Below are 115,343 nucleotides of genomic sequence, written 5' to 3' on the forward strand. Positions count from 1 at the left end.
TTTGACACAAAAAGAGGCATTAAATAGATTATTGAAAGAAATAGAAACCATTGTTTAGGTGGTTTTATTTTACATTTTGTAACACGACCCGATAACTATGGTTTAAGCAAATAATAATTGTTAAAATTTTGAACTATTTTTTGCGAATAATTGAATATCTTTATGTTGGAAAAAACAATAGGTCTTGCGAAGTGGGAAGAAGACTCTATCTTCTTTCCTTTCAAAAGAAAATATGTTTTTTTTATGTTTATTATGCTATTTGTTTTTTATCATAGAATGCGCAGCGGGTAAATCCTTTGTTAACAGGGACTTCAATGCCTATTATCAAATCATCTTTTCCAATCTTTTAATTTGTTATGGAATATATTTTAGGAACACATATACATGGAGAAACTTCGAAAGTTTATCCTACTTTAAGAATAGAAAATACTTTTGAAAAATTAGCTATAATATCATTACTTGATAGTGTTGATGATATTGGATGTTTTATTGAATGGCTACAGAAAGAAATAATTGACAAAAACATTTCTGATTATTCTTTTGAAAATGGAATTGAATTTCAACCCATATTATTTGGTAGTAAAAAATCAAAAATTGCAGAGTATTTAGATGGAAAAATAGTAGGAGGACAAGAGTTTGATACTCAAGAATTTTTAGAAGTTTGCTATGCATGGAGGGATTTTTTGAAACGAATAGAAGATGAACAGTCCAGATAACTATGGTTTAAGCAAATAATAATGTTAAAATTTAAAACTATTTTTTGCGAATAATTGAATATCTTTATGTTGGAAAAAACAATAGGTCTTGCGAAGTGGGAAGAAGACTTTATCTTCTTTCCTTTCAAAAGAAAATATGTTTTTATGTTTATGCTATTTGTCTACCAACTTTGCAGCTGGGGCTAAAAATTTAAGTTTAAAAGAAAGAACTTTTAGGATGTTTTTTTCGATTTGTTTAACTATGAAATAGAACAAAAGTTAGAATTAGAATACAATATTTAACGAAGCATTTATATTTTTTGAAAGCCCATTAAAACCTTTTTTTGCTTCGATATTAGATAACCATTATGATTTGTTTATTAACAAATCATATACTTAAATTACTTTAAGTTTAACATTATTAACCCCAGACCCGATAGCTAGAATTTGTAATCAGTACCCTCAATGACAAGTAAAAACACGTACTAGTATAAAAATTACTAAGCCGTATCAAAGTCGTATCAAAGTCGTACATAAGTTGAGTATAAGCCAACAAGTTATTTGAATAAATAAAAACCCAACACCGCTACCGTACAATTCCTATCGTGTGGTTCTTAATCAAAAAGCCTTATTTTGAAAATCAGCAGCAATTATATACATTTACAGAAGTGAATTAAAGTAAAATATACTGTTCTTCTTTCTTGAAATTTGGGTTTACTCCGTCTTTACTCCGTGTATACTTAGTAGTAACCTCGATGATACTCCATACTTGTGGTACCCTAAGATAATAAGGAAAAGATAGAATTTAATTTATTTTGGAGTTGAATTAGGAAAACAATTAGCTAATTCTATTTTGGAAGAATTAAATACAGGAAATCTTAACACTCATGATAGTTCTACTAATTTTCTGTTAAAAGAATATATTTCTCAATAATATATTAAAAGTGCAGTGTTTTATTCGAAATAAAAGATTATTCTTAAAAATGTATTTAATTGCTTGTGAAGACATAAAATGTTAAACTAAGTTAAAACTTAACATTAACTTAACATTCGAAAAAGAACGAAGTGTGAAATTTGCAAAAAAATCACACATCTAATGAAAATTTTTAAAAAACTGACAATTTTTGGGTTTTTCCTTTTTGCAACCCTTACAGCTTTCTCTCAGGCAAAGATAACTGGAGTGGTTGTTGATCAAGAATTTAATGAACCATTACCTGGAGCAAATGTTCTTATTAAAGGAACAAAAGACGGTTCTACAACAGGTTTTGATGGTAAGTTCTCAATTTCTACTTCTTTAACTTCAGGAGAAATTGTTATATCTTATTTAGGCTACAAAACGAAAACTATTTCATTTACTATGAAAGGGAATAGTATTAATGTAGGAAATATTTCACTTTCTAGTGATGAAAATCAATTGGAAACAGTTGTTTTAATTGGAACTGGGATTATTGACTTAGCAAAAGACAGAAAAACACCTATTGCAGTTTCAACAATCAAAGCTATTGAGATTCAAGAAAAAGTAGGTACTTCTGATATTACACAGGCTATGGTGAATACTCCGTCTGTATATGTTGCTGATCAATCTAGGGGATATGGGGATTCTAACATTAGAGTACGTGGATTTGCACAAGATAACACTGCAGTTTTAATTAATGGACAACCAGTTAATGGAATGGAAGATGGATTAGTGTATTGGTCAAACTGGTCAGGATTGACTGATATTGCAAATGGAATACAAATTCAAAGAGGTTTAGGTTCATCAAAATTAGCAATTTCTTCTGTAGGAGGAACAATTAATATTGTAACTAAAGCTACTGATAAAAAAGAAGGTGGTTTTGCGTCATTAGGAGTGGCTAATAACAGTTATTTCAAGACATTAGCGGGTTATAATACAGGATTGAATGAGAAAGGTTGGGGGATGAGTATTATGATGTCTCACTGGCAAGGTGAAGGATATACTATAGGTACACAAGGGCGTGGTCAAAATTATTTTATTTCAGTAGGTTACAAGCCTAGTGATAAACATAATTTCAATTTCTTACTGACTGGAGCACCACAATATCACAATCAAAGCTATTCACAAAGTATTAGCACTTTCTTAGAAAAAGGAAGAAAATACAATAGTAACTGGGGTACTTTAGACGGTAAGTTTAAAAGTGAAGTTGGTAACTATTACCACAAACCAGTTGCAAATTTAAACTGGGATTATACAATTTCTGAAAACTCAAGTTTATCTACAGTATTGTATGCTTCTTGGGGAAGAGGAGGAAGTGTTGGAAGTGTTGGAGGCGGAAGAGTAAGAACAAATGGACAAATTGATTTTGATCAAATTTATGCAAATAACTTAGCCAGTACTACAGGCGCTTCTACTTATGCCTTAAGAAATTCAGTTAATAGTCACGAATGGTATGGTTTAATAACGAATTTTGAGACTAAATTTACAGACGAATTAACTTTTAATGCTGGTTTTGATCTTAGAACATACAAAGGAACTCACTTCAGACAACTAACAGATTTATTAGGAGCAGACTATTATTTGGATAATGATGTTTTAAATGTTAATAATCCTAATAATCAAATATCAGCAACTTACAATTCAGATCCTTGGAGTGCATTATTTAACTATGCTGATGAAGGGGAAAGATATGCGTGGGATTATGATGAAAGAATTACTTATGGTGGTGCTTTTTCTCAAATAGAATATTCAAATGACAAATTTTCAGTTTTTTTTCAAGGAGCGTTATCTAATCAATCTCATGTAAGATGGGATAGATATCAATATTTACCAGCGGATGAAAAATCTAAAAGTGTTAACAATATAGGCTATAATGCTAAAGGTGGAGTGGCTTATAATATTAATGAAAATCATGCTGTTTACAGTAATGCAGGTTATTATTCGCGTCAACCTTATCATGATAATATTTATTTAAATTTTGGTAATGATGTAAACCCTTTAACTAAAAACGAGAAAATATTAGGTCTTGAATTAGGATACAGTTTCAACTCTTCTTATTTTTCTGCTAATTTAAATGCGTATAGAACGTCATGGAAAGATAGAGTCACCACAACCTCATCTGTTGCTGAAGCTGGAGATGTAGTTGGTACTACTGTGTTAAATGAAGGAGATATTGTATATGCAACAAATCAAGGTGTTGAACAATTGCATTCAGGTGTTGAATTAGATTTTGTTGCTAGGCCAATTCAAAAACTTAGTTTAAAAGGTTTTGCTTCTGTTGGTGATTGGAAATATCAAGATGATGTTGTAACAACTTATAGAAATCAAGATAGAGTTATTCTTGATCAGGAAAAAAAAGATGTAGATGGAGGTGAAGTAGGTGGAGCAGCTCAAACTTCTTGGGGTTTAGGTTTAAAGTATGAAATTTTTACTCGCTTTAATATAGATGTAGATTGGAGAAATTACACAAAACTTTATGCAGATGTATCTCCTATCAAAGAAAATTTAGAATTACCAAAATATGATTTAGTAGACGCAGGACTTTCTTACAAAATGTTAGTTGGTAAAGATGATAAAAATTCTGTAGCTTTTAGATTAAACGTAAATAATGTTTTTCAAGAAATATATTTAGCATCTATAGTAGCTTCAAGATCTTCTGGAAATGTTGATGGTCTTTTTCAAGCTAATGATACTGATGCTTCTTTTAATGGAATCAATGTTAAGAACAGTGCTTACTTTGGTTTAGGTAGAACATGGAATTTCTCAATTAGATATAATTTCTAATAAAGAAATTTAATTATATAACTAACCGCTTCACATTTTTTGTGAAGCGGTTTTTTTATTTAGTATCTTTGTTCAAATCACTTTTAAAATTAATAATTATGTATTCAGCTCTACAATCAGCACATTCCATTTTTGCCTATATTGTTTTGTCAATTTTGTTTTTAGCAGCAATAAATGCGATAATAGGTATTACTTCTAAAAAAATATTTACAACTAAAGATTTAAGAATATCATTGTTTGCTTTAATATTGTCGCATTTTCAATTATTATTAGGGTTTGTTCTTTATTTTGTTTCTCCTTTAGGATCAGCATCTTTAGGAAATATGGATAAAGCATTTCGCTTAACATCATTAGAACATCCATTGATTAATATTATAGCAATAGCATTAATTACAATAGGGTGGTCTAAACATAAGAAAGAAGAAAGTAATAATGGTAAATTTAAAAAAATAGGTATTTTCTATACAATAGGGTTTTTACTAATTCTGTCTAGGTTACCTTGGGCAAATTGGCTTAACTAATGATTTTAAGTTGTAAAAATTGAAATGAAATTCTCAACAAAAATAATTTGCTCTTTATTTTTACTTGTTTTTGCAAGTAGTTTTACGAGTAAAAAAACAGGTATATTTACTAATAGAAATGTCTTTTTTGATTCTATAAAAAAAGATACTATTTTGGTTGACTCTATTAGTTTAGATTCCTCTTTAGTGATAAAATCATTCAAAGAAAGTGTTCATGCATCATATTATCATGATAAATTTAATGGTCGTAGAACTGCAAGTGGACAAAAATTTAATAATAACCTTTATACAGCAGCACATAAGAAATTAAAATTTGGAACAAAAGTTAAAGTAACCAATACAGTTAATGGTAAATCTGTAATTGTAGTTATAAATGATAGAGGACCTTTTATAAAAGGAAGAGAGATAGATTTATCTAAAAAGGCTTTTATGGAGATTGCTAAAAATAAAAAACGGGGATATTTAATTGTAGACCTAGAAATTATAGAAGAATAAAAATCGGCAACTGCCGATTTTTTTATGCAAAAAAATTAACAAAAAATTAAGTTCGTTTAGTTCGGTTGTAAGCGAACTAATTAATAAATTTGCAAAAAAATATTCAAAATGACAAATCAAGAAGAGAAAGAAGAATTGATAGAAATGTTTGGAGTACATTTTGAAAAGCATTATAATTTATCACCATTGAGTTCAAGAATTTTAGCATTATTAGTGATAGATGCATGTAAATCAGGATTAACTTTTGAAGAATTAGTTGTAAAGTTAGGAGCAAGTAAAAGTTCTGTTTCAACAAACATTAATCTGCTTTTAAAAATGGGGAGAATAAATTATTATACAATTCCAAACGATAGAAAAAAATACTTTAAAGCAGCACCTTTAAGTCAACGATTAAAAAATTATTTAGATTTAGTTGAAGATGAAAAAACATTGATTAATAGAATTATGAATTATAGAGAGAAAAATGTGTCCTGTAATGCAGAAGCTATAAATCTTAAAAATAGTATTGCTTACAAAGAACACATTCTGAAAGTTGAAGAATTACTAATTAATACAATAGAAAAATTTAAAGAAATCGAAATCACAAATTAATCCAATAAATAAAAATACTAACTATGAATAAAAAATATTTTATAACTGTTTTTGTTATAACCCTACTGATTTCATGTAATAAGAAAGATAGTTCTAAAACAACTCTACCTGTATCCTCTTATAAAGTAGTTCAAGTTTCTAAAAGTAATACCACTTTATTAGCAGAATATCCAACTAAATTAGAAGGTATTACAGATATAGATATTCGTCCAAAAGTAGATGGATATATTGAAAAAATATACGTTGATGAGGGACAGGAAGTAAAAAAAGGACAATTGCTTTTCAAATTAGAAACGCAAACAGCTACACAAGAAGCAGGAGCTGCAAAAGCAAGAGTAGATGTTGCACAAGTAGAAGTAAATCGTTTGATGCCATTGGTTGAACGAAAAATTATTAGTGATGTACAATTAGCAACTGCTAAAGCTAATTTAGCCAGTGCAAAAAGCACCTATCAAAGTATAATTGCCAGAATAAACTACGCTACAATTACAAGCCCAGTAAATGGAATTGTAGGTACATTGCCTTTAAGAATTGGAAGTTATGTAAGTAGTCAAACAGCACAACCTTTAACTCGAATTTCAGATATTAGCAAAGTTTATGCTTATTTCTCAGTTAACGAAAAAGAACAATTAGACATTATGATGAATGCTGAAGGAAAAACTTTCCAAGATAAAATAGGTAATATGCCTTTAGTAAACTTGGTTTTAAGTAATGGTATTGCATATCAAGAAAAGGGGAAAATAGAAACATTTAGCGGTCAAGCTAATACGCAAACAGGTTCATTCAATGTTAGAGCAAGTTTTCCAAATCCAAACAGATTGCTGAGATCAGGTGGAAGCGGAGTAATTCAAATTCCAACTAACTTGAAAGATGTTATTCTAATTCCTCAAAATGCAACGGTCGAGTTACAAGATAAAAGAATCGCTTTAATTGTAGATAATGAAAATAAAGTAAAATTTGTTCCTATTGAAGTTCGTGCAGTTCCAGGGGGTAAATACTTCGTAGTAGATAAAGGATTAAGCGCAAATGATAAATTTTTAATAGAAGGTGTTGGTATTGTAGCAGAAGGTACACCAATAAAACCAGAAGTTATTGACTTAAAAGAACTAGATAATCCTAAAAAATAATTTACAATTTAACGATTGAAAAACTAATAAACTATGTTTTCAAAATTTATTGATAGACCTGTGTTGTCAACGGTGATTTCTATTATCATCGTTATATTGGGAGTTTTAGGGTTAATCACACTTCCAGTTTCACAATATCCAGAAATAGCTCCGCCAACAGTAACTGTATCAGCAAACTATCAAGGAGCAAGTGCCGAAGTTGTAATGAATTCGGTAGTAATTCCACTTGAAGAACAAATCAATGGTGTAGAAGACATGACTTACATGAGTTCTACTTCTAATAATGATGGTTCAGCTTCTATAAGTATTTATTTTAAATTAGGTACAAACCCAGATTTAGCGGCTGTTAATGTCCAAAATAGAGTTTCTCGTGCAACATCTTTATTACCACAAGAAGTTACAAGATCAGGTGTAACAACATCTAAAAGACAAAGTGATAACATATTAATTTTGTCTTTATATAGTGAAAACCCTGAATATGATGATACCTTTCTTCAAAATTATGCGAATATCAATATTCTACCAAAAATTAAACGTGTAGCAGGGGTTGGAGATGCCATAATATTTGGTCAAAGAGATTATTCAATGCGTATTTGGTTAAAACCAGATGTTATGGCAAGTTATGGGTTAGTTCCATCAGATGTAACAGCATTATTAGCAGAACAAAATATTGAAGCTGCTCCTGGTCAGTTGGGAGAAAGTGGAAATCAATCATTTCAATATACTTTAAAATATAAAGGGCGTTTACAAACTACAAATGAGTTTGAAGAAATTATAGTTCGTTCTACAGAAAATGGAGAAGTTCTAAAATTAGGAGATGTAGCAAAAATTGAATTAGGAGCTGTGAATTATGCTGGTAGCGCAAGTACAAATGGGAATAAATCAATTGCCATTGCCATTGCTCAAACAGCAGGATCAAATGCACAAGAAGTTATTGAAGGCTCTTTAGCAGTGCTAGAAAAAGCAAAAGTAAGTTTCCCGAAAGGAGTAGATTACGCAACCTTAATTAATGCAAATGACTTTTTAGATGAATCTATCACAAAAGTTATCCATACTTTAATAGAAGCTTTCTTATTAGTATTCTTAGTTGTTTTTGTTTTCTTACAAGATTGGAGATCAACACTAATTCCAGCTATTTCGGTTCCAGTTGCAATCGTTGGTACATTCTTCTTCTTGAGTCTGTTTGGATTTACAATTAATTTATTGACACTATTTGCATTGGTGCTTGCCGTCGGAATTGTGGTGGATGATGCCATTGTGGTAGTAGAAGCCGTTCATGCCAAAATGGAAGCAGGGGAAAAGAATCCTAAAAAGGCAGCTCATAGTGCCATGAATGATATCAGTAGTGCTATTATCTCAATAACACTTGTAATGTCAGCCGTTTTTATTCCAGTATCTTTTATTAGTGGTTCTGCGGGAGTTTTCTACAAACAATTTGGTTTAACATTAGCCGTTGCAATTGTATTATCAGCTATTAATGCACTTACACTTTCGCCAGCTTTATGTGCCATTTTCTTAAAACCGCATAACGAAGAAGAAAAGAAAAAAGGGTTTTTACAACGTTTTTATTCATTGTTTAATATCGCTTTTGAAGCAACAACAGTTAAATATAAAAAATCAGTAGAGTTTTTCATTAAACGTAAATGGGTAGCTTTTTTAGGAATAGCAGTCTTCGCTGGAATTTTTGTATTGCTTTTAAATATAACGCCAAAAGCATTTGTGCCTGGAGAAGATACTGGTGCTATTTTATCGGATGTATCTCTTCCTCCTGGAACTTCATTGGAAAGAACAGAAGAAGTACTGTTGCAAATTGAAAATAAGGTGAAAGACTTACCTGAAATTAAAGAAGTACTTCGTATTTCTGGTAGAAGTTTAATTAGTGGAACAGGAAGTAACTACGGAATGGTAATTGTAAAATTGAAACCATGGGCAGATCGACCAGATGCTAATCAAGAAATTTCAGCAGTTGTTGGAGAATTATTCAAACGTGCGGCTGTTGTTAAAGATGCTAAAGTTCTATTCTTTGCACGTCCAACACTTGTAGGGTTTGGATTTACAAATGGATTTGAATTTCAACTTCAAGATCAAAAAGGAGGTACAATTAAAGAATTAAATGAGGTAAACAATAAGTTTTTAGGAGCTTTAAATAGTCGACCAGAAATTAAATATGCTGCGACATCATTTTCTCCAAATTATCCACAATATCGTATTGACTTAAATGTTGCTAGAATTAAAAACTCGGGTTTAACAGTAACAGACGTTTTAGGAACTATGCAAGGATATTATGGAGGAGTTTATGCATCCAATTTTAATAAATTTGGAAAACAATATAGAGTAATTTATCAGTCAGAACCAAAATTCAGAACAGATCCAGAATCTTTAAATAGTATAATGGTAAGAAATAATAAAGGTGAAATGGCTCCAATTTCTCAATTTGTAACTTTAGAAAAAGTTTTTGGACCTCAAGCAATTGAACGTTTTAATTTATTTACATCGGTTAAAATTACTGGAGCACCAAATGAAGGATTTAGTACAGGTGATGCCATTAAAGCTATTGAAGAAGTAGCAAGTCAAAGTCTACCAATTGGTTATGGATATGAATTCTCAGGAATGACACGTGAAGAAATTAGTGCAGGAGGACAAACACTATATATATTCCTTCTTTGTTTAGTTTTTGTTTATTTCTTATTAGCTGCTCAATATGAAAGCTATATGTTACCTTTTGCGGTTCTATTATCATTACCTGTAGGTTTAGCTGGAGCTTATATTTTTGCCTATTTTTTCAATGTAAGTGATAATATTTATCTTCAAATTACCTTGATTATGCTTATTGGTTTATTGGCTAAGAATGCTATTTTGATAGTAGAGTTTGCAGCAGATTCCAGAAGAAAAGGTTGGAGTATAGCGCAAGCTGCTGTTCAAGGAGCAACAGCCCGTTTACGTCCCATTTTGATGACATCATTTGCTTTTATCCTTGGATTAATGCCATTGATGTTAGCTAAAGGAGCAGGTGCAGTAGGGAATAATGCTATTGGAACAGGAGCAATTGGAGGAATGTTGATAGGAACAATCTTAGGAGTTTTTGTAATTCCAGTTCTATTTATTGTTTTTCAAAATTTACAAGAAAAGATTAGTGGTAAACCAGAAGAAAATGATGTAGAAAGCTTATAATCAAAAAGAAAATGAAAAAACAACTTATCATAAAAGGTAGCTTTTTAGTTGCAATAATGTTTTTAGCTCAATCGTGTTTTGTGTCTAAAAATTATGAAGCGCCAAAAGTGGAAACACAGAATTTATATCGTACAGATCAAGTAATTGATAGTACTTCACTTGCAATGGTTTCTTGGGATAAATTATTTACAGATACTCTTTTACAGGCTTATATAAATGAAGGATTGCAGAATAATTTAGACATGCAAATAGCATTGCAAAATATGGAAGCTGCAGAAGCTATGATGAAACAAGGAAAAGCAGGTTATTTTCCTGCATTGAATGCAAACGCAACTTGGACACACCAAGAATTGTCAAAAAATAGTCAATTCGGACGTTTGTTTAATGGTTCCTTAGATCAATATGAGTTATCTGCAAAATTATCTTGGGAAGCTGATATTTGGGGAAAAATAAGAAGTAATAAAAGAGCTTCTGTTGCACAATATTTACAAACTTCTGCTGCAAAACAAGCAATTCAAACAGAATTAATTGCTAATATTGCTTCGTTGTATTATCAAATGTTAGCTACTGATTCACAAATAAAAGTAGTAGCACAAACAATTGAAAATAGAAATAAAAGTGTTGAAGTTATTAAAGCTTTAAAAGAGGCAGGAAACGTTAATGAAGTTGCAGTACAACAAACGGAAGCGCAAAAATATGCTACTGAAATTATTTTGAAAGATTTAGAATACAATCTTAAAGTATTAGAAAATTCATTTACACAACTTCTAGGGAAATCACCAGAAGCTGTAGAACGTTCTTCTTTTGATACACAAAAAATAGAAGCAAATGTTAAAGTTGGATTACCAGCGTACTTATTAAGCAAGAGACCAGATGTTGTGGCTGCTGAATTAAACTTTAGAAACACTTTTGAACTAACAAATGTAGCAAGAAGCTATTTCTATCCATCATTGACATTAAGTGCAACAGGAGGATTACAAAGTTTAGAATTGAAAGATTGGTTCAACTCCAAATCTATTTTTGCAAATATTATTACAGGACTTGCACAGCCTATTTTTAATCAACGTCAGAATAAAACACGTTTAGAAGTTGCAAAAGCAAATCAACAAAAAGCTTATTTGCAATATGAAAAAGCATTATTAATTGCAGGAAAAGAAGTTTCCGATGCTTTAGCAAGTTATGAAAATGAAAGTGATAAGCTAACTATTCGTGAAAAACAGTTAGATGCTTTAACAAAAGCTGCTGATTATTCAGATGAATTATTACAGTATGGTTTAGTAAATTACTTAGAAGTATTAACAGCAAAAGACAATGCCTTAAATACTGAGATTAATTATATAGATAATAAATTCAAACAAATGAATGCAGTTATCAAGTTATACAAATCATTAGGAGGAGGTAATTAAAATACAATGAGCCCTGTTTTTCAGGGCTTTTTTTATACTATGGAAAACGATAAGAAAGCATTATTACTAGAAAAAACATTAGATCATTTTCTAAAATATGGTAGTAAAAATATTACCATGGACGATATTGCAGAAGAATTTGGACTGTCTAAAAAAACATTGTATACATTATTTAAGAATAAAGAAGCATTGTTGTTAGAAGCCGTTGATTTACTTTGGAAAAAATTTATAGATGAAGTCAATGAAATCATAGAATCTAATCAAAATCCATTACAGAAGATAATTGCAATTTATATTATTGCTATTCAAAATATCAGTACCATTGATCCTATCTTTTTATACAGTTTAAAAAAATACCATCGAGCAGTTATGGAAGAATATCAAAAGTATAAAAAGCAAATGCGAGACGAAATTTTATTGCCACTTTTACAACAAGCTAAAGACGAAAAATTAATTATTCAAACAATAGATATAGCTTTTTTTTCAGCCATTAATTTTGACGATATTGATGAAAAATTATGGAAATATAAAGTATTTGAAAATTACACAAATCAAGAAATATTAGATTATTTTATTACATTAAAATTAAAAGGAATTGTAACAAAAGATTGCTTTAATTTACTTTAATTTACTCCCTTTTGCAGCTCATTAAGACAAAGTCTCTACTTTTATAGATATATTTGAAAGTATATTATAGCAATTAAAAATGTAATACAATCTTTCATTTTACCATGTTTTAAAAGGATGTTTACTTAAATAAGAATTGTAATAACGATTATCATTTGTTACTTCATTTCCTAACCATTCTGGTTTTTCAAATACTTCGTCTTCACTTGTTAGTTCAAGTTCAGCAATAATTAATCCATCATTTTCAGATGTAAAAACATCTATTTCATATAAATGTGTTCCCACAATAACTTCATATCGTGTTTTATCAATAACACCTCTTTCGCAAAGTGTTAATAATTGTTCAGCTTCTTCTAAAACAATCTCTTTTTCCCATTCAAACCTGCTTAAACCACTATCACTACTTTTACCTTTAATAGTTAAATAGCCTTTATTGCCTTTTATTCGAACCCTAACAGTACGTTCTGGCGAAGAAGACAAATAACCTTGTATAATTCTATTACAACAACTGTAATCATTTAAAAAAGCATCAGATTTTACTAAAAACTTTCGTTCTATCTCAATCATTTAAAAAGTAATTTTAAAACCTTAAAAATACAACTTCTTTTTTATTTGAAGCTGTTTCCTGCTATCCACTACAATCTTTTATTTTCTGCTATTATGTTGTAAAGAAAAAATAAAAGGATTTTCATTACTATCAGGGCTATAAAATCAAATATAGACTAAATTTGTACAATGGAGAATACGCTATCATATCGTAAAATTATTCATATAGATATGGATGCATTTTATGCATCGGTAGAACAAATGGATAATCCAGAGTTAAAAGGAAAACCTTTAGCTGTGGGAGGAAATGAAGCGCGAGGAGTAGTAAGTGCTGCAAGTTATGAAGCTAGAAAATTTGGTGTTCGTTCAGCAATGAGTGGTATTCAAGCAAAGCGAAATTGTCCTGAACTTATTTTTGTACCGCCACGTTTTGATCGTTACAAAGAGATTTCTAGAAAAATAAGGAAAATATTTTTAGAATATACAGATTTGGTAGAACCACTTTCTCTTGATGAAGCTTATTTAGATGTTACTGAAAACAAAAAGAACAATCCTAGTGCATCATTAATAGCACAAGAAATTAGAAAACGTATTTATGAAGAAGTAGGATTAACTGCTTCTGCGGGAATTTCAGTTAATAAATTTGTTGCCAAAATAGCTTCTGATTATAATAAACCAAACGGACAAAAAACAGTAAATCCTGATGAAGTAGAAACTTTTTTAGAAGCTTTAGATATTAAAAAATTCTATGGTATTGGTAAAGTAACAGCCGAAAAAATGTATCAATTAGGTATTTTTACTGGTTATGATTTAAAACAAAAAGGGCTAGACTTTTTAGAAAAGCACTTTAACAACAGTGGTACTTATTATTACCAAATATGTCGTGGTATTCACAACAGTCAAGTGAAACCAAATAGGACAATAAAATCTGTTGGTGCAGAACGAACTTTCTTTGAAAACCTTTCATCTGAAGTGTTTTTAGAAGAAAAGATAATAAGTATTGCAAACGAACTCGAAAAGCGTTTGCATAAAAGTAAAATAGCAGGAAAAACAATCACGTTAAAACTAAAATATTCCGATTTTACCTTGCAAACAAGAAGTAAAACGTTGCCTTACTATATTTCAGATAAAGATTTAATGATTGATATAGCTAAAGAATTATTGTATCAAGAACGATTAAAAAACTCTGTAAGACTTTTAGGTTTATCATTACATAATTTAAACAATCAAGAAAAAAAGAAAAACGAACCTACACAAAAAAGTATTTCTATTCAATTACAATTTGAGTTTAAGGAATAAAAAAGCAGACTTTTAAAAGTCTGCTTTTTTAATTTTTTTATAAAAAAATAGATTATTGCATGTCTAATTTAACAACTGCTCTAGTTTCATCAAAGAACAAATGTAAATTAACGGGTTTAGTTCCAGCAGGAATTTTAAAAGTTTGAGTTTCACTAGTTTTTGTTTCTTCTTCTTTAACCCTTATTGAGTTATAGCTTTCGTGAGAAATCTTGTTTCCGTTATCTAATTCTAATCTGAATTCAGAAGGTGTAATAAATATACTTCCTCCATTTATTAAATTTTTATTAGTTACTTCAATTTGATAAGTAAATTCAATCCCAGTAATTTTACCATCGGGATCAGATAATTCTAAAGCTTTCAAGTTTATTACTTTTACTTCTGCTTCACTTTTTTTACCTAAAATAGAAACTTCAGGAGTAGCAGTTACAGTATAAGTTTTTGGAGTATTCATAGCTGTATTGTCTTCAGATTTTGTTTCATTTTCTGAAGTAGCTGTAGTTTCTGTTGAAGGTGTGTTCTCTTCTGTTGTTCCTTCTTTTTTACATGAAGTTTGTAATGTTAAAGCAAGAATAGCTATTGCTAAATAGATTTTTTTCATTTTTTTATGTTTTAATTTTAATTCAAATGTATAAATTTTTTTATTGGTTTAAAAAAAAGCAACCCTTTTGGATTGCTTTAATTATATTTTAAGTGAAGATTAATCTCTACTAGATAATTTTGCTAGTAAACGTAAGAACTCAACATATAACCATACTAAGGTTATCATTAAGCCCATTGCGCTGAACCATTCCATATATTTAGGCATTTGCTTTTCTGCACCATCTTCAATTTGGTCAAAATCTAAAAATAAATTTAAAGCTGCAATAATAATAACAAATACACTAATACCAATACTCATTAAAGAATTCCCTCTATGTATAGGTTCAAAATTAATAAATAAAGATAAAACCCATGATAACAGATAGTATGTGAAAATGGCTAATGTTGCTGCAATTACAATAGATTTGAATTTTTCAGTAACTTTTACAATTTTATATTTATACAATGCAAAACACACAATAAATGTTATAAAAGTACAACTAACAGCCTGAATAACTACTCCTGGATAAGCAGCTTCAAAATAAGCAGAAATTCCACCTATAAATAAACCTTCAAATAAAGCATATCCAGGAGCAACCCATGGAGAAGTAGAAGGTTTAAAAGAAGCAATCAGAACTAATATAAATCCAATTATAGCTCCACCAATTGTGAAAAGCATCGGATTATAACCATTAAATGCCATCCACCAGCTAATACAAGCAGAAGTAAGTAAAGCAGCTAATAAAATGAAACTTTTGTTTATAGCTCCATTCACTGTCATAGTATCTTCATAGCTAATAACTGTTTCATTAGCTTCTCTTGAAGTGTTATTGAATGACTTTGATCCTAAAAAAGGATTTTTAGATTTTAAATTCATATGGGTTAAATTTTTATCAAAAATAAAGAAAAATTATTCAATTTCTGAAACACGAAGAGTATTTACCATTCCTTTTTTTACAATAGGCATTGCAGCAAGATTTATAATCATATCTCCTGTTTTTACATAGCCTTTTTCTAAACAAATTTGATTAACATCGTCAATAGTATCATCTGTGCTAACAAATTTGTCATAGTAATATGCTCTCACACCCCAAAGCAAGTTTAATTGTGTTAGAATTCGTTTGTTTGATGTGAAAACTAAAATATGTGATTTTGGTCTCCAAGCCGAAATTTGAAATGCAGTATAACCACTATTCGTAAGAGTAGTTATAGCTTTTGCATTAATATCATCAGCCATTATTGCAGCATGATAGCATATAGACTTCGTTATAAAACGATTTGTTCTTACATGAGGAGCATTTAAAGGAACTTTAATAAGAGGTGAATCTTCCACACTCTCAATAATACGAGTCATGGTTTCAATTACTTGTACAGGATAATTACCAACAGATGTTTCACCTGAAAGCATTACTGCATCTGCACCATCCATTACAGAATTTGCTACATCATTTACTTCTGCTCTTGTAGGAGTTAAACTCGTAATCATCGTTTCCATCATTTGTGTTGCAACAATTACAGGGATTCTAGCTGTTTTTGCTCTATGAATTAATTTCTTTTGAATTAAAGGAACTTGTTCAGCAGGAATTTCAACACCTAAATCTCCTCTAGCAACCATTAAACCATCACAAAAAGCAACAATTTTATCAATATTTTCAACAGCTTCAGGTTTTTCAATCTTTGCTATAATAGGAATTTTATGATCCGAATGTTTAGCAATTAAATCTTGTAGCTCTTCAAGGTCTTTTGGAGTACGAACAAAAGATAATGCTAACCAATCTACTTTACATTCTATAGCAAAAATAGCGTCTTTAATATCTTTTTTTGTTAGTGCTGGTAAAGACACTTTAGTATTAGGCAGATTAACTCCTTTTTTAGATTTTAATGGACCACCTTGTACTACAATTGCTTCTACTTCAGTTTCTTTATCGGTTTTTAAAACTTCAAAAATAAGTTTTCCATCATCAAGTAAAATGCGTTCACCTGCATTAACATCTCTTGGAAATTCTTTGTAGTTCATGTACACTTTTTCAGCAGTTCCAAGAATATCTTCTGCCGTTGTAAAAGTAATTATATCACCTTTTGATACTACTACATCTTCTTTCATTACACCTACTCGTAATTTAGGACCTTGTAAATCTGCTAAAATAGAAGTAGTATATCCAAAATCATTGTTTAGTTCCCTGATGATGTTAATTCTTTCTTTTACATCTTCATAGTCTGCATGAGAAAAATTAATTCTAAAAACATTTACACCAGCATCAATCATTCCTTTTATTATTTCTTTTGTGCTACATGCTGGTCCTAAGGTAGCAACAATTTTAGTTTTTTTATTTGTCGGCATTTTAATTAAAAAATTAAATTATTTTTAGATTTAAGTTTAGTTTGATCAACAATATAACCTGTTGAAATTTGGTTCGTTTTCAAAATAGATTGTAAAATATCTTCCAAAGAAAAAGCACCTTCAATATTCTCTATTTTTAATATAAATTCGGCTTTTTTTAACTCTGGTAGCATATATGTTGTAATATCTATAGAATCAAAAATACCAGTTATTTTTTGCTCTGAAGGGATAAGAGTTGTTTTATTTTCTAATAAATTCCATACAATATCATTTACTTCGTCATCATAAATAAAATGACTAAATAAACTTTTTCCTTCTTTTGATTTGATTTCAATATTTGAGTCGCTTTTGCTCAATTGAATTTGTAACGCTTGATTAATGAAATAAGCTAAACGATAATCCTCAATAGTAGTGTGGATGGCGATAAGCTCATAATCTGTCGAAATAAAGTCATTTATTTGAATTTTATGAATGGCCATTTTGTATAAATATGCTGTAAATATACTATTTTAAAATAGTATAAAAAGTATTGTTTATAAAGAAGTTAACAAATGTTTTATTTCGAAAACGTTTTAGTTTATAACTTTAAGGATTATTTTTTATCAATTTTTTCTTGAAGAGCAAAATATGCTCTTTTTGCAGCTTTTTCTTCAGCTTTTTTCTTTGATGTAGCTCTTCCTTTTCCTATTATTTTTTGATCAATAATTAATTTTACACCAAAATATTTTTGATCTTCAACACCAGTATCATCAAAAACATCAAAAAAGAATTGTTTCTTTTCTTTTTGACACCATTCAATAACTAAACTTTTATAGCTAATAACTTTTCCCTCAAGTTTTGGAATGTCTACATAAGAATCAATTACCTTATTATGAATGAATTTTTCACAATAAGAATAGCCTCTATCAAGATAAATAGCACCAATAAAAGCTTCAAAAATATTACCATGTATATTCTCTCCAAAATGAAGAGGATTCGCTTTACTTTCAATAAATTGAATTAAGTTTAAATCTCTACCTAACTCATTCAAATGCTCTCTACTTACTATTTTTGATCGCATTTTGGTAAGATAACCTTCATCTCCTGTAGGAACCTCATTGTATAAATGAGCAGCAATAACACTACCTAACATTGCATCACCTAAAAACTCTAAACGTTCATAGTTAAAAGGATTTCCAGTTTTATCTAATTTATTTGTTGAGCGATGTGTAAAAGCTTTAGTATAAAAAATAATATTTAATGGTTTAAATCCAAGTATTTTGCAAAGTTTGTCAAAAAAAATCCCGTCTTCTTGAGAACGGGAATTTCTTATTATTTTTTTTAAAAACTTACGCATTATAGATTATTCTTCTAATTTTTTAAACAACACACATGCATTATGACCACCAAATCCAAAAGTGTTACTCATTGCAACTTTAATTTCTCTCTTTTGAGCTTTGTTTAAAGTTAAGTTAAGTTCTGGATTAATGTTTTCATCAACAGTTGTGTGATTAATTGTTGGAGGAATAATACCATTTTTAATAGCTAAGATAGAAGCAATGGCTTCAATTCCTCCAGCAGCACCTAGAAGATGACCTGTCATAGATTTAGTAGAATTGATGTTAATGTTTTTAGCATGATCGCCAAAAACAGCACTTATTGCTTTTAATTCTGCAACATCACCTAAAGGAGTTGATGTTCCGTGTGTATTGATATGTTGAACATCTTCTGGATTCATCCCAGCGTCACGTAGTGTATTTTCCATTACAGCAATTACACCTAATCCTTCAGGATGTGGAGCTGTTAAATGATAAGCATCTGATGACATTCCACCACCACCAATTTCACAATATATTTTTGCACCACGTGCTTTTGCGTGTTCATATTCTTCAAGGACTAATGCTCCAGCTCCTTCTCCAAGTACGAATCCATCACGAGTAGCATCAAAAGGTCTTGAAGCTGTTTCAGGACTTTCGTTTCTTGTTGATAAAGCATGCATAGAGTTAAATCCTCCCATTCCAGCAATAGTAACAGCCGCTTCTGATCCACCAGAAATAATTACATCACACATTCCTAAACGAATGTAATTGAATGCATCAATTAATGCGTTAGCAGAAGAAGCACAAGCAGAAACAGTTGTGTAATTTGGTCCCATGAATCCATTTCTCATAGAAATATGAGCAGGAGCAATATCTGCAATCATTTTTGGGATAAAGAAAGGGTTGAATTTAGGAGTGCCATCGCCTTTTGCATAGTATAGCACTTCTTCTTGGAAAGTTTCTAATCCTCCAATTCCTGCACCCCAAATAACACCAACTCTATGTTTGTTAACATTTTCGTGAGTTATTCCAGCGTCTTTTATAGCTTCGTCACTAGCAACGACAGCGTACTGAGCAAATTTATCTAAACGTCTAGATTCTTTTCGGTCTATAAAATCTTCAATATTGAAGTTTTTAACCTGACAAGCAAATTTGGTTTTATGTTTTTCTGTATCGTAATAGGTAATAGGTGCAGCTCCACTTTTTCCTTCGATTAAACCATTCCAGTATTCTTCTACATTATTCCCTATTGGGGTTAATGCTCCTAGACCAGTTACAACAACACGCTTTAATTGCATATAAAAATTTTTTAATTATATAAAAAAACCCAAAGTGCTTTTAATGAAAACTAAAAGAAACAATGGGTATTACATAGTTTTTATTTTATGATTGTAATACAATCAATGTTTTCTACAAAATGAATAAATTTTGATATAAATATAAACAAATATAATTACAAAACTCATCCTAAACATTTTACCTTTTGAAATAGTATTGTAACTATTTAAGAGGCAATCAAGTAAAAGATTCTAAAAACAAGAAATAAAAAATAATTAAAAGACCCATAAGAATAAAACTTATGGGTACTTAAAATATTATTTCTTAGCTTCTTCGATGTAAGAAATAGCTTGACCTACAGTAGCAATGTTTTCAGCTTGATCATCTGGAATTTGAATGTCAAATTCTTTTTCGAACTCCATAATTAACTCAACAGTGTCTAATGAATCAGCTCCTAAATCGTTAGTGAAGCTAGCTTCAATTACAACTTCATTTTCGTCAACACCTAATTTGTCTACGATAATCGCTTTTACTCTTGATGCAATGTCTGACATAATCTCTAATTTTTAATTTAATTTGTTGGCAAAAATAAAAAACTTTATTTTAAAACAACATTTTTGTTACTAAATAAGACTACGAAATTAAAAAAAATAATTAATAAAGACTCTGTTTTTCTATTTTTTACCAATTATTATTCTTTTTTTTGTGTAATTAAAATTACAGGATAATGCAAAAAATAGTACTATTCGCTTCTGGTAATGGTTCTAATGCCGAAAAGATAATATTACATTTCAAAAAATCGAGTCTTGGGAACGTAGTCGCTATCTTTACAAACAATCCTCATGCCAAAGTTTTGGAAAAGGCAAAACATCATGATATACAAGGAGTGGTGTTTAATAAAGTAGAGCTTAATGATGGAACTGTTTTAGAAAAACTAGATGAGATTCAACCAAATTTAATTGTTTTAGCTGGGTTTTTATTAAAATTTCCAGAGGAGATAATTAATTTTTATCCTCAGAGAGTGATTAATATTCATCCAGCGTTATTGCCGAACTATGGAGGAAAAGGAATGTATGGAATGCATGTTCATAAGGCAGTTTTGGATAATAAAGAAATAGAGACAGGAATAACAATTCATTATGTAAATGGAAATTATGACGAAGGAGAATTTATTTTTCAAAAAAGTGTCAATATTGAAGATTGTATAACTCCAGAAGATGTTGCGAAAAAGGTACAAGAATTGGAACATCAATATTTTCCTGAAGTAATAGAAAAATTTATATCTAATAACTCATAATTTTAAATGTACGAAGTCCATATATATACAGATGGTGCTGCAAAAGGTAACCCGGGACCAGCTGGTTATGGTGTTGTCATGGAAATGGTTGGAACTCCTTATAAAAAAGAATTTTATGAAGGATTTCGATTGTCAACTAATAACAGAATGGAATTATTAGCTGTTATTGTTGGTTTAGAAAAACTTAAAAAATCAAAAACGAAAGTATTAGTGGTTTCCGATTCCAAATATGTAGTTGATGCTGTAGAGAAAAGATGGGTTTTTCAATGGGAAAAAATATCTTTTAAGGATAAAAAAAATCCAGATTTATGGATACGTTTTTTAAAATCCTATCGTAAGCATCAAGTAGATTTTAAATGGGTAAAAGGACATAATAATCATCCACAAAACGAACGTTGTGATGAGTTAGCTGTTATGGCATCTCAACAAGAAAAACTTTCTATTGACGCTTTTTATGAAAAAGAAGATAAAAAAATGTTGTAAGTTTTAAAATTCAAAACAATAATTTGAAGGTTTTGCTTTTATAGGAATAGAATATACTTCATTTAAAAGAACTCGTATTTCTTTTTCTGTTTCACAATATTTAAAATCATTTTTTTTCCAATCAAATTGCTCTGATAAAGGATTTTGTAATTTATAATAGCTCATAGCAAGAGCTAATAACTTTGTTCTGTTTTCAACAAGCTCTTTTGTGTAGATATTTTCAACTTCTACTTGTTTAGCAGATAAAAATTCAAAATAAATCACCCTTCTTTTTTGGTTCTTCTGCAAAGGTTCCGAACTGTGTGCTAACATCATATCATGAATAAGGATATCACCAGGTTGCATAGGAACTTCAATAAAATCTTCTTTTGCTAAATCACATATGTTTTTATTACTTAAATGACTTTTAGGAATAACCCTTAAAGCACCATCGTTTAAATTAGCATTGTCAATATAAATACCTACAGTAAAACAATTTCCAGTTCTTTTATGCATCATGTCTTGATGCCATAAAACAGGTAAATTATCTCCTAAATTCTTAAGTACAGCAAATTCCTGAATGGCAAAAAAATCATCACCACATATAGCTTGCGCAATTTCTAACAAAAAAGGATTTCCCAACAATTCTAAGCAAGCTAAATTGTTTTTATAACACAATAATTCAAGATTTGTAATAAATTTTTTATCATCAACTGTAATTGTTACCTTTTGATGATCATTTTTATCGGCAATAACTTCATCAAAAAAAAGATTTAGTTTATAGAGTAATTCTTGTGATAGACAACTAGTCAGTTTCACAAAACCTTCTGTGTAAAATTCATTTATTTGCTCTTTTGTGATGTATTTATTCATTTTAACTATAATTATTTAAATGTATTCAAAAAACTCTTTTTTATACGTGTTTGAAACCTTAATTCCGTAGTATCTAATAATATTACAAAACTATAAAAATAAGGAAATTATCGCTTCAAAGTAAAATACCCTTCTACTGTTTTGCTGTTTTCCAAGGCTATAACATGGATTTACAACAAAATGTCGGACAAATTTTCTTTTTCGCATATGGTTTTAGGATTACCGTCAATCATTAGTGATGATCGCCTTACTCTATATAAAATACAACTATTTTTCTCATTATCTGTAACTATACTATAATTCTTAGAAAAAGAAGACAATTCTTATAAACGTTAAGCCACTATTTTTAAATTGTGGTTAATTATTTTTTAACACTCTAAAATAGTTAAATTATTTAATGGTTTGTATCTTCTTTTAGTACTGTAAAATGTTTCGATATATGGCTTTGTCAGTTCACTATCGCTCGGGTCAAAGACTGATATATCCTTACTCAGATATAAATTTTAAGACTGTTTTAAAATATATATCTTAGAATTATGGAAAAACGATTTTACAGTACTTAATTTTAAATAACTAGCAGTTTAGGTAGAGCGCAAATGTAAACGCCATCTTTCCTTATCGATTAAAAAATGTACCTTAAACTAGCTCCAGAATAGAAGTTTCTACCAGGAGCTGGGTCGTAATATGCCCCGAAAGACGAATTGTACTGATGAGTCGCACTATATGTATCGCCCAAGATATTATTGCCCCCTGCAAACACATCAAAAAAGAAATCTTTTGTTAAGGTCTTTTTAAAACCAAGTTTAGCATCGAACAATCGGTAAGGATTGTCGGTTATCGTATTAGCATTGTTTAGATAAACTTTATCATAGTAGGAAAATGTACCGTTAAAATAAAGTCCTAGTTTGGTCACTATATCCGTTCCTACCACCAACGTATGCGGGTGAATCCCAGGAATATTTTTTTCATCAAAGTTTATTTCATTAGTCTCTCCATTTTCATTGATCTCTACCGTATTATAGGTCTCAAACTTATGATCCATGTAAGTGTAACTACCAAATACACTGGCTCGCGATAAAAACTGTTGAGAATTTTTTACCAAGAAATATTCAGTTCTTAGTTCTATACCTTGTCGGACTATGGCTCCAGCGTTTTCGTTCATAACAAGTTCAACACCCCCTATATTACTTGCAATGCGAGGAAGGATAACATCTTTTACGTCCAACCTATAAAATACCGCATCAAATGATAAACGGTTCTTGAAAGTTGTTCCCCTAATCCCTAACTCTTTGTTCCATCCTTTGGTCGATTCGAGGTCGAAGTTCAACTGGGTTCCATTGTTGTCGAAGGCACCCCTAGGTGGAGGACTAAATCCTTTACTAATGTTCGCATACACAAAAAACGCATCATTTATTTTTTTAGTTAAAGCTATTCGGGGAGAAAAATCGTTCACTTCCTTTGAGAAACGCGGATTGTCCAGTTCAACCAAACGCTCCTCAAAATCCAATCGGAAATTATTGTAGCTGGCTCCCAGTGTAAGGGTAAAGTCTTCAGGCAATTCCATCTCTAATTGGCTAAATCCCAAAAAAGAACGGTCTGTAGAAGTCCTTGCACTAATGATGGGACTTTGAAATCCGTTACTAAACTCATTGACATCATTGATTCCACGAGTGTATTCACCGCCAAAAACAAGACAGTTTTCCTTCCCAAAAAAACCATCAAAACGATACGTTGTAGCCGTTCTTGCAGAAAAAGCTGTGGTAATACTCCTGTCTGCTACCATAAAAAAGTCATTCCCTATCAAAAAGTCACCCTCATAGACCTGATAGCTGAAAGAAGTGCTGTTTTCCCAACGATTGTTAAAGCGATAGGTATGACCAGCACCCACCAATAGGCTTTTGCCTCTTAATCCATTATCCAATTCACGAGAAAAAGTGGATTGCCTAGGATTTTCGACTATTTGCTCAGCCGATAGATTTCCAGGAATACCATAGCTACGGTCTACGTATTGGGTAATCAAGGAAAGACTTTGCTTTTCACTAGGAAAAAAACGTGCATTTAAGTTGATGAATTCATTGTCCGAGGCCGCTTCATTACGATAACCATCAGTATGAAGTTTTGAATATTGCAAATGCAAATCGCTATTTTGCCCGCTCGTTGCAAAAGTTGCCCCATAACGATAAGTACCATAACTAGCTCCCAAGAAATCGGTTTGAAAACTTGTTTGCTTGTATAGGGGTTTTCTGTTTTCCAAAAGTGCTACACCGCTTAAACCGGCACCGTAGATACTACCCGATGGGCCACGAACAATGTTCATGCTTCCAATGCTCCCAAAATCCAATTGACCCAACGGAATATTTCCAGTTGCCAGACTGATGGGGATACCGTTCCAATAGGTTTTATAGCCATCAGCATGTCCGATAGCCCCCAAGTTACCACCTCGTATTTTAAGTGAATAACGTCCTAAAGTGGTCGATTCTAACTTAATGCCCGGTAATGTATTGAGGGCTTGTTGCGGACTTGTTAAATTATAGCGGTTTATATCCCTCTGCCCAATACTGCTTATAGCGGCAGGCGTTTCCTTGAGTTTTTTACTCCCTTCAAAAGAAACCACTACAATTTCTTCCAGTTCGTGAGGCTGCTCAGTAAGCCTTACGACAAAATCCTTAGGAGCTTCTTTAAGAGAGAGGGTAATAGTTTCATACCCAACATGAGATATTTTTAAGTTTAAAGGAAAACTAACATTGGGTATTTCAAAATTCCCTTGGGCATCGGTATTTGTTCCCAATATTGTATTTTCGACCATCACGGCAACTTCATGTAAAGGGTATTTGCCATTAGCATCCATTACCTTTCCTTGTAGTTTGTGCTGTGCGTTTGTATTTTGGGTAAAAGCCATAAATAATAGACTGACCCATAGATATAATATTCTGTTCATTCGTATGATTAAAAAAAGTATTATTTATAATATGATTTCATTTCTGTTTTTGGACAGTTTATACTTCAAAAAGGTAAAACCTAAAACCAAAGTTATAAGTACCAATACACCCCATATTCTTGTGGAAATACCATCGTATTTGCGAACCTTATATTCGAACTCTGGCAACTGCTTAAAATGCGAAGCCGTAAAAGTTTGGTCACTGTACAGCAATGGCATAAAATAACTTTTCCACTCCTCAGAAAACTGTGTTGCTTGGCTCCAATAGTTTTCATAGTCGGTTTTCGAAGTACCCGCTCGGTCTATGAGCGTTTGTTGAACCAAAATAGCAGGAGAAAGCCATTGTAGGTTATCTACCCATTGGTGTCTTAGGGAAAGGTTTTTTTCATAGTTAGATAAAAGAGGCTGTAATTGCTCTTTTACCAAATCTTGGGAAGCCATATAATTATGCCAAAAGCTGTGCGATTGTTCACTGTTTTGTGAAGCATATTCCGGATGGTCACGAAGAAAATTATCCAATATCTCATCCTGTTTTTTGGTAGCTTCTGCCTTTAGTTCACGAACTTCATTAACAAGATAACTTCTCGGTGGAATAGGGTATAAGGTATCACTCAACTGATTGATAGCTGAAGGCACTAGCAAAACCAAAACAATCCAAAACCCGAGCAATGCAAATGCATTTTGTGCCGATTTACCAATGATGATATTTACCATAAATGCTAAGGAGAACCAAAAGAGCATGTATACACTACACGCCAAAACGAATAGTAGAAAGCCACTAAATGAACCTATTTGGTTGAGCAAGAAAACAATAACGGTAACCAGTATGATAATCAAAACCATCCATAATAGTCTTATTCCTAGTTTTTGAAGTACCCATTTATGAATGGAAATAGGTTGTGATGCCAATAGACGGAGCGAGCCCCGTTCTCGCTCTTCTGATAGGATATTGAAAGAAAATGCTATGATAATTAAGGGTAATAGGTAAATCACAACAAAGACGAGGTCAAAACTTCCAAACAATAATTGTATGGGGCTTGACATTTCTGAAACATTGAGAGCGTAATCATCGCCAAAAACCGTAGGCTTGATATAGTGGGTATAGATATCGCTCTGTCCAGTGGCCATAAAAGCCATGTCATTGGCAGGCATAGCCACAACCCTAGCGTTCATATTGCCAATGTTCATCGGATTTTGTGGGGTTACCCATGGGCTCAACCCAAGGTCTTCACCTTTTTCAAGCGCTTCAAGGGTAGCCAAGGTCTCGGTATCGGAGGTTTTAACCGTAGTTTGTGCAGCCTCTATATCCGACATTCTTTTATTGACACGCTGTTTACCGTTATAGCTGGCAAAAACGAACAAAAGCAGCAGGAGTATCGTAAGAAATTGTACCCAACGATTTCTAAAGAGCAGCTTTATCTCATATTTGAAATTATATGTGAACATGTTAAATTTTATTTTTGAAATTGAACAGTAAGAGAAAGGTTGCCAACAACCATCCGCCAAGTATGATTAGTGATGATTGTTGCTGTACCATTACGTTTTTAAGAGGTTGGTATTGGTATTCAAACTCCGGCAACTTTTCCCATAGTTGCGTATCGGCGAGAAATCCCCAATCACCGTAGGTTGAGTTCTCGGCAAAGTATTCATTCAGAAAACGAACTTTGGTAAGTCGGTAATCCTCAACCTTATCCTCAAAATCCCAGTGCGAATAATAATCGGTGCGAGCAACGCCCATAGAAAGAAACCTAGTAGGCAAAAACGGTGACAAAACAGATAACGATCTATAGGTTGCGGTTTGATGAGCAAACTGTTGTCTCAATTTTTGATAATGTTTCCTATAAACCTTCGACTCGTGTTCTTCACCTTTTTGCATTCGATACCCATCATAATTAAAAGGTAATTGATGCAGGCTGTCTACATTATATTTGGCAAGGGTTTCTTTCTCAAGTTGTTTGGCGGCTTCGCTCCAAGGGTTGTGACCGTCAAGACCTTCTTCCTTATCCTTTTGTATAGCGGTAGCAAATTGTTGTCGGGTTGGATACGGATATTGGGCATCGGAAATGTTACTTGCCAGTTTCGGTATCAATAAACACGACACGATCCACACACCTAACATGCTTACTAATGAAATAGCGGACTTTTGGGATATTCTGGAAACAAACAGCGTAAGGTTGATAAAAACAATATAATACCCCCAATACACCAGTAAAAGGATTACTAAGGAAGTCCAACTAAAATTTTCCAGTTCTTTGGTGTTAGAAAGAAAAATACCTGCTATTAGAAAAAGCAGTAGGGAAATAGCTGCAATGGGCAAAAAGAGTGATAACCATTTTCCCAGAAGTAATTTATGTTTTTTTACCCCTTGACTTTTTAATAATAAAATTGTTCCTTGTTCCTTCTCCTTAGTGTAGCTGTTGTACCCCATAAGAATGATGAGTAAGGGAATTATAAACAGCAGTATAAAATCGGGAGTTAGTTCTCCAAAGCGCGCCAACCCAGTTTGGTCTGCAATAGGGCTGTATTGAGCTTCGTTGCGTTTATGTGCTTCAATGAAGATAGAAGTTCCGGTATATTTATCAATGCCTTTATCCAGAAGTCCCAATGGATATTCTGGTTTAAAGGCATAAGTACCATAGTGTGCCGCAGAATGCGGATTTTTTTCTCCCTGGTTTTTCCAGATACCCCGTTCGGAGGTTGTAAATATCTCGAAGTTTTCTTTGGCTTGTTGATACTGACTACTGCTTATCCAGACAGCCGTTCCCAATAGTACAAAAACAATAATACCTGTGATACGGATACGTCCGTCACGAAATAATTCTTTGAGTTCTTTTTGTAGTGTCTTTCTAATCATGGCGCAATTCTTTATAATTCATGGTTTGCAAATACACTTCTTCCAATTTCTGTAGGGAAATTTCTTCGGCTTTGAATTCGTGTTCCAGTATTCCCGCTTTCATAATACCTATATGGGTAGCAATTTCTTTTGCCCGAAATAAGTCGTGCGTGGCCATCAAAATGGCAACACCTTCTTTTTGAAGCTGTAAAAGCAATTGCCCGAATTCATTACTCGCTTGTGGGTCCAATCCAGAGGTAGGCTCGTCCAACAACAACGCTTTGGCTTGTTTGGCCAATGCAATGGCTATTCCTACTTTCTGTCGCATTCCTTTAGAAAAGGCAGTTGTAGGCTTGTTATGAGCATCTGCCTGAAGACCAGCCTTGGTAAGCAGTTCGCTAAGTGTATTGTTGTGAAGTGTTATGCCCGCTATTCCCGAGAAGTAATCCAGATTCTCCATAGCCGTAAGATTCGGGTAGAGCATGAGGTTCTCTGGAATGTAGGCTATGTATTTTTTGGTTTCAAGACTGTGCTTCTGCACATCCTTACCATTTATAGAAGCTTCACCAGAGGATGGATTGATATAATTCAACAATAGGTTTATGGTAGTTGATTTTCCAGCTCCATTGGCACCCAACAAACAATAAATCTCACCTGAGTTTATGTGGAGGTTTAAGTTATTCAATGCAGTAAAATCACCGTATTTTTTGGAGAGGTTTTTTGTTGTAATCATATTTTATGAGGTATTACAGTTATTTTTATTAAATTTGCTAATGCAATAATGTTGCAAATATAAAGCAATTTATCATAATGCAACATAGTTGCGTTATATGAAATAAATAAATATGGCAAAACCGAGAAATACGATAGCAAAAACCGAGATTTTAAATTTAATAGAACAGTCAGATAAGGCACTTTCACATTCAGAGATACAACAGCATTTAAGTGGCTTATGTGACAGAGTAACTATTTATAGGGTTTTGGACAGGTTGTACGAAGAAGGGCTTATACATAAAACTTCAACCATAGATGGTGTAGTGAAGTATGCTGCTTGTATAAAATGCACTCCTGAAAAGCACTATCATAGTCATTTGCATTTTAATTGTGAATCCTGTCACAAGGTAATTTGTTTAGTAGATGTAAAGCCAATATTCAAACTATCAGAAGATTATATAGTAAGAGAAATGAATTTTATGTTGTCTGGAATTTGTCCGGAATGTGCATAGGAATAGTTTGTGTAAGCCTTCCTGTTTTTAGGGAAGCTTGCACAATGTATTTAAATAGTATGCAATTAGAAAATAATCGTAATTTGTTCAGAATAAAATAAACGTATTATCTAAATTTATTCAAAAACTCTTCTTTATACGTGTTTGAAACCTCAATTTCAGCTTCATCCTGTAAAGTAATAAAACCTCCTTTATTGTAAGATTTCACGAAACTAATATTAATAATATGCGATTTATGAACCCTTATAAACGGTAAAGGTAAAATCTCAGAAAAATGTTTTAAAAACCGACAAACCATTTTTTTAGAACCATCTACTAAAAATAAATCGGTAAAATTTCCATTGCCCTTTAACCTAACAATGTCTTTCATCATCACCACTTCAAAACCCTCTAGTGTAGGTAAAATAACCTGCTGTTTTTCGTGTTTAGGCTCTTTGAAATTTTCTACAATTATTTTATTTCTATTTAGTAAATCATGATTCAATAATTGTTGTTGCACCTTGTTTACAGCAATAATTAATTCTTCAATACTTATAGGCTTTAGCAAATAATAAGCAGCACTTTGATTTAAAGCCTTTAAAGAATATTCTGAAAAAGCAGTTACGAAAATGGTTTCAAATTGCAAATCTTTACAAGCTTCTAAAACATCAAAAGCATTCCCAAAAGGCATTTCTACATCTAAAAAAACCAATTGAGGTTGAGTTTCATGTAACAAAGGAACAGCTTCCTTTATATTAGAAGCTTCGCCAATCACATCTATCTGAGGGCAATATTTTTTAAGATAATTCTTTAACACTTCCCTTGCAGCAGCTTCATCTTCTACAATTACACTTTTTATTTTTTGTATACCATTCATATTTTATCAAGTAAAGGAACTACTAGTTGCACAGTTGTGCCTGTTCTAGGCTTTTCTTTTTCCGTTATTTTAAATGTAACCTGCATTTTATACAATTCATTTAACAATTTTATACGTTCTAGAGTATTAGTCATTCCTCTAGATTGATGTACTTTTTGATTTGCTGTTTTTAAATTTTTACTTTGAGTTAAACCTATTCCATCATCATCAATAGTTATTAAAACGTCTTTTTGTTTTAATTCAAATTTTAAAACTAAATACCCTTTACCTTCTTTGTACCTTAGTCCGTGCCAAATAGCATTTTCAAGATGTGGTTGCAAAATCATATTAGGAATAAAAACAGTTTCACTATCTAGGTTTTCATCCACTATAACTTGGAATTCAAATTTATCTTGAAAACGAAGATGTTCCAAATCTAAATACTTTTTTAATTGCTCAATCTCGTTACTCAAACTTATAAAATCCTTATTAGAGTTTTCCATCATGTTACGCATTAAATTAGAATAAGAAGTCAAATATTTATTAGCTTCAAGCTCCTTGTTTTCCGAAATAAATTGGTTCACACTATTTAAGCTATTAAAAATAAAATGAGGATTCATCTCTCTACGTAACGACTGTAATGCTATTTTTTTATTCTTAGTTTTAATAGAATATAAGGCTTTTACGATTAAGGCGAGAAAAATGAAAAGTAATGCTAACGAACCTATTAAGAAGTAATTAAAGGTGTTTTTTTTAGAAATTAATTCATCTTTCAAAGCCTTTTCTTTTTCTAATTGTAGAATTTTCTTTTCCGAAATTTGAAAAACCTTATCATCAATTAGAGAACTATCAGAAGCTATAATTTTATCAAAATGGGTTAAAAAATCGTCATATAGTAAAAGACTTTCTTTGTCTTTCCCATTTAATTTGTAATACTCTAATAATAATTTCAAACTATTTTTTACTTCTTTAGAATTTCCTTTCTCACTAGCTAAAGCATAAGATTCCTTTAAAGAAGTAATGGCTTCATCAGGATTTTTAGCTTTAAAATAGATATCAGCTAATAGTTGTAATTGTTTTATTTCTGTTTCAAAATCATTATTTCTTTTAGCTTCTTCTAATACCTTTAGATTAATTTCTAACGCTTTATCAAATTGATTTTCATTAGAATAAACAGCAGCAATCTTATTCTTTATTTTTATCGCTTCAGGCTTATCTTCTATATAATCTAATGCAGTTGTATAGCTTTCAATTGCTTCTTCTGCTTCTGCATTTGATAAATTCACTTCGGCTTTTTGAACATAAGCCTTAGCTACTTCTTCATTAACATCCTCTTTATTAGATTCTTTTACAAATTTGTCTTTTGACTTTTCTTCTAATATTTGAATGTTAGAATTAATATAATCAGATTGCGCTCTAGGATTACTTTGATTTCGTAATCGATTAGCATCATTATAATTTAATTGTTGAGAAGTTTCATCATTAGCAATACGCCCAGCATTGTTGTAATTTTGAATGGCTGGAATAGTTTTATTTTGTTTTTCTTGTACTTGAGCAATAGAACGAGTTACCCTCATTTTATCGTCTACTTTTTTTAATTTAGAAAAACCATCTAGTGCTTTTTTATAAAATGCTTCCGCTTTAGCTAATTCTCCTCTTTTTTGATATACTAAAGCCAAATCTTCATAGTTTTTAGCTGTTTTGTATTCGTCATTTGCATCTATAGAGCGCTCTAATTTTTCTACCGATTTAGATAAAGAAACATTCATTTTTTTATTCTTGATAGTGTCTTGGGCCATTGTTGCCAAAGACAGTATAAGCATTATAAAAGTGATATATATGATTTTATTATTTCGCATTTCTATTCTCTAAATTATATAATGTAAAGATACTTTTTTTAAAATTCATTTTTCAATGTGTTTACCAAGTCAAAGATACCTTTCACCAAGTCTCCAAAAAAGGAGATAATTATCAAACTACATTTGAAATAAATAATCAAAAAAAACAGGAAATTATGAAAACTAAAATCTTTTACATCAGTACTCTATTAGCAACAACATTAACTTTTGGTAGTTGCAATAATTCAAAAGCAAACACTCTTGTTAATAATGAAACAATAATTGAAACAACAACCATTAAACGAACAACTGAAAATAAAATTCAAGTAGCAATACTTTTAGATACTTCAAATAGTATGGATGGTTTAATTGAACAAGCAAAATCAAGATTATGGAACATAGTGAACACTTTAACTACTTTAAAATATCAAGGGAAAGCACCCGAAATTGAAATTGGATTATATGAATACGGTAACGATGGTTTATCATCAGAAGCAAACTATATAAGACAAGTAGCACCTTTAACAACCGATTTAGATTTAATTTCCGAAAAACTATTTTCACTTCGTACAAATGGCGGAAGTGAGTATTGTGGTGCTGTAATTCAAGATGCGGTAACCAAATTAACATGGAAAGACGGAAACAAAAACATGAAGTTAGTTTATATTGCAGGTAATGAACCTTTCAATCAAGGAAGTATTAATTATAAAGAAGTTATAAAAGAAGCCTTAAAAAAAGAGATTTATGTAAATACAATCTTTTGTGGTAATAAACAAGAAGGAATTAGTACACTTTGGCAAGATGGTGCAATAACAGGTAATGGAAAATATTTTAATATAGATTCAAACCAACGTGTGCAATATATTAACACACCTTATGATGATCAAATAACACAATACAATCAGAAAATTAATGAAACTTATGTAAGTTACGGTAGAAGAGGAGCTGATAAAAAAAGAAACCAAGCTATGCAAGATGCTAATGCAGAAAGTGTATCAAAAGCAAATTATGTAGAACGCTCTGTGAGTAAATCTAAAACAGTATATAAAAATGATAGTTGGGATTTGGTAGACAAAATTAATGAAGATGAAAAAGCATTAGAAACAATTAAAAAAGAAGAATTACCTGCGGAATTAAAAGATAAAAATAAAACAGAAATCAAAGCCTATATTGCCCAAAAATCTGCTGAAAGAGAAAAAATACAAAAAGAGATAAGTACTTTAGCAAAGAAACGTCAAGAATACATTGACAATGAAATGAAAAAGCAAAAAACACAAGACGATTTAGGAAATGCTATTGCAACATCAATTATTGAATTAGGTAAAAACAAAGGATATAGTGTTGAAAAATAACAAGTATTCTATAATTTGTTTTCCAACTTTTATATAAAAAAATACTCTATAAATAAAATTGCACATTATGAAGAAAATAATATTAGGACTCACCCTATTAATAAGTGTTTCACTTTTTGCACAAAAACCTATTTTTACAACAGCAAAAGTAAAAGCAGCAACCGTTTATGTTAATAGTGCTGAATTATCACAAACAACTTCCGTTAGTTTGCCAAAAGGAACAAGTGAAATAGTAATTAAAAACGTAGCAGATTATTTAAACGAAAGCACAGTTCAAATTAAGGCACCAAAAAATACTACTGTTTTATCGGTTCAGTTTACTAAAAATTATATTTCAGAATATGAAATAGACGAAAGTAACCCCGCTATTAAAAAAGTAAGAGACAGTATCAATTTAGTTACCAAAGAAATAAACAAAGTGTATAATCAACGCACTTCTTATAATAAAACAATTGAATTACTCGATAAAAACCAGCAAGTTTCTGGAGCTAATTCAACCTTAAGTGTAACTGAATTAATGAAATTAGTCGATTATTATAATGCAAAGCGCACCGAATTAAGTAATCTAGTAAACACATATACTGAAAAAGAAAGCAAACTAAAAGAGAAATTGTCAAAACTAAATTCTAAACTTGAAATCAATACTAAAAATGAAGAAAAAACATCAAAAGGAAAATTAATTCTTCAAGTTATGAACGATTTTGCCGGAACGGTTGATTTAGATATTAATTATTTAACGCAAGGAGCATCTTGGCAACCGTTTTATGATTTAAGAGCAGAAAACATTAGCAGCCCTATTGATATGTTATACAAAGGACAAGTAACTCAAAACACAGGAATCGATTGGAAAAAAGTAAAACTTACCCTTTCTAGTGGAAACCCAAATCAGAGCAATATAGCACCTATTTTACAAGCTTGGTTTTTACGTTTTGGAAATCCAAATTATAGTTACAATAATAGAAACTTAAACGCTTCAATGAATGTAATACAATCAATGGATAAAAAATATAAGGCTGAAGCTGATGAGTTAAAAGAGTCCACCGTTTCAGATTATACAACCATTTCAGAAAATCAATTGAATATTTCTTTTGATATTGATGTTCCTTATGATATTTTATCTAATGGAAAAGCACATAGCGTTGCCTTAAAAGAGATAAAATTACCTGCTTCTTATAAATATTATGGAGTGCCAAAAATGGAAAAAGAAGCCTTTTTATTAGCAGAAATAAATGATTATTCTAAGTTCAATTTATTGCCAGGAGAAGCTAACATTATCTTTGAAGGAACCTATGTAGGTAAAACATTTATTAATCCAAACGAAACAGCCGACACCTTAAACTTAAGTATGGGACGCGATAAAAAGATTTCTATAAAACGCGAAAAAGTTGTAGATAAATCAGGGACAAAGTTCTTATCATCATATAAAGAACAAATATTTACGTATGATATCATAGTAAGAAACAATAAAAAGGAAAGTATTGATATGCTATTAAAAGATCAATACCCAATTAGTACTGATAAAGAAATCATCATTGAATTACTTGAAAAAGACAAAGCAAAAGTAAATGAAGAAACAGGTGTTTTAACTTGGAAAATCAATTTAAAATCTAATGAAACAAAGAAATTTAGGATAAGTTATAAAGTAAAATATCCAAAAGATAAAATAATCCAGAATTTATAATAAAAAAGGAAGTCCCCAATCAAATTTTGATTGGGGACTTCCTTTTTTATTGAATATTAAAACGTAAAACGTGTTTTTTTAAGGAACAAGATTAGGAACTTGTTCCTGAATATTTTCTGTTTTCAGCTAATATTTCATTTAACAATAAACTTCAAAAGCATTTATACTGTCTTTTAATTGTTCCAATGTTGTAATCCTAAATAAAAACATATAATCTATATCGTTTTGTTTAGGCTTACACAAGTAAAAAAACTAGAGTTAAGTACAATAAATGAATTATCTAATTTTTATGAATTTGACAAAAAAAGAATTTAAAAAAAGACTGTCCTAAAAGTAAATTTTTATCAATCTGAATTTGTCTTAGATTCTGAAATAAATTCAAAACAAACAAGTTTCTGACTTTTAGGACAGCTTTCTTTGTAATTACTGCTTTAAAATTATTTAATTTCCTTTACAACAATTCTACCTATCAAATTAACATTTGTACCTTGTGTTTTTTCAAGCTCCAAATTAACATCAGTTGAAGGCTTAAACAAGAAATTGGTCATTGACATGTTGTAAGAAATATCCGATCCACCTTGTCCAAAATAAATTTCAGTACCAAGATATGCACTATTTGTAGCGTCTTTCATCTTATAAGTATGTCCACCCGTAGCATTATAGATGTAGAATGCTACTGTTACTTCATACATTTTATTAGCATGTAATGTAATAGATGACCCGTTCATTACAACTCCATTTACATAAGTAGCAGCTGGAAACATCGCTGTTAATGTTTGTGCACCAAGAGTACTTGAGTTTCCAATAGAAGCGTATGCATATTCTGGCATTGAAGACCCTCCAGTTGCGCTAATAACACTTCCAGTGATATCAATTCCTGAACCTGCTGTGTAAGTTCCTGCTGGTCCTTCTGGTCCCTGTGGCCCTTGTGGTCCTACTGGACCTGTTGCTCCATCTGCACCGTCTAAACCAGCTGGTCCTTGTGGTCCCATCGGACCTGTTGCGCCATCTAAACCATCATTACCAGCTGGTCCTTGTGGTCCCATTGGACCTGTTGCTCCATCTAAACCATCTGCACCTGCTGGTCCTTGTGGACCCATCGGACCTGTTGCACCGTCTAAACCATCATTACCTGCTGGCCCTTGTGGTCCTACTGGACCTGTTGCTCCATCTGCACCGTCTAAACCAGCTGGCCCTTGTGGTCCCATCGGACCTGTTGCGCCATCTAAACCATCATTACCAGCTGGTCCTTGTGGTCCCATTGGACCTGTTGCTCCATCTAAACCATCTGCACCTGCTGGTCCTTGTGGACCCATCGGACCTGTTGCACCGTCTAAACCATCATTACCAGCTGGTCCTTGTGGTCCCATTGGACCTGTTGCTCCATCTAAACCATCTGCACCTGCTGGTCCTTGTGGACCCATCGGACCTGTTGCGCCATCTAAACCATCATTACCAGCTGGACCTTGTGGTCCCATTGGACCTGTTGCACCGTCTAAACCATCATTACCAGCTGGACCTTGTGGTCCCATTGGACCTGTTGCTCCATCTAAACCATCTGCACCTGCTGGTCCTTGTGGACCTGGTGCTGAATTTGCTGCATACAATGCATAAGGTACACTCATCATTTGACTAATACCAGAAACTGTATAATTCGTTCCACCTGTTGGATCAGCTTCAGTCTTTATAAAATATGGACCAGCAGACCAATCTATCGCTGCTATTGACCCTGAAACTACAGTTCCTGAACCAATTTCTAGACTCACTAAACCATTGATATTTGAAGTTGGTGTTTGTGTTTCGACATATATAGCTGTACCTGATGGACTAGTTTGTAGAATACTAATTCTCATTCCTATTGAAGAGTTGGTCACTAAAGCATCGCTGGCATCCCTAACGACACCTTGATAAGTAAATCCTTCTGGGGATTGTGAATAGGAAAACATACCTATTAATAAAAATACAAAAAGTAAAATTCTATTTTTCATATTGAGTAGTTGTTTAGTTGTTTTTAATAAGTTTAAATACTTTAAGTATTTTATTTGAAGACATAACATTTAGGAAATAAGTTGCTGCGGGTAAAATATCAACATCAATGCTTGTTTGGTTTGATGATATTAAACCTGTTCTAATTAATTTTCCATCTATACTAAATACTTCATACTTCATCTCTTCTTGAAACTGAGAGAAGTTCAAATCCAAAATAGCCTCAGCAACTGCTGGATTAGGATACAATGTAATATCAATATTGATAGCACTACTAGGCGTTGATAAAGGATAAATTTCTATTGCTTGTTGTACTCCTTGAGTCAATTCTCCGTTAGAGCCACTGATGGCTTTATAAAAAATTTGCCCATAAGAGTAGCTAACCGATCCTCCCGATCCCGTGGCTTGTCCTCCAGCAAGCACAAAACTCTGCTGACCATAACTAATGGCCGCTAGGTTTAAAATAAGTAAAGTCAATGTTTTTTTCATAAATTATAAATTTAAAGTTATTCAAAGTTAACTTTTTTTTAACAAAAAAATCAAGTATAAATACTTGATTTTTAGGCTTTTATGTTAAATTATTTACGTAAAAAATATCATTATTGTTAAAATTAAGGAGCAGGATTAGGAATTTGCTCCTGAATGTTTTCTATTTCAGCTAATATTTCATTTGATAATGAAGTTTCAAAAGCGTCTATATTATCTTTCAGTTGTTCTAAATTAGTAGCTCCAATAATAGTAGAAGTAACACAGTCTTGTTGATTGACAAAAGCTAAAGCCATTTGTGTTAAAGTTAAACCATTAGATTCGGCTAACTCCTTATATAATTTTGTGGCTTTATGGCAGTTCTCATTTGTATATCTAACGAAATTTGGAAACATAGCCATGCGATAATTTGGTTTTATTTCATCTAGATACTTTCCTGTAAGAACACCAAAACCTAGAGGAGAGTAGGCAAGTAAACCAACGTTCTCACGCATTGCAATTTCTGATAAACCAACTTCATATAATCTATTTAATAATGAATATGGATTTTGAATACTTGCAATCTTAGGTAAACCATGCTTTTCACTTTCAATCAAATAACGCATTACACCATAAGGGTTTTCGTTTGAAACACCTATTGCTTTTATCTTCCCTTCTTTTATTAATCCGTCAAAAATCTGTAGTATTTCTAAAATAGAATATTGCCAATCGGCATCTATTTTTTGTAAGCCTCTTTTTTGAAACATATTCATAATGCGTTCAGGCCAATGCATTTGATACAAATCAATATAGTCAGTTTGTAAATTTTTTAAACTTAACTCAACTGCTTCTGTAATGCTTTTTTTAGAAAAATCTAATGGATTACGAATATATCCCATTCCTCTATTTGGACCTGCAATTTTTGTGGCTAAAATAATATCATTTCGTTTTCTTGATTTTTTAATCCAAGAACCGATATGTCTTTCTGTACTTCCAAATATATGTTCGTTTCCACCAATAGGGTACATTTCCGCAGTGTCTATAAAATTAACACCTCTTTCTAATGCATAATCTAATTGAGAATGTGCTTCGTTTTCAGTGTTTTGATTTCCAAAAGTCATGGTTCCCAAGCACACTTTACTTATTTTAATAGCTGTATTAGGTAATATTGTGTATTTCATTATTTTTTCTTTAAAAAGCCAAAGTTACAAAGTTTCTAAAAAACAAACAGGCTCAAAATATTACTTTGAGCCTGTTTGTTGTATTCCATATAAAAAATTATAATTCATTCATTAGTTTTGAAATTTCATCTAATTTTGGAGTTAAGATAATTTCAATTCTTCTGTTTTTTGCTTTTCCTTCAGCAGTTTCATTTGAACCTATAGGAGCAAATTCTCCTCTTCCTGCTGCTGTTAAATTCTTTTTATCAATAGCTTTATTCTCAGATAAAATAGTAACAATTGCAGTAGCTCTCTTTGTAGATAAATCCCAATTGCTTTCTACTCCGCCACCTATGCTGCCTACAATTTTATCATTATCAGTATGACCCTCAATTAAAACGGTAATGTCTGGATTTTGACCTAATACGTCTCCTAATGCTTTTACTGCTTTTTTTCCTTCAGTACCAACTGTCCAACTTCCCGATTCAAATAGTAGTTTGTTTTCCATTGAAACATATACTTTTCCATTACGTTGTTCTACTGTTAAACCTTTTCCTTCAAATGCATTTAATGCTTTAGATAAAGTTTCTTTTAGTTTTTTCATTGCAGCATCTTTATCAGCCATCATTTTTTCTAATTCAGCTAATCGGTTTGAAGACGCTTCTAAATCTGCTTTTAATTTATCTAAACGCTCTTGTTCTGCATTTAATGTTTTTTGTTTTGCTTCTAATTCGGCTAATAATTCACGATTCTTTTTCATGTTGCTTTCTAAAGCATCATTACTGTTTTTTTCTAAAGCGGAATAAGATGATTTTAGATTATCTAAGCTCTTCTTAGTTGCAGCATAGTCTGTTGCTAATTTATCTCTTTCTGCCTTTACTTTATCTAATTCCGATTGCAAACTATTTTTGTCTAATTCTAACTGGTTCTTTGCCGCTGATAAGCTCTCTTTGTCATCAGCTAATGCATTACGCTCTTTCTTTAAATCGGCATATTTACTTTCTAAATCTTGGTAAATTTTCTTTGACACACATGAAGTAGTTAATCCTAAAACTATCATGGCAAGGGCAATTTTCTTTATCATAATTTTAATTGTTTTTATATTTAAGTTAATAGGTTCATAATTAATCCTAATGAAAGACATTATTATCTTAATAAATAAAAGATATGCGAACAGTAGGAATAAATTTTAAATAGTATAGATTATTTAATCTCTACTAAAACAGGACAATGATCTGAATGTTTTGCTTCGGGTAAAATTAAAGCTCTTTCTATTCTCTCTTTTAAAGGTAATGAAGCTAAACAATAATCAATTCTCCATCCTTTATTATTGTTTCTTGCATTTGCTCTATAGCTCCACCAACTATAATTATGAGGTTCTTTGTTTAGATGACGAAAGGTATCAATGAATCCACTTTTCATAAAAGCATCTAGCCAAGCTCTTTCTTCAGGTAAAAAACCTGAAACTTTAGCGTTACGAATAGGATCGTGAATATCTATTGCTTCATGACAAATATTATAATCGCCACAAATAATAAGATTTGGGATTTCTTTCTTTAAATCATTTATGTAATTTTGAAAGTCGTCCATATATTTGAACTTATGTTCTAGTCTGTCAATATTTGTTCCAGACGGTAAGTATAAACTCATTACAGAAACAGTATCAAAATCTACTCTTACATTTCTTCCTTCAAAATCCATGTGGTCAATTCCTGTGCCTAAAACAATGTTCTTAGGTTCTGTTTTTGACAAAATGGCTACACCACTATATCCTCTTTTTTGAGCTGAGAAATAATACTGATAAGGATATCCTGCTTTTGTAATATCATCTGTAGGAATTTGATCTTCATTAGCCTTAATTTCTTGCAAACAAATAACATCTGGATTTGCTTGTTGCAACCAATCTAAAAAGCCTTTAGTTATAGCTGCTCTAATTCCGTTTACGTTATAAGAGATTATTTTCATTTTCTGTTTTTAGATATTGACCAAAAGTACTAAAAACCGCTGTGATTTTGCAACTATTTTATAAGAGATTAACATTAAATAAGAATGAAACGAGAATAGTTTTTCTGTAATCGAATAGTTTTTTTGTTCAATATTGGCTAGAATTGTTATCTTTGCTTTTCGCTCAAAAAATAAATAAATGGGATTAGTAACGGCCAAAGAAGTAGCTAAGGCTATAAATGCTGATAAATATGGTTTTCTAGGGACTTTTTCAGGATGGTTACTGATGAAGGTTCTTAAAATATCTACTCTCAACAAAATTTACGATAGAAATAAACATTTAAAAGATTTAGATTTTTTAAATGCAATATTAGATGAGTTTCAAATTAAGTTTGAAATTCCAGAGGAAGACTTAAAACGTTTACCTAAAGACGGAGCTTATATTACTATTTCTAATCATCCTCTTGGTGGAATTGATGGTATTTTACTTTTAAAATTAATGCTTGAAAAAGAACCAAATTTTAAAATTATTGCCAACTTTTTACTTCATAGAATTGTTCCTATGAAGCCTTATATAATGCCTGTAAATCCTTTTGAAAATCATAAGGATGCAAAATCTAGTCTTATAGGTATTAAAGAAACATTAAGGCATTTATCTGATGGAAAACCATTAGGCGTATTTCCAGCAGGAGAAGTTTCTACTTATAAAGATGGCAAAATAGTAGTTGATAAACCTTGGGAAGAAGGAGCTATAAAGATTATTAAAAAAGCTGAAGTTCCTGTAATTCCTATATATTTTCATGCCAAAAACAGTAAACTTTTTTATTTTTTATCAAAGTTAAATGAAACATTAAGAACAGCTAAACTACCAAGTGAGCTTTTAACACAAAAAAATAGAGTGATTAAAGTTAGAATAGGGAAGCCTATTTCTGTAGCTGAGCAAAATGAATATACTTCTATTGATACTTATGGTGAATTCTTAAGAAAGAAAACATATATGCTTTCTAATGCATTTGAAAAAGAAAGTAAATTAATAACAACGCCCTCATTAAAAATTCCTAAAAGTCCTAAGCAAATTGTAAAACCTGCAAATCATAATCAAATCTTAGAAGAAATTACATTTTTAAGAGAAGAAGATTGTCGATTATTACAAAGTAAAAATTATGAGGTTTTCTTAGTTACGGCTGATAAAATTCCAAATATTCTTCATGAAATAGGTCGTTTAAGAGAAATTACTTTTAGAGAAGTAGGGGAAGGGACTAATGAATCGATTGATTTAGATAAATACGATAAGTATTATCATCATATGTTTTTATGGGATGAAGAAGCCCAAATGATTGCTGGAGCTTATAGAATGGGTCTAGGGTCTCATATATATCCAAAATATGGTGTAGATGGTTTTTATTTACATGATTTATTCCGTTTTGAGCCAGAATTATACGATATGATGAGTAAATCTATCGAAATGGGACGTGCTTTCATTATTAGTGAATATCAACAAAAACCAATGCCTTTATTCCTGCTTTGGAAAGGAATTGTACACACTACATTGCGCTATCCAGAACATAAGTTCTTAATAGGTGGTGTTAGTATTAGTAATCAGTTTTCTGAATTTTCAAAATCATTAATGATTGAGTTCATGAAATCACATTATTATGATCCTTATATAGCACAATACATTCATCCTAAAAAAGAGTATAAAGTAAAACTAAAAGATGCTGATAAAGATTTTGTTTTTAATGAAACTGAAGCAGATTTAAATAAGTTTGATAAAATTATTGATGAGGTAGAACCTGGAAACCTACGTTTACCTGTATTAATTAAGAAATATATTAAGCAAAACGCACGTGTTGTAGCTTTTAATGTTGACCCTTTATTTAATAATGCAGTTGATGGTTTAATGTATATAAGAATTTCTGATATTCCTGAAAGCACTGTTAAACCTGTGATGGAGGAGTTTCAGGCTGAATTAGAAAGAAAAGAAAAAGGAGGTTGTTAAGGGTTAATACCAAATAGATTCTTTTTTAATATCATCTAACGTATTGTCTTTAACAAAATGAATCAATCTATAAGTATGATATAGTAGCAAAGTTATAGCTAAAAAGTAAGCTAATTTTTTGCTGTATAAATACTTGTTTAGATACTTTTTCTTAGTAATTAGCTCTGCAGAAAAAAGAATGATTATAAAGAAACAAAAAGTAATTACAAAAGGACCATAAGCATGGTAGTTAATAGCTTTTTCAATATTCCCTTTATAAGTATAAACCAATGATTTTGTAATTCCACAAGATGGGCAAGGAAAACCTGTAGTCATCTTTAAAGGACAAAAAGATTGCTTGTGATCTAAGGTGTCATTAGGATTATTAAAACTAATAAATAATGGAATAATCAGAGTTAAAATAGCTCCAATTATTCCATAAATTCTATATTTTACAAATTTTGAAATTGTAATTAATTATTGTAAAGTCTATTAATATCTCCTTGAACAATCATTGCTGCTGCAAATGGGAAAAACAAACCTAAAATGATTAATAAAGTAGATTGATCTTTTTCAATCTCTCCTGTGATTTTGTAAACAGACGGCATACCTTCTTTTCCTAAAATATAATAGAAATAAAGATTAACAGGTAAACAACAGCCTGAAAAAACGGCTACTGGTGTAGAAATTAATTCTTTATTTGTAACTGCATTTACTACTTCTGCGATTTTTATATTCCAATAAATTAAATATAATCCGCAAGTAATAAAGCTTAGAAAAAGTACCATTATAGGTTCTACTTTAAATTCTGGAATATTGTTAGGCTTATTCCATGTTTCAATTTTTGTTGTTTCCATTTGTATATTTAGTTGATTAATTTTCTATTCAAAAGCGGAGTCAATCGGTTCCCAAAGTTCAATTTTGTTTCCTTCTCCGTCTAGTATCCATGCAAACTTTCCATATTCATAAGTCTGCATTTCTCCTATAATTGTTACACCTTCTTGATGTAATTTTTGTATTAAACTTTCTAAGTTAGCTACTCGAAAGTTTTGCATGAATTCTTTTGTTGATGGTTCAAAGTAGTTTGTGTCTTTTTTGAAAAGGCTCCATTGTGTACTGCAATTATTCCCTTTTTTATCTTTCCACCAAAAAGTACAACCGTAATCGTCTGTATTTAAACCTAAATAATTTTTATACCAATCTTTAAGTTCTTTTGGGTTTTCAGATTTAAAAAAGAAGCCTCCTATCCCTGTTACTCGAATTTCTTTATCTTCTTCTTTTTCAGGGGTAAAATAAATGGCTTTTATTTTGTTTACTATTGTTTGAGCTAATTTTTCATGACTTTCAAATGTCCAACCTGCAATATGAGGTGTTAGTAAAACATTATTTGCTTGTCTAAGGTATTCAAAGTCTTTATTCTTGCTTTCTTCATCAAATAAATTCTCAAAAGATAATTTTTCATATTCTAGTACATCTAAGCCAGCTCCTAAAATTTTATTAGCTTGTAAAGCTTTTACTAGGTCGGCTGTGACAATATTTTTACCTCTGGCAGTATTAATAATCCAAAATGGTTTTGAAAATGAATTAATAAAGGTTTCATTTATCATTTTATCCGTTGTAGGAGTCCAAGGTGTGTGTAAGCTTAAAACTTCTACTTTTTGTTGGAATTCTGCTAAAGAAACTTGTTTTGCATTTTCGTCTCCAACATTTTCTTTTATATCATAACACAATACTTCTACATCAAAACCTCTTAGTTTTTTGGCAAATGCTTTTCCCATGTTGCCATAGCCTATAATGCCTATGGTTTTACCATCTAATTCATGTCCGCGATTAGCTTCACGATTCCATTGTCCTGTTTTGACTTCAGTATTTGCTTGGTTTAAGTTATTAAACAAAGATAGAATCATTCCTAAGGCATGTTCTCCAACGGCATTTCTATTTCCTTCTGGAGCTGCAATTAAGTGAATTCCTTTGTTTTCTGCATATTCGCAATCAATACTTTCTAAACCAGCTCCAACTCTAGCAATAAATTGAAGGTTTAAGGCTTTGTCTAGAAATGTTTTATCAATTTTAAAACGACTTCTTATTACAATTCCATGATAATTTTGAATCTTGGATTCGATAGCTTCTTTAGAAGAAATATAGTCTGATTCGTTTTGAAAACCAGCTAGTTCAAGTTGGCTCCATAATAACGGATGATTGCTATCTATATGAAGGATTTTAATTTGATTTGATTGCATTTTTTAAAATAAAGGGCTAAAGATAGCTATAATTTGAATTCATGAAAATATTTTATTATATAAAAGTTTTCTGGGGAAGAAAATAGGAAGCGGTATTAAAATCCTAAAATTACTTTAGCAATTGTAAAGAAAATAATAATTCCCATAATATCATTACTGGTTGTAATAAAAGGCCCTGTTGCAAGTGCAGGATCAATACCATATTTGTCTAAAATAATGGGAATAAATGTGCCTATTAATGAAGCTGTAATTATTACTGAGAGTAGTGCTAATGAAACGGTTAAGCCTGTTATAAAGTCAATGTTTAATAAAAAATGGCTTCCTATAATAAGTATAATGGCTAATATTAATCCGTTTAATAGACTTAATGAAAGTTCTTTTAATAATCGATTTAATAAAGATCCTGATAATGCGTTGTTTGCTAAACCTTGTACGATAATTGCTGAGGATTGTACTCCTACATTTCCTGCCATTGCAGCAATTAAAGGTGTGAAGAAAAATAATTCAGGATGAATTTTCATTGCAGGTTCATATAATCCTAATACTCGAACAGAAATAAATCCTCCAAATAGTGCTAAAACTAGCCATGGCAAACGAGCTTTGGTTAACTCTAATATGCTGTCATCTGCTTCTACGTCTTGCGAAATACCGGCTGCTAATTGATAATCTTTATCTGCTTCTTCTTTGATGACATCGACAATATCATCAATGGTAATTCTACCTACAAGTCTTCCTAATTCGTCTACAACTGGAATGGCTTCTAAGTCATATTTTTGCATAATTCTAGCAACTTCTACATTTTCAGTATTTACTTTTACATAGTCTACTTTTGGAATATATACTTCGCTAATGGGTGTTTTTGTAGAGGTGGTTAATAAATCTTTTAGTGAAAGTCGTCCTTTTAATCTGTTTTCATCATCTACAACATATATTGAATGTACTCGAGAAACGTTTTCTGCTTGGGCTCGCATCTCTTTTACACATGTAAGTACGTTCCAATTTTCATTTACTTTGACTAATTCTTTTGCCATTAATCCACCCGCAGAATCTTCATCATAACGCAATAAGTCAACAATGTCTTTTGCATGTTCTACGTCTTCTAATTCTGATATTACTTCTTCTTTTCTAGATTGTGGTAATTCGGCAATAATATCGGCAGCATCATCGGTACTTAATTCGTCGATTTCTTCTGCAATTTCTTTGGCAGAAAGGCTTCGAAGGATTTTTTCACGAACTTCTTCATCTAATTCGAGTAGGATTTCTGCTGTTTTTTCAGAATCTAATGCGTTAAAAATATAAATAGCCTCATGGGTTTCTAGTTCTTCCATGATTTCGGCAATATCAGCAAAGTGAACTTCTTGAAGTAATTCTAAAACGCTTTGTTCTTTATTTTCCTGAATAAGAGATTCTAATTGTTCTAAAAGTTCTTTACTGATTTTAAACTCCATCGGCTGCTATTTTTTGAGTAAGATTTATGAATTGTTCGTACGAAAGTTGTTCCGGACGCAGGTCAAAGATACTATCTTCTTTTAAATTATCAGAATTTATCATGCTTTTAAGGCTATTTCGCATGGTTTTTCTTCGTTGGTTAAAAGCTAATTTTACGACTTGAAAGAATAACTTTTCATCGCAAGGTAATTTGTAGTTTTCTTTTCGGGTTAATCGCAATACACCTGATTTTACTTTTGGTGGTGGATCGAAAACATGCTCATCAACTGTGAAAAGATATTCTGCATCATAGAAAGCTTGGGCTAAAACGGATAAGATGCCATATACTTTACTTCCTTTTTTTTCACAAATGCGTTCGGCTACTTCTTTTTGAAACATTCCTGAAAATTCAGGTATTTGGTTTCTCATTTCTAATGTTTTGAAAACAATTTGTGTAGAAATATTATAAGGGAAGTTACCAATAATGGCAAATTGTTCGTTATTAAAAACTTCATTTAAATTATATTTTAAAAAGTCTTTTGAGATAATATGCCCATGTAATTTTGGATAATTTTCTTCTAAATAGGTTACTGATTCTGTGTCAATCTCAATAACATTTGTTTCAATTGGTTTGTCCAAAAGATATTTAGTAAGCACACCCATTCCTGGTCCTATTTCAAGGATTTTTTCATATCCTTTGTAAGATAAAGTATTGGCTATATTTTTTGCAACACTTTCATCTTTTAAGAAATGTTGTCCTAGGTGTTTTTTTGCTTTTACTGACATATTTAGAAGTTAGAAGTTAGAAAAAAGAAGTTAGAAAAAAGTAAATCATAACTTCAGAGAAAGACAAGAATTGTATTTTAATTTTTTTGGAGAGTTAGTTTTCTCTTCCATAATGTTCACTCATTATTTCTAGCTCCGTTCTAAAGGCTAGCATTTTATCTGCAAAAAGTTCAAATCCTTCTTGACGTAATCGTGGTGCGTGATTTTTATAATAATCTTCTAGTTTTGATCTGGAATCGGTGAAATATTGAACAGAGTAAGTTGTGCCGCCCATTTCTTCATCAACTAATACTTTCACCATTCTTGCACTTGTGAAAAGACCAGTGGCTAAAACATCGTCAATGTGTTTATTTCTCATCCATTGTAACCATTGATCGTGTACGCTTTTATCAATGTTTATTGTAACGTTATATATTATCATTTTATGCTTTTATGTTTATTAAAATTGGAAACAAAGGTATTAGAATCTAATGAATTATATAGTGTTATCGCCTCTTAACATTCTAAATTGTTTTCTGGCTTCGGTAAAATATATACTATCAGAATGTTCAAATACAATTTTTTCATATAAGGGTTTGGCATTTTCTATATCATTAAGTTCTTTTTGATAGATTTCGGCCGAAAAGTATAAGGCTTCGTCTATATAGATTCCGTCAGCATGATTGTCTAATATCATTTTGTAATAGGTGAGTGCTTTTTGATATTCTTTTTTTCTACTATATATGGTGGCTATTTTAAGTAGTGTTTCGTCTTCAATACTGTCGCCTTTGTTTTTTTCTAAAATATTTAAAAATGCTTGTAGTGCTTCTGTTTCTTTGTTTTGATATAATAACAAATCGGCTTTTGAGAAAGCGGTTAAGGCTACTCTTGTGCTATCTTCATAGGAATTGTCTTGAATTAACAAATAGAGTTCAACAGCATCATTTGCAATTAATAAACTAGAAGATTGTTTTAATATTTTTACTTGTTGTAGTGCCCAGTCGAAATCGTTTTTGTAATAATTTGCTTTTGCCATTTTCATGCTAGCTTCATGTGCTAAAGCATCATTTTTAACATTGTCTTCTACTTGTGCATAATATAGAATAGCTTGATTGAATTTTTCATCATATACTAGTATATCGGCAAGTTCTAGTTTTACTTTTGCTTTTTCTCTAGTGCTAAATGAGAGTTCTAATGCTTTGTTTAATAAAGAAATGGCTTCTTCTGTGTTGTTTAAATTGAAGGCTTCAAAATGTGCTATTAATTTGATTAGATCTAATGAATATGGATTGTAATTGTATTGTTTTAATAAGGTGTCTAATTCTTCTTTAATTTTAGGGTAATCTTCTTGTTTTGCTTCTTTGATTTTAATTTTCATTAAAAGGGTGTGAGCAGAAATTTTCCAACTTAAGTCGTTTGTGTTGTCTATTATAAATTGTAGAATAGGGATGGCGTCTTCACTCTGATTGTCTTCTACAGCCATGTTTGCCAGTGCAACTATGTTGTCAAAGGTTTCAGGATTTCTTTTGTAAATAGCACGTTCTTGAATGAAAGCTTTTCCGTATTCTTTTTGTTGCACATATAGCCAGCTTAAAAACTGGTTCCAATATGCATCGGGTGTTTTTTGTGTTCTTAAAAGCAGGGTCTTTTTTAGATAGCTTAAAAATGTTTCATTTGCTTCGTCTGCGATGAATCGGGTTAAGTAGTTTTGAACAATTGGGGTGTTTTCTTGTTTTTGATAGGCATAATCTAATAGTTTATCGGCCATTAATTCAATGTTTCCTAATTGTCCTTGTAGTAGTGCTATTTGATAATCGAAGTTAAGATTTGGATCGCCTTTTGTTCCTGTTTCATAGGCTTTTAATGCCCACTCTAGAAGTGCTTTTTTTTCGAATATATTTCCTATTTGATACGCATAGTTTGGTCTTTCTTCAACGGCTTCAATGGCTAATTCGTAATTTTTTTTAGCTTTTTCATTTTCATTTTGAAGTTGAAAATTATATCCTAAATCTACATATAATAAAGGTTGGTAGTATTTAGCTTTTCTAGCTTCTATTGTTTTTTCAGCTTTGTCAAATTGTTTTAATTGTTGGTAGCAATCTGTTATTCTTTGGAAATAAGCATAATTTGAGGGTTGTTTTGCTGCTATTTGTTCTAGTAGAGTAAGGGCTTTGTCAAACTCTCCTTTTTCATAATAATCAATTGCTAATTGCTCATTTTGTGATGTTGCAATTAGTGAAATAAATAATGTTATTAGCAGAAGGTAGTTTTTCATTTTTCTTTAGAAAACAAATAATGTACTAAAGTAACACATTTTTGTGTCAAATTAGTACATTATTTTAGTAAGATTAACGTTTTAGTTTATAATATCAAACCCTGTATATTTTCTTAATACTTCTGGAATAACGATTCCTTCTGGTGTTTGATAGTTTTCAATTATACCTGCTAAAACTCTAGGCAATGCTAATGAGCTTCCGTTTAAAGTGTGTGCTAAATGATTTTTGCCTTCTTTGTCTTTAAAACGTAATTTTAATCGATTTGATTGAAATGTTTCAAAGTTAGAGACAGATGATATTTCTAACCAGCGATCTTGTGCTGTTGAGAATACTTCGAAATCATAGGTTAATGCTGCTGCAAATCCCATATCTCCACCACATAATCTTAAAATACGATATGGTAATTTAAGTTCGCGTAAAATTTCTTTTACATGTTCTACCATTCCGTCTAATGCTGTGTATGAATTATCAGGATGTTCAACACGAACAATTTCTACTTTATCAAATTGGTGTAATCGATTTAATCCTCTTACATGTGAACCATAAGAGCCTGCTTCTCTACGGAAACAGGGTGTGTAGGCTGTGCAAAGTATTGGTAATTCGTTTTCTGTTACTAAGACATCTCTAAATAGGTTAGTAACAGGGACTTCTGCTGTAGGAATTAAATATAGATTATCTTCTGTTGCATGATACATTTGTCCTTCTTTGTCGGGCAATTGACCTGTTCCATAACCTGAAGCTTCGTTTACCAAATGAGGTACTTGAAATTCTTGATAACCGGCATCGGTATTCTTGTCTAAAAAGTAAGTGATTAAAGCACGTTGTAATTTAGCACCTTTTCCTTTGTAAACAGGGAAACCGGCTCCTGTAATTTTTGCTCCTAAATCAAAATCAATAATGTCGTATTTTTTTACTAATTCCCAATGAGGCAATGCACCTTGGTGTAGTTTTGGTATTTCACCTTCTTCAAATATGTTTATATTTTCTTCGGGTGTTTTTCCTACTGGAACAATTTCTGCGGGAATATTTGGTAGTTTATATAACTCATCTTGTAATTGAGTAGCTACTGTATTTAAAGTTTCTGTTAGCTCTTTTGTTTGTTCTTTAAACTGAGCTGTTTTTTCTTTTAAAATTTCAGCTTTTGCTTTTTCACCATTCTTCATTAGGGCTCCTATGTCTTTAGATACTTTGTTGGATTCCGCAAGAATGTTGTCTAGTTCTACTTGTGTAGCTCTTCTTTTTTCATCTAATTCTACAACTAGTTCTACCAAGTCTTTAGCATCTATGTTTCTTTTTGCTAATCTCTTGATAACGTCTTCCTTGTTTTCTCTAATGTAAGTTACCTGTAACATAATTTTTTAAATTTTAAAAAAGCAAATCTAATGAATTTGATATTACTTTTTAGGACTATGAGGATTAAAAAATGAAAAAATAAATGAAAAAGCGTTAAAACTATTTTATCTATGGTTACATTTTTCTTTCTACTCTTGTTTTTTTACTAAAAACCGCAAAAGAAAATAAGTCATGGGGTACTACAACTACGACTTTGATAAGGGGTATATACGGGGTTGATAGGGAGTATATAGGGAGTATCACCGTCTTTGACTCATTCTAAAATAACTATACAGGTTATTAAATTAATCCTAATATAGCTATACAACGATTCTTCGTTTGTTTAATACAATTTGATTTGTAGTTTTTATAGTAAAAAGTGACAAGTAATTAGTGAATGGTTGCTTTATTTATACAAAACCCTGCAAATAATTTATTTGCAGGGTTTTGTGATTTTAATGTTGCTAAGATTATTTTCTTTTTACAAACTACTTTCATACTGTTTCTATACACTATCCTCCCTTTATCCTAACCTTTAAGTAACCTTTAATATGGAGTAGTAGGTTTTGTTGACTCGTCCTAAAATAATTATACAGTTTATTAAATTAATCCTAATATAGCTATACAGCGATTCTTCGTTTGGTTAATACAATTTGTTGTCTTTTTAAATACTATTACTCTTCCATACTATTTGCTCCCTCTATCCTAACCTTTGATATGAAGTATCACCCTTGTAAAGACCCTCAAATTACAAAAGTAAAAACAACACGAAATTCTTGAATTTTGTGTACTACTTTAAAAAAAAGGATGCTTTATTGTGTTATTTTAATTTCGTGAAAAGTATATAAAAATTAAAAGAGTACGTATTTATACGTATAAAAATCATTGGGAAATACGTATAAATACGTATTGACTGGCTGTCTGTTTGTTCTTATTTTTATTGCAGCGAAATTTGAGTTTGTGAAGTATAAAAAAAGCCCCGTATTGGAAGACGAGGCAGCTTAAATGTTTTCACAACGGAATAATCCTTATTGTGAATTGCTTCAAAATTGTACTGCAATATACAATAAATAAATTAATGATGTATTACGGTTTTCCGTAAGGATAATAATTTTCTTTTGATTAAATTTAGAAATTGATATAAAAATACTGACAAAACCATTGTAGAAATGAAAAAAATATTAGGACTGGATTTAGGAACAAATAGCATTGGATGGGCGTTGATTGAAGTTGACCACGAAAATAAAATAGTTAAAATATTAGGATTAGGCTCTCGTATTTTGACAATGGATGCGGCAGAAATTGCTAAGTTTGAAAGTGGTGCTAAAATAGAAAGTTCTGCTGCTAAAAGAACTACTCAACGTTCTCCAAGAAAACTCAATGAAAGATATTTACTAAGAAGAGACAGGCTTCATTGCGTTTTAAATTTATTGAATTCTCTTCCCGAGCATTATAAATTATCTATTGAATTTGAAAATGAAAAAGGAAAACGCAGCGGAAAGTTTAAGAAAGGTACGGAAGAGAAATTAGCTTACTACAAAGATGATAATGGAAAGTTCCAGTTCCTTTTTAAAGATGCTTACCATCAAATGGAAAGTGAATTTAGGAAGAAATATCCAGAAATGTTTTATCTTAAAAGAAATGGCAACCAAACCAAAATCCCTTATGACTGGACATTATACTATTTAAGACATAAAGCAGTTACCGACATAAATTTTGAACTTACTAAAGAACAATTGGCTTGGATTACTTTAAGCTTTAATCAAAAAAGAGGCTATGAAAAAGTAATTGGTCAAGATGAAAAAATACAAAAAGAAGGAGAATTAACGGATGCTTTTGTTGGGAAAGTAAAAAGTGTCAAAAAGATTGAGGATGAAGATATTTATGAAATTGTTTTGGTTGATAATAATAATGATGCAATAAAACTTTTCAAATACAATGAAGAAACTAAAATACAAATTACTGAAATTGGGGATTTAAAGGAGGTTGAAATTGTTTCAAAGTATGATGAAGAAGGCACAATTAACACAAAGAAAACAGAATATATCATTAATGAAGTTCGTGAATTTTCAATAATCGATGTTAGAAACTCGGGACGAAAAATAAAAGAAAATTTCGTCTTTGAAATTGAACTGGAAACAGGTTGGATAAAAGAACAGCAAAGCAAATTTACTCCAAAGTGGAAAGATACCAAACGTGATTTTATCATTAAAACCAAATATGATGAAAATGGAATCAGGATTCCAAAAGGTGCAGATAAAGGCAGAAACATTAATATTCCGAAAGAAGAAGATTGGACTTTGATGAAATTAAAAACAGAAACATCGCTTACTTCTTTTAATACAAAAAACAATACCAAAGGAGTTGCTTCATTTGTGTATTATACCCTTTTACAAAATCCAAAACAGAAAATCAAAGCCGATTTAATTACGGTTATTGAAAGAGATTATTACAGAGAAGAGTTGGATGTTATCTACAAAAATCAGGAACAATTTCATCCTGAGTTAAAAAATAGAAATTTGTATGAGCAAGCTATTCAACTCTTATATCCTAATAATACTAATCATCAAAAAATAATTAAAGAGTTAGATTTTAATTATCTTTTAAAAGAAGATATTTTACTTTATCAAAGAGATTTAAAATCAAAGAAATCTTTGATTGCTGATTGTGTTTACGAGAAAGAAAATTTTGAACGTACGGATGAGAAAACTGGCAAGACATATAAAAATTCACTTAAAGCAATACATAAAGCTAACCCTCTTTATCAGGAATTCAGACTTTGGCAGTTTATAAAAAGACTTAAAATCATTAAGAGAGAAGATATTGTTAACGAACAAATTAAAATCAATCTTGATGTTAGTTCTCAATTATTGACAAGTGAACTAAAAGAAGAGTTGTATTCTTTTTTGAATGATAAGGAAAACGTAACAGAAAAAGATATTCTCGGATTTCTAAATAAAAAACACAAAGATTTAGATATTAAAGTTGAAAACTATAAATGGAATTTCACATCTGAAAAAGAACCTTGCAACTCAACTAGATATAATTTTATTTTAAGAACAAAACGAATTAAAGGGTTCGATTACAGAACATTTTTAACATCAGAAAATGAATATAGTCTTTGGCATTTCTTTTACTCTGTAAAGAAAAAGGATGAATTCAATAAAGGTTTATTCAACATCATTGGCAGGTTATTAGAAAAATCAGGGTTGTCAAAAGAATTTCATGCAGAGTTGGTAAAGAATTTTAGTTCTTTCGGTGGTTATACTAACGATTACGGAACCTATTCCGAGAAGGCAATAAAAAAAATGCTACCTTTTTTAAGACTAGGAAAATATTGGAATGGAAAAGATATTGAGACTATTTTATCAAAAATAAATCAAGAGGTAAAACAAAAAGTTTTAGATAAAGAAGAAATCAATGGAGAACTGAAAGATTTTCAGGGTCTTTGGGTTTCGAGTGCTTGTTATTTGGTTTATGGTCGATATTCGGAAGTAGGAGAAGTTCAGTTTTGGCAGTCGCCTTATGATATTGAGAATTATTTGAAAAATGAATTCAGACAACATTCATTAAATAATCCTACTGTAGAAAAGATTTTGGTTGAAACGCTACACGTTGTAAAAGATATATGGAAATATTATGGAGAAGAAATTGGAACTGATGAAGAAGGACGAATTGTTTACAATAAATTATTTGACAGAATTCATATTGAATTAGGTCGGGAAATGAAGAAAAACAATAAACAAAAAGAAAGAGATGATAAGCAAAATAAAGAGAACAGAAAAGCGAATGAACGAATTGTTGAACTTCTTCGAGAATTAAAAACAAATAATTCTTCACTTCAGGAAAAATCACCTTTTCAACAAGAGAAGTTGAGAATCTTGGAAGAAAGCCTCTTATCGTCAATTGAGTATGACAAGGATAATACAGAGTATGAATTGTCTAATGGAAAAATTACCAAGAAGGAAATAAAAGACATAACCACAAAAGAGTTTTCTAAAATTAGCAGAAGTGATTTTGACCGATACAAGCTCTGGCTTGATCAACGTTACCAATCGCCTTACACAGGAAAATTTATTAAATTATCTGATTTGTTTGATCGAAAAAAGTATGAAATTGAGCATATATTTCCACAAGAGCGTATCACACTAAATGCACTTTACAATAAAGTAATTTGTGAAACGGAAATTAACAAAGAGAAAAAAGCTTCCACTGGATACGGGTTTATTGCTAATGCAAAATCAAAAAAAGTGTATTGTTCAGCACACGATGCACATACTGAGGTAATTAGTATTCACGAATATGAAGAATTGGTTAAAAATAATTTTTCTGGAAAGAAAAGAGAAATTTTATTGAGTAAAGAAATTCCCGAAGAGTTTACCAATAGTCAATTAACCAACAGTCAATACATCTCTAAAATGGCCATGAAACTGTTGAGCAACATTGTACGTGAAAAAGATGAAGACACTTTCCGCTCGAAAAATGTTTTAGCAACAAACGGAACAATTACTTCAACATTAAAAAGACATTGGCAATTAAATGAGGCTTGGAATGAAATAATTTCTCCCCGTTTTAAACGATTAAACCAATTAACCAATTCTAATTTATTTGGAGACTATAGAGAAATAAACGGACACAAAGTATTTATCAACACTGTTCCAGAAGAAGCAAACAAAAATTTTGACCCAAAAAGAATAGACCATCGCCATCACGCTTTGGATGCGTTGATAATTGCATTAACATCGGAAAATCACGTTCAATATCTAAACAATATTTCATCGCAAGAGAAAAATGATGAAGAAAAATTAAAAACAAGAAAAGGGATTAAATTTCAATTAACAAATTCCAGAAAAGGATTTAATGATGAAAAAGAATGGTATTTCCTTCCACCTGCTCAAATAAAAACAAAAGATGGTATTGATGAATTTCAGTATCAATTTGGCGAAACTAAAAGTAAACTATTTAAAGAAATTGCTCAAAATGCACTAGAAAACACTATTGCAAGTTTCAAACAAAAGAACCGTATCATTCGTCAGAGATGGAATAAATATTTAAAACCAGTAGATGGTAAAATGAAAATTGAAATACAAGAAGGATTAAAAGAAGTTGTTAATTATAATGTTAGAAAACGACTTCATGAAGATACTTTCTATGGAAAAGTAAAATTGCAGAATAAGGTTATATCAATTAGTCTGGAAAAAGCATTAAATGAAAAATTTGATTTGGTTGATGTTGAATTATCAAAGAAAATTGAAAATTTAAAACAGCGTAATGGTAAGTCTTTCAAAGAAATTATTGAAGAATTAGAAAGTAAATATCCGACCGTAAATGCCTACGAAAAATTTGTAGCTACACGTTTCGGGAATGCATTGGAATCATTTGCATCAATACCATCTGATAAAATAATAAAAGCTATTCAATCCATTACAGATACAGGCATTCAACGAATTTTACAGAATCATCTTGAAAATTACAAAGAAATTATAGATGGCAAAACAAAATTTGATACTGAAAATGCTTTTTCTTCTGATGGAGTGAAAGAATTGAACAGAAACATTATTAAATTAAACAACGGAAAATTTCATCATCCTATATATAAGGTAAGAACAAGTGATGCGATGGGAACTAAATTTTCAGTTTCGGAAGAAGGGCAAAAAAACACCAAGTATGTTGTTACTGCTGCTGGAAGTAATGCATTCTGCGGATTCTATCAAAAAGGAACAGATAGAAAATTCTACATTCCAACTTTGCGAGAATCTGTTGAAAGTTTAAAACAAGGTTTTGAGCCTTGTCCAGCAATACATCCAGAAGATTCTGAATTTAAATTAAATTTTGTTTTAAATCCAAGTGATTTAGTATATGTTCCTACAGAAGAAGAAAATGAAAATACAAGTTTGGTTGATTTTTCAAAAATGAAAAAAGAACAAATGAATAGGGTTTATAAGTTTACTGATGGGAGTGGTACCACCATGAATTTTGTGCCTATTAATGTTGCAAGTTTATTATTTAATATGTCAAATAAAGAACAAGAAAAAGCAGAAATTAAGCTATCAATCCAAAATGAATTAGGATTGGGTAGTCCACAATCTAAAAATCAAAATTCGCTTGATGGCACTCAGATTAAATCTGTTTGTTGGAAGTTGAAAGTGGATAGATTAGGTAATATTTCAAAAGCTTAATGCAATGATAAAACGTACCCTTTTCTTTGGTAATCCTGTTTATTTGAGTACCAAAAATAAACAACTGGTGGTGTCTTATCCTGACAAGGAACAAGACACCAAGACTGTGGCTATAGAAGATATAGGTGTTGTTGTTTTAGAAAGCCAACAAATTACTATTACCAATGGAGTACTAGAAAAACTGACGCAAAACAATGTGGCTTTAGTTAGTTGTGATGCCCAACACATGCCTACAGGTTTATTATTGCCTTTGCAAGGGCATAGCGAGCAAACCGAACGCTACAAACATCAGATCAACACCTCTGTGCCTTTGCAGAAGAATTTGTGGCAACAAACCATTAGTGCGAAGATTCTCAATCAGGCGAGTTTGTTAAAAGAAAGAGGGATACCGATGCGAAAGATGGAATTGTGGGCAAAGGAAGTGACCTCGGGAGATACACTTAATCATGAATCGAGAGCAGCTGTTTATTATTGGGAGAAACTTATTCCTATTCCTCATTTTACGAGAGGACAAAAAGGAATAGCACCCAATAATTTATTGAATTATGGCTATGCTATTCTAAGGGCTATTACAGCTCGTGCTCTAGTGAGTTCGGGCATGTTGCTTAGTTTGGGTATTTTTCATAGAAACAAATACAATGCGTATTGTTTAGCGGATGATATTATGGAACCCTATCGCCCATATGTGGATTTAATAGTTTGTCATATTATGGATACTGAGGATAATTATGATGAACTGACTACTGCAATTAAGAAAGAACTATTAAGTATTGCCAGTATGGATGTTGTTATTGATGGTAAAAGAAGTCCTTTGTTGGTGGCTATGAGTCGGACAACCAACTCTTTGTATGAATGTTTTGAAGGGAAAGCTAGAAAAATATTATATCCAGTTTATGGTTTATGAGTGTAGCTCCCCAATAAATGTGACTTCTAATGCGAAGCGTATTGAGAAGTTTGTTACACAGCGTTATACAAAAAAATGTGAAGTGAAGAGAGAGCGAAAAAAAGAAGTGGAATTTAAATAGCAACTATGTATGACGACCATTATACACGTTTAAATCAATATAGAAGTTTGTGGATATTAGTATTTTTTGATTTACCAACCGAAACCCGAAAGGAACGTAAGATAGCATCTGGTTTTAGAAAGAAATTGCTAGATGACGGTTTTACTATGTTTCAGTTTTCTATTTATATGCGTTTTTGTGCCAGCAGAGAAAATGCAGAGGTACATACCAAACGAATTAAAAACAGTTTACCCGAACACGGCAAAATAGGCGTGATGCAAATAACCGACAAACAATTTGGGATGATGGAATTATTTTATGGTAAAAAACCTGTGGAAACCGACAAACCTTCTCAGCAATTAGAACTTTTTTAGTGGGCTAGCATTTGAAAAATGTACTATACTACTTGAAACCAAAGATTTAAAGTGTTATTTTTTATTTTCTAACCAATATTATAACTCACAACATATCAGCTTTTTAGGGCTTGATATGTTGAGAATCATTAGTAAAAATACAATTTTGAAAGCAATTCACAACGCAATTTCTCTAAGTCTTTCTGCTTCTTTTGTTGAGAATCATTAGTAAAAATACAATTTTGAAAGCAATTCACAACATTTTACGCCCCTGCATTTGAATTGAATCGTTGAGAATCATTAGTAAAAATACAATTTTGAAAGCAATTCACAACTTATCAGCAAGTATTTTTTCTGAAGCTTGAGTTGAGAATCATTAGTAAAAATACAATTTTGAAAGCAATTCACAACATAGTATTCGTTTCCCATTCTGATTTTAAAGTTGAGAATCATTAGTAAAAATACAATTTTGAAAGCAATTCACAACGGAAGAGTTTTAATTGAATACATTAGTTTTGTTGAGAATCATTAGTAAAAATACAATTTTGAAAGCAATTCACAACATATTGATTGCTTCATTTACTGTTTTTGCAGTTGAGAATCATTAGTAAAAATACAATTTTGAAAGCAATTCACAACTGGAGAATTAGTCATAATTAAAATTAATTAGTTGAGAATCATTAGTAAAAATACAATTTTGAAAGCAATTCACAACATCGGAAGATTGATGCAGAACGAAAAAGTGTTGAGAATCATTAGTAAAAATACAATTTTGAAAGCAATTCACAACTAGCAATTTTTAATCCTTGCAATCGGTTTTGTTGAGAATCATTAGTAAAAATACAATTTTGAAAGCAATTCACAACAAATCAGACATTAAATAATCTATTTGTTTGTTGAGAATCATTAGTAAAAATACAATTTTGAAAGCAATTCACAACGAAGTAATTACTTGAGAAAATTTTATTTCAGTTGAGAATCATTAGTAAAAATACAATTTTGAAAGCAATTCACAACGATATCACATTCAATGCCATTTTTAACATGTTGAGAATCATTAGTAAAAATACAATTTTGAAAGCAATTCACAACATTATTTTAAAAATTATAAATTGTATTAATGTTGAGAATCATTAGTAAAAATACAATTTTGAAAGCAATTCACAACAATTGGTCTGAAAGTGCTTTCAATTCCTTTGTTGAGAATCATTAGTAAAAATACAATTTTGAAAGCAATTCACAACAATTGGAGCAACAGCTTTTAACAATTCTTTGTTGAGAATCATTAGTAAAAATACAATTTTGAAAGCAATTCACAACTTAAACGAAACAACAATGAACGAACTTAACGTTGAGAATCATTAGTAAAAATACAATTTTGAAAGCAATTCACAACTAGATTCTAAAATAAACTCATTTAATTTCAGTTGAGAATCATTAGTAAAAATACAATTTTGAAAGCAATTCACAACGGGGGGCTCCGCATTTTCATCATCACAAGCGTTGAGAATCATTAGTAAAAATACAATTATTCGTTTGATTTTTATTGTTTTTTAAAGGTACTCATGATGTGCTTCGCAGTTTTGAAAGCAATTCACAACTGTATGGCTTAAATTGTGAAGCAATTATAAGTTGAGAATCATTAGTAAAAATACAATTTTGAAAGCAATTCACAACAAAGCATACTAAATTATAAATTATGGCAAAGTTGAGAATCATTAGTAAAAATACAATTTTGAAAGCAATTCACAACTTGGTAAAACAACAAATATTGAAGGACAAGGTTGAGAATCATTAGTAAAAATACAATTATTCGTTTGCTTTTTATTGTTTTTTTAAAGGTACTCATGATGTGCTTCGCAGTTTTGAAAGCAATTCACAACTGTGTCGTTCCAAGTTATTTCCGTGAATGTGTTGAGAATCATTTAGTAAAAATACAATTATTCGTTTGATTTTTATTGTTTTTTAAAGGTACTCATGATGTGCTTCGCAGTTTTGAATTAAAAATCATCGAATACTTTACAGAATAATATTAAATGAGGTAATTAAAAATCATCGAATATTTATAAAGGATATTAGACAATGAGGTAAAGCAAATTCGCATGAAAGAGAGGTGATTTGTTATTGTTTTGTGGTATGATAAATTGAAACAATGTTGTTTTAACATTGATTATAGTTTTTTAATGATTATGGTTAAAGTAGGAAATAATTGATTTTTTAATGATTGATCTTTTTATTTTTGTTAGAGAGGATGGTTAATGATTTGTCTTCTTGTAGGTTGTTTTTTTTATTGTTAAAGGGCGGAACGAATTAAACTTAAAAATATTTTCCTTGAGTTTTCGTCCTCATAATGGCAGGTGATCTGCAAGGGGAAATTTTAGGTATATTATGGAAATTTTAAAAAAATGTTCAAAGAGGGTTTTGCTTGTTTTGTTTACTATTTTGTTGTTTTATTCTTGTTCAGAAACGGAATCGCTAGAGGATGTGATGGTTTCTGAGGAGAATAATTTTGATGCTGCTTTTTCAGAGAGGGCTGCTCTTTTTACGGTTTGTGATATTACTGGCTCTACAGTTGTGTCTCCTAATAATGCTGTTGTTGTGCCTGGTTCGTCTACTACGTATACTTATACGAATGATACTGGTATATCGGGGGTTGTTTCTTGGAGTGTTTTAACGGCTAATCCTTCTGGAAGTATTACAATAACAGGAAGTGGTTCTTCTGTTACAGTGACTTATTCTGCAAATTTTATTGATGGTTTGTTGTCTGCTTATGGTACTGGAGGAAATGCGAGTGATTGTGAGACAAGATTGAATGTAACTAGGTCTACGGTGGTGCCAACTTGTTGTTCTCCTACGATGAGTATGACTTATCTTTGTAGGGGTAGTAGTAGCACGTTAAGCGGTGGTTTTGTGATGTTTAAGATGCCTGCAAATTGTGATTGGAGTTCTGTTTCTAAAATTGAGATTACGAATTTGTCTGGAGCTAAATTTCTTGATCCTCCTTTGGAAAATTTAAATAGTGGTACGATAAATGGGCCAATTGTTCCGAATAGTGGGAGTGATACTTTTTTTCTTGAGTATCATAGGGTAGGGCCTTGTTTGTCTCAGATTGTTTGTACTGCTAAGATTTATTTTAATAATGGTTGTCCTACGCTTTCTTTGAATGCTCAAGCATTGGGAAATATGTAGCTTTTGTGTTTTTTAATTATACAAGACTTGGAGTTTTTCAAGTCTTTTTGTTTTTAGGTTAGTGATTTTTTTAAAAAATCAATACTTGTCCGAACCTTTTTTACTTTTTTATACTCTATACTATTAAATGGTAATTGTTTTGTTTAACAAGAACAGTTGTTTTTTGCTTTTTTAAAGCTTGTAAATAAGGGTGAAAATAGGGTGTATTAAAGAAAATGCAAATAAATATTAAAAATACATACAAATAAGTATTGTTTATTTGTTTTTTATCCTTTATATTTGGAATATCAAACACTTACTACAAACATTTTATAAAGAAAACAGTATTTTTTAATTAATTTTTATTTGCGAATGAAACATGAAATTAAGCGTTTAAACTTATTTGTTATAGCTGTATTAGCTCTTTTTTGGAGTTGTCAGTTTGAGGAAGAAGGTGTGATGCAAGAGCAATTGCATGAAGAATCTTTTACTATTGAAAGGATTAATGGGGATGTTTTTAGGGCTAGGGCTCCAAAGGCTTTTGGAAAGGTGTTGTTTTTACAAAAGAGTATGGTTGATGCTACTGAGAATAAAAGCGTAGCTATTGATGGTGTTTTTAGTGTGGAAACGGATGAGGTTTTACAAATTACTAAAGGGAATAGGGTTTCTTATACTTTACCTGTTTATAGATTTGACGAGAGTGATTTGGTTGAAAATTTAGTATTAACATGGCAAGGAGAGGCGGGTTATAGTGCTAAGATAATTTCGTATATTCTTACTGATGAAGAGAGAAGTGCTATTGAGGGTGGTTTTTTTGTTGATGTGAGTAAGAAGATGTTGATTTGGTCTTTGGATGATGGAAATGGTGTTTTTTCTTCTGTTTTGAATAAGAGTTCTTCTGGAGATTGTTTTAAGACGACTATAGCGTATGATATGTGTTGTCATAATGTGCATAATACTTTAGATGTTCAAAATGGTGCACGGTGTACATGTCCTTCTCCTCCTACTGGTTATACGTATGTAATAGAAAGTGTGTCTTGCGATGATGATGGTGGTGGTGGATGGGAAGATCCTGTTAGTATTGACCCTATACATAGTGTGCCAGGTGATGGGCAGGGTTCTATTGGAGGTGGTACGCCTGGAGAGAGTGGTGGTGGCACTGCTCCTGATGATCCTACTAATACGGATAATGATCCTGTAGATCATTTTGAAGATGATTTAACTTTGCCAGTTTTGGTTGTTAGGGATCCTCCAACTCCTTGTGAAATTTTAAAAAATCAAACCATTGATAATTTAGCGTTTAACTCTAAATTAGATAGTTTAAAACAACTAGTGTTAACCACTAATCCAGACTATGATACTACTGAGACAATGGTTAATGTTAAAAGGCTTGATAATGAGTATATATATAGTGTAACTAATAATAGTTCTGCTAATAATGCTTATATTAGTGTTAAAGGTAATATGACAAATAGAGATGTAGCGAGTATTCATAATCATCCTGTAAATTCAATACCTGTTTTTTCATATGTAGATATTGTAAGTTATTATGATACATATACTTTTGTTTTAGATTCTAGAAAAAATGAATATACAGACTATGTTGTTTGTTTTAATAATACTACATACGCTTTGCGAATGGAAAACCCAACAGCTCTAGCAAATTTGTTTATGGGGTTAGATTTAGCGACTGTGGAAGGAAGGGAAAAGGCAAATAATATTGTTTTAAAAGTTTTTGAAGATTATAATTTGGAGATAAATGAAGATTATACACAATCTATGGCAGAAGAATTATTTATGAATGTATTATATGATGAAAAAATGGGAGGAGGAAATGCTGTCAATTTATACCGAAAAGATGACGATGGCTGGGGGAAACTCATAAAGAACGGAAATAATATACAAAAAATACCTTGTTCATTTTAAACAAAAAACATTAAAAATATGAAAACAACATTTATAAAAATTAAAATATTCTTAATAACAACATGTCTAATCAGCACAATATGGAGCTGTAAGGCACAAACAAATATTGTTAACATAATAGAGAGATGTGATAGTCATCCTTTGAATCGTGATAATGGTAGTCTTTATTTAAAAGATATTAATAATTTATATGCTCCTTACTTAGGTACATGGAAATGGACAGAAGGTAATAGGGAATTTACTTTGACTTTATTAAAACAGACAAAATATCATTATAATCAAGGAATTGATAATTATTATGAGGATAGGATTGTAGGTTATTATACATACAAAGAAAATGGAGTTGAATTGATAAATACCTCAAACGATAATTTAATAGATAGCTATAATATAAAAGTTGATTATAGGTTTAATTGTCGTTCAAAATTGTCTGGACTTATCAAAGATATTGCTAAAAACAAACGATATCTTTCATGGTTTGAAATTATTTCACCTACTCAAATTCGTTTTAAAGGCAAGGAGGAAGAAGATGGTAGAATACAGAAAGAAGGTATGCCTCCACCTCCTGTTGTTTATGTAGGTAATAGTTTTCCTTTGGATATGGTGTTGACTAAGCAATGATTTTGAAATTAGTAGTAGTAATTTATTTATGAAAACGATATTAAAACTAACATGTTTCTTATTATTTACAATACAGGTAAGCTGTCAAGTAACTCAGATTAAACCTCTTAATTATACCGATATTGAATCAAATGGAGATTATCTAAAAGACTTGGATGGTATATTGCCTTTTTGGGTAGGTACTTGGAAAGGAACTGTTAACAACAGAGAGTATACTTTTCAATTCACAAAGTTTACTCAACACTTAACTACTTTTTCAAGTGGAAGGTATTTTTATTTAGATGAATTAAAAGCTAAATTTAAAGTAGTGGATTTATCTACTAATCAAGTATTGTATGACGATTTGAATGTTACTGAATTTAGTGATTACAAGATTCGTTATTTATCTAACTTATATGAAGAATATACTTTTCATTTTAGAGATACTGAAAGTAACTGTAATAATCAAGCTAGATTTACTCTAATAAAAAGCGTGGATAATCCTAATCAAATAGCATATAAGGATTTCAAGTATGATGAGAATATTTATGAATGTCCTTATGAAACCCAAGCAGATATTCCTATGTTTTTACCAAAGACGAATTTGGTGTTAATTAGGCAATAATTAGGGGTTAAGGCATAGGGTGTGATTGTTTTAAAGCGGTTTTTGTTTTTTTTGTGTAGAGAAATGAAACAAAAGAATACTATAACAGATGTATAATAATGTTTACATACAATGGATAGAAATGATTTCTATGAAAACGATATTAAAACTAACATGTTTTTTATTTTTTACAATACAGGTAAGCTGTCAAGTAACTCAGATAGTTCCTTTGAGCACTATTGATGAACCGAATGGAGCTTATGAAAAAGATTTGGATGGTATATTGCCTTTTTGGGTAGGTACTTGGAAAGGAACTGTTAACAACAGAGAGTATACTTTTCAATTCACAAAGTTTACTCAACACTTAACGACTTTTTCAAATGGAGATTATTATTATTCGGATATGTTAAAAGCTAAATTTAAAGTAGTGGATTTGTCTACTAATCAAGTATTGTATGACGATTTGAATGTTACTGAATTTGAAGATTACAAGATTCGTTATTTAGCTCATTTTTTAACAGATTATTTTTTTGCGTTTTATGATACTGAAAATAATTGTTATAATAGGGCTGAATTTACACTAATAAAAGGAGACAATGCCCTTAATCAAATAGCATATAAGGATTTTAAATATAATCAAAATATTTATTTAGAATGTCCTTATGAAACCCAAGCAGATATTCCTATGTTTTTACCAAAGACGAATTTGGTGTTAATTAGGCAATAATTAGGGGTTAAGGCATAGGGTGTGATTGTTTTAAAGCGGTTTTTGTTTTTTTGTGTAGAGAAATGAAACAAAAGAATACTATAACAGATGTATAATAATGTTTACATACAATGGATAGAAATGATTTCTATGAAAACGATATTAAAACTAACATGTTTCTTGTTTTTTACAATAGAGGTAAGTTGTCAAGTAACTCAAATAGTTCCTTTAAAAACAATAGATGAACCAAATGGGGCTTATAAAAAAGACTTGGATGGTATATTGCCTTTTTGGGTAGGTACTTGGAAAGGAACTGTTGACAACAGAGAATATACTTTTCAATTCACAAAGTTTACTCAACACTTAACTACTTTTTCAAATGGAGATTATTATTATTCGGATATGATAAAAGCTAAATTTAAAGTAGTGGATTTGTCTACTAATCAAGTATTGTATGACGATTTGAATGTTACTGAATTTGAAGATTATAAAATTTGGCTTTTAGGTAATATGGGTGAGGAGTATTTTTATGCCTTTTATGATACTGAGGTTAATTGCTATAACAGTGTAAAGTTTGCTTTAATAAAAAGCGTGGATAATTCTAATCAAATAGCATATAAGGATTTCAAGTATGATGAGAGCATTTATTTAGAATGTCCTTATGAAACCCAAGCAGATATTCCTATGTTTTTACCAAAGACGAATTTGGTGTTAATTAGGCAATAATTAGGGGTTAAGGCATAGGGTGTGATTGTTTTAAAGCGGTTTTTGTTTTTTGTGTAGAGAAATGAAACAAAAGAATACTATAACAGATGTATAATAATATTTACATACAACAGATAGAAATGATTTTTATGAAAACGATATTAAAACTAACATGTTTTTTATTATTTACAATAGAGGTAAGCTGTCAAGTAACTCAAATAGTTCCTTTAAAAACAATAGATGAACCAAATGGGGCTTATAAAAAAGACTTGGATGGTATATTGCCTTTTTGGGTAGGTACTTGGAAAGGAACTGTTAACAACAGAGAATATACTTTTCAATTCACAAAGTTTACTCAACACTTAACTACTTTTTCAAATGGAGATTATTATTATTCGGATATGATAAAAGCTAAATTTAAAGTAGTGGATTTGTCTACTAATCAAGTATTGTATGACGATTTGAATGTTACTGAATTTAGTGATTACAAGATTCGTTATTTATCTAACTTATATGAAGAATATACTTTTCATTTTAGAGATACTGAAAGTAACTGTAATAATCAAGCTAGATTTACTCTAATAAAAAGCGTGGATAATCCTAATCAAATAGCATATAAGGATTTCAAGTATGATGAGAATATTTATGAATGTCCTTATGAAACCCAAGCAGATATTCCTATGTTTTTACCAAAGACGAATTTGGTGTTAATTAGGCAATAATTAGGGGTTAAGGCATAGGGTGTGATTGTTTTAAAGCGGTTTTTGTTTTTTGTGTAGAGAAATGAAACAAAAGAATACTATAACAGATGTATAATAATATTTACATACAGCAGATAGAAATGATTTCTATGAAAACGATATTAAAACTAACATGTTTTTTATTTTTTACAATACAGGTAAGCTGTCAAGTAACTCAGATAGTTCCTTTAAAAACGTATGATTATAACAATGGGGCTTATCTAAAAGACTTGGATGGTATATTGCCTTTTTGGGTAGGCACTTGGAAAGGAACTGTTGACAACAGAGAATATACTTTTCAATTCACAAAGTTTACTCAACACTTAACTACTTTTTCAAATGGAGATTATTATTATTCGGATATGATAAAAGCTAAATTTAAAGTAGTGGATTTGTCTACTAATCAAGTATTGTATGACGATTTGAATGTTACTGAATTTGAAGATTACAAGATTCGTTATTTAGCTCATCTTTTAACAGATTATTTTTTTGCATTTTATGATACTGAAAGTAATTGTAATAATCGAGTTAGATTTACATTAGTAAAAGGAGATAATGCCCTTAATCAAATAGAATATAAGGATTTTAGATATAATCAAAATATTTATTTAGAATGTCCTTATGAAACCCAAGCAGATATTCCTATGTTTTTACCAAAGACGAATTTGGTGTTAATTAGGCAATAATTAGGGGTTAAGGCATAGGGTGTGATTGTTTTAAAGTGTTTTTTGTTTTTTATGTAGAGAAATGAAACAAAAGAATACTATAACAGATGTATAATAATATTTACATACAATGGATAGAAATGATTTCTATGAAAACGATATTTATAAAAATTAAAATATTCTTAATAACAACATGTCTAATCAGCACAATATGGAGCTGCAAAGCACAAACAAATGTTATTAATATAACGGAATGGTGTAATAATCAGACTAGCGAAACAAATGGTAGTCTTTATTTAAAAGATATTAATAATTTATATGCTCCTTACTTAGGTACATGGAAATGGACAGAAGGTAATAGGGAATTTACTTTAACCTTATTAAAACAAACAAAATATCATTATAATCAAGGAATTGATAATTATTATGAGGATAGAATTGTAGGTTATTATACATACAAAGAAAATGGAGTTGAATTGATAAATACTTCAAACGATGATTTAGCGGATGACTATAGTTTGAATGTGAAATTTACTTTTGATTGTTATTCAGATTTGACCGGTATCATAGATGATGTTTTTAAAAACAAACGATATCTTTCATGGTTTGAAATTATTTCACCTACTCAAATTCGTTTTAAAGGCAAGGAGGAAGAAGATGGTAGAATACAGAAAGAAGGTATGCCTCCACCTCCTGTTGTTTATGTAGGTAATAGTTTTCCTTTGGATATGGTGTTGACTAAGCAATGATTTTGAAATTAGTAGTAGTAATTTATTTATGAAAACGATATTAAAACTAACATGTTTCTTATTATTTACAATACAGGTAAGTTGTCAAGTAACTCAGATTAAACCTCTTAATTATACCGATATTGAATCAAATGGTGATTATCGAAAAGACTTGGATGGTATATTGCCTTTTTGGGTAGGTACTTGGAAAGGAACTGTTAACAACAGAGAGTATACTTTTCAATTCACAAAGTTTACTCAACACTTAACTACTTTTTCAAGTGGAAGGTATTTTTATTTAGATGAATTAAAAGCTAAATTTAAAGTAGTGGATTTATCTACTAATCAAGTATTGTATGACGATTTGAATGTTACTGAATTTGAGGATTATAAAATTTGGCTTTTAGGTAATATGGGTGAGGAGTATTTTTATGCCTTTTATGATACTGAGGTTAATTGCTATAACAGTGTGAAGTTTGCTTTAATAAAAAGCGTGGATAATCCTAATCAAATAGCATATAAGGATTTCAAATATGATGAGAGCATTTATTTAGAATGTCCTTATGAAACCCAAGCAGATATTCCTATGTTTTTACCAAAGACGAATTTGGTGTTAATTAGGCAATGAAATGAAAAACTAATTTTTATATTAATTTTAAGCTTATTGTATGTAAGTTTGCCCCAAGGCTTGGTTTTTCTAGATTGGGGAGTAATGAGGAGGAACTATCAATTTTCGGTCCGCGAAGATCTGACAATTGGTATTATGTAAAAGCAAATAATAATGAAATAAAAGATATAAAATGATAGATAATGATTCTATTTTAAAAACGCTATCGTTTCTTTTTAAAGAAAAGAATAAATTTTTAATACAAAAAGAAGAAATTAACTTATTCTATTCAATTAAAAAAAGGACAAGATTAATAGAGGGAGCAAAATCGAGACTACAATCCTCTCTTAAAACAAACTTAATGGAGAATTATAAAATGGCTGCATTAAACCTTAAAGGATTAGAAGATTGTCAAACCGATAAAGTTATAAGTTTTGTTTTATTTAGTAAATCTCAAATAATGTATATTTATACTTGTTATAATATGGAGAAAATAATTTTTTCAGCCCTTAAAGATTGTTTTCCTATGTCAACTGTTATTACTTCGGAATATAAATCATGGGTAAAAAGAATTTCTGAAGGGATGATTGAAATTCCTCCTGTAATGGTGAAGTTTTCTAATTCTCAGAAGAGTTTTGAATAAAAACGTACACACTCTGCGAGGTTTTTTTGAATATCTTTTTGAAAGATAAAGACTTTAAATATTTTTTACTATATAGTAAAAAATACTTCATTGGTTTTTAAGTTGTTAATAAATATTAATTGTAAAAAAAGAAAAAAGAGGTATTTTTACGAAAAATAAAGAATATGAGTTCAGATAAAGAAGCAAAGTTAAAGGCCTTACAATTAACTCTAGATAAATTAGATAAAACTTACGGAAAAGGGACAGTAATGAAAATGGGAGATTCTGCTGTTGAAGAAGTAGAAACGATCTCTTCTGGTTCATTAGGATTAGATTTAGCGTTAGGAGTTAATGGTTACCCAAAGGGAAGAATTGTAGAAATATATGGTCCTGAATCATCAGGAAAGACAACTTTAACATTGCATGCTATTGCAGAAGCACAAAAAGCAGGTGGAATTGCTGCTTTTATAGATGCAGAACATGCTTTTGATCGTTTTTATGCTCAGAAATTGGGGATAGATATTGATAATTTAATTATTTCTCAACCTGATAATGGGGAACAAGCTTTAGAAATAGCCGAAAGTTTAATTCGTTCAGGTGCTGTAGATATTGTAGTTATTGACTCTGTTGCTGCATTAACTCCTAAGAGTGAGATTGAAGGAGATATGGGAGATTCAAAAATGGGATTACATGCTCGTTTAATGTCACAGGCTTTAAGAAAATTAACAGGAACTATTCATAAAACAAATTGTACCGTATTTTTCATTAATCAATTACGTGATAAAATAGGAGTAATGTTTGGAAACCCTGAAACAACTACTGGAGGTAATGCATTAAAGTTCTATGCTTCTATAAGAGTTGATATAAGAAAATCATCACAAATAAAAGATGGTGATAATGTGATAGGGAATAGAACAAAGGTTAAAATTGTTAAAAATAAGGTTGCACCACCATTTAGAACAGCCGAATTTGATATAATGTATGGAGAAGGTGTTTCTAAAGTAGGAGAAGTATTAGATTTAGCCGTAGAGTTTGAAATTGTTAAAAAAAGTGGTTCATGGTTTAGCTATGGAGAAACAAAATTAGGACAAGGAAGGGATGCTGTAAAAGGATTGATAAAAGATAATCCTGAATTAATGGATGAACTTGAACAGAAAATAAAAGAAACTATAAAAGCTAATAATGCTTAAAATAAAAAAATCACGAAAATTTCGTGATTTTTTTATTTTAAGACGCAACCTTTTTTATTATTTGCCATCTTAATAGAAAACGTTGTTTTATGAAGAGAATATTTTTTTTATTGAGTTTATTTTTAATTTTAAACTCATGTAGTGTTGATGAAGGCGAAAGATATCATTTAGATTTTTTGCCTATAGAGGAAGTAGATATGCCTGATAGTTTTCAAAGAGGCGAAATTTATAATATTAAGGTGAAGTATAAAAGGCCAACAACTTGTTATGCCTATAATGGAATTTATTTCGATAGAGAACTAAATACCCGTACTTTCGCTATTCAGGCAGTTGTTTATGAAAAAAATGATTGTCAAAATATAGTGGATCCAATACTTTTAGAAGCTGCGTTTAATTTTGAAGTACTTAACAGTGGCTCTTATATTTTTAAATTTTGGCAAGGAAAAGATGATGGTGGTGAAGATGTTTTTTATGAAGTGGAAATACCCGTTACAGACTAAAAAAAACAGAAATACATTTTGATAATTGACAACCTCATAAATGATTGTAAGCAAGGAGATACTAAGGCATTTGAGCAAATATATAGACTTTTAAGTCCTAAGATATTTGCTGTTTGCCTTAAGTATTCTAGGAGCTATGAGGAAGCACAAGATAATTTACAAGAAGGTTTTTTATTATTATTTGAAAAAATAAATCAATTTAAGTTTCAAGGGTCATTTGAAGGTTGGGCGAAAAGGGTTGTTATTAATTATATTCTTCAACAATATCGGAATCAAGGTGTTTTTGAAATTATAACGGAAAATGTAATAGAAGATGAAGTTGTTGAGGTTGAAGAAGAAAATATATCATTAGAGTTTTTAACTAAGATAATTCAAGAGTTACCAGATAGATATAGACTAGTTTTCAATTTATATGTTATGGATGGCTATTCTCATAAAGAAATAGCTGAAATGTTAGAGATAAACATTGGAACTTCGAAATCTAATTTAGCAAGAGCTAAAGGAATATTAAAAAGCAAGATTGAAGCGAGTGAATTAACTTCAATTCCAAAGATAAAATGAAAGAGAATAAAAATATAGAGCGTTTATTTCAAGAAAAATTCAAAGATTTTGAGGAGATTCCTCCAAATGCTGCTTGGGAAAATATTGCTTCAAAATTAGAGAAGAAAAAGGATAGAAAAAGAGGTATTCCATTTTGGTTTAAAGCATCAGGAATTGCAGCTTCTCTCTTCTTAACTTTTTTCCTTATTCTAAATAATAATAAAAATAAAGAAGTAGACATAATAGAGAATAGTATTGTTATTCAAGAAAAAAATGATATTCAAGAAAAGGATAACTTAGATGATATTTCAAATGAGAAACCTGTTGTAGATTCGAAACCTGATGGTAATGTTGTAGAAAGTTCATTTGAAAAAGGAAGCAATATAGTAGAATCAACATTAGAGAATACGAGTAATTCGACTAATGAGTCATTGAATAATAAAGAACGTATTTTAAAAAGTAAATCAGATGGAGTTGTCGTGAATAATGATAATATATCTAATTTAAAGAAGAATATAGAGAACAAAGCATCAAATTATAAAGAACAAAATAAATCGTATTCTGATAAAATAAATTCGGAATTAGTAAACAACGATAAACGAAATGAAAGTTCTTTTGAAAGTTATATGGTTGATGAAATAGTAAAGAATGATGAAAATATTGTTTTAGCAAATAGTAATAAGAAGAATGAATCATCAAATTTAAAAAGCACAACTAATTCTTTAGATGAATTAAATCAAAATGTATTTATAAATGAAGAAGAATTAGCGGAAAAGACAAAATTAGTTGATAATACTAGGAATGAATCTTTAAAAGAAGAAAATAAGCTTGATGAGAAACGCACTTTGACTTTTAATGAGACAAGTACTAATACTCCGTACACAAGTAATAAAACGGATGAGAAGAAAGGAAAAAACATATTATCAATACCGATGGATAAAGATAGTACTATTGTGATTGCAGAAGTTAAAACTGATGTAAATGCATTAGAACAATTGCTAAAAGAAAAGGAAGAGGGAAGGAATGCTGTTGAAAAAGAAGAAGAGAAAAGAGGTAAATGGGTAGTTAGCAGTAATGCTGCTCCCGTTTATTTCAATTCGGTATCTGAAGGGTCTCCTATTGATGAACAATTTATTGACAATGCGAAGAGTTATTCAACTTCGCTAAGTTATGGTTTAGGAATACAATATGCTTTGTCTGAAAAGGTAAGTTTAAGAACAGGAATAAATTCTATTGCTCTTAGTTATAATACAAACAATGTTTATTATTCAAATACTTTAGATCAGGCACGATCAACATCATTAAATGTTGAAACAAACAGTAATGCGCAATTTTTAGTGTTAAAGAATAATAGTACCGTTCAAATTCAAGCATCATTATTTGCATCAGAAGTTAGTGGTCTTAGCGATGTTAAAGAGGCAAGTTTAAACCAAGAAATGGGATATATTGAAGTGCCTTTAGAAGTAAGTTATAAACTTATTGATAAGAAATTTGGAATTGAACTTATTGGAGGAATGAGTACTTTGTTTCTAAGTAAAAATACAGTTTCATTAGTTTCAAATCAATCTGAAATGAATATAGGAAAAGCTAGTAATTTAAACAATATACATTTTAGTAGTAATGTCGGTTTGGGTTTTAAATATAGTTTTTGGAAATCGTTTAATGCGAACCTCCAACCTATGTTTAAATACCAAATCAATACCTTTAATACCAATTCGGGGAATTTTAAACCATATTTTGTTGGTTTGTATTCTGGAATTAGTTTTAGTTTTTAAGCTTTTGGTTAGGCTTGAATTTTAGTTAGATGTTTCAAACTTTTACAATGAGTATGAAACCGAGAAAGTCCCTTTTTTTGGGACTTTTTTGTTGAATTATGATATAAAATCTCGTTTTTTGATCACTTAGAGGTAAATTTTTTCTATTTTGAAATTAAAATACTTACAGCATTTCCACCAAAACCAACAGCATTTACTAAAATTTTTCTTATTGGTGCTTTCCTTTTTTCCTGATTATAAAATGGAATTTCTATAAATTTTTGATTTTGTAACATTAAGATGGCGAGTTCTAAACTTAAAATTCCTGAAGCTCCAAATGTGTGACCTATTTTCCATTTGTTTGTAGTTAAAAATGGAAGAGTATTGCCAAATATTTTTTTTATCGCGTTTAATTCTGATGTGTCTCCTTTTATTGTTCCTGGAGCATGCATTATTATGGCATCTATTTCTTCTAAAGAATTGTTTTTTAATGCCATTTTCATTGATTTTTGAAAACAGTCTGCTTCTGTAGAAATAGAAATATTGTGTTCTAAAACTTCTGTGGCATAGCCAATTCCTTCTACAAATGCTAATGCATTTTCTTTTTGCCCTGCTTCTAAAGTAATTACACTTGCTCCTTCACCTATTACCATGGTGTTCTCGGTTTTGTTTAAATCGAAAGCTCTACATGGATAATCGCCTTTTTGCCTAGAATAGATGCTTAAGGCTTGCATTTGTGCAATTGTAAAGGGGGTTAGAGGTGCTTCTGAACCACCTATTAGAAACTTATCGGTCATTCCTGATTGTATCCATACCACTCCATTTAATAGTGAATGTAATGATGTGGAACAGGTAATGGAATGTGAAATTTCAGGTCCGGTACTTTGTAAGTCATTTGCTACCCAACTGGATATATTTCCTAATGTTGTTGTAGGTGATGCTAAAGTGCTTACCTTATTTGTTTTAATAAATTCTGCGTGATAATGTTCAAAAAGCTCTGTTGCTCCTCTTGAAGAGCCTATGTTTATCCCAAAAACATCTTCTTTTGTCCATTTTGCTTGTTTTATTGCTAAACGAGAAACCCAAATAGCATATAGAACTGATTTGTCTAAATTTCTATATTTTGTGTCGGATTCTTGAAGTTCTTTTATTTCGTTTTCTAATTTTTCAGAAATACTTGCTGCCCAAACTTCTTGGTTTCCAATATTTTTCTTAGAAATAAAGGTTTTGTTCTTGTCTAAATAATGATTCCAGATTTCTTCAGTTGTGTTTCCTAATGCGGAAAGAGAAGCTAATGCGGTTATGGAAATTTTTTGATTCAAAAGGTTTATGGTTTTTCTTTAGTCCTGACGGAAACGACATCCTTTAAAATATTATTTTTAAAGATATAGTAAACAGCAGGAAAATGGTTTGCAAATATACCTAGAGATTTACTCCTAACAAAATTATACTATGTTTAATGCTTTTTCTATGGTATTGTAAATTTTATCGAGTTGTTCTTTGGTTATAATGTAAGGTGGTAATATGTATATAATATTACCTACAGGTCTTAAAATAATACCATTTTCAATAAAAAAACGATATAATTTGTTTCGTAATTCTCCATAGTAATCTTGTTGTTCTTCAATATGGATTTCCAATGCGAAAATTACACCTAGAGATCTTGTTGTTTTCACCTTTGGGTGCGTTTTAATGTGTTTTTCAAACAGTAAATGTTGCTGGTGAATTTGATGTATGTTGTTTTGTATTTCTGGTGTTTCTAGTAATTCAATTGAGGCTAAAGCGGCTGCACAACCAGTAGGGTTTGCTGTAAAAGTATGACCATGGAACAATGCTTTTGAAGTGTCATTATCATAAAAGGCATTATAAATTTCATTTGTAAAACTTGTTATTGCCATAGGAATTGTTCCTCCAGTAAGTGCTTTTGAAAGGCACATCATGTCGGGTTGCTGCTTTAGGTAGTCGCAAGCGAAATTTTTTCCTGTTTTTCCAAAACCAGTCATAACTTCATCTGCAATAGTAAAAACGTTGTTTTTTTTGGCAATGCTTAGTATTGTATCTAAAACAGAACTAGAATACATTACCATTCCTGCTGCACCTTGTACTAAGGGTTCAAAAATAAAAGCAGCATATTCATTTGATTGTGCTAATTTTTCAAATAATTGAATGGTTTTTTCTTCATTTCCTTCTGTTGGAACAGGAATTCGAGTTACTTCTAATAAAGAACCTTGAAAAGCTTCTGTAAAAAACGAAATACCACTTGCTGCCATTGCGCCAAAAGTATCGCCATGAAAAGCATTTTCAAAAGCAATTATTTTAGTTTTCTTCTCTTTTTTATTATAAAAGTATTGTAAAGCTACTTTTAAAGCTACTTCTACTGCTGTAGATCCATTATCTGAATAAAAAAACTTTTTTTGGTTTGAAGGTAAAATTTGAGATAGCTTTTCAGCCAATTCTATTACTGGTTTATGAGTGAATCCACCAAAAAGGACATGTTCTAACTCGGTTAGTTGCTTGTAAATAGCTTTAGCTATAAAAGGATTACTATGTCCAAAAGGATTAACCCACCAAGATGCAATAGCGTCTATATATTCTTTTTCGTTTTCATCCCAAAGTAATGCTTCTTTTCCTTTAATTATAACAGGATGAGGAAATGCTGTTTTATGTTGTGTATAAGGATGCCAATTGTATAATGTGTCTTTTTCAGATAAAGTCATTTTGTAATAGAATAAGGGAAAGAGTATAATATAATTAATCTCTTAAGTGTTTAAAAATCAAAGGTAAAAGCTTAGGGTAATATCTAATGAGCAATTAATTAATTTGTGAGAGATTTTCATGAAATAAATCGGCATAATAACGAATTACATTTTTATCAAAATAAGGTTCGTTCTCTATTCGTCCTATCATATTTAAACCTGATTTTGAAAGAATAATTTCTTCTGTTGCTTTATTTTCTTCTCCATTAAAAATTATACCTGCAATATCAATCTTTCTGTTTTGTAAGGCTTCTATAGTTAATAATGTGTGATTTATACTACCTAAATAATGACGAGAAACAATTATTACTTTATAGTCGGGTTGAATTAAGTCTACAATAGTGTTTTCATTATTTAAAGGTACAAAAAGACCTCCAGCAGCTTCTATGATTAAATGGTTTTTTGTTTTAGGTTCTTTTATCTCTTTAAGATTAATAGTAACATTATCTAGTTGAGCAGCGTAATGCGGACTTGCAGGATAACTTAATGCATAACTGTTTTTATGAAAGACAGTTTTAATATTAGTAGTATATTTTTGAACCTTATGAGTGTCTGAATTATCTAAATCACCTGCCTGAATAGGTTTCCAGTAATCGGCTTTTAATGCTTCTACAAGTATTGCCGAAGCTATTGTTTTTCCTACATCGGTTCCTATGCCTGTTATAAATAATTTCATTTTAATATGTTTTATTTCCTTGCAAAGGTCGTAAACAATAGAGACAATTAAAATGTTTTATGTATTTATTAAGTGTTTTTCTAATGATAATAAAGCTTCTTTTATTTCTTCTTTGGAATTATAACTATGTAAACAAAAACGAAGTCGTTCTTGTCCTTCAGAAACTGTTGGAGAAAGTATTGGTTTTACATCGAATCCTTTATTGTTTAAATAAATAGAAGCATTTTTAACCCTTTCATTTCCTGAAATAATAATGGACTTTATACTTGAATTGTAATTTGTGGAATTAAAAATTGAAGAAATATTTTGATTAAAAAAAAGAGAGTTTTCTTGTAGTTTTTTAATTTTTTCTTGACTTCTTTCTAATTCTTGATATGCTATTAAAATAGTGGCTATAGAGTGTGGAGGAAGTGCAGTTGTGTAAATAAAACTTCTAGAAAAATTTATTAGATATTCTTTTAGTTTCTTACTTCCTAATATAGCTGCTCCATGACAACCAAGTCCTTTTCCGAATGTCATAATTCGTGCAAAAACTTTATCTTGTAGTGTTAATTCTTGCACTAATCCTTGTCCTTTATTTCCAAAAACGCCTAATGAATGTGCCTCATCAATGATAAGTAGTGCATTGTGTTTTTCTGATAGATTGGCTAATTTTAGTATATCTGGTGAATCTCCATCCATTGAAAAGACAGATTCAGTAACAATATAAATTTCTGAAAGTTTGTTTTCAAAGCGTTGAAGCAGTTTTTCTAAATCGTTTAGATCATTGTGTTTGAATTTGTAAGATTTAGCTAAACTCATTTGAATACCATCACGAATAGAAGCATGACTAAATTCGTCATATAAAACAATATCATTTCTTTGTGGAACTGAGCTAAATAGGCCAATATTTGCATCGTAACCCGAATTAAATATTAATGCGCTTTCAGATTGATGAAATTGTGCTATGAAACTTTCTGTTTCTTCATATAAAAAATGATTACCAGAAAGTAAACGTGAACCTGTAGCTCCGTTTTGAGTTGCTTTTTTTTGAATTAGTAATTCATGCGCTTTGTGAAAGATATTTTCATTCTTTGAGAATCCTAAATAATCATTTGAAGCAAAATCAACTACAATAGATTGTTTTTTAAGTGTTCGTAAAGCATTATTATTAATGCGATTGTCGATTTTATTTTGTAATAACTTAGGTAGTTTCATTTTTCAAAAATAAGGAACTTTTAATTAATTTTTCTTTAATGTTTTCTGTCTTTAGTATGATTTTTTTAATTAAAAAAGGTGGTTTTACCTGTTTTTATTTTAGAAATTCCCTCATTAATAAACAGGGAACTGACTCTTTTTTAAATAACTATTGTTTTGCAACTTTACATTAATGAGATAAAGGAATGTAAATTAATTAAAAATTTAGAAGATGAGAATAGCATATTTATTCTTTTTACTTTTTTTAATAAACTGTGAAAAGTTAACAAGGGATGAAGATATTAAAAAAGAGATTACTCAGCTAGATACTGTATCTAAAGGCAAAAGTGTTGATGAACTTAATATTAAAAAAACAATGGAATTAGATGAAAGATTAATAGGTACTTGGCGTTATACTGAGGTTATTAATAGTGGTTTAGGAGCGCTTTATACTTCTATGACAACTGATTTTTTTCTTCAATTTAAAGAAAATGGAGTTGTTATTAATTGGCAAGGTGATTCATACGTTGGGAGTAAAGATGCAAATTTTAATAGTACTGCCGGTAATAATTCGCAATCTGGAAAATGGAAAACAGATAGAGATAAAGGTTTGTTGTATTTTATTGACTCTGTAACAAATGAATCTGTGCATACAAAATATTATGTAGAGAATAATAGAATGATGTTGTCAAATGACAATAAGAAGCAAGTTTATGAAAGAATAGAATAGATTAAAAAAAGTCCTACTATTTGTAGGACTTTTGATTTAGATAAAACAGCTATATTTTTTTAAAATAAAAATTTCTTATATGCTATTTGGTTATTGCTTAATGTAATTTTCATTAATAATGCCGAATCTGATTTTATAATTGAATTTATGTTGAATTTATATGCATCGATATTATTCTTATCTAATACTTTTCTTCCTAAAACATCATAAATAACAATATTTTTAATTTTCTCTTTTTTAGATTCTATTTCAATTTGATCTATTCCACTTACAATAATATCATTTGGGTCTACTTCAAAATCAATATTAGAAAGTAAAGATGTATTAAACCTTAAGATAAAACGATCATTGATTTCATTTGCTTCAGAATAAAAAGAGTAAGGTTGATTAGAAATATTATTAATAGTGTTTAAGAAAGTATCTTCGACAAATATTTGTTGTCCTGTAAAAAATCCATCAACTGCATGAATTGAAATAGTATAATTTCCAGGAGTTGGTGTGTTTATACCTAACGGAATAGTGTCTTCATCAGAGAAAGGTAGTCCAAATGCTTGGATAGTCATTTTATCACTTCCTATAAAAGTATATATCTTTTGTGCGTTTGGCTCTACTTTTGTGAAAGCATCATATAATCTATCTTTTGAATTTGTAGCTTCTTCTAAATAGCCAATTAGTGTTCTATCTGAATCCGCATTTTCATTTGATAAATTTAACCAAATTCTGTTCTTTTCAACTGAAGAAGGACTTGTTTTATAAAATTGATCGTTTGTGTATGTCTTATTTCTCAATGAATTATTAAAAATAATATTATCTGATGCTGTAGCACCATCATTCATTAAAACCATAAAGCCTTGTCCTCCAGCAATAAACCCATTAAATCCATTTGGACCACTTACTGTTCCTGTTCCATTATGTACAATAAAATCTGACAAAGAATAATTTGTTGTATAGTTCCCATAAAAAGGATTAGGATTAGATGTACTTGGAAGAGTTCCATGTGTCCAGATTCTAACAGACCCTTCAATAATTGAGCTATTTAAATTTAGAAAATCAATTACATTAATAGATGAAGGATATGGGTTTCCAATTAAATTCCAGTTATCATCAAATCTTGTTATTGTTATAGAGTTTGCTCCTGAATAATCAACACCCGTATAATTTCCTCTAGAAATAGTTGTTGAAATAGCTCCATTGTTTGGAGAACCATTAATGAATTCGGCTGTAAAATCTTGTGCAGTACTTGTGAAATTACTTGGTCCTCGTACAATATAACCATTTCCAGGAAGCATAACGTCATTAGGAGCATTAACCCAATATCCTTGACCTCCATTTCCATTTGTAAAAACAGAATCCCATTTGTATATGTTTCCTGAAGATGTTAAAGGAGAAATATCTCCTACATTAAATCCTTCAATAGGAGAAGACCAAAATACATAGTCTTGTTGACGAATATTAGTTGTTCTTTCGTAATTAATATTTCCAATATTAGTATTTATATCATTTATTTGGATTAATGATCCGTTGTTTTTCACATTTAAAATCCCATTATTAACGATATCATTTTCAACAACAATATGATTCGAATGATTAATGTTTAATTCGAATCCTGAATTTATTAATAAACTACAACATTCAAAATTTCCGTTTATAGATGTGCTGTAATTTCCGTCTATTACTACTGGTATGGTTAGTGAAGGAGTTCCATTACTCCATGCTGTCCCATTCCATGTTGTAGGGGTAGAGCAATTTGAAACTAACTGTATATCATCTATAGCAATATCTGATTCGAAACCATTACCTGTTATTCCTCTAATTCGTAATTTGATTGTTTTTCCTACGTATGGTGCTAAATTTACTGTAGCTATATTCCATTGATTTCCTTGATTACCAGAGATAGTGGTTATGATATTTTCTTGCCATTTTCCATCAGAAAATAAATCGATATGTAAGCTGCCTGTATTTACTCCAAACATATGATAAGCAAAATTGAAATCATAATTCTTGTCTATTACGATGCATTGGCTTTCTAGTATTCCTGTTTTATTAGAACAGGACGATGCTTCTAAATAAATATAATTTCCTGTAGCTGTACCAGGATTAAAATCAGTGTTTGGACCTGTATTGGCACTAGGAGTTCCTCCTTCATCAACTCTCCAGTCGATATCATCATCATTTCCGTTTGTTAAATTTGACCAAAAGCCAGTTAAACCACATGTTGTTGAACCACAATCTGTAGTAGTTGCACATAGTGTTTCACCTTCAAAATCTTCATTAAAATTTGAAGCTATAGTTCCGGCATAAATGTTAATATACGCTGTTTTAGTCTCTGTATTAGAGCCATTTGCATTTGTTGCTGTTAATTCAACAGTATAAGTACCTGCGTTAGTAAATCTAATTTCAGGATTTTGAGATGTAGATGATGTTCCGTTTATATATGTAAAAGTAGTAGGAGTTATTGTCCAAGACCATGAAGTAGGTGTATAATCAGATTTATCTATTAATATGAAGTCATTTCCTATACAATCTTCTGTTGTTTCTGATTCAAAACAAGCAGTTGGAGCAATGTTTCCAGGATCCTTTAAATCACTTGTCCAAAGACCTTGTCCATAAGTAGCAGCATAAAGTTTACTTTTACACTCTGTGTTATTTGAATATATTTCTAACTCAGTAATTTCTAAATTTGCTAATCCGGTTGAAAAGGATTCCCAATCGGACAAATTATCATCTTTATAATATACTCCTACATCCATTCCTACATACATCGCATTAACAGGGCTTGAGTGATCTATTACAATAGTATTTAATGAAATATTAGGGAGTGTTCCTGAAATATCTGTCCAATTTAATCCTGCATCGGTGGATTCATAAATGTTATTTCCTAATGCTATAAAAACATGATTAGGATCATTTGGATCTATTTCAATATCTTTAGGTACTAATGAAGCAGGTAAATTTGTGTTTAAATTAGTCCAAGTAGGTGAAGCTGCTAAAGCGTCATTTGTATAGTAGAATTTATTTGTTCCGTTTCTAGAAACATACATTATATTACTATTTGATGGGGCAATTGCTAAATCAACAATTTTGGAAGTTGCTCCAAAATTAGAGATTTGATTCCAAGTAGATCCTGTACGCACAGCAGTATTTATCCATATATTTTCATAACCTGCGAACATTGTATTTGAATTATTAGGATCTAGTTTATATGGCGTTACCCAAGCTCCTGTTTCAGAGATACTACTTGTAATATTTCCAAAAGAAGTTCCTCCGTTTGTTGATCTGCGAATTTCTCCATAGTATAAGGCTCCATACATATAGTTTTCATTAGTTGGATCAATAATACATTCCATACCGTCACCACCTATTTCCGTGGAGAATATAGGACCTCTGTTTATTGCTGTTCCATTATCTTGATAACCATTTATAACTAGATTATCAATTGTTTGTGATGCGCCAATTTTATAAACTTGTGCAATAGCTAAACCACTACTAATATCATTCCAATCGGTTCCATTATTTGAAGAATAATATACACCTCCATCATTTCCATTATATAAAAAATTAGTATGTGGAGAAAATTCTAAAGCGTGCTGGTCTGCATGAACTCCGTCTATAGTTCCACTTTGTCCAACCCAATATGAAACACAATTCATTGTTACTCCTCCATCTGTCGATTTCCAAAGATTTACTCCACCTGTGTATATGATATTAGCATCAGTTGGATCTGCAGCAATGACTAAGTCATAATATGCTTGACTTGCTGTGCCAGAACCATCTGTATTATACCCTAAAATATTAGGTGCGTTTGTTCTTGTTGAAAAACTTATTCCACTATCTGTTGAGCGATATATACCTATTAATCCATTAGCTCCACCAGCTAATAAGTAAACCCAGTCTGGTTCGTTATTAGAAACGGCTAAAGCAATTCTTTGAACACCTATAGGAGTGCCACTAGTAACCTGAGTAAAAGTTGCTCCTCCATCTGTAGAAACATCTACACTTGTTCCTGAAGCATATATCGTATTTGGATCTCCAGGCTTAAAAGCAATATCTTTCATAGAAGAACTAGTAGAGGCAAAAGTCCAATTTGCGCCTGCATCTATACTTTTGTATATTCTATTACCGTTTGTTGAGGCTATTAAGATGTTAGAATTGGTTGGATTCATTAAAATTTCATAAACAGTTCTATTTCCCATTCCAGTATTACTACTAAGCCATGTTATTCCTCCATCTATACTTTTATATACACCATAACCAGGCGCATCACCACTATCTCTATCGCCTGTTCCAATGTAAATAATATTTGGATCTATTGGATCTATAACAATACTTGAAACACCTAAACGAACTAATCCGCTTGAATATTCTTTCCATGTTGCTCCACCATCTATTGATTTCCAAAAACCACCTGATGGTGCTCCTACAAAAATAGTGTTTGGATCTGTTGGGTGAAATGTAATACAGTTTATCCTCCCATTTCCATTGATTTGTCCTGTTCCGTTATTTGGAGAAGAAATAGGACCTATAATTTTCCAATTTCCTGAACCAGCAAAATACCCTCTACTTATGAATTTAGTATGTGAATTTTTATATCTTTTAATTTCTTCTAATAGATTTCCTTCTTTTGGAAAATTACCATTTTCATCGACTCTATTTTCCCAATAGTATTCCCATCTTTTAAATTGTTTAATTCCTTTTCCTTTAGGAAGCTTTTTAGAATTTGACACATTTTTTTTGTAGTATATATTAAAATCTTTTTGAATTTCATTAAAATTAGCATTTCTATCATGCATCATTATTTGCCAATTTTCTTGTGAAAACGACGAATAACATAAAAATAATATAAAAATGAGTAAGGTTTTTTTCATGGTTTTTTGGGGTATTTAAAAATATAATTGTAAAGTAAATGCAAAAAAAGCCTTGCGTTAGCAAGGCTTGTAATTAATTGTTTTTAAGCGATTTAATCAGCTAAAACAATAACTTTATTTTCTTTCATTTCGATAGTCCCAGAATTAATAGGTAACCAAAATGTTTGCTCATTTATTTTATTGAATTTAGAAACAAACTCTTTTTGAATTTTAATATTTTGAGCATTAATTTTTATATTTCCTTTTGCTAATAATGACACAATAGGAGCGTGATTATTTAACATTTGAAATTCACCATTAATACCAGGAACGGCTACTGAAGTAACTTCTCCTTTAAATAATGTGGCTTCTGGTGATACTATTTCTAAAATCATAATTTTTTATAATTACGAATCTCAAACTACAAGTTATGAATTATTAATTTTCGTAACTTGTAGTTCATTAATTCAGTTATGCTTCTGATAACATTTTTTCTCCAGCTTCAATAGCTTCTTCAATTGTTCCTTTAAGGTTAAATGCTGCTTCAGGTAAATGATCTAATTCACCATCCATAATCATGTTAAATCCTTTAATAGTATCTTTAATGTCTACTAACACACCTTTCAATCCTGTAAATTGTTCAGCTACGTGGAATGGTTGAGATAAGAAACGTTGTACACGACGCGCTCTAGAAACGACTAATTTATCTTCTTCAGATAATTCTTCCATACCAAGAATTGCAATAATATCTTGTAATTCTTTATAACGTTGAAGAATTTCTTTTACTCTTTGTGCACAATCATAATGCTCGTCACCTAAAATAAGAGGAGTTAAGATACGAGAAGTAGAATCTAATGGGTCTACTGCTGGATAAATACCTAACTCAGCAATTTTACGAGACAATACTGTTGTTGCGTCTAAGTGAGCAAATGTTGTTGCAGGTGCAGGGTCAGTTAAGTCATCCGCAGGTACATAAACTGCTTGTACTGATGTAATAGATCCTGTTTTTGTAGAAGTAATACGCTCTTGCATCGCACCCATCTCAGTTGCTAATGTAGGTTGGTAACCTACCGCAGATGGCATACGTCCTAATAAAGCAGATACTTCAGATCCAGCTTGTGTAAAACGGAAGATGTTATCAACGAAGAAAAGTACATCTTTCCCTTGTCCATCTCCAGCTCCATCACGGAAATATTCAGCAATTGTTAAACCAGATAAAGCAACACGTGCACGTGCTCCAGGTGGCTCATTCATTTGTCCGAATACGAAAGTCGCTTTAGAATCTTTCATTATATCTTTATCAACTTTAGATAAATCCCATCCTCCATTTTCCATAGAGTGCATGAAATCATCACCATATTTGATAATTCCAGATTCTAGCATCTCTCTTAAAAGGTCATTTCCTTCACGTGTTCTTTCTCCTACTCCTGCAAATACAGAAAGTCCTCCGTGACCTTTTGCAATATTGTTAATCAACTCCTGAATTAATACTGTTTTACCTACTCCAGCACCACCAAACAATCCAATTTTACCTCCTTTTGCATAAGGTTCAATTAAATCAATTACTTTAATACCTGTAAATAAAACTTCAGTAGAAGTTGATAAATCTTCAAACTTTGGAGCTGGTCTGTGAATTGGCAAACCATTTGAACCTTCTTTAGGTAAATCTCCTAAACCGTCAATTGCATCACCAATTACATTAAATAAACGACCAAATACTTCTGAACCAATTGGCATTTGAATAGGAGTTCCTAAAGACAAAACTTCTTGTCCTCTAGATAAACCATCTGTAGAATCCATTGAGATTGTACGAACAGTATCTTCACCAATGTGAGATTGTACTTCTAATACTAATTTTGTTCCGTCTGCTTTAGTGATTTCTAATGAATCATAAATTTTAGGAAGCTCAGCATTTTCCGTGTTAAATACCACGTCAACAACTGGTCCGATAATTTTTGCAACTTTTCCTGTAACTTTAGACATTGCTTATGTATTTATTTAATAGCTATTTAGTATTGAAAAACCGATATATTTTTCAGAATGCAAAGATAGTTTTTTTGTAGACAATTTTGCAATTAATTTTTTGAGTTTTTTTGAAATAAAAAAGCGAAATTTAAAAATCTCGCTTTTTTATTGTTATTCTACAGTAACGGACTTCGCTAAATTCCTAGGTTGATCAACATTACAATTTCGCATTACTGCTATATGATATGATAATAATTGTAATGGAATTGTTGTTAATAAAGGTGTTAGAGCTTCACTTGTATCTGGAATTTCAATAACATGATCTGCTAATTCCTTAACCTGTGTGTCTCCTTTTGTAACTACAGCGATTATTTTTCCACTCCTAGACTTAATTTCTTGAATATTACTAACTACTTTATCATAATGACCTTTGTTTGGTGCAATTACAACCACAGGCATTGATTCATCAATTAAAGCAATCGGTCCGTGTTTCATTTCCGCAGCAGGATATCCTTCTGCATGAATATAAGAAATTTCTTTAAGTTTTAAGGCTCCTTCTAAGGCAACTGGAAAATTATAGCCTCTTCCTAAGTATAAACAATTTGGAGCATCTTTATAGATAGCTGCAATTTGCTTTGCTACATCATTAGTATTTAATGCTTCTGTTACTTTTTCTGGAATTAATTCCAGTTCTAATAAATATCTTTGATAATCAGAATTTGACATTTTTCCATTTGCTTTTGCTAAGCGCAAAGCTAACATGGTTAAAATTGTAATTTGTGTTGTAAATGCTTTTGTTGACGCAACTCCAATTTCTGGGCCAGCATGAGTATAAGCTCCTGCATGGGTTTCTCTTGAAATAGATGAACCAACAACATTACAAACACCAAAAACAAATGCTCCTTTTTCTTTTGCTAGTTTTATAGCCGCTAATGTATCTGCTGTTTCTCCTGATTGAGAAATTGCAATTACTACATCATTCTCATTTATAATAGGATTTCTATATCTAAATTCTGACGCATATTCAACCTCTACAGGGATTCTGGAAAATTCCTCAATAATATATTCAGCAACTAATCCAGCATGCCAAGAAGTACCACATGCAATTATTATAATTCGATCTGCGTTAAGGAATTTTTCTATATTATCCTCAACACCAGACATTTGAATAATTCCTTTGTTTGCTAATAATCGACCTCTATATGTGTCTTTAATAACACTTGGCTGTTCGTAAATTTCTTTTAGCATAAAGTGTTCATATCCTCCTTTCTCAATTTGCTCCAAATTCATTTGAAGTTCTTGGACATAAGGCTCAACTAAAGAATCATCTTTAATTTTACGAACTTTCATTGGTTTATGCAAACGAACAATTGCCATTTCTTCATCTTCTAAATAAATAGCATTTGACGTGTATTCTATAAAAGGTGTAGCATCTGATGCAATAAAAAACTCATTTTCACCTATACCTATTGCTAATGGACTTCCAAGACGAGCAGCAATAATTTCATTTGGTTTCTCTTTATCAAAAACAGCTATTGCATAAGCTCCAACAACCTGATTTAAAGCAACTTGAACAGCCTTTCCTAGTCCTAATCCTTCTTTCTTCTTAACATCTTCAATTAAATTGACTAGAACTTCAGTGTCCGTGTCCGATTTAAAAGTATAACCTCTTTTGATTAATTCTTTTTTTATCGGTTCATAATTTTCAATAATACCATTATGAATAATAACAATGTTTCCAGAGTTTGAACAATGTGGGTGAGAATTTATATCATTTGGAACTCCATGAGTCGCCCAACGAGTATGTCCCATTCCTATATTTCCATGTAGTGTACCTTCCTTTTCGGCTTTCAATTCTAAGTCTGAAACCTTTCCTTTTGTTTTAGATAATTTTAAATCTTTTCCGTCAAACAAAACGATTCCGGCACTATCATAACCTCTGTATTCTAGTCTGTGTAATCCTTTAATTATTAAAGGATAAGCATCTCTATGACCAATATAACCTACGATACCACACATAAAAAATTAATTAGGTTTTGTGTAATAAATTTCAAATTTCATTTTCTTACTAGGATCAGTACTTGGGTGATTCCCGTATAAGATAGTTCCTAGTGGACTCATTATAGATCCTATTGGTAAATTAGTATTGCCAAATAGTGTAGAGTCTTTAATGTCATACCTGTTTCCGTTATTAATATTTTGAGTAACAGATAATCCAAGCCTTACATTTTTATTTGTATTTGGATTTGTTCCTTTGATTAAATTATTAATATGACTGCTTAATCGAATCTTATATTTTGTATCAACATTTTCAACAACTTCTAATATTCCTCCATATGAGAATTTGTTGTTAGCAGGATCTGTCGCTGTTGAACTATCAAAAATATAATCTAAGATAGGTGTGTTGTTAGTCGCATCATATAAAAAAATCCTTGTTGGATTTTTTTGCCCTTCATTTTTTACATAAAAAGTTAAATAAGCCTCATTTATTAGAATACTTTGAGATCTTAATTCTTCTAGTTCTTCAGGGATTAAATCATCATCTCCTGCGTCATCATCCCCGAATAAATCTATAAAAACAACAGAGCCATCACCTCCTTTTGGGTATAAGAACTCGTCTGTATTAGGAGCATTAGTATTCGTTAGTTCATCATTGTATTCCGATGAAAATGTGTTTTCAAAGAAATTAATTGTATTTCCTTTTAAATTTAATTTAAATGTTTTTTTCTTAAACTCATCTGTTGCTGCTTCCTTTGTGTGATATTGCATTGTAATATATGCTTTAGAAAAATCTAGTAATGCTAATGCATTAGAATTACCACTTGAATTTGCATCAACTTGAAAATACAATCCTTTAAAGTATTCTTTGAACAAGTTATTGTTAATCAGTTTGCTATCAGGAGCATTTAAAACTTTAGTCTCAAAGAAACTTTTATTTAGATTAATCCACATTCCTGGAGATAACCTTTCTTTTACTACTCTTTTTGAATCATCAGTTGTCACAGCTCCATTAGAGTCTAAATAAGCTCCACTACCATTTGTTTTGTAGATAATTATTTCCTCTTTATTGAATTTAAACTGAGTGTTTTCTGAAAGGTTTGAGCCGTCATTAAGTTGTGCACTTGCTAAATTGTTTTCAATTAAAGATGTCTTTTCGTCTGAATAATATTTTTGTGAAATAGAAGGATCTGCGGCATTATAATTTCTTAGAAAGTAACCATTTTCAAATATCTTTAAATCTAAGGTAGCGTTATCTGAATCTCCATAAACTGATTTTAATTTAAAAGTATTAGGTTCAATTCCAGAACCTGTTGCTGTTTGTTCACTAAAATAAGGAACATATAAATAGATAGAATCTGTTGATTGTATTTCTCGTATATTTCCAAAATAAGGAGCAATACTGCTTAATTCTAATTGGCTTACAAATGTTGATTTCGTTGTTCCAAAATAAGGGTCAACATATATTCCTAGAGAATTTATTGGTAAGTTGTTTGATTGAACAGCACCTGTTCTTTTAGTGTAAGCTGACAATGTAACATCATCTTTTATTAAAAAATCAAAATGGTCATCTCCAATAACTTCGGAACCTATTGTGTTAAAATCTTTATCGCAAGAAACAATAGTGGCTATGCTTAACAATATAGCTATATTTGAAACAATTTTTTTCATGTAATTATACCGTAATTTATAAAATATGTTTTTTAATGAAACTAGTGTAAATTTCATTAAGCTTTTCTTTCGGTGTGAAAGGTAAAAAAGGTTTTTCGGAAGTTTCTATATATTTTGTTAAAGTTGGGCTTAGTCCTTCAGAACCAATAACAATACCGTCAGAATGATCAATTGTTAACTTCATTAAGTTCTCATAATTTGGCATTTTAACTGTTGAAATAACATCATCCGATATATTATCAAAACTCATTTTATTCATTAATTCTGAATTCAATTCTCCTTCAAATCCTAAATTATAAACTGAAGTAATAATTTTTGTATCAGTAAATATTCCTTCATTTTTATAATAATGTTTTAGATATACTGGTAATAATGATGCCATCCATCCTTGAACATGTATTACATCAGGAACCCAATTTAATTTTTTTACAGTTTCTACAACTCCTTTTGCAAAAAAGATAGCCCTTTCATCATTGTCTGGAAATAAATTCCCATCTTCATCAGTAAAAGTAGCTTTCCTTTTGAAATACTCATCATTGTCAATGAAATAAACTTGAATTCTTTCTTTAGGAATAGAAGCAACCTTAATAATTAGAGGCATATCCATATCATTAACTACTAAATTCATTCCCGATAAACGAATAACTTCATGTAGCTGATGTCTTCTTTCATTAATATTTCCATATCGAGGCATAAAAATTCTTATTTGACCTCCAATATCATTAATCATTTTTGGAAATTCATATGACTGTAGCGAGACTTCATTCTCTGCTAAATAAGGCACCACTTCAGATGATACGTACAATATCCTCTTTTCTTCCATAACTATTTTTGTTTAACAATTGTTTTTAAAAAACACGCAAAATTACAAAAATTTATGGATTTATCTAGTAAAATAGTAAGTTTGCACACTAATTAACATAAAACAAGATGCTCATTTTTACTGAAAACAAAGTTTTATCCTCTCATTTATTGCCTTTGATTAATCAAAATAAGACCATTGGGTTTATTCCTACTATGGGTGCTTTGCATAAAGGACATTTATCTTTAATAGAAAAATCTTTAATAGAAAATGATATTACAGTGATGAGTATTTTTGTAAACCCTACTCAGTTTAATAACAAAGAAGATTTAGAGAAGTATCCACGTACATTAGAGGCTGATGTCGCTAAAATAAAAAAAATTAGTTCTGAAGTAATTATCTACAATCCTACAGTTAAAGATATTTATGAAAACAATGTCGAGTCTCAGGATTTTAGCTATGATGGTCTTGAATTTCAAATGGAAGGAAAACATCGAGTAGGTCACTTTAATGGAGTAGGTACAATTGTAAAGCGACTTTTTGAAATTATAAAACCAACTAATGCTTATTTTGGAGAAAAAGATTTTCAACAATTACAAATAGTAAAGAAAATGGTTTCTAAGCACAACTTACCTGTAACAATTATTGGTTGTCCAATTTACAGAGAGAAAAGTGGTTTGGCAATGAGTTCTCGAAATGAAAGACTGTCAGATGAATCGAGAGAAAAAGCCTCAGTTATTTATGAAATATTGAAAGAAACGAAAAAATTGTTTCAAAAAAAATCAGCTAATGAAGTAGTTAAAATAGTTGAAGAAAAGTTTAAAAAAATGCCTGATTTTAAGCTAGAATATTTTGAAATTGCTGAAGAATCAACTCTTTTAACTTGCAAGAGGAAAAATAAAACTAAGAAATATCGTGGTTTTATAGCTGTTTTTATTGATAACATAAGACTTATTGATAATATTTCAATGTAACTCCTGCTTTATGATATAGAAATAGGAATTTCATATTTCCTTAAAAAAAAATATTTAATTTACACGAAATAATTAACTTTGCAGCATGCATATTCAAGTAGTAAAATCAAAAATTCATAGAGTAACCGTAACAGGTGCCGATTTGAATTATATAGGCAGCATAACCATTGACGAAGCGTTAATGGAAGCGTCAAACATTATTGAGGGTGAAAAAGTTCAAATTGTAAACATAAACAATGGTGAACGACTAGAAACTTACGCTATAAAAGGCCCTAGAAATACCGGAGAAATAACCTTAAATGGTCCGGCAGCAAGAAAGGTACATCGTGGAGATATTGTTATCATCATTTCTTATGCATCAATGGACTTTGAAGAAGCTAAAAATTTCAAGCCTTCGTTAGTGTTTCCTAATGAAAAAGATAATTCATTAACTTAATTTTGAGTTCTTCCCTAAAGAAAATTTTGCAAATATTTATTCCTCTATTAATAGGAATTGGATTAATATATTATCAATATTCTTCTTTTAGTGAAGAACAGATTAAAAGGATAAAAGTATACTTTAAAAGTGCCGATTATTTTTATGTGCTTTTATCAGTTATTATATCTTTATTTGGATATTGGTCAAGATCTTATAGATGGAAATATTCTTTGCAACATTTAGGATATGAACCAAAATTTCATAATTCTTTCTTTGCAGTTTCTATTTCATATTTGATAAATCTTACAATTCCTCGATCTGGAGAGGTAACAAGAGCTATTATTTTAAAAAAATATGAAGGTATCCCTTTTGATAAAGGATTTGGAACAATTGTAGCAGAAAGAGTTATTGATTTCTTGATTTTTTTATTATTTGTAATTACTGCATTTCTATTACAATTTGATAAAATTAATCACTTCATTTTTTCTAATATTTCACCTAATAGAATAATCTTTATTACAATAATAGGCTTTATTTCTTTTTTTGCGTTCTTACTTATTTGGAAATGGGCAAAATGGCCAATAATATTGAAAATAAAATCTAAATTCATTGGTCTTATTGAAGGCATGACTAGTGTCTTAAAAATGAAAAATAAATGGAAATACTTGTTCCACTCTTTTTTTATCTGGTTTTGCTATTTACTAATGTTTTACGTTTGTATATTTTCTATTCCAGAAACAGCTTCAATCTCATTTGATGTGGTGATAATGGGTTTTATTTTTGGAAGTTTAGCTGTTGGCTTTACTAATGGTGGTATTGGTGCTTTCCCTATTTCCATTGCCAAAGTATTACTATTATACGGAATTGCGGAAGATGCAGGAACAGCATTAGGATGGATTATTTGGACATCACAAACATTACTAACAATCATTTTAGGTTTATTTTCTTATTTGTTTTTGAATATTTTCAATAAAAATTAATTAGTATATTGCTATATTATTTAAACACTATAACATCATCATGAAAATTAAATTATTTTTACTATTTATTTTAATAACTTCATTTGCTTTTTCTCAAAAAACAGTTGAAACGATTCAATCAAAAAAGTTAGGAGAAGAAAGAAGTTTTACAGTTTCTCTTCCAGTTAATTATGAGTTTGATACGGATAAAAAATATCCGATTTTAGTTTTATTAGATGGAGAATATCTTCTATCTCCTTTTGAAGGAATAGTAAAATATGGAAATTATTGGGATGATTTACCTGAAATGATAATTGTAGCAGTAAATCAAAATTATGGAGAAACTCGTTTTAATGATAGTGAATTTGACAGTAATGGTTTACCTTCTGGAAAAGGAGCAAGTTTTTTTGAGTTTATCGGATTTGAATTATTACCTTATCTTGAAAGTAAATTTAGAACACAACCTTTTAGAATTATTGCAGGGCATGATACTACTGCTGGATTCTTAAATTTTTACCTATACAAAGACAATCCTATTTTTAATGGTTATATATCATTAGCACCTGAAATGGCACCTGAAATGGAAAAAAGAATTTCAGAAAGATTAGCAATTATAAAGAAACCTCTTTTTTATTATCAAGCTACAGGAGAAGGCGATATTAAAGAAATTAATGATGGAGCTAAAGCTTTAGATAATAATATTAATGCACTTCAAAATAAGACTTTCAAATACCGTTTTGATGAATTTAAAGGAGCATCTCACTATTCATTAGTTGCACAAGCTATTCCTCAGGCATTGTATTTTATTTTTGATGGTTATCAACCTATTTCAATGGTTGAATTTCAAGAAAAAATTGTAACATTAGATAAAGGATATACACAATACTTAATTGATAAATATACTAATTTAGAACAAAATCTTGGACTAAAAATTCAACCTCGTTTAACTGATTTTAAAGCAATTGAAGCTGCAATCTTAAAAAACAAAGCATATTTAGAATTACAAGATTTAGGAAAATATGCTGATAAACAATACCCAAAAACTACTTTAGGAACTTTTCATCAAGCATTATATTATGAAAAAGTTGGAGAATATAAAAAAGCTATAAAAGAATATAGGAAGGCATATACATTGACAGATATAAGAGAATTAACAAAATCGTATATGCTTGATAGAGCAGAAAGCTTAAAAGATAAAAAAGACGAATCTACAGTAGAAGAACTTGCTGAGCCAACTTCAGAAGAAGGGGAAAAAAAAGATGGGGAATAATTATGAGTAAAATTAAAACTTCCTTTTTTTGTCAAAATTGTGGCACTTCTTTTTCAAAATGGCAAGGACAATGCCATGCTTGTAAAGAATGGAATACTATTGTAGAAGAAGTAATTCAAAAGGAAGAAAAAACAGCTTGGAAAACAGCCTCTAACTCTGTTGTTAAAGCTGCTAAACCATTGCTTATAAAAGAAATTGATAGCTCCCAAGAAATTAGATTAAATACTACAGATAGTGAATTAAATCGTGTATTAGGAGGAGGCTTAGTTCCTGGATCATTAACTCTTTTAGGAGGTGAACCAGGAATAGGAAAAAGCACACTTTTACTTCAAATTTCTTTAAAATTACCTTACAAAACACTTTACGTTTCAGGTGAAGAAAGTCAGAAGCAAATTAAAATGCGCGCTGAACGAATAATGCCAAATAGTGATAATTGCTATATTCTTACTGAAACTAAAACACAGAATATTTTTAAACAAATTCAGGAGATGCAACCTGAAATTGTTATTATAGATTCTATACAAACTTTGCATACAGATTATATTGAATCTTCAGCGGGTAGTATTTCTCAAATTAGAGAATGTACTACAGAGCTGATTAAATTTGCTAAAGAAACCAATGTTCCTGTTATTTTAATTGGACATATTACCAAAGACGGAACCATTGCAGGACCAAAAATTTTAGAGCACATGGTAGATACTGTACTACAATTTGAAGGCGATCGCAATCACGTATATCGAATTCTCCGTTCTTTAAAAAACAGATTCGGATCAACAGCAGAACTAGGGATTTATGAAATGTTAGGAAATGGATTAAGAGAAGTAGATAATCCATCTGAAATTTTGATTTCACATAAAGACGAAGAGCTTTCAGGAACAGCTATTGCTTGTACTCTTGAAGGCATGCGCCCTTTGATGATAGAGATTCAATCCCTTGTTAGTTCCGCAGTCTATGGAACACCGCAGCGAAGTACCACAGGGTATAATGCTAAACGACTTAATATGATTTTGGCTGTTCTGGAAAAAAGAGCAGGGTTTAGATTAGGAACAAAAGATGTTTTTCTAAATGTTACAGGTGGAATTTCTGTAGAAGACACAGCGATTGATTTAGCTGTTGTTGCTGCAATTCTGTCTTCTAATGAAGACATTCCTATTGCAGAAGGATTTTGCTTTGCTGGTGAAGTTGGACTTTCTGGAGAAATAAGACCAGTAAATCGTATTGACCAACGCATTCAAGAAGCAGAGAAACTAGGTTTCACAACTATCTTAGTTTCTAGACACAACAAACTATCTTTAAAAAACACAAAAATTAAGGTCGTTTTAGTTTCAAAAATTGAAGACGTAGTTAGTGAATTATTTGGATAACTTGTTTATAAAAGTAAGAATAGCATTTTTTAGATTTTAAAATAAAAATGTATCTTTGGCGTCAAATCCTTCCATTTAGGATTAAATTATTTTCTCACTTAAATACGTTTATAGCATGCAACTGTATAACACATTAAGCGCAGAAGAAAGAGTTGAGCTTATCGATCAAGCAGGACAACAAAGGCTAACTTTGTCTTTCTATGCGTATGCCAAAATTGAAGATCCAAAAAAATTTCGTGATGATTTATTTATTGCTTGGAATGCACTTGATGCTCTAGGTAGAATTTATGTTGCACATGAAGGAATAAACGCTCAAATGAGCGTTCCGGCAGAAAACTTTGAAACTTTTAGAGATACACTAGAGGTTTATTCTTTTATGAAAGGAATAAGACTCAATGTAGCAATAGAGCAAGATGATCATTCTTTTTTAAAACTTACAATTAAAGTACGCCATAAAATAGTTGCTGATGGATTGAATGATGATACATTTGATGTTACGAACAAAGGCATTCATCTTAAAGCAAAAGAATTTAACACTCTTTTAGAAGACCCAAACACTATTGTAGTTGATTTTAGGAATCATTATGAAAGTGAGATTGGACATTTTAAAGGAGCAATTACACCAGATGTAGATACATTTAGAGAGAGTTTGCCAATAATTAACGAGCAGTTAAATCAATATAAGGAAGAGAAAAATCTTCTAATGTATTGTACTGGAGGTATTCGTTGTGAAAAAGCAAGTGCTTATTTTAAACACCAAGGCTTTAAAAATGTGTATCAATTAGAAGGTGGAATTATTGAATATGCACGACAAGTAAAAACAGAAGGATTAGAAAGTAAATTTATAGGTAAAAATTTTGTTTTTGATCATCGATTAGGAGAAAGAATAACAGACGATATTATTGCTCAATGCCATCAATGTGGTGCTCCATGTGATAATCATACAAATTGTGAAAATGATGGTTGTCATTTGCTTTTTATACAGTGTGATAGTTGTAAAGAGAGTATGCAAAATTGTTGTTCTGCTGAATGTTTAGAAACTATTCATCTGCCATTGGTGGAACAGGTTAAGTTAAGAAGTGGAATTCAAAACGGGAATATGGTTTTCAAAAAAGGGAAATCTAAAGTTTTGAAATTCAAAAAAAGTGGTGATTTAGAAGATAAGCCATTAGCTAAAGTTTCAAAAACAAATAGTATTCGTCAAAAAATAGCAATAAAAAAAGTTTTGGTAGGGAAAGCAGAACATTATTATGTGAAAGCGGAAATTGGACTTTTTATTGTAGAAAATCAAGAAATAAAAATAGGAGACAAGATTTTAATTTCAGGTCCAACAACAGGGAATCAAGAATTGATTTTAGATAAAATGTTGGTAAACGGAAAAGAGACTGATGTGGCTAAAAAAGGAGATAAAATAACCTTTAAAGTTCCTTTTAGAATTAGACTTTCAGATAAATTATTTAAAATTATTAAGTAATGACTACTTCTGGAAAAATTGAATTGATGGCTCCTGCTGGAAATTTTGAATCGATGCAGGCAGCTCTAGATAATGGTTGTGATTCAATCTATTTTGGAGTGGAGCAATTGAATATGCGGGCTCGTGCAACAGTGAATTTTGTTTTAGAAGATTTACCAGAAATTGCTCGAAGATGTAATGAAAAAAACGTTAGAACCTATTTAACGTTAAATACAATTATTTACGACCATGATTTGTCAGTTGTAAAAACGCTTTTGTCTAAGGTTAAAGAGGCGGGCATTACAGCAGTTATCGCTTCAGATCAGGCGGTAATAATGACGGCAAAAACAATGGGAATTGAAGTGCATATTTCCACGCAGTTGAATGTAACAAATATTGAAACAGTTAAGTTTTATGCTATGTTTGCTGATACAATTGTATTGTCTAGAGAATTAAGTTTACGTCAAGTAAAAAATATCACAGCCAATATAGAAAAGGAAGAAATAAAAGGGCCAAGTGGAAATTTGGTAGAAATTGAAATTTTCGGACATGGTGCTTTGTGTATGGCAGTTTCTGGGAAATGCTACCTGAGCTTGCATTCGCATAATTCTTCTGCAAATAGAGGAGCGTGTAAGCAAAATTGCAGAAAAAAATACACAGTTATAGATCAGGAATCTGGTTTTGAAATTGAAGTAGATAATGAGTATTTAATGTCGCCTAAAGATCTATGTACTTTGGATTTCTTAGATCAAGTAATAGATTCGGGAATAAAAGTGTTAAAAATTGAAGGTAGAGGTAGAGCTGCTGATTATGTGGCGACAGTTATAAAAACCTATAGAGAAGCTATTGATGCGTATTATGAAGGTGTCTTTACAAAAGAAAAAGTTGATGTATGGATGCAAACTTTAGCAACTGTTTATAATCGTGGTTTTTGGAGTGGTTATTACTTAGGTCAGAAGCTAGGAGAATGGTCAGATAATCCTGGATCTAGTGCTACACAAAAGAAAGTGTATGTGGGGAAAGGAATGCATTATTTTCCGAAATCTAATATTGCAGAATTTAAAATTGAAGCTTACGATATTAAAAAAGGAGATAAAATTTTAATTACAGGATCAAGTACAGGTGCACAAGAGCTGGTTTTAGAAGAAATGTACGTGAATGATGTAGATGCTGAAAAAGCAATAAAAGGAGATAGTTGTACTTTAAAAGTACCTTTTAGAATTCGTTTGTCGGATAAAATGTATAAAATTGTAGCAAGTTAATGGTTGTTGTAACGTTACAAAGAGATAAATGTATTGGGTGTAATTATTGTGTAGAAATGGCTCCTAATTTATTTCAGATGTCAAAAAAAGACGGTAAAACAGTGTTGTTGAACTCAAATGACGCAAAAGGATTTTTCACATTGAAATCGCCAGATCATACAATTTTTGAAGATGGAGAGTTGGCCGTTAAGGCATGTCCGGTTAAAATTATTTCAATTAAAGAAGTCTGAAAAATAATTAAAAATGTACTATATAAAACCTATTTACGTTACCATGTAAATAGGTTTTCTTTTTTGTGTAATTTTTAGCTTGAAACCATTAACAAAATTATACTATCTTTACAACCAAATACGTTTTAGACAAGTAGTGCTGTTTACAAGCGCAATCAATATATATTCAAATTATGGCATGTAATAACTGTTCGACAGGAACAACCGATGGTGTTCCTAAGGGATGTAACAATAAAGGGTCGTGTGGCACCGGAAGCTGCAATAAATTAACTGTTTTTGATTGGTTATCAAATATGACATTACCACAAGGTCAAGAACCGTTTGACTGTGTAGAAGTAAGATTTAAAAATGGTAGAAAGGAGTTTTTTAGAAATACAGAAAAGTTAACTCTTTCAATGGGAGATGTTATTGCAACAGAATCTTCACCAGGACATGATGTTGGAATCGTGTCTTTATCAGGAGAATTAGTAAAAATTCAAATGAAAAAGAAAAATGTTCCAATTGAGAGTGAATTACCAAAAATATACAGAAAGGCGTCTCAAAAAGACATAGATATATGGAGCGAAGCGAGAAAGAAAGAAGAGATTGTTAGAATGAAAGCCCGAGAGCTGGCAATTGCGCTAAACTTGGAAATGAAAATATCAGATGTTGAATTTCAGGGAGATGGCTCAAAAGCAACCTTTTATTATACAGCAAATGATAGAGTCGATTTTCGCCAATTAATCAAAGATTTCGCTCGTGAGTTTAGTATTCGAATTGAAATGAAGCAAGTCGGGTTTCGTCAAGAAGCTTCTCGATTAGGAGGTATTGGATCTTGTGGAAGAGAGCTTTGTTGTTCAACATGGTTAACTGATTTTAGAAGTGTTAATACTTCAGCGGCAAGATATCAACAATTGTCGTTGAATCCTCAAAAATTAGCAGGACAATGTGGAAAGTTAAAATGCTGTTTGAATTATGAATTAGATACATATTTAGATGCATTAAAAGAATTTCCTGATTTAGATACTAAACTTTTTACAGAAAAAGGGAATGCAAATTGCCAAAAAGTAGACATTTTTAAAGAATTAATGTGGTTTTCTTATGAAAATCAACCAGCTCATTGGCATGTTTTATCCGTTGCTAATGTAAAGGAGATTATAGCTATAAATAAAGATAGTAAAAAAGTTGAGGCTATTGAAGATTTTGTGATTGAAACCGCTAAAGAAATTGAAAATAATTTTCAAAATGTAGTAGGACAAGATAGTTTGACTCGTTTTGATAATAAAACAAGAAAAAAACCTAATAAAAACAGTAATAATAAGACTAATAATAAGACTAATAATAAGAATAAAAAGCGTCGTAAACCAACAAATTTTAAAAATGATTCTAAAAAGGAATAACGCAGTATTATTTTTTATAATTTTTGTATTCTTTTTTTCTTGTGATAAAAAAAGAGTATTTGATGAATACAAAGGAGTTAATGGAAATTGGGAAGCAACAGATACTATTCAGTTTGTTTTTGACCAAAAAGATACAATAAATCCATATAATTTATTTCTAAATATTCGAAATACAAATGAGTATCCATTTAATAACTTGTTTCTTATAGTGTCGCTTAAGCAGCCTGATAGTTTAGTAAAAATTGATACTTTGGAATTTGCAATGACAAAGCCTGATGGATCATTATTAGGAGAAGGGTTTTCGGACATTAAAGAAAGTAAATTGTGGTATCAAGAAAATTTTAAATTTAAGCAAGCAGGGAAGTATACTGTAAAAATTCAACATGCACTAAGAGAAACAGGTAGTGTTTCAGGAATTGAAGAATTAAAAGGAGTTACAGATATAGGTTTCAGAATTGAAAAAACAAAATAATTATGGCTACGAAAAAAAAAGAAACTAATAATTACTCTAAATATATTAAGATTTTTTGGAAGACTTTTTTGTTTGGTCTTACAAGTGTAATTCTATTATTTTTATTTGCTTCATGGGGATTTTTTGGAGCGATGCCAACTTTTGAAAATTTAGAAAATCCTGATTCTAATGTAGCTACAGAAATCATATCTTCTGATGGAGTGGTTTTAGGAAAATTCTATACTCAAAATAGGATTCCTGTGAAATATGAAGATTTACCTAAAGATCTTATAAATGCTTTAATTGCTACAGAAGATGAGCGTTTTTATGAGCATTCTGGAATTGATCCAAGAGGAACAATAAGGGCAATTGCAAAATTAGGAACCGATGGAGGAGCAAGTACTATTAGTCAGCAGTTAGCAAAGAATTTATTTCATGGGAGCGATGGGGCTCGAAATATATTTGTTAGGGTTATTCAAAAAGTGAAAGAATGGATCATTGCAGTTCGTTTGGAAAGACAATACACAAAAAAGGAAATTATTGCAATGTATTTAAATCAGGTAGATTTTGTAAATGGAGCTATAGGTATTCGCTCAGCTTCAAAAATCTATTTTAATAAAGAACCTAAAGATTTAAAAGTTGAAGAAGCAGCAGTTTTTGTCGGAATGTTAACAAATCCTTCTTTATATAATCCAAATCGTGAAACTAGAAAGAAATTAGTTTTAGATAGAAGAAACACTGTTTTAGGACAAATGGTTAGAAGTGGTTTTTTAACAGAAGCAAAAAAAATAGAATTGCAAAAAACACCACTTGTTCTTGATTTTAAGCCTGAAAGCCATAATGAAGGAATTGCAACATATTTTAGAGAATATCTAAAGGGGTATATGAAAGACTGGGTTAAAGAGCATAAAAAAGATGATGGTTCTGAGTATGATATATATAGAGACGGTTTAAAAATATACACAACGATTGATTCGCGTATGCAAAAGTATGCGGAAGAATCAGTAGAAGAACATTTGACAAATTTACAAGCTAAGTTTTTTGAACTGGCAAAAGGAAAGAAAAATGCGCCTTTTGTTAATCTATCTGATGTAGAAACTGAAAAAATAATTAAGAGATCAATGAAAAACTCTGAGAGATGGAGAATTTTAAAAGAAGACGGAAAGTCGGATGCTGAAATTTTAAAATCTTTTGAAGTTAAAGCAAAAATGAAAATATTCTCTTGGAAAGGTGAAAAAGACACCATAATGACACCAAGAGATTCTATTATTTATTACAAACATATGCTTCAAACTGGGATGATGGCAATGGAGCCGCAAACAGGTCATATAAAGGCATGGGTTGGTGGAAATAATTATAAATATTTTCAGTATGATCATGTTGGACAAGGAGCAAGACAAGTAGGTTCAACATTTAAACCGTTTGTTTATTCAACTGCTATTGAGCAATTAGGGATGTCTCCATGTGATTCTATTATTGATGGTCCATTCACAATGCCAAAAGGAAGATGGGGAATATCATCTAGTTGGACACCAAGAAACTCAAGTCATAAATATTATGGGATGAAAGACTTGAAGTTTTGTTTGGCTAATTCTATAAATACAGTTTCGGCTAAGTTGATGGATAGAGTAGGTCCTAAAGCAGTTGTTAATATGGCACATGACTTAGGTGTTACTACAGATATTCCAGAACAACCAGCAATTGCATTAGGTGCTGTAGAAATTACAGTGAGTGAAATGGTTGGAGCGTTTAGTACTTTTGTTAATCAAGGAGTTTATATAAAACCAACATTTATTACAAGAATTGAAGATAAAAACGGTGTGATTTTAGAGCAAATTATTCCAGAGTCTAAAGATGTAATGAATAAAGATGTAGCTTATGCTATAGTAAAGTTAATGGAAGGGGTAGTGCAATCAGGGACAAGTGCGCGTCTTAGAAACGGAAGTGTAAGAGGATTGACAAATTATAAATATAAATTTAATAATCCAATAGCAGGGAAAACAGGAACTACTCAGAATAATTCAGATGGTTGGTTTATAGGTATGGTACCTAATCTTTCTGCGGGAATATGGGTTGGAAATGAAGATAGAGCTGCACACTTTAGAAGTACAAATTTTGGACAAGGAGCGACAATGGCATTACCAATATGGGGATTGTTTATGGATAAATGTTATAAGGATAAAGAATTAAATGTCTCTAAAGGTGCATTTGAAAGACCTGATAAGATTTCTATTAGTGTAGACTGTGATAAGACGAAAGTTACTACAGATTCTATTGATGTTGATGCTCCAGATATGAATGAATTTGATCTTTAAATAAACATAGAAAATATTATGATTAATCGTAGAGTAAATAACGTTGAAGAGGCTTTACAAGGGATTGAGAATGGAATGACTATAATGTTGGGAGGTTTTGGGCTTTGTGGAATTCCTGAAAACAGTATTGCTGAATTAGTAAGTAAAAGAGTTACAGATTTAACTTGCATATCAAATAATGCAGGAGTTGATGATTTTGGATTAGGGTTATTGTTGCAAAATCGTCAAATAAAGAAAATGATTTCTTCTTATGTAGGAGAAAATGCAGAGTTTGAAAGACAAATGCTTTCTGGAGAACTAGAAGTGGAATTAACACCGCAAGGGACATTAGCAGAGAAATGTCGTGCGGCTCAAGCAGGTATTCCGGCCTTTTTCACGCCTGCAGGTTATGGAACTGAAGTGGCAGAAGGAAAAGAAGTGAGAGATTTTAATGGTAAAATGCACGTTATGGAACATGCTTTTAAAGCAGATTTTGCTATAGTAAAAGCGTGGAAGGGAGATGAAGCTGGAAATCTTATCTTTAAAGGAACGGCCAGAAACTTTAATGCTGTAATGGCAGGAGCAGGGAAAATTACAATTGCTGAGGTTGAAGAATTAGTTCCAGCAGGAACTTTAGATCCGAATCAAATTCATATTCCAGGAATTATGGTAAACCGTATTTTTAAAGGAGAAAAGTTTGAAAAGAGAATTGAGCAACGAACTGTAAGACAAAAATAATCATGGCATTAGATAAAAATCAAATAGCGCAAAGAATTGCTAAAGAAGTAAAAGATGGTTATTACGTAAACCTAGGTATTGGAATCCCAACATTAGTTGCAAATTATGTTAGGGAAGATATTTCTGTAGAATTTCAAAGTGAAAACGGTGTTTTAGGAATGGGGCCTTTCCCTTTTGAAGGAGAGGAAGATGCAGATATTATAAATGCAGGAAAACAAACTATAACTACTTTACCAGGGGCTAGTTTTTTCGATTCTGCTTTTAGTTTTGGAATGATCCGTAGTCAAAAAGTAGATTTAACAATTTTAGGAGCAATGGAAGTTTCCGAAAATGGAGATATTGCAAACTGGAAAATTCCAGGGAAAATGGTTAAAGGAATGGGAGGAGCAATGGATTTGGTTGCATCAGCAGAGAATATAATTGTAGCGATGATGCATGTAAATAAAGCAGGTGAATCTAAGCTTCTTAAAAGTTGTTCGCTTCCATTAACAGGTGTTAAGTGTGTTAAAAAAATTGTTACTGAATTAGCAGTAATAGAAATTACTGAAAAAGGATTTAAATTACTAGAAAGAGCACCAGGAGTTTCTGTTGATGATATTAAAAAGGCAACTGAAGGAACTTTAATAATTGAAGGGGAAATTCCAGAAATGATATTGTAAGTTTCTAATATTTAAATATTTATAAAAGCTGTGTTGAAAAACATGGCTTTTTTTGTTACATTTTGTCAGAACACTTAAAAATTTGTTAAAATACTTAAAATAAGTGCTATTTATTGGTATAAATAACTGTTTATTGAATTTAATGTTATTTTTTTGTTTATTTTTTGTTAAATTCGCAGCGTATTTATAAATATCAAACAAAATAAACAACAAACAACTATTTTTATTATGGTAAGAAAAAACTATTTCAGTAGGCTGCTATTTGCAGGCCTGTTATTCTCTATGTCAAATTCTTTTGGACAAACAGAAATGGAGAGAAAACAAATTACAAATGAATATAATGTTCAGCAAATCACAAAAATGTCAAATTCATTTCTTGAAAAAGAAAAAGCTAATAAAAAGGCTGCAATTGAATTTGCAAAAAGTAACAATATACCAATATATGTTAATTTAAAAGATGGAGGCTATGCAGAGCTACAAAGAGTAGATGCAGACGGAAGTTTAATTTATTATAGCACTTTTAATGTTGCAGCAGCAAAATCTACAAGAGCCAATCACCTTCATTCAGGTGGAAGTTTAGGATTAAATTTAAATGGACAAAACATGATTGCTTATGTTTGGGACGGTGGTCATGCTAGAGTAACACACCAAGAATATGATGGTGCTGGCGGATCAAATCGTGTAAGTGTTGAAGATGCAGCATCTGAAGGAGGAACTCAGTTAAATTTTCATGCAGCGCATGTTACAGGGACTATCGCAGCTTCTGGTGTAGTAGCAAATGCAAAAGGAATGGCTCCGCAATCTAGAGTAAGAGGGTATATGTGGAATAATGATTTGTCTGAAGCGACTAGTGCTGCGGCAAATGGGATGCTTATTTCTAACCATTCATACGGATTCCGTTCAGATCTTGTTCCGGATTATTATTTTGGAGCATATATTAATGATTCTAGAGATTGGGATAATTTAATGTATAACGCACCTAATTATTTAATGGTTGTAGCTGCAGGAAATGATGGAGGGACTAATTATAACTCACAGCCATTAAATAGCAGTTTTCCTCAATATGATAAATTAACAGGTCATTCAACTTCAAAAAATAACTTGGTTGTTGCGAACGCACAAGATGCAAATATTGATTCTAGTGGAAATCTTATTTCAGTTTCAATAAACGGTGGTAGTAGTCAAGGTCCAACAGATGATTTAAGAATTAAGCCAGATATTACAGGTAATGGTACAAGTGTTTATTCAACATATCAAAATAGTGATACAGCGTATCAATCAATATCAGGAACGTCAATGGCTTCTCCTAATGTTGCAGGTACCTTATTGTTGTTACAACAGCATTATAATAATATAAATGGAAGTTTTATGCGTTCGGCAACATTAAAAGGAGTGGCGATGCATACTGCTGATGATGCGGGTTCTAATGGTCCTGATGCAATCTATGGATGGGGACTTTTAAATGCAAAAAGAGCAGCACAAGCAATATCTCAAAATGGAAATCAATCAATAGTGAGCCAAAGAACATTACAACCTGGTCAGTCTTATTCAGTAACAGTTAATAGTGATGGAATTAATGATTTATTAGCGTCTATTAGTTGGACAGATCCTGCGGGAACAGCTACTACAGCTACTAACTCATCAACTGCAAAATTGGTTAATGATTTAGATATTAGAATTACGAAATCTGGTACAACGTATTTTCCATGGAGATTAACAGGAGTAAATACTAACGGATTAGGAGATAATGTTAAAGATAATTTTGAAAGAATAGATGTGTCTAATGCTTCAGGTCAATATACAATAACGGTTACACATAAAGGTTCTTCATTATCAGGAGGTAGTCAAAATTATACTTTAATTGTTACGGGAATTACAAATACATCTACAGTTTGTAATGCTACTACTCCTTTAAATTTAAATAATTCAAATACAACATCATCTAGTACTTCATTAAGCTGGTCTTCAGTAGTAGGGGCAACGTATGAAGTTAGATATAAAACTACAACATCGTCAACTTGGACAACGGTTGCTTCGGCTTCTAATGGATTAGTTCTTACAGGACTTTCTTCAAGTACAGATTATGAAGCGCAAGTAAGAAGTATATGTCCAGATTCAGGAACTTCAGCATATTCGGCTTCTAAGCTTTTTTCTACTTTAGGAGGTTCTACAGTGACATATTGTACATCTAAAGGGAATAGTGTTGCAGATGAATTTATTGATTTTGTAGGGTTAAATAATGTGTCAAATTCTACAGGGGCTAATGGAGGATATGGAGATTTTACTAGTTTAGTGGCAAACTTGCCTTATGGATCAAATACTATAAACTTTAGTGCTGGCTTCACAGGATCATCGTATAATGAATATTGGTCTGTTTGGATTGATTATAATAAAAATGGAACTTTTGAAAGTTCAGAGAGAGTTGTAAATGGATCATCTACAAGTAGTGGAACGCTATATTCAACTTTTACAGTTCCTTCAACGGCCTTGTCAGGAAATACAAGAATGAGAATTCAAATGAAATATAATTCGAACTCAACAGCTTGTGAAACTTTTTCTTATGGTGAAGTAGAAGATTATACAGTAAATATCGGAGGTTCTGCGGCTCTTAATTTTGTAAACACAAATGAAGAATTAGGAAATAATAGTGGAAATTATGATTTTAATTTGTTCCCAAATCCTGTTCAAAATATGTTAAATATAAATGTATATGATAATAGAGCAGTTACTTTTTCAATATATAATTTAGTAGGTCAAAAAGTAAAATCTGGAAACAATATTGAGTCAGGAATAGATGTTTCTAAGTTGTCTTCTGGAATGTATATAGTAGAAGTAAATGATGGACAGAAAACGATTTCTAAAAAATTCGTAAAAGAATAATTTTTGATTAATTTTATAAAAACGCCTTGAAAATCAAGGCGTTTTTTTATTCCGAAAACTTAGATTAGTTTTGTAAAAAAAAGAAATGAGTTTTTCAAAAGTGATATTAAAGCAAGGAAAAGAAAAGTCAATACTTAGACGTCATCCTTGGATTTTTAGCGGAGCAGTTTATGGAGTAAGTAAAGAGTTGTATGATGGAGAAATGGTGGATGTTGTAGATAATAATGAGAAGCATCTTGGAACAGGTTTTTTTAGTGATAGAGGAAGTATTGTTGTTCGATTATTAACTTTTAAAGATGAAGTATTTGATACTGATTTTTGGAAAGTTAAGTTAGAATCAGCATGGAGCCTTAGAACAAAACTACTTGATTTTAATGAAACAAATGCTTTTCGATTAATACATGGAGAAGGAGATGGAATTCCAGGGCTAATAGTAGACTATTATAATAAAAACTGGGTTATTCAAGCGCATTCTTCGGGGATTTATTTACAAATCGAAGAAATTGCAAAAATTATCAAGGTTAATTTTCCTGAATATTGTGAAACAATCTATTGTAAAAGTAGTGGAACATTGCCACAGACAGGAAATGATTTCTTTTTATATGGTGATACATCAGAAACTATTGCAAAAGAGAATAATATAAAATTTGCTGTCAATTGGGTAGAAGGTCAAAAAACTGGTTTTTTTCTTGATCAGAGAGATAATAGAAAATTATTGAGTGAATATGCTAAAGGAAAAAAAGTGTTGAATACGTTTTGTTATACAGGTGGTTTTTCAATATATGCTATGAGTGCAGGTGCAGAGTTAGTAACATCTGTTGATATTTCTCAAAAAGCAGTTGATTTGGCAGATAAAAATATGGAATTAAATTTTCCAAATGCAAACCATAAACCAGTTGCTTCTGATGTTTTTGAGTATATGAAAGAGAATCATAAAGAATATGATGTAATAATATTGGATCCTCCAGCATTTGCAAAAAGCATAAAAAGCAAACATACAGCAACTCAAGCATATAAAAGACTTAATATAGCGGGATTAAGAGCATTAGCGCCAAAAGGAATTTTATTTACTTTTTCTTGCTCGCAAGTAATTGATGATGTTTTGTTTTATAATACCATAGCAGCAGCAGCAATTGAAACAGGAAGAAATATTAGAGTACTTCATAAATTATCTCAAGGACCAGATCATCCTATAAATATATATCATCCTGAAGGTCATTATTTAAAAGGATTGGTTCTTTTTGTTGAATAATTTTTATTATTTTATAATAATTATATTAAAAAACTGAATATTTTAATATAATTTAACAAAAAATATAACTTTGTTGTAAAATTATATTTTTATTCTTATCTACCTTTGTTTTTCTAACCAAACAATTAAAAACTAATTAATTATGAAAAACAGATGGCAAAAAAACCTCGGAATTGTCCTGCTTTTTTCTTCATCATTTTTATCTACAGCTCAGGTTTTAGATAAAAATGTGAAGGAGAAAGTATATGATGAAAAAGGGCAACCTGCATTGATAATCTTTAATGAGAATTCAAATGTATCAAATGAAGACTTTCAAAGCGTTCTAAAAGAAAATCTTAAACTAGGAACAGAATTTAATTTTGTAAAAATTAAGGATGAAGTAGATAATTTAGGAATTGTTCATGAAAAGTTTCAACTGTATTACAGCTCTGTAAAAATAGAATTTGCAACGTATACAATCCATTCTAATAAGGGGAAAATTATATCAATGAGTGGAGACGTGTATAATGTTAAAACAGTTGATTTAAATCCAATATTGAATAGTAGTACTGCATTAGAACTTGCCAAAAAAGCAGTAGGAGGAAGTTCTTTTTTATGGGAAGACAAAAAAGAATCATCTTTAATAAATTATACTAAACCTCAAGGTGAATTGGTATTGCTTCCTGATATGGGAAATATTGGTATTGAAAGAGAAAATGCACAATTAATATTAGCTTATAAATTTGATATTTATTCAACAAATCCAGTGAGTAGAGGAGATGTTTATGTTGATGCAAAATCAGGTAAAATTTTATTTTACAATGCAACAATTAAGCATGCAACAAATTTTGGACATGGATCAGCTCATTTATTTACTAAAAATCATGCATGTATATCAAATGATAATAGTTTTGCTATTACAAAAACACTAGAAACTTTGATTACAGGTACTGCTGCAACAAGGTATAGTGGAACTAAAAATATTGAGACAACATTAAGTGGCGGAAGTTATATTTTAAAAGATAACACGAGAGGTAATGGTGTTAATACGTACGATATGAATACAGGAACTAATTATGGTTCAGCGGTTAATTTTACGGATAATGATAACAATTGGACAACAGCCGAACATAGCGCAAACAAAGATAATGGAGCATTAGATGCGCATTGGGGAGCAGAAATGACTTACGATTATTGGAGTTCAAAACACAATAGAAATAGTTTTAATAATTCTGGAGCAGCAATTAATAGTTATGTGCATTATAGTTCTAATTATGATAATGCATTTTGGGATGGTTCAAGAATGACTTATGGAGATGGTAGTGGAACCTATTTTGATATATTAACCTCATTAGATGTAGCTGCTCATGAAATAGGACATGCAGTGTGTACATATACCGCAAATTTAGCTTATCAAAGAGAATCTGGAGCTTTAAATGAAGGGTTTTCAGATATTTGGGGTGCAACAGTAGAGTTTTATGCAGCGCCTAATAAGCAAACTTGGTTAATTGGGGAAGATATAGAGAGACGTTCTGGTCATGCATCACTTCGTTCAATGAGTAATCCTAAAAGTGAAGGACAACCTGATACTTATGGAGGAACCTATTGGAAAAATCCAAACTGTGGAACACCAACACAATCAAATGATTATTGTGGAGTTCATACAAATAGTGGTGTATTAAATCATTGGTTTTACATTTTGGTTCAAGGAAAATCAGGAACTAATGATATTGGAAGTTCATATAATGTTACAGGAATTGGAATGGATAAGGCTGCAAACATTGCTTATAGATTAGAGAGTGTATATTTATCGGCTAATTCAACTTTTGCTAACGCACGTACTTATGGTATTCAAGCAGCTATAGATTTATATGGAGATGCATCTGCTGAGGTAATTGCAACAACTAATGCTTTTTATGCAGTAGGAGTTGGTTCAGCTTATTCAGGTGGAGGAAACCCAACAACATGTTCAACAACAATAACAACTTTTCCTTATTCTGAAGGATTTGAAAATACTTTGGGAGCATGGACACAAGGATCAGGAGATGATTTCGATTGGATAATTAATTCAAACGGAACACCATCTACTAATACAGGACCTTCTGGTGCTGCTCAAGGCACATATTATGTATATGTAGAAGCTTCAAGTCCTAATTATTCAAACAAATCAACAATATTAAACTCACCTTGTTATGACCTGAGTAGTACTTCTTCAGCGACATTTACTTTTAAATATCACATGTATGGGGTTGCTGGTATGGGAGGATTAAAATTACAAGCTAGCACTAATGGAACATCATGGACTGATGTTTGGACAAAATCTGGAAATCAAGGAAATTCATGGTTAGATGCTTCAGTTGATTTAGCTTCTTATGCAGGAGATACGGTTAGGTTAAGATTTGTAGGTTCAACAGGGACAACCTGGCAAGGTGATATTGCAGTAGATGATATTTCATTATCGACTGGAATAGTAAATCCTCCAACCTGTACTAATGTAAATGTAAATTTAACTTTTGATAATTATCCTGAAGAAACAAGTTGGCAGATATTAAATTCAGCAAGTCAAGTAGTAGAATCAGGAGGAACTTATGGTAGTCAAGCTGATGGTTCTTCGTTGACTATTACAAAATGTTTAGCCGCTGGATGTTATACTTTTAAAATTAATGATACCTATGGAGATGGAATGTGTTGTTCGTATGGTAATGGGAGCTATACTGTAACATCTGGAGGAACTACTTTAGCTTCTGGGGGAAATTTTGGAGCAATCCAATCAACAAATTTTTGTGTAGGAACAACAGGTTTAGTTTCAAATATCAATACTGTAACAGAAATTAAACAAGGAATTGATTTTGAAATGTATCCAAATCCAGTAAAGGGTGATGTTTTAAATGTTATTTCTAATGATGGAATGAAAGATTATAAAGTGTTTAATTTATTTGGGCAACTAGTTTTAGAAGGTCAAATTAAAGATAATCAGGTTAATGTATCAAAATTAAGTACAGGAGTTTATGTTATAGAATTAAACACCTACAAAGAGAAAATAACAAATAAGTTTATTAAAGAGTAAGTTTTTTGAGTTAAGTTAAGTGAAAAAGGCTGTTCTAAATTTTTTAGACAGCCTTTTTATATTATAATCAAACTAAGAATTATTACAGATTGGCAAAGAAATCATTTCCTTTATCATCAGTGATAATAAAAGCAGGAAAATCTTTAACTGTAATTTTTCGTACAGCTTCCATTCCAAGTTCTTCAAAATCGACTACTTCAACTTTTAAAATATTGTCTTTTGCTAAAATTGCCGCAGGACCACCTATAGAACCTAAATAAAATCCACCATATTTAGCACAAGCATTTGTAACTTGTTGTGATCGATTTCCTTTAGCAAGCATAATCATACTTCCGCCAGCAGCTTGAAATTCATCTACATAAGGGTCCATTCTTCCAGCAGTAGTAGGGCCAAAACTTCCAGATGGCATTCCTTCAGGAGTTTTTGCAGGACCAGCATAATATATTGGATGGTTTTTGAAATATTCAGGCATTGGTTTACCAGAATCTAACAATTCTTTTATTTTGGCATGAGCAATATCGCGAGCTACTATAACTGTTCCATTTAATTTCAAACGAGTTTTAATAGGATATTTTGTTAATTCAGCCAATATTTCTTTCATTGGTTTATCTAAATCAATAATAACAGGTTCTTCTAAATGAGGAGCAACTTTAGGTAAAAACTGACCTGGATTAGTTTCTAATTGTTCTACAAAGATACCCTCTTTAGTAATTTTCCCTTTAATATTTCTGTCAGCAGAACATGATACACCTAATCCTACAGGACAAGAAGCAGCATGACGAGGTAAGCGAATTACACGAACATCATGAGTGAAATATTTTCCTCCAAACTGAGCTCCAATAGCACTTTCTTGACAAATTTTTTGTACTCTTTTTTCCCATTCTAAATCTCTAAAAGCTTGTCCAGACATATTTCCAGATGTAGGTAAATGATCAAAATAACCTGCAGAAGCTTTTTTTACAGCAGCTAAATTTGCTTCTGCTGAAGTTCCGCCAATAACTAAAGCTAAATGGTAAGGAGGACAAGCTGAGGTTCCTAAATCTTTAATTTTTTCACGAATAAACTCGTCCATCGATTTTTCATTCAATAGCGATTTTGTTTTTTGATATAGAAAAGTTTTATTAGCAGAACCACCACCTTTTGCTAAAAATAAAAACTCATAAGAATTCCCTTTTTTTGCATAAATATCTATTTGAGCAGGAAGATTTGATCCAGAGTTTTTTTCTTCAAACATGCTAATAGGCACAATCTGAGAATAACGTAAATTTTTCTTTTGATACGTGTTGAAAATTCCTTTGGATAACCATTCAGCATCATCAACACCAGTATAAACATTTTCTCCTTTTTTTCCCATTACAATAGCAGTTCCTGTATCTTGACAAGAAGGGAGTTCACCATCAATTGCTACAGAAGCATTTTGTAATAAATTATAGGCAACAAAACGATCATTATCTGTTGCTTCAGGATCATTTAAAATATTTTGCAAACTTTGTAAATGTTTCGTTCTAAGCATAAACGAAACATCATTCATAGCTACTTCAGAAAGAAGTTCTAATCCTTTTGGATCAATTGTTAAAATTTCTCGATCTCCTAGTTTTTCTACTTTTACAAATTCAGAAGATATTTTTTTGTATTTAGTATCATCTTTTTCAATAAGATAAGGGTCTTGGTATATAAAATCCATTGTATTAGTTTTTAGAAGCGTAAAGTTACGGAATGTTTAAAAATTACGAAGTGATTCTTTTCTGCTTTTCAAATTTTAGGTATATTTTATAATTATTCTAAAGTAAATAGTTTCAGTTTTATAAAAGGCTAATTATAATTTAATAAAGAAAAGTTAAAAAATATTATTATTTTTATCAAGTCTAAATAAATAAATAAAAAATGAAATCAAATATTATTATTGCAGATAGCCAAAATTTATATAGGATAGGGCTAAAACATGTATTGAAGAAACATTTTAATAGTTTGACAATTACTGAATTGTCAACAAAGAGAGAATTGATAAAAACCCTTAATAATACAGAAATAGATTATCTTTTTATAGATGTTAATAATGTAATTGATATAGAGAAAAGAGATGTTTTAAATATAAATAAATTATTCCCTACGTGTAGAATTATAATTATTACGTGTTTTCACAACGAGTTTGAAGATGAATTTCTGTATAAAAAGGAGATAAGTGGTTATATCTGTAAGAATAGTCAAGAACAAGTGTTTTATGAAGCATTAATTAAAATACAGAGGAATGATAGATATATATGTAATCAAATTTTAAATAGCGTTTTAGAAAATAACCTTGTTAAACAACAGAATGATTGCAATCATTTAACAACTAGGGAAATTGAAATATTAAAATTAATAGCTCAAGGGAAAACAGGAAATCAAATTGCTTCAATTTTATTTATAAGTGTTCATACTTTTCGTACTCATAGAAAAAATATAATGAAAAAAACTAGTGCAAATTCAACATCTAAGCTTGTTTTATATGCATTAAAAAGTAGTATTGTTTAAAAGAATCTACTCCAAAAAAGGTATTTTTAAATACTCTCAATAATCAATTAAATTACCATTATTTTAGTATTTGTTTCTATTTATTTTGACTCTAATTTTGACTCTCTTTTTAGAATTAATCTAAATAAAAATAACAAATGAACATTGTCAAGCAAACTAATCAAAACACAAATGAGGCTATAATAAGCCAAGATATCTTTAAACAATATGTTTTCTCAAATGAAAAAAGTAGTATTACAAATTATAAAAATAGCATGAAAAAAGCAATTCATGTTATAAGTAAGCATGTTAAAAAGAGAAAAACTCCTTTTACAGGAACTTCTATTAAAAATATAAAAGAAAGAATTGAAAGTATAAAACTTGAAAATTTTAAAGGACAACACTCATTGAATTATGTTTTAGAAGAACTGAAAGAAATTTATTTAAATGATTGTGTTCATTTTCATAATCCTAAATATATAGCACACTTAAATTGCCCTATTTTAACACCAACACTAGTTGCAGAAGCGTTTATTTCATCTCTTAATTCTTCTATGGATACTTGGGATCAAAGTACAGGAGGCACATTTATTGAACTAAAATTAATCGAGTGGACTCTAGGAATTATGGGATATCCAAAAGAAGGAGATGGCATTTTTACAAGTGGTGGAACTCAATCTAACTTAATGGGGCTTTTATTAGCTAGGGATTATTATATAAAAAACAATTATGATATTGATCCAAAGATGGATGGATTACCTTCCGAAGCTTCAAAATTTAAAATATTATGTTCAGAAGTAAGTCATTTTAGTTTAAAGAAGAATTTAAGTTTACTTGGATTAGGGCAAAATGCAGTAGTTCCAGTTTCTGTTGATTCTGATTTTAAAATGAATATTACAAAGTTAGAACAAGCTATAAGAAAACAAAAAGAGCTAGGAAATATACCTATTGCAATTGTAGGAACCGCAGGAACAACAGATTTTGGTTCAATTGATCCATTAATAGAGATTTCAAGAATTGCGAAGAAAAATTCTTTATGGTTTCATGTAGATGCAGCTTATGGAGGTGGTTTATTAATAAGTGAGACACATAAAAATAAACTAAAAGGAATTGAATTGTCTGATTCTGCTACTATAGATTATCACAAAACATTTTATCAACCAGTAAGTTCAAGTGGCTTTTTTATGAGAGATAAGTCATTTGTAGATTATATAAAATATCATGCAGATTACCTTAATTCTAAAGAACAAGAAGAAGAAGGAATTCCAAATATGGTTAAGAAATCAATACAAACTACTAGACGTTTTGATGCACTTAAACTATGGTTCACATTAAGAATTATTGGAGTAGAAGGATTAAGTTCATATTTAGAAAAAGCAGTTGAAAATGCTCAGTTCACAGCAAACTTTTTGAGAGAAAGAAAAGATTTTGAAATGATACACAATCCAGAAATTAGTGCAATTGTTTTTAGATATACTCCATTTTTTGGGAATGATGTTTCTTATTGTAATTTAAATAGTTACATAAGAAAAGCAATTTTTAATGAAGGGAAAGCAATTATAACCAGTACTAAAGTAAATGATGAGGTTTTCTTGAAATTCACATTGCTTAATCCGCTTACAACAACTCAGGATATTGAAGAAGTAATAGCACTTATTATTCATCACGGACAACAATATTCTTTAAAAAATTAATAAAAATGAAAAATATAACATACGATTTTATAGCCATAGGTGTTGGTCCATTCAATTTAGGACTGGCATGTTTAACACAACCAATTGAAAATTTGAATGGTGTTTTTTTTGATAAAAATGAATCTTTTAATTGGCATCCAGGAATGTTATTACAAGATACAACATTGCAAATTCCGTTTCTTGCTGATTTAGTTACATTAGCTGACCCAACAAGCCCATTTAGCTTTTTAAATTATAGTAAAGAACAAGGGAAAATGTATTCTTTTTATATTAGAGAAAACTTTTTATTATTACGAAACGAATACAATCAATATTGTCAATGGGCAATAAAAAAATTGCCTAATGTGTTTTTTAGTACTGAAGTCATACAAATAGATTATAATGAATCAGATGCATTATATAGTGTAACCACAAAATGCACAAAAACAAACGATATAAAGACTTATAATACTAAAAAGCTCATTCTAGGAACTGGAACATCTCCTCATGTTCCAAAATCATGTGAAATACTAAAAGAAAAAGCAATTCATTCTTCTGCATATATTCAAAATAAAGAAGAGTTACAAAAGCAAAAATCAATTACAGTTTTAGGTAGTGGTCAAAGTGCAGCAGAAGTTTTTAATGATTTACTACAAGAAATAGATGTATATGAATATCAATTAAATTGGATAACACGTTCTCCTCGATTTTTCCCAA

The 115,343-nt window shown here is 30.8% G+C and carries 93 protein-coding genes, 2 pseudogenes and 1 CRISPR repeat array (2 of these 96 only partly in view); of the genes and pseudogenes, 56 read left to right on the forward strand and 39 right to left on the reverse strand.

The window, feature by feature from the left end:
• The 11 genes and pseudogenes from LXD69_RS06025 to LXD69_RS06075 all read left to right on the forward strand — a co-directional run.
• On the forward strand, nt 1-58 hold the 3' end of the coding sequence (locus LXD69_RS06025; RefSeq protein WP_246918247.1) for a hypothetical protein. Its footprint begins 416 nt before the window's first position; the window shows 58 of its 474 coding nt (coding positions 417-474); its start codon lies beyond the left edge, outside the window; it ends in the stop codon at nt 56-58.
• 298 nt (nt 59-356) lie between these two features.
• The gene (locus tag LXD69_RS06030; protein WP_246918248.1) at nt 357-716 is read left to right on the forward strand and encodes a hypothetical protein; all 360 of its coding nucleotides are present in this window, start codon (nt 357-359) and stop codon (nt 714-716) included.
• 793 nt (nt 717-1,509) lie between these two features.
• Nucleotides 1,510-1,629 (forward strand): annotated as a pseudogene (locus LXD69_RS18010) (hypothetical protein); the annotation flags it as partial.
• 162 nt (nt 1,630-1,791) lie between these two features.
• Nucleotides 1,792-4,434, forward strand: coding sequence for a TonB-dependent receptor (locus tag LXD69_RS06040; RefSeq protein ID WP_045969985.1), 2,643 nt, complete (start codon nt 1,792-1,794; stop codon nt 4,432-4,434).
• A gap of 98 nt (nt 4,435-4,532) precedes the next feature.
• Complete coding sequence (locus LXD69_RS06045) at nt 4,533-4,955, forward strand: hypothetical protein (RefSeq protein ID WP_045969983.1); 423 nt, start codon at nt 4,533-4,535, stop codon at nt 4,953-4,955.
• Between the two features lie 24 nt (nt 4,956-4,979).
• The gene (locus tag LXD69_RS06050) at nt 4,980-5,450 is read left to right on the forward strand and encodes a septal ring lytic transglycosylase RlpA family protein (protein WP_246918250.1); all 471 of its coding nucleotides are present in this window, start codon (nt 4,980-4,982) and stop codon (nt 5,448-5,450) included.
• Between the two features lie 108 nt (nt 5,451-5,558).
• Nucleotides 5,559-6,041 (forward strand): GbsR/MarR family transcriptional regulator, encoded by a 483-nt coding sequence (locus tag LXD69_RS06055; protein WP_246918251.1) that lies wholly within the window; start codon nt 5,559-5,561, stop codon nt 6,039-6,041.
• Nucleotides 6,042-6,064: 23 nt separating this feature from the next.
• Entirely contained in the window at nt 6,065-7,168 is a 1,104-nt protein-coding gene (locus tag LXD69_RS06060) for an efflux RND transporter periplasmic adaptor subunit (RefSeq protein WP_246918253.1), read from the forward strand.
• Nucleotides 7,169-7,201: 33 nt separating this feature from the next.
• On the forward strand, nt 7,202-10,339 hold the full coding sequence (locus LXD69_RS06065; protein WP_246918256.1) for an efflux RND transporter permease subunit: 3,138 nt from the start codon (nt 7,202-7,204) through the stop codon (nt 10,337-10,339).
• Nucleotides 10,340-10,350: 11 nt separating this feature from the next.
• Entirely contained in the window at nt 10,351-11,745 is a 1,395-nt protein-coding gene (locus LXD69_RS06070; protein ID WP_246918258.1) for an efflux transporter outer membrane subunit, read from the forward strand.
• A 39-nt stretch (nt 11,746-11,784) separates the two neighbouring features.
• A complete protein-coding gene (locus LXD69_RS06075; RefSeq protein WP_246918260.1) occupies nt 11,785-12,372 on the forward strand; it encodes a TetR/AcrR family transcriptional regulator in 588 nt (195 codons plus the stop codon).
• 99 nt (nt 12,373-12,471) lie between these two features.
• On the opposite strand, the gene LXD69_RS06080 is transcribed toward LXD69_RS06075, so the two are convergent.
• Nucleotides 12,472-12,939 (reverse strand): CYTH domain-containing protein, encoded by a 468-nt coding sequence (locus tag LXD69_RS06080; protein WP_246918262.1) that lies wholly within the window; start codon nt 12,937-12,939, stop codon nt 12,472-12,474.
• 168 nt (nt 12,940-13,107) lie between these two features.
• On the opposite strand from LXD69_RS06080, the gene dinB reads away from it, so the two are divergent.
• The gene (dinB, locus tag LXD69_RS06085) at nt 13,108-14,217 is read left to right on the forward strand and encodes a DNA polymerase IV (protein ID WP_045969966.1); all 1,110 of its coding nucleotides are present in this window, start codon (nt 13,108-13,110) and stop codon (nt 14,215-14,217) included.
• A 52-nt stretch (nt 14,218-14,269) separates the two neighbouring features.
• On the opposite strand, the gene LXD69_RS06090 is transcribed toward dinB, so the two are convergent.
• The 7 genes from LXD69_RS06090 to LXD69_RS06120 all read right to left on the reverse strand — a co-directional run bounded on the left by LXD69_RS06090 (nt 14,270) and on the right by LXD69_RS06120 (nt 20,267).
• Complete coding sequence (locus LXD69_RS06090; RefSeq protein ID WP_246918263.1) at nt 14,270-14,815, reverse strand: hypothetical protein; 546 nt, start codon at nt 14,813-14,815, stop codon at nt 14,270-14,272.
• 99 nt (nt 14,816-14,914) lie between these two features.
• Nucleotides 14,915-15,673: a Bax inhibitor-1/YccA family protein gene (locus LXD69_RS06095; RefSeq protein ID WP_045969962.1), complete on the reverse strand. Its 759-nt coding sequence runs from the start codon at nt 15,671-15,673 to the stop codon at nt 14,915-14,917.
• A gap of 33 nt (nt 15,674-15,706) precedes the next feature.
• Complete coding sequence (gene pyk, locus LXD69_RS06100) at nt 15,707-17,137, reverse strand: pyruvate kinase (protein WP_045969960.1); 1,431 nt, start codon at nt 17,135-17,137, stop codon at nt 15,707-15,709.
• A 5-nt stretch (nt 17,138-17,142) separates the two neighbouring features.
• Complete coding sequence (locus tag LXD69_RS06105) at nt 17,143-17,616, reverse strand: IPExxxVDY family protein (RefSeq protein ID WP_045969958.1); 474 nt, start codon at nt 17,614-17,616, stop codon at nt 17,143-17,145.
• Nucleotides 17,617-17,729: 113 nt separating this feature from the next.
• Nucleotides 17,730-18,473, reverse strand: a complete 744-nt coding sequence (rnc, locus tag LXD69_RS06110; RefSeq protein ID WP_045969956.1) for a ribonuclease III — start codon at nt 18,471-18,473, stop codon at nt 17,730-17,732.
• A gap of 6 nt (nt 18,474-18,479) precedes the next feature.
• Nucleotides 18,480-19,733, reverse strand: coding sequence for a beta-ketoacyl-ACP synthase II (fabF, locus tag LXD69_RS06115; RefSeq protein ID WP_246918264.1), 1,254 nt, complete (start codon nt 19,731-19,733; stop codon nt 18,480-18,482).
• Nucleotides 19,734-20,030: 297 nt separating this feature from the next.
• Nucleotides 20,031-20,267 carry an acyl carrier protein gene (locus LXD69_RS06120; RefSeq protein ID WP_045969952.1) on the reverse strand — a complete coding sequence of 79 codons (237 nt, stop codon included), beginning with the start codon at nt 20,265-20,267 and terminating at the stop codon, nt 20,031-20,033.
• A gap of 173 nt (nt 20,268-20,440) precedes the next feature.
• On the opposite strand from LXD69_RS06120, the gene purN reads away from it, so the two are divergent.
• Both purN and LXD69_RS06130 read left to right on the forward strand, forming a co-directional pair.
• Nucleotides 20,441-21,010, forward strand: a complete 570-nt coding sequence (gene purN, locus LXD69_RS06125) for a phosphoribosylglycinamide formyltransferase (protein ID WP_045969950.1) — start codon at nt 20,441-20,443, stop codon at nt 21,008-21,010.
• Between the two features lie 6 nt (nt 21,011-21,016).
• The gene (locus tag LXD69_RS06130; protein WP_246918266.1) at nt 21,017-21,493 is read left to right on the forward strand and encodes a ribonuclease HI; all 477 of its coding nucleotides are present in this window, start codon (nt 21,017-21,019) and stop codon (nt 21,491-21,493) included.
• Nucleotides 21,494-21,496: 3 nt separating this feature from the next.
• Here the strand turns inward: LXD69_RS06130 and LXD69_RS06135 are convergent, their stop codons facing one another.
• The 5 genes from LXD69_RS06135 to LXD69_RS06155 form a co-directional block, all read right to left on the reverse strand.
• Nucleotides 21,497-22,345, reverse strand: coding sequence for a phytanoyl-CoA dioxygenase family protein (locus LXD69_RS06135; RefSeq protein ID WP_246918268.1), 849 nt, complete (start codon nt 22,343-22,345; stop codon nt 21,497-21,499).
• 622 nt (nt 22,346-22,967) lie between these two features.
• Nucleotides 22,968-25,283, reverse strand: a complete 2,316-nt coding sequence (locus LXD69_RS06140; protein ID WP_246918270.1) for a TonB-dependent receptor — start codon at nt 25,281-25,283, stop codon at nt 22,968-22,970.
• Nucleotides 25,284-25,307: 24 nt separating this feature from the next.
• Complete coding sequence (locus LXD69_RS06145; protein ID WP_246918272.1) at nt 25,308-26,729, reverse strand: DUF3526 domain-containing protein; 1,422 nt, start codon at nt 26,727-26,729, stop codon at nt 25,308-25,310.
• A gap of 1 nt (nt 26,730) precedes the next feature.
• On the reverse strand, nt 26,731-28,137 hold the full coding sequence (locus LXD69_RS06150; protein WP_246918275.1) for an ABC transporter permease: 1,407 nt from the start codon (nt 28,135-28,137) through the stop codon (nt 26,731-26,733).
• A complete protein-coding gene (locus LXD69_RS06155; protein WP_246918277.1) occupies nt 28,130-28,849 on the reverse strand; it encodes an ABC transporter ATP-binding protein in 720 nt (239 codons plus the stop codon). The genes LXD69_RS06150 and LXD69_RS06155 overlap by 8 nt, the downstream gene beginning before the upstream one ends.
• Before the next feature lie 112 nt (nt 28,850-28,961).
• On the opposite strand from LXD69_RS06155, the gene LXD69_RS06160 reads away from it, so the two are divergent.
• On the forward strand, nt 28,962-29,342 hold the full coding sequence (locus LXD69_RS06160) for a Fur family transcriptional regulator (protein ID WP_246918280.1): 381 nt from the start codon (nt 28,962-28,964) through the stop codon (nt 29,340-29,342).
• Nucleotides 29,343-29,448: 106 nt separating this feature from the next.
• Here LXD69_RS06160 and LXD69_RS06165 read toward each other — a convergent pair whose 3' ends face one another.
• Together LXD69_RS06165 and LXD69_RS06170 are read right to left on the reverse strand one after the other, a co-directional pair.
• Nucleotides 29,449-30,198, reverse strand: a complete 750-nt coding sequence (locus LXD69_RS06165) for a LytR/AlgR family response regulator transcription factor (protein ID WP_246918282.1) — start codon at nt 30,196-30,198, stop codon at nt 29,449-29,451.
• A complete protein-coding gene (locus LXD69_RS06170) occupies nt 30,195-32,036 on the reverse strand; it encodes a tetratricopeptide repeat-containing sensor histidine kinase (RefSeq protein ID WP_045969874.1) in 1,842 nt (613 codons plus the stop codon). The genes LXD69_RS06165 and LXD69_RS06170 overlap by 4 nt, the downstream gene beginning before the upstream one ends.
• A 155-nt stretch (nt 32,037-32,191) precedes the next feature.
• On the opposite strand from LXD69_RS06170, the gene LXD69_RS06175 reads away from it, so the two are divergent.
• Both LXD69_RS06175 and LXD69_RS06180 read left to right on the forward strand, forming a co-directional pair.
• On the forward strand, nt 32,192-33,367 hold the full coding sequence (locus tag LXD69_RS06175) for a vWA domain-containing protein (protein WP_246918286.1): 1,176 nt from the start codon (nt 32,192-32,194) through the stop codon (nt 33,365-33,367).
• Nucleotides 33,368-33,434: 67 nt separating this feature from the next.
• Nucleotides 33,435-35,048: a mucoidy inhibitor MuiA family protein gene (locus tag LXD69_RS06180; RefSeq protein WP_246918287.1), complete on the forward strand. Its 1,614-nt coding sequence runs from the start codon at nt 33,435-33,437 to the stop codon at nt 35,046-35,048.
• A gap of 437 nt (nt 35,049-35,485) precedes the next feature.
• On the opposite strand, the gene LXD69_RS06185 is transcribed toward LXD69_RS06180, so the two are convergent.
• The 5 genes from LXD69_RS06185 to LXD69_RS06205 all read right to left on the reverse strand — a co-directional run bounded on the left by LXD69_RS06185 (nt 35,486) and on the right by LXD69_RS06205 (nt 40,624).
• Entirely contained in the window at nt 35,486-37,036 is a 1,551-nt protein-coding gene (locus LXD69_RS06185; RefSeq protein ID WP_246918288.1) for a collagen-like domain-containing protein, read from the reverse strand.
• Between the two features lie 13 nt (nt 37,037-37,049).
• Complete coding sequence (locus tag LXD69_RS06190) at nt 37,050-37,523, reverse strand: T9SS type A sorting domain-containing protein (RefSeq protein WP_045969868.1); 474 nt, start codon at nt 37,521-37,523, stop codon at nt 37,050-37,052.
• Nucleotides 37,524-37,645: 122 nt separating this feature from the next.
• On the reverse strand, nt 37,646-38,680 hold the full coding sequence (locus LXD69_RS06195; protein WP_246918290.1) for an aldo/keto reductase: 1,035 nt from the start codon (nt 38,678-38,680) through the stop codon (nt 37,646-37,648).
• A gap of 97 nt (nt 38,681-38,777) precedes the next feature.
• A complete protein-coding gene (locus LXD69_RS06200) occupies nt 38,778-39,743 on the reverse strand; it encodes an OmpA/MotB family protein (RefSeq protein ID WP_246918292.1) in 966 nt (321 codons plus the stop codon).
• A 119-nt stretch (nt 39,744-39,862) separates the two neighbouring features.
• On the reverse strand, nt 39,863-40,624 hold the full coding sequence (locus LXD69_RS06205) for an exodeoxyribonuclease III (RefSeq protein ID WP_045969863.1): 762 nt from the start codon (nt 40,622-40,624) through the stop codon (nt 39,863-39,865).
• 178 nt (nt 40,625-40,802) lie between these two features.
• On the opposite strand from LXD69_RS06205, the gene LXD69_RS06210 reads away from it, so the two are divergent.
• On the forward strand, nt 40,803-42,602 hold the full coding sequence (locus tag LXD69_RS06210) for a GNAT family N-acyltransferase (protein ID WP_246918294.1): 1,800 nt from the start codon (nt 40,803-40,805) through the stop codon (nt 42,600-42,602).
• Nucleotides 42,603-42,605: 3 nt separating this feature from the next.
• On the opposite strand, the gene LXD69_RS06215 is transcribed toward LXD69_RS06210, so the two are convergent.
• The 8 genes and pseudogenes from LXD69_RS06215 to serS all read right to left on the reverse strand — a co-directional run bounded on the left by LXD69_RS06215 (nt 42,606) and on the right by serS (nt 50,642).
• Nucleotides 42,606-42,917, reverse strand: a complete 312-nt coding sequence (locus LXD69_RS06215) for a DUF2752 domain-containing protein (RefSeq protein ID WP_246918296.1) — start codon at nt 42,915-42,917, stop codon at nt 42,606-42,608.
• A 137-nt stretch (nt 42,918-43,054) separates the two neighbouring features.
• Complete coding sequence (locus LXD69_RS06220; protein ID WP_045969857.1) at nt 43,055-43,438, reverse strand: DUF4234 domain-containing protein; 384 nt, start codon at nt 43,436-43,438, stop codon at nt 43,055-43,057.
• Nucleotides 43,439-43,873: 435 nt separating this feature from the next.
• A pseudogene (locus LXD69_RS06225) lies at nt 43,874-44,821 on the reverse strand (2-hydroxyacid dehydrogenase); the annotation flags it as partial.
• 95 nt (nt 44,822-44,916) lie between these two features.
• Nucleotides 44,917-46,269, reverse strand: a complete 1,353-nt coding sequence (gene mgtE, locus LXD69_RS06230) for a magnesium transporter (protein WP_045969855.1) — start codon at nt 46,267-46,269, stop codon at nt 44,917-44,919.
• Nucleotides 46,259-47,035 (reverse strand): 16S rRNA (adenine(1518)-N(6)/adenine(1519)-N(6))-dimethyltransferase RsmA, encoded by a 777-nt coding sequence (rsmA, locus tag LXD69_RS06235; RefSeq protein WP_246918298.1) that lies wholly within the window; start codon nt 47,033-47,035, stop codon nt 46,259-46,261. The genes mgtE and rsmA overlap by 11 nt, the downstream gene beginning before the upstream one ends.
• 94 nt (nt 47,036-47,129) lie before the next feature.
• Nucleotides 47,130-47,456, reverse strand: coding sequence for a DUF4286 family protein (locus LXD69_RS06240; RefSeq protein WP_045969851.1), 327 nt, complete (start codon nt 47,454-47,456; stop codon nt 47,130-47,132).
• A 54-nt stretch (nt 47,457-47,510) separates the two neighbouring features.
• Nucleotides 47,511-49,289 (reverse strand): tetratricopeptide repeat protein, encoded by a 1,779-nt coding sequence (locus LXD69_RS06245; protein WP_246918299.1) that lies wholly within the window; start codon nt 49,287-49,289, stop codon nt 47,511-47,513.
• An 81-nt stretch (nt 49,290-49,370) separates the two neighbouring features.
• Complete coding sequence (gene serS / locus LXD69_RS06250; RefSeq protein WP_045969847.1) at nt 49,371-50,642, reverse strand: serine--tRNA ligase; 1,272 nt, start codon at nt 50,640-50,642, stop codon at nt 49,371-49,373.
• Nucleotides 50,643-51,791: 1,149 nt separating this feature from the next.
• On the opposite strand from serS, the gene cas9 reads away from it, so the two are divergent.
• The 18 genes from cas9 (at nt 51,792) to LXD69_RS06340 (ending at nt 73,234) form a co-directional block, all read left to right on the forward strand.
• On the forward strand, nt 51,792-56,801 hold the full coding sequence (gene cas9, locus LXD69_RS06255; RefSeq protein ID WP_246918302.1) for a type II CRISPR RNA-guided endonuclease Cas9: 5,010 nt from the start codon (nt 51,792-51,794) through the stop codon (nt 56,799-56,801).
• Between the two features lie 4 nt (nt 56,802-56,805).
• Complete coding sequence (gene cas1, locus LXD69_RS06260) at nt 56,806-57,705, forward strand: type II CRISPR-associated endonuclease Cas1 (protein ID WP_246918308.1); 900 nt, start codon at nt 56,806-56,808, stop codon at nt 57,703-57,705.
• Between the two features lie 126 nt (nt 57,706-57,831).
• Nucleotides 57,832-58,179 (forward strand): CRISPR-associated endonuclease Cas2, encoded by a 348-nt coding sequence (gene cas2 / locus LXD69_RS06265; protein ID WP_246918310.1) that lies wholly within the window; start codon nt 57,832-57,834, stop codon nt 58,177-58,179.
• Between the two features lie 117 nt (nt 58,180-58,296).
• Nucleotides 58,297-59,631: direct repeats of the CRISPR family, unit length 46 nt; unit sequence GTTGAGAATCATTAGTAAAAATACAATTTTGAAAGCAATTCACAAC.
• 915 nt (nt 59,632-60,546) lie between these two features.
• A complete protein-coding gene (locus LXD69_RS06270; protein WP_246918312.1) occupies nt 60,547-61,347 on the forward strand; it encodes a hypothetical protein in 801 nt (266 codons plus the stop codon).
• A gap of 351 nt (nt 61,348-61,698) precedes the next feature.
• The gene (locus tag LXD69_RS06275) at nt 61,699-63,252 is read left to right on the forward strand and encodes a hypothetical protein (protein WP_246918314.1); all 1,554 of its coding nucleotides are present in this window, start codon (nt 61,699-61,701) and stop codon (nt 63,250-63,252) included.
• An 18-nt stretch (nt 63,253-63,270) separates the two neighbouring features.
• On the forward strand, nt 63,271-63,873 hold the full coding sequence (locus LXD69_RS06280; RefSeq protein ID WP_246918317.1) for a DUF6705 family protein: 603 nt from the start codon (nt 63,271-63,273) through the stop codon (nt 63,871-63,873).
• Nucleotides 63,874-63,901: 28 nt separating this feature from the next.
• Nucleotides 63,902-64,477: a hypothetical protein gene (locus tag LXD69_RS06285; RefSeq protein ID WP_246918318.1), complete on the forward strand. Its 576-nt coding sequence runs from the start codon at nt 63,902-63,904 to the stop codon at nt 64,475-64,477.
• 130 nt (nt 64,478-64,607) lie between these two features.
• On the forward strand, nt 64,608-65,183 hold the full coding sequence (locus tag LXD69_RS06290; RefSeq protein WP_246918323.1) for a DUF6705 family protein: 576 nt from the start codon (nt 64,608-64,610) through the stop codon (nt 65,181-65,183).
• 129 nt (nt 65,184-65,312) lie between these two features.
• Entirely contained in the window at nt 65,313-65,888 is a 576-nt protein-coding gene (locus tag LXD69_RS06295; RefSeq protein WP_246918324.1) for a DUF6705 family protein, read from the forward strand.
• A gap of 128 nt (nt 65,889-66,016) precedes the next feature.
• The gene (locus tag LXD69_RS06300; protein WP_246918325.1) at nt 66,017-66,589 is read left to right on the forward strand and encodes a DUF6705 family protein; all 573 of its coding nucleotides are present in this window, start codon (nt 66,017-66,019) and stop codon (nt 66,587-66,589) included.
• A gap of 128 nt (nt 66,590-66,717) precedes the next feature.
• Entirely contained in the window at nt 66,718-67,293 is a 576-nt protein-coding gene (locus tag LXD69_RS06305; protein WP_246918326.1) for a hypothetical protein, read from the forward strand.
• A gap of 128 nt (nt 67,294-67,421) precedes the next feature.
• Nucleotides 67,422-68,021 carry a DUF6705 family protein gene (locus LXD69_RS06310; RefSeq protein WP_246918327.1) on the forward strand — a complete coding sequence of 200 codons (600 nt, stop codon included), beginning with the start codon at nt 67,422-67,424 and terminating at the stop codon, nt 68,019-68,021.
• Between the two features lie 28 nt (nt 68,022-68,049).
• The gene (locus LXD69_RS06315) at nt 68,050-68,628 is read left to right on the forward strand and encodes a DUF6705 family protein (RefSeq protein WP_246918328.1); all 579 of its coding nucleotides are present in this window, start codon (nt 68,050-68,052) and stop codon (nt 68,626-68,628) included.
• Nucleotides 68,629-68,800: 172 nt separating this feature from the next.
• Nucleotides 68,801-69,250 carry a hypothetical protein gene (locus LXD69_RS06320; RefSeq protein WP_246918329.1) on the forward strand — a complete coding sequence of 150 codons (450 nt, stop codon included), beginning with the start codon at nt 68,801-68,803 and terminating at the stop codon, nt 69,248-69,250.
• 164 nt (nt 69,251-69,414) lie between these two features.
• Nucleotides 69,415-70,419, forward strand: coding sequence for a recombinase RecA (gene recA, locus LXD69_RS06325; protein ID WP_045969942.1), 1,005 nt, complete (start codon nt 69,415-69,417; stop codon nt 70,417-70,419).
• 89 nt (nt 70,420-70,508) lie between these two features.
• A complete protein-coding gene (locus LXD69_RS06330; RefSeq protein WP_246918331.1) occupies nt 70,509-70,919 on the forward strand; it encodes a hypothetical protein in 411 nt (136 codons plus the stop codon).
• A gap of 18 nt (nt 70,920-70,937) precedes the next feature.
• Complete coding sequence (locus LXD69_RS06335) at nt 70,938-71,480, forward strand: RNA polymerase sigma factor (protein WP_045969937.1); 543 nt, start codon at nt 70,938-70,940, stop codon at nt 71,478-71,480.
• Nucleotides 71,477-73,234: a hypothetical protein gene (locus tag LXD69_RS06340; protein WP_246918332.1), complete on the forward strand. Its 1,758-nt coding sequence runs from the start codon at nt 71,477-71,479 to the stop codon at nt 73,232-73,234. The genes LXD69_RS06335 and LXD69_RS06340 overlap by 4 nt, the downstream gene beginning before the upstream one ends.
• Before the next feature lie 143 nt (nt 73,235-73,377).
• Here the strand turns inward: LXD69_RS06340 and LXD69_RS06345 are convergent, their stop codons facing one another.
• From LXD69_RS06345 to LXD69_RS06360, 4 genes are all read right to left on the reverse strand, one after another.
• The gene (locus LXD69_RS06345) at nt 73,378-74,535 is read right to left on the reverse strand and encodes a beta-ketoacyl synthase N-terminal-like domain-containing protein (RefSeq protein ID WP_246918333.1); all 1,158 of its coding nucleotides are present in this window, start codon (nt 74,533-74,535) and stop codon (nt 73,378-73,380) included.
• Between the two features lie 123 nt (nt 74,536-74,658).
• Entirely contained in the window at nt 74,659-75,930 is a 1,272-nt protein-coding gene (bioA, locus tag LXD69_RS06350; protein WP_246918334.1) for an adenosylmethionine--8-amino-7-oxononanoate transaminase, read from the reverse strand.
• Nucleotides 75,931-76,024: 94 nt separating this feature from the next.
• Entirely contained in the window at nt 76,025-76,645 is a 621-nt protein-coding gene (gene bioD / locus LXD69_RS06355) for a dethiobiotin synthase (RefSeq protein WP_246918335.1), read from the reverse strand.
• A 57-nt stretch (nt 76,646-76,702) separates the two neighbouring features.
• Entirely contained in the window at nt 76,703-77,842 is a 1,140-nt protein-coding gene (locus LXD69_RS06360) for an aminotransferase class I/II-fold pyridoxal phosphate-dependent enzyme (RefSeq protein ID WP_246918336.1), read from the reverse strand.
• A 211-nt stretch (nt 77,843-78,053) separates the two neighbouring features.
• On the opposite strand from LXD69_RS06360, the gene LXD69_RS06365 reads away from it, so the two are divergent.
• The gene (locus LXD69_RS06365; protein WP_246918337.1) at nt 78,054-78,551 is read left to right on the forward strand and encodes a hypothetical protein; all 498 of its coding nucleotides are present in this window, start codon (nt 78,054-78,056) and stop codon (nt 78,549-78,551) included.
• Nucleotides 78,552-78,610: 59 nt separating this feature from the next.
• Here LXD69_RS06365 and LXD69_RS06370 read toward each other — a convergent pair whose 3' ends face one another.
• From LXD69_RS06370 to LXD69_RS06395, 6 genes are all read right to left on the reverse strand, one after another.
• A complete protein-coding gene (locus LXD69_RS06370; protein ID WP_246918339.1) occupies nt 78,611-83,416 on the reverse strand; it encodes a PKD domain-containing protein in 4,806 nt (1,601 codons plus the stop codon).
• A 92-nt stretch (nt 83,417-83,508) separates the two neighbouring features.
• Nucleotides 83,509-83,790, reverse strand: coding sequence for a F0F1 ATP synthase subunit epsilon (locus tag LXD69_RS06375; RefSeq protein WP_045969924.1), 282 nt, complete (start codon nt 83,788-83,790; stop codon nt 83,509-83,511).
• 76 nt (nt 83,791-83,866) lie between these two features.
• Nucleotides 83,867-85,378: a F0F1 ATP synthase subunit beta gene (gene atpD, locus LXD69_RS06380; RefSeq protein WP_045969922.1), complete on the reverse strand. Its 1,512-nt coding sequence runs from the start codon at nt 85,376-85,378 to the stop codon at nt 83,867-83,869.
• Nucleotides 85,379-85,531: 153 nt separating this feature from the next.
• Nucleotides 85,532-87,379: a glutamine--fructose-6-phosphate transaminase (isomerizing) gene (gene glmS, locus LXD69_RS06385; protein WP_246918341.1), complete on the reverse strand. Its 1,848-nt coding sequence runs from the start codon at nt 87,377-87,379 to the stop codon at nt 85,532-85,534.
• A gap of 6 nt (nt 87,380-87,385) precedes the next feature.
• Nucleotides 87,386-89,029: a DUF4270 domain-containing protein gene (locus LXD69_RS06390; protein WP_246918342.1), complete on the reverse strand. Its 1,644-nt coding sequence runs from the start codon at nt 89,027-89,029 to the stop codon at nt 87,386-87,388.
• Between the two features lie 16 nt (nt 89,030-89,045).
• A complete protein-coding gene (locus LXD69_RS06395; protein ID WP_045969916.1) occupies nt 89,046-89,852 on the reverse strand; it encodes a glycogen/starch synthase in 807 nt (268 codons plus the stop codon).
• 107 nt (nt 89,853-89,959) lie between these two features.
• On the opposite strand from LXD69_RS06395, the gene panC reads away from it, so the two are divergent.
• From panC to LXD69_RS06475, 16 genes are all read left to right on the forward strand, one after another.
• A complete protein-coding gene (panC, locus tag LXD69_RS06400; RefSeq protein ID WP_246918343.1) occupies nt 89,960-90,805 on the forward strand; it encodes a pantoate--beta-alanine ligase in 846 nt (281 codons plus the stop codon).
• 85 nt (nt 90,806-90,890) lie between these two features.
• Complete coding sequence (panD, locus tag LXD69_RS06405; RefSeq protein ID WP_045969912.1) at nt 90,891-91,241, forward strand: aspartate 1-decarboxylase; 351 nt, start codon at nt 90,891-90,893, stop codon at nt 91,239-91,241.
• 26 nt (nt 91,242-91,267) lie between these two features.
• On the forward strand, nt 91,268-92,203 hold the full coding sequence (locus LXD69_RS06410) for a lysylphosphatidylglycerol synthase transmembrane domain-containing protein (RefSeq protein WP_246918344.1): 936 nt from the start codon (nt 91,268-91,270) through the stop codon (nt 92,201-92,203).
• Nucleotides 92,204-92,243: 40 nt separating this feature from the next.
• A complete protein-coding gene (locus LXD69_RS06415; protein ID WP_045969908.1) occupies nt 92,244-93,452 on the forward strand; it encodes an alpha/beta hydrolase in 1,209 nt (402 codons plus the stop codon).
• A gap of 2 nt (nt 93,453-93,454) precedes the next feature.
• Complete coding sequence (gene radA / locus LXD69_RS06420; RefSeq protein ID WP_246918345.1) at nt 93,455-94,816, forward strand: DNA repair protein RadA; 1,362 nt, start codon at nt 93,455-93,457, stop codon at nt 94,814-94,816.
• 115 nt (nt 94,817-94,931) lie between these two features.
• Nucleotides 94,932-96,290 carry an oxygen-dependent tRNA uridine(34) hydroxylase TrhO gene (gene trhO / locus LXD69_RS06425; RefSeq protein ID WP_246918346.1) on the forward strand — a complete coding sequence of 453 codons (1,359 nt, stop codon included), beginning with the start codon at nt 94,932-94,934 and terminating at the stop codon, nt 96,288-96,290.
• Entirely contained in the window at nt 96,290-97,531 is a 1,242-nt protein-coding gene (locus tag LXD69_RS06430; protein WP_246918348.1) for a peptidase U32 family protein, read from the forward strand. Before trhO ends, LXD69_RS06430 begins: the two co-directional genes overlap by 1 nt.
• Complete coding sequence (locus tag LXD69_RS06435) at nt 97,531-97,761, forward strand: ferredoxin (RefSeq protein ID WP_045969841.1); 231 nt, start codon at nt 97,531-97,533, stop codon at nt 97,759-97,761. Before LXD69_RS06430 ends, LXD69_RS06435 begins: the two co-directional genes overlap by 1 nt.
• A 173-nt stretch (nt 97,762-97,934) precedes the next feature.
• Nucleotides 97,935-99,140 (forward strand): PSP1 domain-containing protein, encoded by a 1,206-nt coding sequence (locus LXD69_RS06440; RefSeq protein WP_246918350.1) that lies wholly within the window; start codon nt 97,935-97,937, stop codon nt 99,138-99,140.
• Nucleotides 99,121-99,612: a gliding motility lipoprotein GldH gene (locus LXD69_RS06445; protein WP_246918352.1), complete on the forward strand. Its 492-nt coding sequence runs from the start codon at nt 99,121-99,123 to the stop codon at nt 99,610-99,612. The genes LXD69_RS06440 and LXD69_RS06445 overlap by 20 nt, the downstream gene beginning before the upstream one ends.
• Nucleotides 99,613-99,614: 2 nt before the next feature.
• Complete coding sequence (locus LXD69_RS06450) at nt 99,615-101,906, forward strand: penicillin-binding protein 1A (RefSeq protein ID WP_246918354.1); 2,292 nt, start codon at nt 99,615-99,617, stop codon at nt 101,904-101,906.
• Between the two features lie 18 nt (nt 101,907-101,924).
• Nucleotides 101,925-102,623, forward strand: coding sequence for a CoA transferase subunit A (locus LXD69_RS06455; protein ID WP_045969833.1), 699 nt, complete (start codon nt 101,925-101,927; stop codon nt 102,621-102,623).
• Between the two features lie 2 nt (nt 102,624-102,625).
• Nucleotides 102,626-103,282 (forward strand): CoA transferase subunit B, encoded by a 657-nt coding sequence (locus LXD69_RS06460; RefSeq protein ID WP_045969831.1) that lies wholly within the window; start codon nt 102,626-102,628, stop codon nt 103,280-103,282.
• 282 nt (nt 103,283-103,564) lie between these two features.
• Nucleotides 103,565-106,162, forward strand: coding sequence for a S8 family serine peptidase (locus tag LXD69_RS06465; RefSeq protein ID WP_052705265.1), 2,598 nt, complete (start codon nt 103,565-103,567; stop codon nt 106,160-106,162).
• Between the two features lie 85 nt (nt 106,163-106,247).
• Complete coding sequence (locus LXD69_RS06470; protein WP_246918356.1) at nt 106,248-107,414, forward strand: class I SAM-dependent rRNA methyltransferase; 1,167 nt, start codon at nt 106,248-106,250, stop codon at nt 107,412-107,414.
• A gap of 142 nt (nt 107,415-107,556) precedes the next feature.
• On the forward strand, nt 107,557-110,460 hold the full coding sequence (locus LXD69_RS06475; protein WP_246918358.1) for a M4 family metallopeptidase: 2,904 nt from the start codon (nt 107,557-107,559) through the stop codon (nt 110,458-110,460).
• Nucleotides 110,461-110,542: 82 nt separating this feature from the next.
• On the opposite strand, the gene LXD69_RS06480 is transcribed toward LXD69_RS06475, so the two are convergent.
• Nucleotides 110,543-112,144, reverse strand: a complete 1,602-nt coding sequence (locus LXD69_RS06480; protein WP_045969823.1) for a fumarate hydratase — start codon at nt 112,142-112,144, stop codon at nt 110,543-110,545.
• 200 nt (nt 112,145-112,344) lie between these two features.
• On the opposite strand from LXD69_RS06480, the gene LXD69_RS06485 reads away from it, so the two are divergent.
• From LXD69_RS06485 to LXD69_RS06495, 3 genes are all read left to right on the forward strand, one after another.
• Nucleotides 112,345-112,974, forward strand: coding sequence for a response regulator transcription factor (locus LXD69_RS06485; RefSeq protein ID WP_045969821.1), 630 nt, complete (start codon nt 112,345-112,347; stop codon nt 112,972-112,974).
• 137 nt (nt 112,975-113,111) lie between these two features.
• The gene (locus LXD69_RS06490; RefSeq protein WP_045969819.1) at nt 113,112-114,647 is read left to right on the forward strand and encodes a pyridoxal phosphate-dependent decarboxylase family protein; all 1,536 of its coding nucleotides are present in this window, start codon (nt 113,112-113,114) and stop codon (nt 114,645-114,647) included.
• A 5-nt stretch (nt 114,648-114,652) separates the two neighbouring features.
• Nucleotides 114,653-115,343: the 5' portion of a lysine N(6)-hydroxylase/L-ornithine N(5)-oxygenase family protein gene (locus LXD69_RS06495; protein ID WP_246918360.1), read on the forward strand. Its footprint extends 641 nt past the window's final position; only the first 691 of its 1,332 coding nucleotides appear in the window; the start codon lies at nt 114,653-114,655; its stop codon lies off the right edge, out of view.

The sequence above is a fragment of the Flavobacterium sediminilitoris genome (assembly GCF_023008245.1).
GTDB lineage: Bacteria > Bacteroidota > Bacteroidia > Flavobacteriales > Flavobacteriaceae > Flavobacterium > Flavobacterium sediminilitoris.

Coding starts and splice junctions, on each gene's coding strand:
- LXD69_RS06395 (WP_045969916.1), bottom strand. CDS start 89,852: ATGGAAGAAAAGAGGATATTGTACGTATCATCTGAAGTGGTGCCTTAT.
- LXD69_RS06480 (WP_045969823.1), bottom strand. CDS start 112,144: ATGGATTTTATATACCAAGACCCTTATCTTATTGAAAAAGATGATACT.
- LXD69_RS06460 (WP_045969831.1), top strand. CDS start 102,626: ATGGCATTAGATAAAAATCAAATAGCGCAAAGAATTGCTAAAGAAGTA.
- radA (WP_246918345.1), top strand. CDS start 93,455: ATGAGTAAAATTAAAACTTCCTTTTTTTGTCAAAATTGTGGCACTTCT.
- LXD69_RS06185 (WP_246918288.1), bottom strand. CDS start 37,036: ATGAAAAATAGAATTTTACTTTTTGTATTTTTATTAATAGGTATGTTT.
- LXD69_RS06180 (WP_246918287.1), top strand. CDS start 33,435: ATGAAGAAAATAATATTAGGACTCACCCTATTAATAAGTGTTTCACTT.
- rsmA (WP_246918298.1), bottom strand. CDS start 47,035: ATGTCAGTAAAAGCAAAAAAACACCTAGGACAACATTTCTTAAAAGAT.
- LXD69_RS06390 (WP_246918342.1), bottom strand. CDS start 89,029: ATGAAAAAAATTGTTTCAAATATAGCTATATTGTTAAGCATAGCCACT.
- LXD69_RS06040 (WP_045969985.1), top strand. CDS start 1,792: ATGAAAATTTTTAAAAAACTGACAATTTTTGGGTTTTTCCTTTTTGCA.
- LXD69_RS06470 (WP_246918356.1), top strand. CDS start 106,248: ATGAGTTTTTCAAAAGTGATATTAAAGCAAGGAAAAGAAAAGTCAATA.
- rnc (WP_045969956.1), bottom strand. CDS start 18,473: ATGCGTAAGTTTTTAAAAAAAATAATAAGAAATTCCCGTTCTCAAGAA.
- atpD (WP_045969922.1), bottom strand. CDS start 85,378: ATGTCTAAAGTTACAGGAAAAGTTGCAAAAATTATCGGACCAGTTGTT.
- LXD69_RS06275 (WP_246918314.1), top strand. CDS start 61,699: ATGAAACATGAAATTAAGCGTTTAAACTTATTTGTTATAGCTGTATTA.
- LXD69_RS06295 (WP_246918324.1), top strand. CDS start 65,313: ATGAAAACGATATTAAAACTAACATGTTTCTTGTTTTTTACAATAGAG.
- serS (WP_045969847.1), bottom strand. CDS start 50,642: ATGTTACAGGTAACTTACATTAGAGAAAACAAGGAAGACGTTATCAAG.
- pyk (WP_045969960.1), bottom strand. CDS start 17,137: ATGCCGACAAATAAAAAAACTAAAATTGTTGCTACCTTAGGACCAGCA.
- LXD69_RS06205 (WP_045969863.1), bottom strand. CDS start 40,624: ATGAAAATAATCTCTTATAACGTAAACGGAATTAGAGCAGCTATAACT.
- panC (WP_246918343.1), top strand. CDS start 89,960: ATGCTCATTTTTACTGAAAACAAAGTTTTATCCTCTCATTTATTGCCT.
- LXD69_RS06055 (WP_246918251.1), top strand. CDS start 5,559: ATGACAAATCAAGAAGAGAAAGAAGAATTGATAGAAATGTTTGGAGTA.
- LXD69_RS06305 (WP_246918326.1), top strand. CDS start 66,718: ATGAAAACGATATTAAAACTAACATGTTTTTTATTTTTTACAATACAG.
- LXD69_RS06200 (WP_246918292.1), bottom strand. CDS start 39,743: ATGATAAAGAAAATTGCCCTTGCCATGATAGTTTTAGGATTAACTACT.
- LXD69_RS06285 (WP_246918318.1), top strand. CDS start 63,902: ATGAAAACGATATTAAAACTAACATGTTTCTTATTATTTACAATACAG.
- panD (WP_045969912.1), top strand. CDS start 90,891: ATGCATATTCAAGTAGTAAAATCAAAAATTCATAGAGTAACCGTAACA.
- LXD69_RS06095 (WP_045969962.1), bottom strand. CDS start 15,673: ATGAATTTAAAATCTAAAAATCCTTTTTTAGGATCAAAGTCATTCAAT.
- bioD (WP_246918335.1), bottom strand. CDS start 76,645: ATGAAATTATTTATAACAGGCATAGGAACCGATGTAGGAAAAACAATA.
- LXD69_RS06090 (WP_246918263.1), bottom strand. CDS start 14,815: ATGAAAAAAATCTATTTAGCAATAGCTATTCTTGCTTTAACATTACAA.
- LXD69_RS06465 (WP_052705265.1), top strand. CDS start 103,565: ATGTCAAATTCTTTTGGACAAACAGAAATGGAGAGAAAACAAATTACA.
- LXD69_RS06455 (WP_045969833.1), top strand. CDS start 101,925: ATGATTAATCGTAGAGTAAATAACGTTGAAGAGGCTTTACAAGGGATT.
- glmS (WP_246918341.1), bottom strand. CDS start 87,379: ATGTGTGGTATCGTAGGTTATATTGGTCATAGAGATGCTTATCCTTTA.
- LXD69_RS06450 (WP_246918354.1), top strand. CDS start 99,615: ATGGCTACGAAAAAAAAAGAAACTAATAATTACTCTAAATATATTAAG.
- LXD69_RS06240 (WP_045969851.1), bottom strand. CDS start 47,456: ATGATAATATATAACGTTACAATAAACATTGATAAAAGCGTACACGAT.
- LXD69_RS06150 (WP_246918275.1), bottom strand. CDS start 28,137: ATGATTAGAAAGACACTACAAAAAGAACTCAAAGAATTATTTCGTGAC.
- LXD69_RS06430 (WP_246918348.1), top strand. CDS start 96,290: ATGACTACTTCTGGAAAAATTGAATTGATGGCTCCTGCTGGAAATTTT.
- LXD69_RS06195 (WP_246918290.1), bottom strand. CDS start 38,680: ATGAAATACACAATATTACCTAATACAGCTATTAAAATAAGTAAAGTG.
- dinB (WP_045969966.1), top strand. CDS start 13,108: ATGGAGAATACGCTATCATATCGTAAAATTATTCATATAGATATGGAT.
- trhO (WP_246918346.1), top strand. CDS start 94,932: ATGCAACTGTATAACACATTAAGCGCAGAAGAAAGAGTTGAGCTTATC.
- LXD69_RS06220 (WP_045969857.1), bottom strand. CDS start 43,438: ATGGAAACAACAAAAATTGAAACATGGAATAAGCCTAACAATATTCCA.
- LXD69_RS06315 (WP_246918328.1), top strand. CDS start 68,050: ATGAAAACGATATTAAAACTAACATGTTTCTTATTATTTACAATACAG.
- LXD69_RS06210 (WP_246918294.1), top strand. CDS start 40,803: ATGGGATTAGTAACGGCCAAAGAAGTAGCTAAGGCTATAAATGCTGAT.
- LXD69_RS06310 (WP_246918327.1), top strand. CDS start 67,422: ATGAAAACGATATTTATAAAAATTAAAATATTCTTAATAACAACATGT.
- LXD69_RS06290 (WP_246918323.1), top strand. CDS start 64,608: ATGAAAACGATATTAAAACTAACATGTTTTTTATTTTTTACAATACAG.
- LXD69_RS06075 (WP_246918260.1), top strand. CDS start 11,785: ATGGAAAACGATAAGAAAGCATTATTACTAGAAAAAACATTAGATCAT.
- bioA (WP_246918334.1), bottom strand. CDS start 75,930: ATGACTTTATCTGAAAAAGACACATTATACAATTGGCATCCTTATACA.
- LXD69_RS06320 (WP_246918329.1), top strand. CDS start 68,801: ATGATAGATAATGATTCTATTTTAAAAACGCTATCGTTTCTTTTTAAA.
- LXD69_RS06130 (WP_246918266.1), top strand. CDS start 21,017: ATGTACGAAGTCCATATATATACAGATGGTGCTGCAAAAGGTAACCCG.
- LXD69_RS06160 (WP_246918280.1), top strand. CDS start 28,962: ATGGCAAAACCGAGAAATACGATAGCAAAAACCGAGATTTTAAATTTA.
- LXD69_RS06050 (WP_246918250.1), top strand. CDS start 4,980: ATGAAATTCTCAACAAAAATAATTTGCTCTTTATTTTTACTTGTTTTT.
- LXD69_RS06045 (WP_045969983.1), top strand. CDS start 4,533: ATGTATTCAGCTCTACAATCAGCACATTCCATTTTTGCCTATATTGTT.
- LXD69_RS06485 (WP_045969821.1), top strand. CDS start 112,345: ATGAAATCAAATATTATTATTGCAGATAGCCAAAATTTATATAGGATA.
- LXD69_RS06165 (WP_246918282.1), bottom strand. CDS start 30,198: ATGAATGGTATACAAAAAATAAAAAGTGTAATTGTAGAAGATGAAGCT.
- LXD69_RS06440 (WP_246918350.1), top strand. CDS start 97,935: ATGGCATGTAATAACTGTTCGACAGGAACAACCGATGGTGTTCCTAAG.
- LXD69_RS06475 (WP_246918358.1), top strand. CDS start 107,557: ATGAAAAACAGATGGCAAAAAAACCTCGGAATTGTCCTGCTTTTTTCT.
- LXD69_RS06270 (WP_246918312.1), top strand. CDS start 60,547: ATGGAAATTTTAAAAAAATGTTCAAAGAGGGTTTTGCTTGTTTTGTTT.
- mgtE (WP_045969855.1), bottom strand. CDS start 46,269: ATGGAGTTTAAAATCAGTAAAGAACTTTTAGAACAATTAGAATCTCTT.
- LXD69_RS06370 (WP_246918339.1), bottom strand. CDS start 83,416: ATGAAAAAAACCTTACTCATTTTTATATTATTTTTATGTTATTCGTCG.
- LXD69_RS06435 (WP_045969841.1), top strand. CDS start 97,531: ATGGTTGTTGTAACGTTACAAAGAGATAAATGTATTGGGTGTAATTAT.
- LXD69_RS06190 (WP_045969868.1), bottom strand. CDS start 37,523: ATGAAAAAAACATTGACTTTACTTATTTTAAACCTAGCGGCCATTAGT.
- cas1 (WP_246918308.1), top strand. CDS start 56,806: ATGATAAAACGTACCCTTTTCTTTGGTAATCCTGTTTATTTGAGTACC.
- LXD69_RS06155 (WP_246918277.1), bottom strand. CDS start 28,849: ATGATTACAACAAAAAACCTCTCCAAAAAATACGGTGATTTTACTGCA.
- purN (WP_045969950.1), top strand. CDS start 20,441: ATGCAAAAAATAGTACTATTCGCTTCTGGTAATGGTTCTAATGCCGAA.
- LXD69_RS06170 (WP_045969874.1), bottom strand. CDS start 32,036: ATGCGAAATAATAAAATCATATATATCACTTTTATAATGCTTATACTG.
- LXD69_RS06145 (WP_246918272.1), bottom strand. CDS start 26,729: ATGTTCACATATAATTTCAAATATGAGATAAAGCTGCTCTTTAGAAAT.
- LXD69_RS06215 (WP_246918296.1), bottom strand. CDS start 42,917: ATGACTACAGGTTTTCCTTGCCCATCTTGTGGAATTACAAAATCATTG.
- LXD69_RS06140 (WP_246918270.1), bottom strand. CDS start 25,283: ATGAACAGAATATTATATCTATGGGTCAGTCTATTATTTATGGCTTTT.
- LXD69_RS06445 (WP_246918352.1), top strand. CDS start 99,121: ATGATTCTAAAAAGGAATAACGCAGTATTATTTTTTATAATTTTTGTA.
- LXD69_RS06360 (WP_246918336.1), bottom strand. CDS start 77,842: ATGAAACTACCTAAGTTATTACAAAATAAAATCGACAATCGCATTAAT.
- LXD69_RS06120 (WP_045969952.1), bottom strand. CDS start 20,267: ATGTCAGACATTGCATCAAGAGTAAAAGCGATTATCGTAGACAAATTA.
- LXD69_RS06080 (WP_246918262.1), bottom strand. CDS start 12,939: ATGATTGAGATAGAACGAAAGTTTTTAGTAAAATCTGATGCTTTTTTA.
- cas9 (WP_246918302.1), top strand. CDS start 51,792: ATGAAAAAAATATTAGGACTGGATTTAGGAACAAATAGCATTGGATGG.
- LXD69_RS06375 (WP_045969924.1), bottom strand. CDS start 83,790: ATGATTTTAGAAATAGTATCACCAGAAGCCACATTATTTAAAGGAGAA.
- LXD69_RS06060 (WP_246918253.1), top strand. CDS start 6,065: ATGAATAAAAAATATTTTATAACTGTTTTTGTTATAACCCTACTGATT.
- LXD69_RS06135 (WP_246918268.1), bottom strand. CDS start 22,345: ATGAATAAATACATCACAAAAGAGCAAATAAATGAATTTTACACAGAA.
- LXD69_RS06340 (WP_246918332.1), top strand. CDS start 71,477: ATGAAAGAGAATAAAAATATAGAGCGTTTATTTCAAGAAAAATTCAAA.
- LXD69_RS06245 (WP_246918299.1), bottom strand. CDS start 49,289: ATGAAAAACTACCTTCTGCTAATAACATTATTTATTTCACTAATTGCA.
- LXD69_RS06330 (WP_246918331.1), top strand. CDS start 70,509: ATGAAGAGAATATTTTTTTTATTGAGTTTATTTTTAATTTTAAACTCA.
- fabF (WP_246918264.1), bottom strand. CDS start 19,733: ATGCAATTAAAGCGTGTTGTTGTAACTGGTCTAGGAGCATTAACCCCA.
- LXD69_RS06300 (WP_246918325.1), top strand. CDS start 66,017: ATGAAAACGATATTAAAACTAACATGTTTTTTATTATTTACAATAGAG.
- cas2 (WP_246918310.1), top strand. CDS start 57,832: ATGTATGACGACCATTATACACGTTTAAATCAATATAGAAGTTTGTGG.
- LXD69_RS06415 (WP_045969908.1), top strand. CDS start 92,244: ATGAAAATTAAATTATTTTTACTATTTATTTTAATAACTTCATTTGCT.
- LXD69_RS06065 (WP_246918256.1), top strand. CDS start 7,202: ATGTTTTCAAAATTTATTGATAGACCTGTGTTGTCAACGGTGATTTCT.
- LXD69_RS06105 (WP_045969958.1), bottom strand. CDS start 17,616: ATGGCCATTCATAAAATTCAAATAAATGACTTTATTTCGACAGATTAT.
- LXD69_RS06175 (WP_246918286.1), top strand. CDS start 32,192: ATGAAAACTAAAATCTTTTACATCAGTACTCTATTAGCAACAACATTA.
- LXD69_RS06070 (WP_246918258.1), top strand. CDS start 10,351: ATGAAAAAACAACTTATCATAAAAGGTAGCTTTTTAGTTGCAATAATG.
- recA (WP_045969942.1), top strand. CDS start 69,415: ATGAGTTCAGATAAAGAAGCAAAGTTAAAGGCCTTACAATTAACTCTA.
- LXD69_RS06365 (WP_246918337.1), top strand. CDS start 78,054: ATGAGAATAGCATATTTATTCTTTTTACTTTTTTTAATAAACTGTGAA.
- LXD69_RS06030 (WP_246918248.1), top strand. CDS start 357: ATGGAATATATTTTAGGAACACATATACATGGAGAAACTTCGAAAGTT.
- LXD69_RS06490 (WP_045969819.1), top strand. CDS start 113,112: ATGAACATTGTCAAGCAAACTAATCAAAACACAAATGAGGCTATAATA.
- LXD69_RS06280 (WP_246918317.1), top strand. CDS start 63,271: ATGAAAACAACATTTATAAAAATTAAAATATTCTTAATAACAACATGT.